99 protein-coding genes, 2 tRNA genes and 1 other RNA gene (1 of these 102 running past the window's edge) are annotated in these 113633 nt (G+C 65.3%); 40 read left to right on the top strand and 62 right to left on the bottom strand.

Annotation, left to right across the window (positions count from 1 at the left end):
* Window positions 1-2117: the 3' portion of an acyl-[ACP]--phospholipid O-acyltransferase gene (locus I6F37_RS13780; protein ID WP_225151513.1), read on the top strand. Its footprint begins 1288 nt before the window's first position; 2117 of the gene's 3405 nt are visible here — the last part of the coding sequence; its start codon lies off the left edge, out of view; its stop codon occupies window positions 2115-2117.
* Between the two features lie 26 nt (window positions 2118-2143).
* On the opposite strand, the gene tcuB is transcribed toward I6F37_RS13780, so the two are convergent.
* Entirely contained in the window at window positions 2144-3244 is a 1101-nt protein-coding gene (tcuB, locus tag I6F37_RS13775; RefSeq protein WP_225151511.1) for a tricarballylate utilization 4Fe-4S protein TcuB, read from the bottom strand.
* Window positions 3231-4622 carry an FAD-dependent tricarballylate dehydrogenase TcuA gene (gene tcuA, locus I6F37_RS13770; RefSeq protein WP_225151509.1) on the bottom strand — a complete coding sequence of 464 codons (1392 nt, stop codon included), beginning with the start codon at window positions 4620-4622 and terminating at the stop codon, window positions 3231-3233. Before tcuA ends, tcuB begins: the two co-directional genes overlap by 14 nt.
* 148 nt (window positions 4623-4770) lie before the next feature.
* Between tcuA and I6F37_RS13765 the strand changes: the two genes are divergently transcribed.
* Window positions 4771-5466 carry a GntR family transcriptional regulator gene (locus tag I6F37_RS13765; RefSeq protein WP_036026606.1) on the top strand — a complete coding sequence of 232 codons (696 nt, stop codon included), beginning with the start codon at window positions 4771-4773 and terminating at the stop codon, window positions 5464-5466.
* Between the two features lie 13 nt (window positions 5467-5479).
* Here I6F37_RS13765 and I6F37_RS13760 read toward each other — a convergent pair whose 3' ends face one another.
* The 7 genes from I6F37_RS13760 to mobB all read right to left on the bottom strand — a co-directional run bounded on the left by I6F37_RS13760 (window position 5480) and on the right by mobB (window position 14060).
* Entirely contained in the window at window positions 5480-6565 is a 1086-nt protein-coding gene (locus tag I6F37_RS13760) for a HupE/UreJ family protein (protein WP_036026607.1), read from the bottom strand.
* Window positions 6566-6583: 18 nt separating this feature from the next.
* Window positions 6584-7057 carry a Cys-tRNA(Pro) deacylase gene (gene ybaK / locus I6F37_RS13755; protein WP_225148889.1) on the bottom strand — a complete coding sequence of 158 codons (474 nt, stop codon included), beginning with the start codon at window positions 7055-7057 and terminating at the stop codon, window positions 6584-6586.
* 189 nt (window positions 7058-7246) lie between these two features.
* On the bottom strand, window positions 7247-10015 hold the full coding sequence (fdhF, locus tag I6F37_RS13750) for a formate dehydrogenase subunit alpha (protein WP_036026611.1): 2769 nt from the start codon (window positions 10013-10015) through the stop codon (window positions 7247-7249).
* Window positions 10012-11718, bottom strand: a complete 1707-nt coding sequence (locus tag I6F37_RS13745; protein ID WP_036026612.1) for an NADH-ubiquinone oxidoreductase-F iron-sulfur binding region domain-containing protein — start codon at window positions 11716-11718, stop codon at window positions 10012-10014. Before I6F37_RS13745 ends, fdhF begins: the two co-directional genes overlap by 4 nt.
* Before the next feature lie 267 nt (window positions 11719-11985).
* Window positions 11986-12219: a sulfurtransferase TusA family protein gene (locus I6F37_RS13740; RefSeq protein WP_036011410.1), complete on the bottom strand. Its 234-nt coding sequence runs from the start codon at window positions 12217-12219 to the stop codon at window positions 11986-11988.
* A 47-nt stretch (window positions 12220-12266) separates the two neighbouring features.
* Window positions 12267-13523, bottom strand: a complete 1257-nt coding sequence (gene glp, locus I6F37_RS13735; protein ID WP_225151507.1) for a gephyrin-like molybdotransferase Glp — start codon at window positions 13521-13523, stop codon at window positions 12267-12269.
* 9 nt (window positions 13524-13532) lie between these two features.
* Window positions 13533-14060: a molybdopterin-guanine dinucleotide biosynthesis protein B gene (mobB, locus tag I6F37_RS13730; protein ID WP_036011416.1), complete on the bottom strand. Its 528-nt coding sequence runs from the start codon at window positions 14058-14060 to the stop codon at window positions 13533-13535.
* Window positions 14061-14269: 209 nt separating this feature from the next.
* Here mobB and fdhD point away from each other — a divergent pair, with 209 nt between their 5' ends.
* Window positions 14270-15160, top strand: coding sequence for a formate dehydrogenase accessory sulfurtransferase FdhD (fdhD, locus tag I6F37_RS13725; protein WP_225151504.1), 891 nt, complete (start codon window positions 14270-14272; stop codon window positions 15158-15160).
* Window positions 15141-15797, top strand: coding sequence for a molybdenum cofactor guanylyltransferase MobA (mobA, locus tag I6F37_RS13720; protein ID WP_225151501.1), 657 nt, complete (start codon window positions 15141-15143; stop codon window positions 15795-15797). Before fdhD ends, mobA begins: the two co-directional genes overlap by 20 nt.
* 5 nt (window positions 15798-15802) lie before the next feature.
* Here the strand turns inward: mobA and I6F37_RS13715 are convergent, their stop codons facing one another.
* Window positions 15803-16102 (bottom strand): hypothetical protein, encoded by a 300-nt coding sequence (locus I6F37_RS13715; RefSeq protein ID WP_109145958.1) that lies wholly within the window; start codon window positions 16100-16102, stop codon window positions 15803-15805.
* Between the two features lie 110 nt (window positions 16103-16212).
* Between I6F37_RS13715 and I6F37_RS13710 the strand changes: the two genes are divergently transcribed.
* Window positions 16213-16443: a hypothetical protein gene (locus I6F37_RS13710; protein ID WP_225135028.1), complete on the top strand. Its 231-nt coding sequence runs from the start codon at window positions 16213-16215 to the stop codon at window positions 16441-16443.
* Between the two features lie 44 nt (window positions 16444-16487).
* On the opposite strand, the gene I6F37_RS13705 is transcribed toward I6F37_RS13710, so the two are convergent.
* From I6F37_RS13705 to I6F37_RS13695, 3 genes are read right to left on the bottom strand one after another with little or no spacing between them, the layout of a single operon-like run.
* The gene (locus I6F37_RS13705; protein ID WP_225135026.1) at window positions 16488-18437 is read right to left on the bottom strand and encodes a molybdopterin biosynthesis protein; all 1950 of its coding nucleotides are present in this window, start codon (window positions 18435-18437) and stop codon (window positions 16488-16490) included.
* A gap of 13 nt (window positions 18438-18450) precedes the next feature.
* On the bottom strand, window positions 18451-19557 hold the full coding sequence (locus tag I6F37_RS13700) for a molybdopterin-binding protein (RefSeq protein WP_225151499.1): 1107 nt from the start codon (window positions 19555-19557) through the stop codon (window positions 18451-18453).
* Between the two features lie 60 nt (window positions 19558-19617).
* Complete coding sequence (locus I6F37_RS13695) at window positions 19618-20445, bottom strand: substrate-binding domain-containing protein (protein WP_036026620.1); 828 nt, start codon at window positions 20443-20445, stop codon at window positions 19618-19620.
* 282 nt (window positions 20446-20727) lie between these two features.
* On the opposite strand from I6F37_RS13695, the gene I6F37_RS13690 reads away from it, so the two are divergent.
* Both I6F37_RS13690 and I6F37_RS13685 read left to right on the top strand, forming a co-directional pair.
* Window positions 20728-21621 carry a helix-turn-helix transcriptional regulator gene (locus I6F37_RS13690; protein ID WP_225135022.1) on the top strand — a complete coding sequence of 298 codons (894 nt, stop codon included), beginning with the start codon at window positions 20728-20730 and terminating at the stop codon, window positions 21619-21621.
* A 101-nt stretch (window positions 21622-21722) separates the two neighbouring features.
* A complete protein-coding gene (locus I6F37_RS13685; protein WP_225151497.1) occupies window positions 21723-22937 on the top strand; it encodes an ABC transporter substrate-binding protein in 1215 nt (404 codons plus the stop codon).
* 68 nt (window positions 22938-23005) lie between these two features.
* Here I6F37_RS13685 and I6F37_RS13680 read toward each other — a convergent pair whose 3' ends face one another.
* Window positions 23006-23968: a TAXI family TRAP transporter solute-binding subunit gene (locus I6F37_RS13680; protein WP_225151495.1), complete on the bottom strand. Its 963-nt coding sequence runs from the start codon at window positions 23966-23968 to the stop codon at window positions 23006-23008.
* Between the two features lie 107 nt (window positions 23969-24075).
* Between I6F37_RS13680 and I6F37_RS13675 the strand changes: the two genes are divergently transcribed.
* Together I6F37_RS13675 and I6F37_RS13670 are read left to right on the top strand one after the other, a co-directional pair.
* Window positions 24076-25050, top strand: a complete 975-nt coding sequence (locus I6F37_RS13675) for a tripartite tricarboxylate transporter substrate binding protein (RefSeq protein ID WP_225151492.1) — start codon at window positions 24076-24078, stop codon at window positions 25048-25050.
* Between the two features lie 336 nt (window positions 25051-25386).
* Window positions 25387-25462, top strand: a tRNA-Ile gene (locus tag I6F37_RS13670).
* Between the two features lie 17 nt (window positions 25463-25479).
* Here I6F37_RS13670 and I6F37_RS13665 read toward each other — a convergent pair.
* Window positions 25480-26730, bottom strand: coding sequence for a site-specific integrase (locus tag I6F37_RS13665; RefSeq protein ID WP_225128271.1), 1251 nt, complete (start codon window positions 26728-26730; stop codon window positions 25480-25482).
* A gap of 1203 nt (window positions 26731-27933) precedes the next feature.
* On the opposite strand from I6F37_RS13665, the gene I6F37_RS13660 reads away from it, so the two are divergent.
* The 4 genes from I6F37_RS13660 to I6F37_RS13645 all read left to right on the top strand — a co-directional run bounded on the left by I6F37_RS13660 (window position 27934) and on the right by I6F37_RS13645 (window position 32955).
* Window positions 27934-29577, top strand: coding sequence for a recombinase family protein (locus I6F37_RS13660; protein WP_225128272.1), 1644 nt, complete (start codon window positions 27934-27936; stop codon window positions 29575-29577).
* 599 nt (window positions 29578-30176) lie between these two features.
* On the top strand, window positions 30177-30374 hold the full coding sequence (locus tag I6F37_RS13655) for a hypothetical protein (RefSeq protein WP_225128273.1): 198 nt from the start codon (window positions 30177-30179) through the stop codon (window positions 30372-30374).
* Window positions 30337-31074 (top strand): tyrosine-type recombinase/integrase, encoded by a 738-nt coding sequence (locus I6F37_RS13650; RefSeq protein WP_225128274.1) that lies wholly within the window; start codon window positions 30337-30339, stop codon window positions 31072-31074. Before I6F37_RS13655 ends, I6F37_RS13650 begins: the two co-directional genes overlap by 38 nt.
* 624 nt (window positions 31075-31698) lie before the next feature.
* Window positions 31699-32955, top strand: a complete 1257-nt coding sequence (locus tag I6F37_RS13645; RefSeq protein WP_225128275.1) for a tyrosine-type recombinase/integrase — start codon at window positions 31699-31701, stop codon at window positions 32953-32955.
* Here the strand turns inward: I6F37_RS13645 and I6F37_RS13640 are convergent.
* The 4 genes from I6F37_RS13640 to I6F37_RS13625 form a co-directional block, all read right to left on the bottom strand.
* Entirely contained in the window at window positions 32952-33524 is a 573-nt protein-coding gene (locus I6F37_RS13640; RefSeq protein ID WP_225128276.1) for a hypothetical protein, read from the bottom strand. The two genes, I6F37_RS13645 and I6F37_RS13640, sit on opposite strands and share 4 nt — an antisense overlap.
* Window positions 33525-33535: 11 nt before the next feature.
* Window positions 33536-34120: a hypothetical protein gene (locus I6F37_RS13635; RefSeq protein WP_225128277.1), complete on the bottom strand. Its 585-nt coding sequence runs from the start codon at window positions 34118-34120 to the stop codon at window positions 33536-33538.
* Window positions 34117-34608, bottom strand: a complete 492-nt coding sequence (locus tag I6F37_RS13630; protein WP_225128279.1) for a hypothetical protein — start codon at window positions 34606-34608, stop codon at window positions 34117-34119. Before I6F37_RS13630 ends, I6F37_RS13635 begins: the two co-directional genes overlap by 4 nt.
* Before the next feature lie 143 nt (window positions 34609-34751).
* Window positions 34752-34828, bottom strand: a tRNA-Pro gene (locus tag I6F37_RS13625).
* A gap of 50 nt (window positions 34829-34878) precedes the next feature.
* On the opposite strand from I6F37_RS13625, the gene I6F37_RS13620 reads away from it, so the two are divergent.
* The 6 genes from I6F37_RS13620 (at window position 34879) to I6F37_RS13595 (ending at window position 40798) form a co-directional block, all read left to right on the top strand.
* The gene (locus I6F37_RS13620) at window positions 34879-35886 is read left to right on the top strand and encodes an L-threonylcarbamoyladenylate synthase (RefSeq protein WP_225151490.1); all 1008 of its coding nucleotides are present in this window, start codon (window positions 34879-34881) and stop codon (window positions 35884-35886) included.
* Between the two features lie 16 nt (window positions 35887-35902).
* Window positions 35903-37330 carry an FAD-binding oxidoreductase gene (locus I6F37_RS13615; RefSeq protein WP_225151488.1) on the top strand — a complete coding sequence of 476 codons (1428 nt, stop codon included), beginning with the start codon at window positions 35903-35905 and terminating at the stop codon, window positions 37328-37330.
* Complete coding sequence (locus tag I6F37_RS13610; protein ID WP_036028283.1) at window positions 37327-37773, top strand: GNAT family acetyltransferase; 447 nt, start codon at window positions 37327-37329, stop codon at window positions 37771-37773. The genes I6F37_RS13615 and I6F37_RS13610 overlap by 4 nt, the downstream gene beginning before the upstream one ends.
* 9 nt (window positions 37774-37782) lie before the next feature.
* Entirely contained in the window at window positions 37783-38364 is a 582-nt protein-coding gene (locus tag I6F37_RS13605) for an NUDIX domain-containing protein (RefSeq protein WP_225151486.1), read from the top strand.
* A 275-nt stretch (window positions 38365-38639) separates the two neighbouring features.
* Entirely contained in the window at window positions 38640-39569 is a 930-nt protein-coding gene (locus I6F37_RS13600) for a glycine/sarcosine/betaine reductase selenoprotein B family protein (protein ID WP_225151484.1), read from the top strand.
* A 35-nt stretch (window positions 39570-39604) separates the two neighbouring features.
* Window positions 39605-40798: a CoA transferase gene (locus I6F37_RS13595; protein ID WP_225151481.1), complete on the top strand. Its 1194-nt coding sequence runs from the start codon at window positions 39605-39607 to the stop codon at window positions 40796-40798.
* A gap of 194 nt (window positions 40799-40992) precedes the next feature.
* Here the strand turns inward: I6F37_RS13595 and I6F37_RS13590 are convergent, their stop codons facing one another.
* Window positions 40993-41757 (bottom strand): SOS response-associated peptidase, encoded by a 765-nt coding sequence (locus tag I6F37_RS13590; RefSeq protein WP_036003654.1) that lies wholly within the window; start codon window positions 41755-41757, stop codon window positions 40993-40995.
* A 63-nt stretch (window positions 41758-41820) separates the two neighbouring features.
* On the opposite strand from I6F37_RS13590, the gene I6F37_RS13585 reads away from it, so the two are divergent.
* The 4 genes from I6F37_RS13585 (at window position 41821) to I6F37_RS13570 (ending at window position 43729) form a co-directional block, all read left to right on the top strand.
* A complete protein-coding gene (locus I6F37_RS13585; protein WP_036003651.1) occupies window positions 41821-42330 on the top strand; it encodes a hypothetical protein in 510 nt (169 codons plus the stop codon).
* Between the two features lie 9 nt (window positions 42331-42339).
* On the top strand, window positions 42340-42774 hold the full coding sequence (locus I6F37_RS13580; protein WP_036003648.1) for an NUDIX hydrolase: 435 nt from the start codon (window positions 42340-42342) through the stop codon (window positions 42772-42774).
* 45 nt (window positions 42775-42819) lie between these two features.
* Complete coding sequence (locus I6F37_RS13575) at window positions 42820-43197, top strand: TIGR02301 family protein (RefSeq protein ID WP_036003646.1); 378 nt, start codon at window positions 42820-42822, stop codon at window positions 43195-43197.
* A 265-nt stretch (window positions 43198-43462) separates the two neighbouring features.
* On the top strand, window positions 43463-43729 hold the full coding sequence (locus tag I6F37_RS13570; RefSeq protein WP_036003643.1) for a hypothetical protein: 267 nt from the start codon (window positions 43463-43465) through the stop codon (window positions 43727-43729).
* A 181-nt stretch (window positions 43730-43910) separates the two neighbouring features.
* On the opposite strand, the gene I6F37_RS13565 is transcribed toward I6F37_RS13570, so the two are convergent.
* From I6F37_RS13565 to I6F37_RS13545, 5 genes are all read right to left on the bottom strand, one after another.
* A complete protein-coding gene (locus I6F37_RS13565; RefSeq protein ID WP_225151480.1) occupies window positions 43911-44231 on the bottom strand; it encodes a cupredoxin domain-containing protein in 321 nt (106 codons plus the stop codon).
* A gap of 9 nt (window positions 44232-44240) precedes the next feature.
* Window positions 44241-44774: a DUF4142 domain-containing protein gene (locus tag I6F37_RS13560; protein WP_225151477.1), complete on the bottom strand. Its 534-nt coding sequence runs from the start codon at window positions 44772-44774 to the stop codon at window positions 44241-44243.
* A gap of 86 nt (window positions 44775-44860) precedes the next feature.
* Complete coding sequence (locus I6F37_RS13555; RefSeq protein WP_057026903.1) at window positions 44861-45553, bottom strand: RNA polymerase sigma factor; 693 nt, start codon at window positions 45551-45553, stop codon at window positions 44861-44863.
* Window positions 45554-45662: 109 nt separating this feature from the next.
* Entirely contained in the window at window positions 45663-46532 is an 870-nt protein-coding gene (locus I6F37_RS13550; RefSeq protein ID WP_109144656.1) for a sulfurtransferase, read from the bottom strand.
* A 153-nt stretch (window positions 46533-46685) separates the two neighbouring features.
* On the bottom strand, window positions 46686-48020 hold the full coding sequence (locus tag I6F37_RS13545; RefSeq protein ID WP_225139069.1) for a dihydroorotase: 1335 nt from the start codon (window positions 48018-48020) through the stop codon (window positions 46686-46688).
* Window positions 48021-48116: 96 nt separating this feature from the next.
* Here I6F37_RS13545 and I6F37_RS13540 point away from each other — a divergent pair, with 96 nt between their 5' ends.
* The 6 genes from I6F37_RS13540 (at window position 48117) to I6F37_RS13515 (ending at window position 54880) form a co-directional block, all read left to right on the top strand.
* Window positions 48117-48992 carry a folate-binding protein YgfZ gene (locus I6F37_RS13540; protein ID WP_225151475.1) on the top strand — a complete coding sequence of 292 codons (876 nt, stop codon included), beginning with the start codon at window positions 48117-48119 and terminating at the stop codon, window positions 48990-48992.
* Window positions 48989-49615: a DNA-3-methyladenine glycosylase I gene (locus I6F37_RS13535; protein WP_057026906.1), complete on the top strand. Its 627-nt coding sequence runs from the start codon at window positions 48989-48991 to the stop codon at window positions 49613-49615. The genes I6F37_RS13540 and I6F37_RS13535 overlap by 4 nt, the downstream gene beginning before the upstream one ends.
* Window positions 49612-50226 (top strand): YfbR-like 5'-deoxynucleotidase, encoded by a 615-nt coding sequence (locus tag I6F37_RS13530; RefSeq protein WP_036028303.1) that lies wholly within the window; start codon window positions 49612-49614, stop codon window positions 50224-50226. Before I6F37_RS13535 ends, I6F37_RS13530 begins: the two co-directional genes overlap by 4 nt.
* A gap of 145 nt (window positions 50227-50371) precedes the next feature.
* Entirely contained in the window at window positions 50372-50878 is a 507-nt protein-coding gene (locus tag I6F37_RS13525) for a tyrosine phosphatase family protein (RefSeq protein WP_036028306.1), read from the top strand.
* Between the two features lie 217 nt (window positions 50879-51095).
* Window positions 51096-52064, top strand: coding sequence for an NAD regulator (locus I6F37_RS13520; protein WP_225112591.1), 969 nt, complete (start codon window positions 51096-51098; stop codon window positions 52062-52064).
* Between the two features lie 110 nt (window positions 52065-52174).
* The gene (locus I6F37_RS13515; RefSeq protein ID WP_225151474.1) at window positions 52175-54880 is read left to right on the top strand and encodes a DUF2339 domain-containing protein; all 2706 of its coding nucleotides are present in this window, start codon (window positions 52175-52177) and stop codon (window positions 54878-54880) included.
* 71 nt (window positions 54881-54951) lie between these two features.
* Here the strand turns inward: I6F37_RS13515 and I6F37_RS13510 are convergent, their stop codons facing one another.
* The 6 genes from I6F37_RS13510 to I6F37_RS13485 all read right to left on the bottom strand — a co-directional run bounded on the left by I6F37_RS13510 (window position 54952) and on the right by I6F37_RS13485 (window position 62227).
* Entirely contained in the window at window positions 54952-56640 is a 1689-nt protein-coding gene (locus I6F37_RS13510) for a methyl-accepting chemotaxis protein (RefSeq protein ID WP_036038279.1), read from the bottom strand.
* 257 nt (window positions 56641-56897) lie between these two features.
* On the bottom strand, window positions 56898-58634 hold the full coding sequence (locus I6F37_RS13505) for a methyl-accepting chemotaxis protein (RefSeq protein WP_051056864.1): 1737 nt from the start codon (window positions 58632-58634) through the stop codon (window positions 56898-56900).
* 200 nt (window positions 58635-58834) lie between these two features.
* Window positions 58835-59080, bottom strand: coding sequence for a hypothetical protein (locus I6F37_RS13500; protein ID WP_036003604.1), 246 nt, complete (start codon window positions 59078-59080; stop codon window positions 58835-58837).
* Window positions 59081-59242: 162 nt separating this feature from the next.
* On the bottom strand, window positions 59243-59830 hold the full coding sequence (locus I6F37_RS13495) for a hypothetical protein (RefSeq protein WP_036003601.1): 588 nt from the start codon (window positions 59828-59830) through the stop codon (window positions 59243-59245).
* Window positions 59831-59944: 114 nt separating this feature from the next.
* Entirely contained in the window at window positions 59945-60931 is a 987-nt protein-coding gene (locus I6F37_RS13490) for an MDR family oxidoreductase (protein WP_036003598.1), read from the bottom strand.
* A gap of 42 nt (window positions 60932-60973) precedes the next feature.
* On the bottom strand, window positions 60974-62227 hold the full coding sequence (locus I6F37_RS13485; RefSeq protein WP_057026913.1) for an MFS transporter: 1254 nt from the start codon (window positions 62225-62227) through the stop codon (window positions 60974-60976).
* Between the two features lie 339 nt (window positions 62228-62566).
* On the opposite strand from I6F37_RS13485, the gene nadA reads away from it, so the two are divergent.
* From nadA to nadC, 3 genes are read left to right on the top strand one after another with little or no spacing between them, the layout of a single operon-like run.
* Window positions 62567-63673 (top strand): quinolinate synthase NadA, encoded by a 1107-nt coding sequence (nadA, locus tag I6F37_RS13480; RefSeq protein ID WP_225151472.1) that lies wholly within the window; start codon window positions 62567-62569, stop codon window positions 63671-63673.
* A gap of 11 nt (window positions 63674-63684) precedes the next feature.
* Window positions 63685-65289: an L-aspartate oxidase gene (locus I6F37_RS13475; RefSeq protein ID WP_225151470.1), complete on the top strand. Its 1605-nt coding sequence runs from the start codon at window positions 63685-63687 to the stop codon at window positions 65287-65289.
* A 10-nt stretch (window positions 65290-65299) separates the two neighbouring features.
* Window positions 65300-66178, top strand: a complete 879-nt coding sequence (gene nadC, locus I6F37_RS13470; RefSeq protein ID WP_036003588.1) for a carboxylating nicotinate-nucleotide diphosphorylase — start codon at window positions 65300-65302, stop codon at window positions 66176-66178.
* Between the two features lie 107 nt (window positions 66179-66285).
* Here nadC and I6F37_RS13465 read toward each other — a convergent pair whose 3' ends face one another.
* The 20 genes from I6F37_RS13465 to rsmH all read right to left on the bottom strand — a co-directional run bounded on the left by I6F37_RS13465 (window position 66286) and on the right by rsmH (window position 93961).
* The gene (locus I6F37_RS13465) at window positions 66286-67734 is read right to left on the bottom strand and encodes a cell wall hydrolase (protein ID WP_225151468.1); all 1449 of its coding nucleotides are present in this window, start codon (window positions 67732-67734) and stop codon (window positions 66286-66288) included.
* A gap of 310 nt (window positions 67735-68044) precedes the next feature.
* Window positions 68045-70198 (bottom strand): NAD-dependent DNA ligase LigA, encoded by a 2154-nt coding sequence (gene ligA, locus I6F37_RS13460; RefSeq protein ID WP_225151466.1) that lies wholly within the window; start codon window positions 70196-70198, stop codon window positions 68045-68047.
* Window positions 70199-70362: 164 nt separating this feature from the next.
* Window positions 70363-72036, bottom strand: coding sequence for a DNA repair protein RecN (recN, locus tag I6F37_RS13455; protein WP_036003579.1), 1674 nt, complete (start codon window positions 72034-72036; stop codon window positions 70363-70365).
* A 13-nt stretch (window positions 72037-72049) separates the two neighbouring features.
* Window positions 72050-72940, bottom strand: coding sequence for an outer membrane protein assembly factor BamD (locus I6F37_RS13450; protein ID WP_036003576.1), 891 nt, complete (start codon window positions 72938-72940; stop codon window positions 72050-72052).
* A gap of 242 nt (window positions 72941-73182) precedes the next feature.
* The gene (gene lpxC / locus I6F37_RS13445) at window positions 73183-74145 is read right to left on the bottom strand and encodes a UDP-3-O-acyl-N-acetylglucosamine deacetylase (RefSeq protein ID WP_109144668.1); all 963 of its coding nucleotides are present in this window, start codon (window positions 74143-74145) and stop codon (window positions 73183-73185) included.
* A 364-nt stretch (window positions 74146-74509) separates the two neighbouring features.
* A complete protein-coding gene (ftsZ, locus tag I6F37_RS13440; protein ID WP_074447532.1) occupies window positions 74510-76297 on the bottom strand; it encodes a cell division protein FtsZ in 1788 nt (595 codons plus the stop codon).
* Between the two features lie 87 nt (window positions 76298-76384).
* Window positions 76385-77707 (bottom strand): cell division protein FtsA, encoded by a 1323-nt coding sequence (gene ftsA, locus I6F37_RS13435; RefSeq protein ID WP_036003557.1) that lies wholly within the window; start codon window positions 77705-77707, stop codon window positions 76385-76387.
* Window positions 77704-78732 carry a cell division protein FtsQ/DivIB gene (locus I6F37_RS13430; protein WP_225151464.1) on the bottom strand — a complete coding sequence of 343 codons (1029 nt, stop codon included), beginning with the start codon at window positions 78730-78732 and terminating at the stop codon, window positions 77704-77706. Before I6F37_RS13430 ends, ftsA begins: the two co-directional genes overlap by 4 nt.
* A gap of 350 nt (window positions 78733-79082) precedes the next feature.
* Entirely contained in the window at window positions 79083-80069 is a 987-nt protein-coding gene (locus I6F37_RS13425; protein WP_036028358.1) for a D-alanine--D-alanine ligase, read from the bottom strand.
* Window positions 80070-80219: 150 nt separating this feature from the next.
* Window positions 80220-81137, bottom strand: coding sequence for a UDP-N-acetylmuramate dehydrogenase (gene murB, locus I6F37_RS13420; protein ID WP_225151462.1), 918 nt, complete (start codon window positions 81135-81137; stop codon window positions 80220-80222).
* A 4-nt stretch (window positions 81138-81141) separates the two neighbouring features.
* Window positions 81142-82545 (bottom strand): UDP-N-acetylmuramate--L-alanine ligase, encoded by a 1404-nt coding sequence (gene murC, locus I6F37_RS13415; RefSeq protein ID WP_225151460.1) that lies wholly within the window; start codon window positions 82543-82545, stop codon window positions 81142-81144.
* A gap of 149 nt (window positions 82546-82694) precedes the next feature.
* Window positions 82695-83798, bottom strand: coding sequence for an undecaprenyldiphospho-muramoylpentapeptide beta-N-acetylglucosaminyltransferase (murG, locus tag I6F37_RS13410; protein WP_225151725.1), 1104 nt, complete (start codon window positions 83796-83798; stop codon window positions 82695-82697).
* A 113-nt stretch (window positions 83799-83911) separates the two neighbouring features.
* Window positions 83912-85063, bottom strand: coding sequence for a putative lipid II flippase FtsW (gene ftsW, locus I6F37_RS13405; RefSeq protein WP_225112584.1), 1152 nt, complete (start codon window positions 85061-85063; stop codon window positions 83912-83914).
* Between the two features lie 160 nt (window positions 85064-85223).
* Complete coding sequence (gene murD, locus I6F37_RS13400; protein WP_225151458.1) at window positions 85224-86624, bottom strand: UDP-N-acetylmuramoyl-L-alanine--D-glutamate ligase; 1401 nt, start codon at window positions 86622-86624, stop codon at window positions 85224-85226.
* A 7-nt stretch (window positions 86625-86631) separates the two neighbouring features.
* Window positions 86632-87735, bottom strand: a complete 1104-nt coding sequence (mraY, locus tag I6F37_RS13395; protein ID WP_225151456.1) for a phospho-N-acetylmuramoyl-pentapeptide-transferase — start codon at window positions 87733-87735, stop codon at window positions 86632-86634.
* A 139-nt stretch (window positions 87736-87874) separates the two neighbouring features.
* A complete protein-coding gene (gene murF / locus I6F37_RS13390; RefSeq protein WP_225151454.1) occupies window positions 87875-89257 on the bottom strand; it encodes a UDP-N-acetylmuramoyl-tripeptide--D-alanyl-D-alanine ligase in 1383 nt (460 codons plus the stop codon).
* On the bottom strand, window positions 89254-90726 hold the full coding sequence (locus I6F37_RS13385) for a UDP-N-acetylmuramoyl-L-alanyl-D-glutamate--2,6-diaminopimelate ligase (protein WP_225151452.1): 1473 nt from the start codon (window positions 90724-90726) through the stop codon (window positions 89254-89256). The genes murF and I6F37_RS13385 overlap by 4 nt, the downstream gene beginning before the upstream one ends.
* A gap of 86 nt (window positions 90727-90812) precedes the next feature.
* The gene (locus I6F37_RS13380; protein WP_225151450.1) at window positions 90813-92579 is read right to left on the bottom strand and encodes a penicillin-binding protein 2; all 1767 of its coding nucleotides are present in this window, start codon (window positions 92577-92579) and stop codon (window positions 90813-90815) included.
* The gene (locus tag I6F37_RS13375; RefSeq protein WP_036028375.1) at window positions 92576-92968 is read right to left on the bottom strand and encodes a hypothetical protein; all 393 of its coding nucleotides are present in this window, start codon (window positions 92966-92968) and stop codon (window positions 92576-92578) included. The genes I6F37_RS13380 and I6F37_RS13375 overlap by 4 nt, the downstream gene beginning before the upstream one ends.
* Window positions 92969-92971: 3 nt before the next feature.
* Window positions 92972-93961: a 16S rRNA (cytosine(1402)-N(4))-methyltransferase RsmH gene (rsmH, locus tag I6F37_RS13370; protein ID WP_225151448.1), complete on the bottom strand. Its 990-nt coding sequence runs from the start codon at window positions 93959-93961 to the stop codon at window positions 92972-92974.
* Window positions 93962-94402: 441 nt separating this feature from the next.
* Between rsmH and I6F37_RS13365 the strand changes: the two genes are divergently transcribed.
* Window positions 94403-95263, top strand: a complete 861-nt coding sequence (locus I6F37_RS13365; RefSeq protein WP_225151446.1) for an N-acetylmuramoyl-L-alanine amidase — start codon at window positions 94403-94405, stop codon at window positions 95261-95263.
* A 154-nt stretch (window positions 95264-95417) separates the two neighbouring features.
* On the opposite strand, the gene I6F37_RS13360 is transcribed toward I6F37_RS13365, so the two are convergent.
* Together I6F37_RS13360 and I6F37_RS13355 are read right to left on the bottom strand one after the other, a co-directional pair.
* Window positions 95418-96647, bottom strand: coding sequence for an RNA polymerase sigma factor (locus I6F37_RS13360; RefSeq protein WP_225151444.1), 1230 nt, complete (start codon window positions 96645-96647; stop codon window positions 95418-95420).
* 132 nt (window positions 96648-96779) lie between these two features.
* On the bottom strand, window positions 96780-97133 hold the full coding sequence (locus I6F37_RS13355) for a YciI family protein (protein ID WP_225151442.1): 354 nt from the start codon (window positions 97131-97133) through the stop codon (window positions 96780-96782).
* A 148-nt stretch (window positions 97134-97281) separates the two neighbouring features.
* Here I6F37_RS13355 and rnpB point away from each other — a divergent pair.
* Window positions 97282-97708: RNase P RNA component class A (gene rnpB, locus I6F37_RS13350), an RNA gene on the top strand.
* A 202-nt stretch (window positions 97709-97910) separates the two neighbouring features.
* Here rnpB and I6F37_RS13345 read toward each other — a convergent pair.
* Both I6F37_RS13345 and I6F37_RS13340 read right to left on the bottom strand, forming a co-directional pair.
* The gene (locus tag I6F37_RS13345) at window positions 97911-98624 is read right to left on the bottom strand and encodes an alpha/beta fold hydrolase (protein ID WP_225151441.1); all 714 of its coding nucleotides are present in this window, start codon (window positions 98622-98624) and stop codon (window positions 97911-97913) included.
* Window positions 98625-98691: 67 nt separating this feature from the next.
* Window positions 98692-99129, bottom strand: coding sequence for a DUF983 domain-containing protein (locus I6F37_RS13340; protein WP_225151439.1), 438 nt, complete (start codon window positions 99127-99129; stop codon window positions 98692-98694).
* A gap of 79 nt (window positions 99130-99208) precedes the next feature.
* Between I6F37_RS13340 and I6F37_RS13335 the strand changes: the two genes are divergently transcribed.
* Both I6F37_RS13335 and I6F37_RS13330 read left to right on the top strand, forming a co-directional pair.
* On the top strand, window positions 99209-100579 hold the full coding sequence (locus tag I6F37_RS13335) for a PLP-dependent aminotransferase family protein (protein WP_225151437.1): 1371 nt from the start codon (window positions 99209-99211) through the stop codon (window positions 100577-100579).
* Window positions 100580-100817: 238 nt separating this feature from the next.
* Entirely contained in the window at window positions 100818-101561 is a 744-nt protein-coding gene (locus tag I6F37_RS13330) for a sulfite exporter TauE/SafE family protein (RefSeq protein WP_036038352.1), read from the top strand.
* Between the two features lie 31 nt (window positions 101562-101592).
* On the opposite strand, the gene I6F37_RS13325 is transcribed toward I6F37_RS13330, so the two are convergent.
* From I6F37_RS13325 to I6F37_RS13310, 4 genes are all read right to left on the bottom strand, one after another.
* Complete coding sequence (locus I6F37_RS13325; protein ID WP_225151435.1) at window positions 101593-102987, bottom strand: MATE family efflux transporter; 1395 nt, start codon at window positions 102985-102987, stop codon at window positions 101593-101595.
* 55 nt (window positions 102988-103042) lie between these two features.
* The gene (locus tag I6F37_RS13320; protein ID WP_036003502.1) at window positions 103043-104842 is read right to left on the bottom strand and encodes an ABC transporter ATP-binding protein; all 1800 of its coding nucleotides are present in this window, start codon (window positions 104840-104842) and stop codon (window positions 103043-103045) included.
* 350 nt (window positions 104843-105192) lie between these two features.
* A complete protein-coding gene (locus I6F37_RS13315) occupies window positions 105193-106779 on the bottom strand; it encodes a DHA2 family efflux MFS transporter permease subunit (RefSeq protein WP_225151433.1) in 1587 nt (528 codons plus the stop codon).
* A gap of 26 nt (window positions 106780-106805) precedes the next feature.
* Complete coding sequence (locus tag I6F37_RS13310; RefSeq protein ID WP_225151431.1) at window positions 106806-108116, bottom strand: HlyD family secretion protein; 1311 nt, start codon at window positions 108114-108116, stop codon at window positions 106806-106808.
* 191 nt (window positions 108117-108307) lie between these two features.
* Here I6F37_RS13310 and I6F37_RS13305 point away from each other — a divergent pair, with 191 nt between their 5' ends.
* Together I6F37_RS13305 and I6F37_RS13300 are read left to right on the top strand one after the other, a co-directional pair.
* Window positions 108308-108943 (top strand): TetR/AcrR family transcriptional regulator, encoded by a 636-nt coding sequence (locus tag I6F37_RS13305; RefSeq protein WP_036003459.1) that lies wholly within the window; start codon window positions 108308-108310, stop codon window positions 108941-108943.
* A 41-nt stretch (window positions 108944-108984) separates the two neighbouring features.
* The gene (locus I6F37_RS13300; protein WP_036003457.1) at window positions 108985-109326 is read left to right on the top strand and encodes a DUF6665 family protein; all 342 of its coding nucleotides are present in this window, start codon (window positions 108985-108987) and stop codon (window positions 109324-109326) included.
* 18 nt (window positions 109327-109344) lie between these two features.
* Here I6F37_RS13300 and I6F37_RS13295 read toward each other — a convergent pair whose 3' ends face one another.
* Window positions 109345-109926, bottom strand: coding sequence for a histidine phosphatase family protein (locus I6F37_RS13295; protein WP_225151429.1), 582 nt, complete (start codon window positions 109924-109926; stop codon window positions 109345-109347).
* A gap of 100 nt (window positions 109927-110026) precedes the next feature.
* On the bottom strand, window positions 110027-111244 hold the full coding sequence (locus I6F37_RS13290) for an extensin family protein (protein WP_225151427.1): 1218 nt from the start codon (window positions 111242-111244) through the stop codon (window positions 110027-110029).
* A gap of 95 nt (window positions 111245-111339) precedes the next feature.
* On the opposite strand from I6F37_RS13290, the gene I6F37_RS13285 reads away from it, so the two are divergent.
* Entirely contained in the window at window positions 111340-111519 is a 180-nt protein-coding gene (locus I6F37_RS13285; RefSeq protein ID WP_158284424.1) for a hypothetical protein, read from the top strand.
* Window positions 111520-111717: 198 nt separating this feature from the next.
* Here the strand turns inward: I6F37_RS13285 and I6F37_RS13280 are convergent, their stop codons facing one another.
* The gene (locus I6F37_RS13280; RefSeq protein ID WP_225151425.1) at window positions 111718-112629 is read right to left on the bottom strand and encodes a DUF2147 domain-containing protein; all 912 of its coding nucleotides are present in this window, start codon (window positions 112627-112629) and stop codon (window positions 111718-111720) included.
* 195 nt (window positions 112630-112824) lie between these two features.
* Between I6F37_RS13280 and I6F37_RS13275 the strand changes: the two genes are divergently transcribed.
* Window positions 112825-113601, top strand: coding sequence for a DUF2147 domain-containing protein (locus I6F37_RS13275; RefSeq protein WP_225151424.1), 777 nt, complete (start codon window positions 112825-112827; stop codon window positions 113599-113601).
* The last annotated feature ends 32 nt before the right edge of the window (window positions 113602-113633 follow it).

Below are 113633 nucleotides of genomic sequence, written 5' to 3'. Positions count from 1 at the left end.
GCGCCCTGTTCCGTACCGAGGTGCGCGGCCTCGAAAACCTGCCGCCTCCCGGCACGCGCATGCTGATCGCGCCGAACCATGTCAGCCTGATCGACGGCCCGCTGCTGCACGCCGTGCTGCCGATCGACGCGAGCTTTGCGGTCGACACCGGCATCGCCAAGGCCTGGTGGGCCAAGCCGTTCCTGCGCGCCGTCAAGCACTACACGATGGACCCGAGCAAGCCGCTGGCCGCGCGCGACCTGATCAAGCTCGTCGCCGCTGGCGAGCCCGTCGTGATCTTCCCGGAGGGACGGATCACCGTCTCGGGATCGCTGATGAAGGTGTATGACGGCACCGCGATGATCGCGGACAAGGCCGACGCCGTGGTCGTGCCGGTCCGGATCGAAGGCGCGCAGCGCTCCTATCTCAGCTATCTCAACTCCAGCCAGATCAAGCGGTCCTGGTTTCCGCGCGTGACGGTGACGATCCTGCCGCCGGTCAAGCTTCCGGTCGACGAAACGCTCAAGGGCAAGGCACGCCGCAACGCTGCCGGCGCCGCGCTGCAGGACGTCATGATCGACGCCCTCGTCAAGAACGCCATGCTCGATCACACGCTGTTCGAAGCCCTCGGACACGCCTATCGCGACCGCGACACCGGCAAGGTCATCATCGAGGACGCGCTCGGCACCAAGCTGACTTATCGCAAGCTGATCCTCGGCGCGCAGGTCCTGAGCCGCAAGCTCGAGAACGGCACCGCAACCGGCGAGAATGTCGGCGTGCTGCTGCCGAACTCCGCGGGCGTCGCCGTCGTCTTCATGGCGCTGCAGAACAGCGGCCGGGTGCCGGCGATGCTCAATTTCTCGGCCGGTCCGGTCAACGTGCTCGCCGCCATGAAGGCCGCGCAGGTCAAGACCGTGCTGACGTCGAAGGCCTTCATCGAGAAAGGCAAGCTCGACAAGCTGATGACTGCGATCTCCGCGGAGGCACGCGTCGTCTATCTCGAGGACGTCCGCGCCTCGATCGGCCTCGCCGACAAGATCAAGGGCCTGCTCGCCGGCACGACGCCGCGCGTGCCCCGCCAGGCCAACGATCCCGCCGTCGTGCTGTTCACGTCGGGCTCGGAAGGTACGCCCAAGGGCGTGGTGCTGTCCCACCGCAACATCCTCGCCAACGCGGCGCAGGCGCTGGCGCGGGTCGATGCCAACGCGAATGACAAGGTGTTCAATGTGCTGCCTGTGTTCCACTCGTTTGGACTCACGGGCGGAATGATGATGCCGATGCTGGCGGGCATTCCGATCTACATGTATCCCTCGCCGCTGCACTACCGGATCGTGCCCGAGCTGATCTACCAGACCGGCGCTACGATCCTGTTCGGCACGGATACGTTCCTGACCGGCTATGCGCGCTCGGCGCACGCTTACGACTTCCGCACCCTGCGCCTCGTCATCGCCGGCGCCGAGGCGGTCAAGGACCGCACGCGGCAGGTCTTCATGGAGCGCTACGGCATTCGCATCCTCGAAGGCTATGGCGTCACCGAGACGGCGCCGGTGCTGGCGATGAACACGCCGATGGCCAACCGCCCCGGCACCGTCGGCCGTCTCTCGCCGCTGATGGAAAGCCGCCTCGATCCGGTCCCCGGCATCGAGGAAGGCGGACGCCTCTCGGTGCGCGGCCCGAACGTGATGCTCGGCTACCTCAGGGCCGAAAATCCCGGCGTGCTCGAAAGGCTCCCCGACGGCTGGCACGACACCGGCGACATCGTTTCGATCGACGCGGCCGGCTTCATCACCATCAAGGGCCGCGCCAAGCGCTTTGCCAAGATCGCGGGCGAAATGGTCTCGCTGTCCGCGGTCGAAGCCATCGCGGCGTCGCTATGGCCGCAGGCGGCATCCGTCGCCGTGTCGATCCCCGACCAGCGCAAGGGCGAGCGCATCGTGCTGCTGACGACCGAGAAGAACGCCGAGCGCAGCGCGATGCAGGCCCAGGCCAAGGCGATCGGCGCCTCCGAGCTGACCGTGCCCGCTGCGATCATGGTGGTCGACAAGGTGCCGTTGCTCGGCACCGGCAAGACCGACTATGTCACGGCCACGACGATGGCCCGCGAGCAGGGATCCCCGCCCGAGCGCGAGGTCGCGTAAGAGGTTGCGAGACGGGCGGCGCGGGGTCACGCCGCCGTCCGCCGCTCCTGCGCGTAGCGCACCAGCGCGGCAAAGCGATAGATGCCGTGCATGAACTTGCCGTAGGGCATAGTGATGAACAATGCGAACACCGCGCCGAGATGCAGCGCCAGCAACGGGCCCATCGCGGCGGTCTCGCGCAGCACCAGCAGCAGCATTCCGGTGAGGCCAGTCAGGAACAGCATGGCGATGAAACCGACGTCCATGCCGTAGCTGTATTCGTCGAGCAGCGCGGGATCGCTCCGCATCTTGGCCGCGAACAGGCCGATGGGCCCGACGATCAGGCCGATGCCGCCGAGCGTGCCGAGCACCACGGGCAGGTCCCACCACGGATACGGCGCCTCGCGGCCGAGCAGATAATGATAGAGCGTCGCCACCGAGGTCGCTGCAAAGCATAGGAGGAAGCCGTAGAAGGTCAGGTGGTGATAGAGCTTGCGCCGGTCGGTCGGCTTGTCGTCCTCATTGTAGCAGCCGACGCCGCCGCCATGGAGATAGCGCAGCTCGCCGGCGTCGCGGATCGCCTGGAAGATCGAGCCGTTATCGGCGCGGCCGCCAATCGGCGGGCTGATGTCGCGCCAGAAGGCGCGCACGCTCATGACGAGGGCAAGGATCGCGTAGAGGAATGCGGCGCCGAACAGCGCGACCATCGCATTGTGCGGCATCAGCTTGTAGAAGGCGCCGGGGCCGGTATGCACGCCGAACAACACGCCGCGGTCATTCAAGGCGGCAAAGCCGAGAATGAAGATCGCCATGCTGAGCGCGGCGGTGAGGCTGATGACGAGGCCGTTGCGCGCGAAGGCGCCGGAGAGCGGCCGCGGCCACGCATAGGCCGCATAGGACTCCGCGCGCGCAACCGCCAACGTCTTCGGGACGTTGACGTTGAATTCGTGCGGCGGCGAGAACTGGCAGTCGACGTAGCAGGCGCCGCAGGAATGGCAGAGATTGGCGAGATAGTTGAGATCGCCGTCGGAGAAGGCGCGCCGCATCTCCATGGCCGGAAACACCGCGCACAGGCCCTCGCAATAGCGGCAGGAATTGCAGACCGTCATCAAACGGTCGGCTTCGTCGAGAATCCTAGTTCCGTGCATGTTTCGCCGCTTCCCGTCCTGCGATCCGCCCGAACACGCTGCCGATCGTCATGCCCATGCCGGCCGCATAGCCCTTGCCGAGCACATTGCCGGCCATGATCTCGCCGGCCGCGAACATGTTGGCGGACGGCTTGCCGTCCTTCATCAGCATTCGCGCCTCCTTGTTCACGCGCGTGCCGAGGTAGGTGAAGGTGATGCCGGGCCGCACCGGATAGGCGAGAAAAGGCGGCGTCTCGATCCGGCGCGCCCAATGCGTTTTGGGCGGCGTGATGCCCTCCGTCACGCAATCATCCAGAATGGTGTGGTCGAAGGTCCCGGGCCGCACCGCGGCGTTGAACTCGGTGATGGTCTGTTCCAGCGCGGCCGGATCGAGCGCGAGCTTGCCGGCGAGCTCCGCGATCGTCTGCCCGGCGATCGGCGGAAACAACGTCGGCATGAAGCTGGTCACGACGGTGGAATCGAAGATGATGTAGGCGATCTGGTCGGGCTGCGCCGCGACCAGCCGGCCCCAGATCGCGTAGCGCTTCGGCCAGATGTCCTCGCCCTCGTCGTAGAATCGCTGCGCGTGCTTGTTGACGACGATGCCGAACACCACGGAGTCGTGCCGCGTGATGATGCCGCCGTCGAATTTCGGCGCGCGGGCATCGATCGCGACCGCATGACACTGCGTGGGATCGCCGACCTCCTGCACGCCCTTGTCGAGCAGCATCTTCAGGATCGAGCCGCGATTATAGGGCGTGCCGCGGATCAGGAAGTTGTCGGCCGCCTCGCCCCAGTATTGCTTCAGCCATTCGATGTTGGCCTCGAACCCGCCCGCAGCGGCGACCAATGAAGTCGCGCGGATCTCGCTCTCGCCCTTGACCGGCCGCTTGAGGCGCGCGGCGAGGAACATGCCGTCCTCGATCACGAGATCGACGACTTCGGCGTCGTATTCGACGTCGACACCGAGCCGCTCCGCGGTGAGATAAAGCGCGTTCAGCATCGCCCGCCCGCCGCCCAGGAAGAAGGAGTTGGTGCGGCCGAGGCTCAGCGTGCCGCCGAGCGAGGGCTGCCAGCGCACACCCTGCTCCACGATCCAGTTCAGGATGTCCTTGGATTCGCGGATCATATGTCGGGCGAGCACCTCGTCGGTCTGCCCGCCGGTGACGCGCAGCAGATCCTCCCAGAATTCCTCCTCGGTGTAGGGGCCGGTCAGGATTTCGGTCGCCGCATCATGGGCGCAGCGCATGTTGCGGGTGTGGCGGGTGTTGCCGCCGCGATAGAATTTCGGCGCGCCTTCGAGCACGAGCACCGAGGCGCCGCCGCGCCGCGCGCTGATCGCCGCGCACAGGGCGGCGTTGCCGCCGCCGATCACCAGCACGTCGTATTTGCTGCTCATCCCGTCTGCCCGATGCGGCCAAATTAGAGACATTCTTCCAGCGGGGCCTCGATCGCGCCGATCGGCCATTGCGCACCTTTGTATACAAAGATATACATCAGCTACGCAAGCGGCATCTCTGCATGGGCAGGGTACGCATCGAGGGACAATGGCCAGGCGTCCGGCAGGCTCAAGTGGAACGATCGCGCGCGGCGGCGGCGTTGCGCTCGGCGAAGCCGTGTTCCGCTCGCTGTGCGAAGCGCTCCAGGCCGGCAGCTACCGCGCCGGCGACCGCCTTCGCGAGGAAGAGGTCGCCCAGCGGCTGAAGGTCAGTCGCACGCCGGTGCGGGAAGCGCTGGGCCGGCTCGCCGCGCGCGGCTTCGTCGCGCCTGCCGGCGGCCGCGGGCTGATCGTCCGCAATCTCGACATCTCCGAGGTGCTTGAGCTCTACGCCATGCGTGAGATCATGGAAGGCGCCGCCGCGCGCCTTGCCGCTGAGCACGCCTCACAGCCGGAGATCGACGCGCTCCGCGATATTGAGCAGGCCTTTGTCGAGGCATCCGCGACGGATGCCGCCGAGATGGCAAAAGAAATGGCAAGGCTCAACCGCGCCTTCCACGAGGCCATCTGCCGCGCAGCGCGCAACCGCTATCTCGACAACGCCTCGCGGGAATTGCAGGACTGGATCGCCCTGCTCGGCCCGACCACCTTCACGGTGGCGGGACGCTCGACGACCAGCCACGGCGAGCATCGGAAGATCCTCGATGCGATCGCCACCCGCAACGGCGACAAGGCGGAGCAGCTCGCGCGTGCACACATCCGCGAAGCTCTCCGCTGCCGGCTGAAACTGTTGCAGAAGCAGTAAGTCGTCTGCCCGATCACGCCTCGAACACTCGCGTCAGCAGCCAATAGCCGCCGAGCAGACCGATCATTGCGGAGATGGCATAGACCAGCCTTGCCGCTCGTGCCGGCTTCTCTCGGCCGGCCGCAGTCACGCGGTCCAGCAGGCCAAGTACCGGCAACATCAGCGCGACGATCGCGATCTGCCCGATCTCGACGCCGACATTGAAGGCGGCCAGCGCCGGAACGATCGCATTGGGCGGCAGGCCGATCTCGCGCAGCACACCGGCGAAGCCGAAGCCGTGGATCAAGCCGAACAGAAAAGCCACCCGCCAGCGCCGGTCGACATCGCGCGAAAAGAAGTTCTCGACCGCGACGAAGACGATCGAAGCCGCAATCGCGGGCTCCACGATGCGGCTCGGGATGACCAGGATGTTCAGGGCCGCCAGCGACAGGGTGATCGAGTGAGCGATGGTGAAGGCGGTCACGATCTTGACGACCGGCAAGAGCCGCCGTGCCCACAAGACAATCGCGACCAGGAATGCGACGTGATCGTAACCGAGGAAGATATGCTCGACGCCGGTGACGAGATAACGCTGCATCGTCGAGAACAGCGACGGCGGCGCCGTCGAGAGGGTCACCGTCGTGTTGTCGGCGTCGAGCAAGGCCTGTGTCTCGGACCTGCCCTGCGCGATCAGCACCACCTGCCGCGCCGCCCTGTCTTTCTCCGTCAGCACGGTGGAGCGATAGATGATATCGCCGGCAGCGTCGGCACAAGCAAAGCTGTTGCGGTAGACGATGCCGTCACCATCCGCCAGGATCGCTGCATTTCCGGCGGAGCAGGCCCTGGCACCTCCTGTAACAGCCAGATGCGTGACCATATAGGCGAGGATCGCGGGCTTGGCCGCTTCGACGGCGGCGGGATCGACCGCGTCCCGTTTCGGATCATAGATCTTCGTACCGATCAGGCGATCGACATCGCTGCCCTTCAACCCGAGCTCGACGCTCACCGAGCGATCAGGGCTCAGCCCCACGCGCGCGGTGACGAGATTGACCTCATGTGCCTCTGCCGGAAACGCGAGGCCGAGCAGCACCGCGAGCCACGCCAGAAGCGGCCACCTCATGATCCCGTCCCATCGCCTTCAAGCCAGCACATCCGCCACGATCGCCTTAAGAACATCCCGCACATCGGTGGGCTTGAGCCGGACCTGCAGGCCGCGCTGGCCTCCATTGAGATAGACGAGATCATGCGCAAGCGCGCTCTGCTCGATCACGGTGCGCACAGGCTTGCGCTGCCCGAACGGGCTGATGCCGCCGACCTTGTAGCCGGTGACGCGCTCGGCCTCGGGCGGCTTCATCATCTGCGCCGACTTGCCGCTCGCCGCCGCCGCCAGCTTCTTCATCGAGACTTCCTGGTCGGACGGCACGACCACGCAGACCGGCTTGCCGTCGACTAGCGCCATTAGCGTCTTCAGGACGCGCGCCGGGTCCTCGCCGAGCGCGGCCGCCGCCTGGAGCCCGATGCTCTCGGCGTCGGGGTCATAGTCGTAGGTGTGAACCGTGAAAGCAACACCGGCGGCCGTGAGTGCGCGTGTCGCGGGGGTGACTTTGGACATGAACGGTATTTACCACCGTCATTGCGAGGAGCGAAGCAACGAAGCAATCCAGAATCTTGCCGCGGAGGCAGTCTGGATTGCTTCGCGGAGCCTGTCATCGGGGCCGCGCTTCGCGCGGACCCGGTGGCTCGCAATGACGGTGTGGGTGGAAATTTCCCGCCACACTCCAGCCGTCGTTCCCGGCGAAGCCTACTCCGCCGCGTCCTGCATCACGGCGCGCTCGGCCCGCGCCGCGCAGAACTTGAACTCCGGGATCTTGCCGAACGGGTCCAGTGCCGGGTTGGTGAGCAGGTTCGCTGCCGCCTCGGCGTAGCAGAACGGCATGAACACCATGTTCTCCGGCACGTCGCGGTCGGAGCGGACCTTGACCTCGACGGCGCCACGGCGGGTCTCCAGGCGAATGAAATCGCCGGGCACCAGCTTCTTGTTGCGCATGTCCTTTGGCGACATGAACGCGACCGCCTCGGGCTCGATCTGGTCGAGCACCTGGGCGCGGCGCGTCATCGAGCCGGTGTGCCAGTGCTCCAGCACGCGGCCGGTCGAGAGCACCATCGGATATTCGTCGTCGGGAATCTCGTCCGGCGGGATGACCTTGGCCGGCACGATCTTGCCGCGGCCGCTCGCGGTCGGGAAGCCCGTGGTGAAGATGATCTCGTTGCCGGGCTTGTTCGGATCGTCGACCGGATAGGTCACCGCGCCTTCGCGCACCAGCCGTTCCCAGGTGATGTTCTTCAGCGACGGCATCAGCTCTGCCATCTCGGTGAAGACGTCGCCGGGTCCGGCATAGTTCCACGGCAGGCCCATGCGCTTGCCGATCTCCTGGATGATCCAGAGATCCTGGCGCGCATCGCCGGGCGGCTTGATCACCTGACGCGCCAGCTGCACGCGGCGGTCGGTGTTGGTGAAGGAGCCGTCCTTCTCGGCGAAAGCCGAGGCCGGCAGGATCACGTCGGCGTGGAACGCAGTCTCGGTAACAAAGAGATCCTGCACCACGAGATGATCGAGCATCGCCAGCGCATGGCGCGCGTGCTGCAGATCGGGATCGGACATCGCGGGATTCTCTCCCTCGATATACATGCCCGTGATCTCGCCGGCATGGATCGCGTTCATGATCTCGACCACGGTCAGGCCGCGGACGGGGTCGAGATCCTGCTGCCAGAGCTTTTCGAAGCTGCCGCGCAGATCATCGCGCCCCACCGGCTGGTAGTCCGGCAGGAACATCGGGATCAGGCCGGCATCGGAAGCGCCTTGCACGTTGTTCTGGCCGCGCAGCGGATGCAGGCCGGTGCCGGGACGGCCGACTTGGCCGGTGATCAGCGCGAGCGCAATCAGGCAGCGTGCATTGTCGGTGCCATGGACGTGCTGGCTGATGCCCATACCCCAGAAGATGATCGACGATTTCGCGCGCGCATAGGTGCGCGCCACCTCGCGCAAGGTCTGCGCCGGGACGCCGCAGATCGGCTCCATCTTCTCCGGCGTGAACTCCTTGATCTTCTCCTTGAGGTCCTCGAAACCCTCGGTGTAGCCGGCGATGTACTGGTCGTCGGTCAGGCCCTCAGTGATGATCGTGTTGATCATCGCGTTCAGCATGGCGACGTCGGAGCCGGGCTTGAACTGCAGATGCTTGGTCGCATGCCGCGACAGCGACTGCCGGCGCGGATCCATAACGAACAGTTTTGCGCCGTTCTGCTTGACCGCGTTCTTGATGAAGGTCGCCGCAACCGGATGGTTCACAGTCGGATTGGCGCCGATCACGATGATGACCTCGGCGTCCATGGCGGCAGAGAACGGTGCCGACACCGCGCCCGAGCTGAGGCCTTCGAACAGCGCCGCGACCGACGAAGCGTGGCAGAGGCGCGTGCAGTGATCGACGTTGTTGGAGCCGAAGCCGGTGCGCACCAGCTTCTGGAACAGATAGGCCTCTTCGTTCGAGCCCTTGGCCGAGCCGAAGCCGGCCAGCGCCTTCACGCCCTTCTCGTCGCGGATCTTGACGAGGCCCTTGGCGGCGATGTCGAGCGCTTCCTCCCAGCTCGCCTCGCGGAAATGCGTGAACGGATTGGCCGGATCGACCTGATCGTTCGCATCCTTCTTCGCGTTCGGCAACCGCACCAGCGGCTTCGTCAGGCGATGCGGATGGTGGATGTAGTCGAAGCCGAAGCGGCCCTTCACGCAGAGACGATTGTGATTGGCGGGGCCGTCGCGGCCTTCCGCATAGATCACCTTCTCGTCCTTGACCTCATAGGTGACCTGGCAGCCGACGCCGCAGAACGGGCAGAGCGAATCGACCTTCTTGTCGGCATAGGTGACGCGCGTCTGCTTGTCGTCGAGCATCACGGCCGGCATCAAGGCGCCGGTCGGGCAGGCCTGCACGCATTCGCCGCAGGCCACGCAGGTGGACTCGCCCATGGGGTCGTCGAAGTCGAACACGATCTTGGCGCCGGCATTGCGGTAGGCCATGCCGATGACGTCGTTGACCTGGACCTCGCGGCAGGCGCGCACGCACAGGCCGCACTGGATGCAGGCATCGAGATTGACGCGCATCGCCGGATGGCTGGCATCGGTGGCCCAGCGCTCGGCGGCTGGAAAGCGGCTCTCGGTGACGCCAGTGGTCTCGGCCCAGTGCCAGAACTTCGACTCCGGATCGTGGCTGGTTTCGCGCGCCGGCTGGTCTGCGACCAGCAGCTCCATCACCATCTTCTGCGCAGCAGTCGCGCGGGCGCTCTCGGTCTTCACCTTCATGCCGACCGACGGCGTGCGCTTGCAGGACGCGGCGAGCACGCGCTCGCCCTCGATCTCGACCATGCAGGCGCGGCAATTGCCGTCGGGGCGATAGTCCGGCGCCGGCGAATAGCAGAGGTGCGGAATGTCGCGGCCTTGGCGCTTTGCGACCTGCCAGATGGTCTCGCCGGGCTTGGCCTCGACCTGCTTGCCGTCGAGTTCGAACGTAATCTTGGTCATTCGGCGGCTTCCTTGAACTCGTCAGGGAAATATTTGATCACGGAAGACAGCGGATTCGATGCCGCCTGTCCGAGCCCGCAAATAGAGGCATCGCGCATCGCCTGGCTCAATTCTTCCAGCAAGGCACGGTTCCAGACCGGCCTTTGCATCAGCAGCGCCGCCTTCTGGGTACCGACGCGGCACGGCGTGCACTGGCCGCAGCTCTCGTCCTCGAAGAACTTCATCAGGTTCAGTGCGGCCGACCGCACGCTGTCCTTGTGCGACAGGATCACGATCGCAGCCGAGCCGATGAAGCAGCCGTATTTCTCCAGCGTGCCGAAATCGAGCGGGATGTCGTCCATCGCTGCAGGCAAAATGCCGCCAGACGCACCGCCCGGCAGATAGGCGTAGAACTGGTGGCCGTCGGCCATGCCGCCGCAATATTCCTCGATCAGCTCGCGCACGGTGATGCCCGCGGGCGCGAGCTTCATGCCGGGATTCTTGACGCGGCCCGAGACCGAGAAGCTGCGCAGGCCGTGACGCTCGTGGCGGCCATGGCCCTTCCACCAATCGGCGCCCTTCTCGACGATGTCGCGCACCCACCACAGCGTCTCGATATTGTTGATCAGCGTCGGCAGGCCGAAGAGGCCGACCTGGAACGGGTAAGGCGGCTTGTGCCGGGGCAGGCCGCGCTTGCCCTCGATGCTCTCCAGCAGCGAGGATTCCTCGCCGCAGATGTAGGCGCCGGCGCCGCGCCGCAGATGCAGCGTCGGGCCGCCCGACGGAAGCTTTGCGATCTCGCGCTGGAGGATCTCGCGCGAGGCCGGATATTCGTCGCGCAGATAGATGTAGACGTCGCTCGCCTGCACCACGTGGGCGCCGATCAACATGCCCTCTATGAAGCGATGCGGATCTGTTTCGAGATAATAGCGGTCCTTGAACGTGCCGGGCTCGCCCTCGTCGCCGTTGATCGCCATCAGCCGCGGCCCGGGCTCGCCCAGCACGGCGCGCCATTTACGCCCGGTGGGGAAGCCGGCGCCGCCAAGGCCGCGCAGCGAAGCGTCGTCGAGCGCTTTCAGGAGATCGTCCTTCGACAATTCGCCGGAGCGCAGACGATTGAGCAGCTTGTAGCCGCCACCGGCGAGGTAGGCATCGTACTCGGTATATCTGGGCAGATGCGCGTGCGTGTCGCCGGCCTTCGCCGCCGCCATGACGTTGGCGATTGTTGCGTGGTCGACGAAATTGTGACCGACTTCCGCGGCGGGCGCAGTATCACAACGTCCGACGCACGGCGCGCGCACGACGCGGATGCCGGGACCTGACGCGCTCTGCAGATCTTCGAGCAGCTTCTCGCCGCCAAGCATCGCGCAGGTGAGCGAATCGCAGACGCGGATCGTCAGCGGGGGAATGTCGGGCTCGCCTTCCTTCACCACGTCGAAATGCGCGTAGAAGGTCGCCGTCTCGAACACCTCGGCGAAGGCGAGCTTCATCTCGTCGGCGAGTGCGGCCAGATGCGCCGCCGAGATCTGGTGATACTTGTCCTGGATCAGGTGCAGATATTCGATCAACAGATCGCGCCGCCGCGGCCTGTCGCCGAGCAACAGCTCGATCTCGTGCGCGGCCGTGGGATCGACCTGCCGCCCCTTGGGGGTCGCCTTGGCGCGTCGGCGTCCCTCACCGGGATGCTCGAAGGAGCGGACCTTGTGCACGTCCTCGTGGCTCATCGCTTCGTCTCGATCTCGTCCTTATCAGGACTCCACTTCTATCCTCTGGCATGCCAGATGCCAAGAAAATTATCACGCTCGCGGAAGTGGTTACGCTGCACGGCTCAACGGAGCCCAGCACGGCCCTGCGTTCTTGAGCAAGGCCGAGCCAAGCCCGATTTGACCGGAAGATCAATAAAGGCGTCTCATGCTGCGATTGCGAAGTCCTATCGACGTCGCCTGAGGCGCGGCGGAGCGCAAAGGCCGCCGCCGTGAACATTCGCCTTTCTACGGGGCGTCGCTCTTTTCGACCAGGAACACGATGCGCGCCTCGTTGCGCTCGGTGATCTCGACCTTGTCGCCGGTCTCGCGGATCAGATTGGGAATATCGATAACCGAGAGCGGATCGGTGCAGTGAACTTCGAGCTGGTCGCCTGCCTTGAGCGGCTTGAGCGCCTTGCGCGTCTTGAGGGCCGGCAGCGGGCATTTCAGCCCGGTGAGATCGAGTGTCGTCCTGGTCATGGCCGCACCATGGCGAGGCGGAGCGGCTGCGTCAACGTTAGGAGGCATCAGATCAGGCTGGCGTAGGGCAGGAAGCCGACATCCTGCCCCGGCTCGACATTCGTAATGTTCTCGCCGAGTTCGACGAGGCCATCGGTCTCGACCAGCGAGGATAGGAGCCCTGCCCCTTCGCGCGGGAACTTGATCGCCTCGAGCCCGCCGTCCTGCGCGCGCCGCAGCGAGGCGCGCACATATTCACGTCGGCCGGACTTCTTCTTGTAGGTGAACGCCGCGCGCAGCGGGATCGCCAAGAGCGGCTCCGGCAAGGCGCCCGCCAGCGCCAACACCGTCGGGCGCACCACGTGGACGAATGTCACGAAGCTCGCGACGGGATTGCCGGGCAGTCCGATCAACGGCGTGCCGTCGATGATGCCCATCGCCACGGGACGGCCAGGCTTGATCGCCATCCGCCACAGCACCAGCGAGCCGATGCTCTCCACCGCCGCCTTGACGTGATCCTCCTCGCCGGTCGAGACGCCTCCGGTGGTGAGGATCAGGTCATGGTCGCCTGCGACCTGCTTCAGGCCGCGCGCCAGCGACGCTCGCTCATCGCGCAGAATGCCGAGATCGCTGACCTCGCAGCCCAGCCGCCGCAGCATCGCCATCAGCATGAAGCGGTTGGAATCGAACAATTGCGAGGCGGCGCGCGGCTCGCCGGGCGAGGCGAGCTCGTCGCCGGTCGAGAACACGGCGACACGGATGCGCCTGACGACGTCGAGCCTTGTCAGGCCGAACGCGGCGGCAAGGGCGACATGCTGCGGCCGCAGGCGCTGGCCGGCGCGCAGCGCGACCTGACCTTGGGGAATGTCCTCGCCTGCGGGCCGGACATTGGCCCCACGCTTCAGCCCCGGCGGCAGCACGATCCTGCCTGAAGCATCGATGCGGACGTCCTCCTGCATGAAGACGGTCTCCGCATCCGGCGGCATCGGGGCGCCGGTGAAGATGCGCGCGGTGTGGCCGGGCTTGATCGGCGCTTCCGCAAGGCCGCCGGCCTGGATGCGGCCGTCGAGCGGGAAGGCCTGCTCTGCGCTTGCCGGAAGGTCGGCGTTGCGCACGGCGTAACCGTCGACGGCGGAGTTGGTGAACGGCGGCAGCGGCAAAGGCGCGGCCACATCGCGCGCGAGCACGCGCCCGTCGGCATCGACCAGCGCCACCGTCTCGAGATCGACGATGGCGTTGACGCGCGTCGTGATGAGGCCGACGGCTTCGTCGACCGACATCATCGGGCCGCCGAAGGCAAAGCAATCGTCCGACAGTTGCGCCATGGTGCCTCGTCAGCGCGTCGCGGCGCTTCTTGCTACCGCTTCCTCGACCGGCATCGCCGCCCGTAGCATCAATGCCGCCGCGCCTTCGATATCGTCGAGATGGACAGTCGGGAGCCTCGTGTCAATCGCGACGTCGGTCGCAATCCCGGCAATTCCGGGATCGTCCGGAAACAGCAGCGGCTTGCCGTTGGCGGCACGATGCACCTCGATCTTGCGATGCGGCTCGCGCTTGAAGCCCTCGACGACGACGAGATCGACCGCGGAGAGCTTGTCGAGCAGCTCCGGCAGCCGCGGCTCCGCCGCCCCGCGCAGCTCATGCATCAGCGCCCAGCGTTTCGACGAGGCCACCAGAACCTCCGCCGCGCCGGCCTCGCGATGGCGCCAGGAATCCTTGCCGGGCACGTCGACGTCGAACTGGTGATGCGCATGCTTGATCACGGAGACGCGCAGGCCCTGCGCGTTGAAATGCGGGATCAGCCGCGTCAACAGCGTGGTCTTGCCCGCACCGCTCCAGCCTGCAAGGCCGATGACTTTCATTCCAGCTCTCTTTTCCAGCAACCAGCGCTCGCCGATGGAACCACCATCCCCTCCCCTCCTATTGCGAGCGGAGCGAAGCAATCCGGACTGCCGCTGCGGAAAGATCCTGGATTGCTTCGCTGCGCTCGCAATGACGAGCCAAGGCATTTCGCTCTCTCCCCGCCATGCATATATCGGCTTGACCCGAATGTCATGCTAACCTCGCCGCCATGATGAAGATCGACAAAGCCCCGGTGCCTCTGATCATTCCCAACCCGGACGACCCGCGCCTGACCCAGAGCGTGACCGGTACCGACCAGACCGGCGCCAGGGTCGAGATCAAGGTGCCGATGGAGCGGCCGCTGACGCTCTATTTGAACGCCCAGGAGATCGTCACCATGATGACGATCGGCGACTATCCGGAATATCTGGCGCTCGGCTATCTGCTGAACCAGAACATGCTGAAATATAACGACGTGGTCACCGAGGTCGAATACGACGACGACCTCCAGGTGGTCGTCGTGCGCACCTCACACCACACCAATTTCGAAGCCAAGCTGAAGAAGCGCACGCAGACCTCCGGCTGCGCGCAGGGCACCGCCTTCGGTGACCTCTTGGAAGCGGTCGAAAGCGTCGCACTGCCGAAGGCGGAGCTGCGCACCTCCTGGCTCTACCAGATGACGCAGACCATCAACACCATGCCCTCTCTGTACCTCGAGGCCGGCGCGATCCACGGCTGTGTGCTGTGCAAGGAGGGCACCCCGCTCTGCTACACCGAGGACGTCGGCCGCCACAACGCCGTCGATAAGATCGCGGGCTGGATGTACCGCCACGGCGTCGACGCCTCCGACAAGATCCTCTACACCACGGGGCGCCTCACCTCAGAGATGGTGATCAAGACCGTCCGAATGGGCATTCCGATCCTGGTGTCGCGCTCCGGCTTCACCGCCTGGGGTGTCGATCTGGCACGGCAGGTCGGCCTGACGCTGGTCGGGCGCACCCGCGGCAAACGCTTCATCGTGCTCGCCGGCGAAGAGCGCATCGTCTACGACCAGAACCTCGCTTATGTCGAAGAGGAATCGGCCAAGCACAAGCGCAAGGGTGAGGGCGGTGACGACTGACCTGTCCGCGGCGCATGTTCCGCCGACTGTCGGCGTGCTGCTCGCCGGCGGGCTGGCGCGGCGCATGGGCGGCGGCGACAAGCCGATGCGCACCATCGGCGGCCGCACCATTCTGGAACGCGTGATCGCGCGCCTTGCGCCCCAGTGCAGCGGACTGATCCTCAACGCCAACGGCGATCCCGCCCGCTTTGCCGCGTACGGCTTGCAGGTCGTCGCCGACGACGTGCCCGGCTTCCCGGGTCCCCTCGCCGGCATCCTCGCGGCGCTCGACTGGACCGCGGCGAACCGGCCGGAGATCGAATGGGTGCTCAGCGCCGCCGGCGATTGCCCGTTCCTGCCGCGCGACCTCGTCGCGCGCCTGCATGAGGCGCGCGCGCGTGAGAATGCGCAGCTTGCGGTCGCCGCGTCAGGCGAGCAGTCGCATCCGGTGATCGGCCTGTGGCGCGTCGCCTTGCGCGAGGAGCTGCGCCACGCGCTCGTGGACGAAGACCTCCGCAAGATCGACCGCTGGACCGCGCGCTATCCGCTTGCGACGGTGACCTGGCCGAACGAGCCGCTCGATCCGTTCTTCAATGCCAACACGGTCGAGGACATTGCCGAGGCCGAGCGGCTGGCGGCGCTGGATGACGCATCCTAGCGACTCTATGATTTCGGAAACTCGTTGAGAAGCTGCGCCCAGATGATCGCGAAGGCGATCAGGCCGCAAATGCCGACGGCAGTGGTGAAGCGCGGCAAACGGCCGATCGCAACGAGCACCCAGGCCGGCAGGAAGAACGCCCCGAAGACCATGCCCAGCGGAAACACCGCGAGCCATTGAAAGCCGCTGCCGTCTCCGGGCGGGACATTCGCGATGTAATGGAAGGTGTAGAGCCAGAACAGCGTTCCGGCCGCCGCGACGAGAGCAGCGATCTTGCGGAAATTGAGGGGCGTCGATGCAGTCATGACCTGGCTCATGTTCCTTGGTCGCTGCGGCGCCCCGCCAAGTTCATGACCTCTTGAACCGGACCTGGAACGGGAGCGACCACAGGTCTGGACATTCCCCGGACGAAGCCATGGCCGCCCCTCTCTTGAATACGATCTTCGAATTCGTCGACTTCGTCTTCGATCTCTCCGAGACGATCGATCGCACGAGGCAGCTGAGCAAGCCTGACATCGTCGAGGTGCCGCCGGATCCGAAGCCGCTGCCGCCCGCCGCGCAGCGCGCGCTTGCCGAGGCCGAGGATCGTGAGCGCAAGCGAGAGCAGGCCGCTCAGGCCGCCAGCCGTACCGACCAGGCATCGTAGCCGTAGACCTCTCATGGCTCGAACGCCGCGTCGTGGTCCCTCGTCTATGCGGGCCGGAAGCCCGCTCGCGCGAGCGACGCGCGTACCTCGTTCGAGCCGAGTGCGTCGAGAAACGCCTGCACTGCCGGCCGTTGCTTTCGCGCACTCACCACCGCGAAGTCATAATGCTCTTCGGCGAGCGGAATGAAATCGAGGCCGGCCGCATGGGCGACCGGCGCAATGGTCATGCCCCAGTCGGCGCGGTGCTGCGCGACGGCCGCCGCCACCGCATTGTGCGAACGCGGCTGGTTCCAGTAGCCTTCCGGCCGCGCGCCGCCGAGCAGCCGGTCGATCAGGATGCGGGTGCCGGCGCCCTGGTTGCGGTTGACCATGATGCAGGCGGGATCAGCGAGCGCCGCCGCAACGGCGTCCTTTGCACCAAGGCCTTCGAAACGTTTGTCGTCCTTGCGGAAGACGATGCCCTGCATCCGCCGCCAGCCTGGCACGAGCTCGAGACTTTCGACGAGATAGGGCGTGTTGTAGGTCTCGCTGCGATCGTCGAACAGATGGATCGGCGCGAGATCGCATTCGCCACGTTTGGCTGCTGCAAGCCCGCCGAGGCTGCCGACCGCGATCGAGCGCACGGTGAGACCAGCATGCGCGAGCTGTGCCGTGACGAGATCAAGGCCGGTGCAATGGCTGCCGACGATGACGAGATCCGGCACGCGCACATGAGGCGTGAACAGCGTTACCTCGGTTTCGGTGCCGGCCGGCATCTGGTCGGCAAGTGCATCGATGCGCAGAAAGCCGTCTGCCTGCGCAAAGGACGTGATCGCACCAGATCCCTTGCCGGAGGGATAGGCGATGAGGCCCTCCCTGCCCTCAACCAGCGAGACCATGACGAATTCGGTGCGGCCGAGCTCGGAAGCGATGCGCACCGGCACCGTTGCGTTCACCTTGGCATCGGAGCGCGGCGGCAGTCCGGCCATCCGGCGCAGCACCGGCACGATCATGTCGTGCAAGGTGAACATCGCCGAAGTCGGAAAACCCGGCAGGATCACGACAGGCTTGCCGTCGCACACCGCAAGACACAACGGCTTGCCGGGCTTGAGCGCGACGCCATGGGCGATGATGCCGGGTGCGCCGAGCCGGCTGATGATGCGATGAGAGAGGTCGCCCGCGCCTTTCGACGTGCCGCCCGAGAGCACCAGCATGTCGGCTTCCGCAAGCGCGTTGCGCATGGCGGCTTCGAGCCTGGCTTCGTCGTCCGGAACAGCGCCAAGGAAGACGGCCTCGCCACCGTTTTCGTCGACCGCGGCCGCGACGATGGCGCCGTTGGTATCGTAAATCTCGGCGGGCCCAAGCACCTCGCCGGGCTGAACCAGCTCGTCGCCGGTGGAGATCACGGCAACCCGCGGCCTGCGCGCGACACCCACCTCGGCGATGCCGCAAGCCGCCAGCATGCCGATCTCGCGCGAGCCGATGATGGTGCTGGCGCGCAGCAGCGCCTCGCCCCGCGCAATGTCGGACCCGGCATACGAGACGAATTGCCCCGGCGAGACGGCGCGACGGACATCGATCGCATCCTGGCCGGCCGGCTGGGTGTGCTCGACCATCACCACGGCATCGGCGCCGCGCGGCAACGGACCGCCGGTGGCGATCGCCGTTGCGGTTCCGGCCGCCACCTGCAGCGTCGGCGCGGTCCCGCAATGAACGGTCTCGCCATTCAGCGCGAGGCGCACGGGCGCGCCCTCGCCGGCCGCCGCAAGGTCGGCGGAGCGCACGGCAAAGCCGTCGACATTGGAGCGGTCGAACGGCGGCACGTCGATCGTTGCCGTGATATCTTCGGCGAGGGCAGCGCCCAGCGCGGCTGCGAGCTTGCGCGTTTCAGTTCGAAGCGCGCGCGGGAACAAGGCCGCCTCGAAGCGCGCCAAGGCCTCTTCGCGCGACAGGATCTTGAGGAACTGCTCCTGCTCGAGCGCGCTGCGGTCCGGTGATTTCGGGATCATCGTCATGCCAGAACCCTTATCACGCCCGCATCAGATACGCATCGATCGGCGCACCTGCCGCAAATCCCTCGTCGCTGGCGGAAATGAGCAGCCATGCGTCCGCACGGGCGATGGCCTGAAGCGGCCATTCGCCCACGGCAAGCGGCATCCAGGCACGATGTTCCTCAGCCAGCAGAGCGATCTCCGTGATGCCGACGCTGGAGGCGATCTTTCGCGCAAGCGGCAGCGACACTTTTCGACGCGGCCGACGCGCCGACAAACGGTCCGCGAGCGGCAGCGCGAGTGCAAGCCAAGCTGCAAGCGCTTGATCGGGCGAGCCGGGCAAGGCGATGACGGGAACCCGTCCCAGCCGTCCGACCGCCGCGGTGCGCCCCGGCTGCAGCGCAAGGCCGTGCGCCATCACCTCGCCGCGCCGGGCCAGGGCGGTGACGGCGGCGTCCTGGCGGCCGACGCCGCTACCGCCGATGGTCAGGAGGACATCGCAGGAGGACGCATCGAGCACATCGGCAATCGACGCTGCATCGCGCGCACGCACTGGACGCGTTTCCACATCCAGTCCCGCTGTGTGCGCGATCCCGGCAATCATAGGCGCCGTGACCGTTCCGCCCGGCACATTGACGATGCGCAGCCGCGGCCGCCTCACGGCGATTTTCTCCACGCCCGCCACACGCGCCAGCAACAGGTCCGCCGCACGGATGGGATGGCCGGCGTCCCCCACGGCCCTGCGCGCGGTGATGTCGCTGCCTGCGCGCCTGACACCCTGCCCCGGCGCGCCCTCTGCGAGCACCTGGGCAAGCGGCCCCGACGTCTCCACGGCGTCGGCATCGAGCACGCAGTCGCATCCCGCCGGCATCGCCTCGCCCGCCTCGACCCATGCAGGAGCCATTGCCAGCGGCACGGGCGAGTAAGCGGACGCCCCGACGAGATCGTTGGCAGATAGCGCCCAACCATCTACGGCCGCAACATCCCGCGAAGGATAGGCGGCAAGCAGCGGCGCACCCGCCGCGATGCAGCCGATTGCGTCCGCCAGCGGCACCTCCATCGGCGCGACGGGATCAACGCCCCGCAGCAGCGCGGCGAGCGCGGTGTCGAGCGGCGTGAGTGAAGGCGGCAGGCGCTGGGTCATGCGCCATGAGGACCATGCATCGTCCGGTTTGGCAACCGCCGGCGGTGCCGGCCTCACCCCTCAGCCGCCCGACCTGTCCGAATTGGGGAAGAACAGCTGCTGTCCGTCCACCTTGTAGCCGGCGATCGCCGTCTGCCCCTCCGGCGAGGTCAGCCAATCGACGAAGGTCTGCGCGAGGTCCTTCTTCACGTTCGGGAACTTCGCAGGGTTCACCAGCATCACACCATATTGGTTGAGCAGCCGCCGGTCGCCTTCGACGACGATGTCGAGATCGCCGCGATCGCTGAACGCGATCCAGCTGCCGCGATCCGCAAGCACATAGGCATTGGCGGCGCGCGCGGCCCCGAGCGATGCGGCCATGCCGGGCCCGGCCTCGCGATACCAGGCGCCCTTGGCGCTCGCGATGTCGATGCCGGCGACGATCCAAAGCGCGAGCTCCGCGGCATGAGTGCCCGACCGATCGCCACGCGTCACGAACGGCGCGCCTTTGGCTTCGATCGCCTTCAGCGCCGTCGCGATGTCCTTGCCCTTTACGCCCGCGGGATCGCTCTTCGGCCCGATCAGCACATAGTCGCTGTACATCACGTCGTAGCGCTTCACGCCAAAGCCGTCGGCGACGAACTTCTCCTCCTGAGGCCGCGCGTGCATCAGCACGACGTCGACCTCACCCCGCCGCGCCCCATCGAGCACTTCGTCGGCGCGCCGCGCGATCACGGTGACGTCGATGCCGGTCTTGTCGCGGAAGATCGGCAGCAGATAGTCGAGCAGCCCGGATTCCTGCGTCGCCGTCGTCGAAGCGAGGACGATGCTGCGGTCCTCCGCGGCCGAAGCCGCAACGCCTGCGGCAAGGCCGCAGAGAAGCGCAAGTGCAACGGACAGGCGGCCCATGATCGGGTTCCCTCAGGTTTGACGCCGTCATGATGATGATCGATTGCGCCGCACTCGTGACGCGTTTTTGCGCTGCTGGCCGGGAAATTTCGGCAACTTCATCGCGGCGCACCGGGCGCGCGATCTCTTTAGGATCGTTCACCAAAGCAGAGATCGCGCGTGCGGATGTGTTGCAAAGCAGCGAGATGATCGGGCATGGTTCCCCGCGACAAATATCTGAAATGCAGAATTCCACCTGCGTCGGACGTCAAAAAGAAGCAAGAAGTTGCATAGGAATGCAGGATGGAATTCCTGACCACCAGCGAAGCCGCCGATTACCTTCGGCTCGGCGAACGCAAGCTTTACGAGCTCGTCACCACCGGTGCGATTCCCTGCAGCAAGGTGACGGGGAAATGGCTGTTCCCACGGCACGAGCTCGACCTCTGGGTCCTGTCGGGCCTCGCGCGCCCGGCCGGCATGTTGATCGCCGAGCCGCCGCCGGTCGTCGGCGGCAGCCACGACGAACTGCTCGATTGGAGCCTGCGCGAGTCCGGCTCGGGGCTCGGATCGATGAGCGAGGGCAGCGCGCGCGGGCTCGAGCGCTTGCAGCGCAATGAGGTGATGGCTGCGGCGGTGCACTTCCACGCGCTAGACGCCGGCGACAATTTCGCCAGCGATGCCAGCATCGAAGCGCTGCGGACCACGCCGGACCTGCATGATGCGGTGCTGATCGCGTTCGTGCGCCGCGAAGAGGGTCTCCTGCTGCCGCACGGCAATCCCAAGCACCTGCACAGCCTGACCGACGTGCTCGCAGCCGGGGCCCGGATGGCGATGCGGCAACAGGGCACGGGCGCGCAGATGCTGCTCGACGTGCTGCTCAAGCGCGCCGGCGCCTCGATGCGGGACCTGCGCCGGATCGAGACGCCTGCGCTGACCGGCCCGGATCTGGCCGAGCTGGTTCGCGCCGGCCAGGCCGATTGCGGCATCGCAACGCGCGCCGCGGCGCGCTCGGCCGGTCTCGATTTCGTGCCGCTGGTCTGGGAGAATTTCGACCTCGCGATGCGGCAGCGCAGCTATTTCCGCCCCGCCATGCAGGCCTTGCTTCGCTTCCTGAACGAGCGGCGGCTGCGCCAGCGCGCGGAGGAGCTGACCGGCTACGATCCCTCCCCCGCAGGACAGATCCGCTTCGCAGCCTGACATTGACGCCAGCCCCCTAATAGTTGCAAAAGAAACCAATTCGACCGGGCCATACCCGGACAAGCAACACCGGCCAATGAGCCGGATCAGGGAGGACGAGCGTGAACCCAATCAGATTTGGAGTGCCCGTCGCGGCCGCCTTGCTGGCGACCCTGCTGTCCGGCGCGGCGTCGGCGCAGGTTTCCGACGACGTCGTCAGGATCGGCGTGCTCACCGACATGAACGGCCCGGCCTCGGCGCCGACCGGCCAGGGCTCGGTGACCGCGGCGCAAATGGCGATCGACGATTTCGGCGGCAAGGTGCTCGGCAAGCCGATCAGCGTCGTGATCGGCGACCACCAACTCAAGGCGGACATCGGCGCTTCGCTGGCGCGGCGCTGGTTCGACGTCGAGCAGGTCGATCTGATCGTGGACGTGCCGGTCTCGGCGGTCGGGCTCGCGGTGCAGACGATCGCCAACGAGAAGAAGCGGCTGTTCATCACCCACTCCACCGGCACGGCCGATTTCCACGGCAAGTTCTGCTCGCCTTACGCCATCCAATGGGTGTTCGACACCCGCGCGCTCGCGGTCGGCACTGCGGATGCGGTGGTCAAGCGCGGCGGCGACAGCTGGTTCTTCATCACCGACGATTACGCCTTCGGCCATTCGCTGGAGCGCGACGCTTCCGCCGTCGTCACCGCCAATGGCGGCAAGGTGCTGGGCTCGGTGCGGCCGCCGCTGGCAACACCTGATCTCTCCTCCTTCGTGCTGCAGGCGCAGGCCTCCAAGGCCAAGATCATCGGCATTGCCGCCGGTCCCCCCAACAACATGAACGAGATCAAGACCGGCGCCGAGTTCGGCGTGTTCAAGGGCGGCCAGCAGATGGCGGCGCTGCTGGCGCTGATCACCGACATCCACGGCATCGGCCTACAGGCGGCGCAAGGCCTGCTGCTGACCACCTCGTTCTACTGGGACATGGACGACAAGACGCGCGAATGGTCGAAGCGCTACTTCGCCAAGATGAACCGAATGCCGTCGATGTGGCAGGCCGGCGTCTATTCCAGCGTGATGCACTATCTTAACGCCATCAAGGAGACCGGCACCGACGATCCGCTGAAGGTGGCGGCCAAGATGCGCGAGAAGCCGATCGAGGATTTCTTCGCCCGCAACGGCAAGCTTCGCGAGGACAATCTGATGGTGCACGACCTCTGGCTGGTGCAGGTGAAGACGCCGGAGGAGAGCAAATATCCGTGGGACTATTACAAGATCCTAACGACGATTTCCGGCGACAAGGCGTTCGGCCCGCCGGACCCGGCCTGTCCGCTGGTGAAGAAGTGAGATTGGCGAGTGGCGAATAGGGACTAGCGAATGGAAGCTTCCATTCGCTATTCGCAATTCGCCACTCGCTACTTCACCACCCCGATCTCGCGAAAATACTTCATTACGCCCGGATGGATCAGCTCCGGCCTCGGCGCGGCCGCGACCGTGTTCGCGGCGGTGGTCTCGCAGGCCTGGGCGAGCTTCTTGCAGAACGTCGCCTCATTGCCGTGCAGCGTCTTGGCGAGGCGGTAAGCGACGTCGTCGGGCAGATCCTCGCGCGTGAGGATAAAGCTCCAGGAACCGAGCGAGGCGATCGGCTCGGTCTGCTTCGGGTAGGAGCCGGCCGGCACGGTCAGCGGCTTGAGGAACGCATGCTTGGCGCGGATGCGGGCGATCTCGTCCGCACTCGGCGCGATGAAGCGCGCGCCCGATGCGCTCGAAGCGACGGCGGCAAAGCCGGGCCAGCCGATGCCGGCACCCCAGAGTGCGGCGACGCGGCCGTCCGCGACCATCGCGGGGCCGTCGCCGACGCGGTCGAGATAAACAGCCTTGAAGTCCTCGTCCTGCTTCAGGCCGAGACCATCGAGCACATAGCGCGCCAGGATCGGCAGGCCGGAGCCCCTGGCGCCGAACGCGACGGGCTGACCGACGAGATCGCGGAGGGTCGTGTACGGGCTGTCGGCGCGCACCACGAACATGCCGGGGTTGGAATAGATCGCGGTGAGGATCTTCAGCGCTACCTTCGCACGGCCGATGCCGGCGAAGGCCTCATAGGCCGGCTCGCCCGCAACCAGTGCGAGATCGAGCTCGCCCTTTTCCAAGAGCGGGATGTTCTCGTTGCTGCCCTTGGTGTTGCGCGGGGCGATGATGATTTGCGGATCGGCCGCGTTCATCAGCTCCGCGAAGGCGTTGCCATAGAGCGGGAAGCCGCCGCGGGGCGTCGCTGTTCCCAAGCTGATCGTCGTGGTCGGAATGACCGTGCCTCCGGTCTGGGCGGCGGCGGGGCTGACGAGCAGCGCCGCACCGAGAAGGATCTTCGCGAATCTCATGGGCATCCCTGACGGACCTGCGTCAACACCGACTTGCGGCGGTGTAGGCAGCGCGCTGATTTTGTGAAAGCATGCCGCGCAACGACAATAGAACAATGGGAGGTGTCATGTTGCGAATTTTGCGTCACGGTGTTTTCGGACTCGCAGTCCTGTTCGGTCTTTGCAGCGCTACCCCTCCCGCCGCCGCAGCCTATCCCGATCGTCCCGTACACTGGCTGATCGGCTTTTCCCCCGGCGGCCCGGTCGACATCGTGGCGCGGATCATGGCGCAGTGGCTGTCGGAGCGGCTCGGCCAGCAATTCATCGTCGAGAACCGCACCGGCTCCGGCGGCAACATCGCCGCGGCCGCGGCGATCAACGCCCCGCCGGACGGCTACACGCTGCTGTTCGTCGCGCCCAACAACGCGATCTCGACCTCGCTCTACAAGAAGCTGCCGTTCGACTTTTTGCGCGACACCACCCCGGTGGCCAGCATCATGCAGCTCACCAACATGCTGGTCGTCTCCAACGCGTTTCCGCCGAAATCGGTTCAGGAGTTCATCGACTATTGCAAGGCCAATCCCGGCAAGATTTCTTATGCCTCCTCCGGCAACGGCACCTCGGTGCACATGTCGGCGGAGCTTTTCAAGGTGATGACGAAGTGCGACATGGTGCACGTGCCCTATCGCGGCTCGGCCATCGCCTTCCCCGACATCATCTCCAACAAGGTGCAGCTGATCTTCGACAATCTGCCCTCGGCGATGGAGCAGGTGAAGGGCGGCAACGTCCGCGCGCTCGGGGTGACCTCGCCGCAGCGCTGGCCCAGCGTGCCCGACGTGCCCGCGATCGCCGAGACCGTGCCGGGCTTCGAATCGGTCGGCTTCTACGGCATCTCCGCGCCGAAGGGCACTCCGCCCGAGGTGATCGAGATCCTCAACAAGGCCGTCGGCGAAGCGCTGAAGGACCCGAAGCTGGTGGCAAAGCTCGCCGAGACTGGCGGCATCCCCAAGCCGATGACGCCGGCCGAGTTCGGCAAGCTGGTCGCGGACGAGACCGCAAAGTGGCGCAAGGTGGTCGAGTTCGCCGGGGTCTCGGTGGACTAGGCAGCGGCCGTGCCGCCGAGCGCAGCCGCACCATGTTCGAGGGGGCCAACAGGCCCTCTCAAACAAAGTTGCGAAAACAACCCCATGCACAGTAGACGAGGCCAGTGATTTCAATGGGTTACCGCCCACCTCGAAAAACCTGCGAAAATGCGGTTTGCTTCGTCGGGCAAAACAGGGTTATACAGGCATCATCGCCAATTTCGGTTATTCGAAATTTATCAATGATGCCGTGCCGGCGTTCCCATCCACCAGCGCCAGCATTGCACCCCCGCCTCAGGCCCTGTAAACGAACCGCGCACCGTTGCCGGCCGCGCTACCTGCGGCCGCCTCGCGGCGGGGCCTGTAGCTCAATGGTTAGAGCCGGCCGCTCATAACGGTCTGGTTGCAGGTTCGAGTCCTGCCGGGCCCACCAATAAAATCAGCAACTTATCAGGCCCCGTTTCGTCTGATCGGAATCACCGCACCAGAAACCGCACCAGATACGACCGCTTTTCGTTCGCCCGCGGGCTCGCGCTTGGCGATTTTCTCGACGGCGTCGGACAAATAGTCGGGATGGTGATGGCCATACGTGTTGAGCAGAACCTCAAGCGACATTCCGAGATAGCCTGCCGCCTGCCAAGGATCTGCCCCTCTCTGCATCAGCCAAGTAGCCGCGGTGTGTCGCAGAGTGTGAGGCGAGATGCCCGGACCAAGCCCTGCAAGCCTCACAGCACTCTTGAACGCCGTTTTGACCGAGGTAATCGGCCTTCCGTTGTACTCGACGAAATGCTTCGCCTCTGGATTAATCCGATGCCAGCGCCGCAGATGAGCTAGCAAGCGAAAGGGGATGGGCACCGTCGGTTGCCGCTTGTTGGTTTTGGCGCTGCCCTGTTTCAGACGGTAGTAGCGACCGCGCTCCAGGTCTACATAGGAGCGACCGATCGCCGGAATTGGAGACGAGGCTGCGATAGCTCCCGCACGGGTTCCGCTGTAGATGCCCAGCAAAATGAACCGCGCAAGATGGCGAAGGGGACGCTTGCTTGTGGGGACCTTCACGTCCTCCATCGGTCGGCGAGAGCCTTTTTGCATTTCGCGATAGCGCCAGCAGGTCCAAACCAATTTGGCCGCATCGCTGCGCGTCAGCCACTTGTCTCGGGGTTGCCCCTTCTCAGGCAGCGACACCTTCACGATTTCCCGATGATATCCTTCACCTGCATGGTGACCAATGGCAGCGCGGAGGTCTTCAAGGTCTCTGCGCGCGCCTCCCCTTTTGCCGCGCTTCTTGGCGTACGAGCGACATGCCTCCCCATTTACCTCGCCCAGCATTTTTGCTCCCCACCACTCGTTCAACCGTTCGATCCGCTTCTTGAACTTGCGGATATCGGGAATCGTATCTTCGCTCTCGCTATCGACCTTGAAACGACCGCGAAGCTTGTCCAGCTGCGCGTCCAAATAAATCGAGAGGACATCCGCAATAGCGATATCGTCTATGTGGCGAATTCGTCGCTTCGGGGTGTGTTTAGAGCTTATGTAGTCTCTTAGCTTTTCCTCCGCGGCCGCAATCTCATCTGCAGCGCAGCCTGTGCTGACATCCCGGCCGTTGTCTCTGATGATCCAGGTTGGCTGGTGAGTGATCTTTCCGCTCTTGTTTCGGCGGGCAGCCTTGAGCTGAAGTCGGGCGCCCTTGCTTCTTCGCGGCATAGCTCTCTCATCCGTTCTATATGAGCCAGCGTTGTAAATCTTTGCCGGCAATCTTCTGAATAATCAATTGACTCCGATCGCGCTCGCGACGCAAACCCGCGACCGTCATTCCCCTAAAGGAAATGCGATCTTCACGGCATCAGCAAGGCGAACAGAAGTACCAGGTGTAATTTCAGGTTGCGCTCGATCCTTTCGGACCTGTAACCGTGTGCGGTGTGGCGAGCCTTGCAAACGACTGCCTCGAAATGAAGCCATCACTTCGCTCATCGAACGATCGGGCATGCTAATCGTGCAATCGCGCAAGTACCTGGACGGGATCAGCGAGAGTCGCGTTGGATGGTAAGCGCTCCAAGCATCGATTACCTGCTCCGGTGGGAATGGGTCTTTCCCATTCGGCCACTCATGGTAGGAGGCTGCAGGCTGCTCGAAAGGCCAGGTTCCTGCACTCGAATTCAGCGCGTTAAAACATGGGAGGCTCTGCCGAAAAGAAGAGTCGTTTGCCTGACGACATCATCGGCATTTGGTTGAGCAGACGGCCCGCCTCTATCGCGATGACGCGACGGAATGTCTGGTTTCGGGCTTCTCACCGCTAAGAAACCAATGCCATGGTTTGTCGTCCAGGCGCGCCCTCAATCTCAGTCTCAATGTAGTGAGGCGTGAGTCGAAATGGTTGCCTTACTTGGTCGCGCCCTCGATGATCCACGCTTGGACCCGAGCTGGCGCGACCGAATAATACCAACACTCGCACCTGCAACGCGCGGTGTGAGGCGTCTATCTCGTAAGCGCCATCCAGAATAGACGAGGCTGATCAGAGGAGCCGCCGGTGATCTGCTAGCAGAGCTGGAAGAAAGCAGGCATTGGCACCAGCTTTTTCAAACCCTATCCGAGCAGTGATCGAGACATGCACTTCCCATCTATTGCGGATTACAGAGAAGGATTGATACAGCCATAGTATAAGACCGCCAATGCGCTAACTATACGGCGCACCGAAGACATACTTTTCCCGGATCGCGCCCTCCGCCGCTGGGCGTTGTAGATGCTCCTTGAACGAGCTCCTTAGCACGCGAGCTGCGAAGAGAGGTGGTCGCCCAACTGCGTCGATACCGGCGGCGATGCGGGACTATTTTCTTCAATTGATGTAATTATTGCTGCAAGCGTCGCATAGATGTTTGATTTGCTCCGGTGTAACTTTCGGGAGCGAGAATGATGGCCAACGCGCTCGAGATCTATAAGGCTCATCCGGTACGATCGCAGCTCGGCATGAGAGCGGCACAATATGTCCGCATGTCGACACAACGGCAGCAATACTCGATTCAGAATCAGGCTGCTGTGATTGCAGCATACGCGCACGCCCATAGCCTGACCATTGTACGAACCTATCGCGATGAGGGAGAGAGCGGCCTGCTCATCAAGAACAGGGCCGGTCTTATACAGCTCATCAAGGATGTCCAAACAGGAGCAGCCGATTTCGGTCATATTCTGGTCTATGACGTAAGCCGGTGGGGCCGCTTTCAGGACGTCGATGAGAGCGCGTATTACGAATTCGTGTGCAAACAGGCAGGCATCAACATCGTGTATTGTGCTGAGCAGTTTGATAATGACGGCAGCGTGCTCTCCAGCATCATCAAAAACATCAAGCGCGTAATGGCGGCCGAGTACAGTCGTGAGCTTTCGGCGAAGGTTCACGCTGCGCAGTGCCGGTTCGCCCGACTTGGCTTCAAGCTTGGAGGTCGCCCTGGTTATGCTCTCTTGCGAGAACTTGTCGATCAGAGTCAGCGGTCGCGAGGCGTGCTGAAGAACGGTGACCAAAAATACCTCATGACTGATCACGTCCGAGTGCGCCCCGGCATTCCCGAGGAAGTAGCCGTGGTCAAGTGGATCTTCGAGCGCTTTCTGCAGATAAAGTCGGAAGCGATTATCGCCCGGGAGCTAAACCGGAGGGCCATACTCACGAGCACGGGAGTTCGGTGGACGCGCGCAGCGGTTAACATGGTGCTTAGAAACGAGAACTACATTGGAAACCTGACCTTCAACCGCCGATCACGCAAGCTGCGGCGGACCTGCACCTGCAATCCTCCCGAGCTTTGGATCACCAGCGAGAGATGTATCGAGCCGATCATCGAACGCGAAGTCTTCCTGAAAGTAAACAAGATCATTGAGGAACGGCGTGTCGATATCACTGAAGAGGAGATGCTTGCCCGTCTACGCAAAACGCTGCTCAAGGAAGGGCGCCTGAGCTCTGCTATCATAGCCAGCACGGTCGGCCTTCCCTGCGCTTCCACCTATCAAACTCACTTCGGCAGCATGATGAACGTGTATCGCTTAATCGGCTACACTCCCAAGCGAAACTATGCATTTCTCGAGTCGCGCCCGCGCTGGGCAGAGCAAGAGGCCAAGCTCGGCTCTCACATCGCCATGGCCATCAGGAAAGCTGGTGGTCGCATCATCTCTAGCAACCGGACCGATTACTTGCGCGTGCGTGGATCGGTCAACATCTCAATTCGATCAGCCCTCTGCTGCGGAAGGCAAAATCGAGCGCCGTATTGGTCGATCAAGCGCAGGGCACGCCTGCCTCAGGGCTGGATCGCCGCCATCAGGCTGTCTGAGCATAACGAGTCAGTGCTCGATTACGTGCTGCTGTCGGCCGACGGGAAAGCGAAACGAACCATAAACTTTTCTGAGAGGGCTCGCGTTCGCCGTGGAATCGCTCGCTTCGATACCCCTGACGCTTTGGCTCGAGCGATCGCCAAGCTAGTAACACTTAAAGACCGTTGTGCGCCAGCACCACAGGACAAGCGATCGAGACCAAAGCAGCTCAACACCAAGAACGCCCGCACGCGGCGCTGATCAGACGCAGGCACAAAACTCCGCAAAGCAGTGCTTCTTAATATTTAGAAGCTTGTCCAGATTTCGAGCGCCTTCGCTCTTGCCGCGTGCCGCATCATGTTCCACTCCAAGTCCGTGATCATGCCCTGACCGATTTCCACGCCAGGCTGGCTGAACATACGACAGCCGATCCGACGCTCTTTGTTCAGCCGCATTTTCGGGTTTGCTCGCAATCCGGCGCCATTCACAGCAGTGGAGCACAGGGTGACCGAGCCGCGTGGCATCTCTAAAAAAACAAGCTGCGGCTTACGCTGGCTGCGAGTCGCTTTCGGCGTTCACCGAATGGGTTCGACGCGGAATCATGCCTAGACCGATTCCCGGAACCACGCAAATGGGATAGAAAAGCTATTGACGCGGCCCTTGACCGGCTATCTGGTTTACAGCCTAAGATTGAAGCTCAACTAACACCATACGACGCATGGAAGGCTTCCCAGAATGCGAGTGCGGCTGAAAGGGATCAACTGGTCCATAAAAAGCTCGCTGACGGTACATCGAAGACCTACTGGTACGCTTGGAAAGGAGGCCCGCGCATTGACGCGGAACCCGGCACACCGGAGTTTATGCGGCTCTACAACGAAGCAGTGTCGTCGTACACAACGAAGACTGCCGAGACGTTCAGCTCGCTCATCGACTACTTCAAGGACTGTAGCGAGTACAAAGATCTCGGCGACAAGAGTAAGCGCGCTTACGACGGATATCTCAAGCTCATCGAGGCCAAGTTTGGATCGATGCCAATCGGCGCTCTCGAAGAGGGGTGACTTCAAAGAGTTTCGTGATTCATTCTCCGATACGCCGCGCAAGGCGGACTACGTTTGGACAACGATCGCGCGTGTTCTGTCGGTTGCGAAGGATCGCGGCAAGATCGCAGTGAACGTTTGCGCGCGGCTTTACGACTCTGATCGATCGGAGATCGTGTGGAGCGCCGAGGACATCCGGGCCTTCTGCAGCGTTGCGTCCGTTGAGCTGCAGGCGGCTCTACTGCTTGCACTGTGGACGGGCCAGCGCCAAGGGGACCTGCTGCGCCTAACTTGGAAGGACTACGATGGCACGTACATCCGGATGCGTCAGTCTAAGGGACGCGGCAGCAAGGGCAGGCGCCGTGTAACCATACCGGTGGGGCCGACGCTAAAGGCGGCGCTTGATGCTGCGCTCAAGGAAAAGCGCTCTGCAGTGACCATTTTGGTCAATTCGTTCGGACGGCCGTGGACGGAGGACGGCTTCAGGACGAGCTGGGACAAGACCTTTAAGAAAACGTCCTTGAAGGACCTGCACTTTCATGATTTGCGCGGCACTGCTGTTACGCGCCTCGCGCTATCCAACTGCTCGGTGCCGGAGATCGCCTCGATCACCGGCCACTCGATGAAGACCGTGCAGGAGATTCTGGACGCGCACTACCTGGGTGGCCGGCTCGAACTCGCGGAGTCAGCGATCAAAAAGCTGAGCGAAGTGTACGGGTAGGAACCACGGATTGGGATCTCGGTCGCCAAGGCTTCTGCGTGAGAGAGTGCTCCACGCCGCCGCGGAAACGAGCTAGCCGCTGCGGTAACGCGCAGCCATCCCGCCATCGGCGTACGGACAATGAACAGATTTCTCAAACCGGACGTCAAACCGAATGGTCCGTTCTGACGTGCACTGCTGTAAGTGCTTGATTTGCTTGGTGGGCGCACCAGGGCTCGAACCTGGGACCCGCTGATTAAGAGTCTCGAATTGTCCGTTTTGCACTCGGGAACCGCCAATTGCCGCATGTAATGAGAGGCGCGCTTCTCGAAGAGCAGATTTCGCATACACCTTGGACGGGTGGCCGATCCGAAGGGCCTCGCGCACTCACAAGTACCGCGTTCAAGATATGCCGAAGCGTAAGATCGATAGACTCGCTCGCGCCAAAGCCCGGCCCGATCCTGCACAGTGGGGGGAGGACGAAGTGATGACGCTGATCGAGGCCGTTACCGTATTTTTTCCGCACGGTCCATTGACCTTATCATCGTTGCGCAGGGCCGCAGCGACTGGGACTCTTGAAATTGCCAAAGTGGCAGGCAAAGATTTGACCACACCTCGCGCCATCCGCAAACTGGTCAAGCCGTCATGCCGGGCCGCAAAGCCAAGCCACCACGACTCTGGTTCCGAGACGACGATGAGACCTGGATCATCCTCGACCGCGGCCGGCAGATCCGCACAGGCTTCGGCCGCGACGACATTGATGGCGCTGCGAAGGCACTCGAAACCTACATCGGCGGGCGACATACAAGTACAATCGGCGCCACTGACCCGGGCGCCCTCGCCATAGCTGATGTTCTCACTGCTTACGAGATTGCAAAGCGCCCCAAGGATAAGAGCGACCAACGCGCGTGGGCACAACACGATCTGCTGCTCATTCGCTTGCTCGACCTCAACACCTTCTTTGGCGACAAGACGGTCAGCGAGCTCAAAGCCCAACTCTGTCGTGATTTCGTAGACTGGTCTACTGGCACGCCGAACGAGAACAACAGAAAGGCAGGCATCAAGCCCCGCAACAGCTCGGTCTCAGATCAGACCGCGCGACGCCGACTTGAGGATTTGCGGGCTGCGGTCAACGTCTATCACGCAGAACACACACTTAGCGTGGTCCCAAAGATCACCCTGCCTCCAAAGGCGGAGGGGCGTCACCGGTGGCTAACACGCAATGAAGCCGCTCGCTTACTCGCAGCAGCGATTGGTTACGTGTGGGACAATGAGCGAGAGACCTGGAAGCGTGGTGAAGATGGCAAGCTTTTGAGACGTGAGCGGTGGATCATCCGCCGTCGCTATCCGGCGGCGCGTTTCATGTTGGTCGGCATTTACAGCGCGCGCCGCGAAGAGACGATCCGCCGCACACAGTGGCTATCGACAACGACTCATCCTTGGATGAATCTGGACGCGATGGTGTACCAAGGCAAGGGAGCCTTGGAGCGGTCGACCAAGAAGCGACGCCCGCCCGCGAAGATCGCCAGCCGGCTGCGCCCTCACCTAGTCCGCTGGCGTAAGATCGACGAGAAGCGTTCCTCCGAACTCAGAGCAGCGGGCGTCATGAGGAACGGCGAGCAGATACGATTCATCGTCAACCGCATCCACGATGGCCAGCCGCTTGCCGGCAAGATCAGGTCGGCTTGGGAAGCAATTCTGGAGGATGCGGGACTGGGCGATGATGTGGTTCGCCACTCCTTGCGCCACACCGCCGCGACTTGGCTCATGCAAGCTGGCGTCGATATGTGGGAAGCCGCTGGCTGGCTTGGGATGACCGTGGAGCAGCTGGAAGCCAACTATGGCCATCACCATCCAGATTTCCAGGAAGAGGCGGCCGAAGCGTTTGGGGGACGACGCTAATTCCCCTTGCGGTTAGCAACGTCTGTCAGAAAATAGAGCGACCAAAATACAGTCACCGACAAGAACGATAAAAGCATAGACAGGATCAAGCTACCGATTGCCCAGACCGCTGTTCGAGCCAACGGAGCACTTGCTGTCCAGCTGATAACCGCGTCCCTCATCAAGCCAGCGCCCACGACAGCGAATAGCGTCACAAGGCCCAAGAAGCTCAGATAACCTAGCAGAAAGCAAAGGAATTGGCGCATAGTCAGGGCGTCATTGTCCAGCCAAAGCTCAGCTCCCATTGGCCTTCGATCAATGTTGTTACCTGGCGCGCCCATCGATACTGCCGCCAGCGCCCCCACCATAAACGGTACAGCCATGATCAATAGGTCTCTGGCAAACCGCAATAACCCAGCATCGCCGAACAGTGGGGCGCGTGGTTGGACGCCTACGTAAACGATCCATGCCACCAGTGCGACGGATAATGGAACGATCACGTCATACCGGCGCTTCTCTGGATGACGGATAGAAAGGTAGCGGATAGGAGCAAGCAGGCGCAGTCGCGAATGCGTCCCGCCCTGTTCCACGTCCAGATACTCTATCCGTGACCTTTCCATAGCGAGTCTTTGTCCAGCAAGGCTTCCATCTGCTTCACGACATCGCGGTTGACTGTCGTGTACCACTCTCTGGCTGCCTGGAGAGATATTACATCTTTTGTGCAGATCATCAGATCCGAAGCGCCGGCAAGTGCATCCGGCAACGACCCGGTGATCATCGCACCGTTTACGTGCCGGAATGACACCTTAATCTTGTACCCGCGCTGTGTGTAGTAGGTTCGCAGGGCGTTCATCCATTCGAAACGTGCTTTAGGGTCGTTTGGTCCCTGCTTGGCGGACACCTTCAATTGAACTTGGGCGTCAAATTCCTCATTGATCACATGGGTTTTACCGGCAATCGATTGTTTTTCTTTGCTCTTGGTAAAGATTAGATAGGAAATTTCAGCACCTGGACCAGTGGCAAACCCGACGTTCCGTCCAACATCGGCGTGGAGTTCCAGGCGGGGATTGAATCGGTAGGGCTTGAGCACATTTCCTCGTTTCGGATCTGGCACCGGTACGTCAAATGAGAGTTCGTCCTGCGTTGCCCATCGGCGAAGCTGCCGACACAGGAAATCCTCAATCATTTTCGGTTTATTGAGTGTGCAACTTCGATCACACATCGGTAGTCGCCGCTATCAACGGCCACGACCGGGGTGCGAACGACCACATGGGCTGACACGCACCCGCGTTCATTTTCGTGGCCGGAGATATCCCGTCCGTTCAAGTTTGCCGTGTCGACGACGGAGAATGTTGTCTTTTGCTGATCAACGTATTCCAGCAGAAGCTGATAGTATCGAAAACCGTCGCGTGTATGAGACTTGAGATCTCGGAGCCAGATGAAGTTCAATCCGGCGCACCGGATTTTCCGCTCATCGTCCGTCTCTTCGGACTCTCTCTCGGTCTCTGACTTTCCGAAAAACTCAATAGCCCACGCTGCTTTTCGTCGCTCCTCGAGAGCGTCGAACATGCTCTTGCCGGAGACGATCGGAACTTTGGCGTGGCTCGGAGCCTTTGAAATCGACCGAGCAACCAATCGATTTAAAAGAACAATCCTCTGAAATGGACTCGACACTCAGCCCTCCCTGCGGAAGCTGATATGTCACAACCCACGCTTGAGGAAGAGGTCGTGAGCGCGTTATCCCCGGAGGCAAGAGGCTTTTCATTGCGCATTTCATTGCGGAACGACGCCCCGGAAACTATAAGTAGTTGAAATCTTGGTCGGAGTGGCAGGATTCGAACCTGCGACCCCTGCGTCCCGAACGCAGTGCTCTACCGGGCTGAGCCACACTCCGACAAGAAGGCGGCTTATAGCGTCGGGCTTGACGCACTGCAAGCGGCCGAGATGAGGAATTTTATCCCTGTGAAGACGGGTGTCGAAACGCTGATATTGCCGGCCGGCGAAGCCGGCGCGGAAGCCGCCGCCCGGCGACTTGCGGCCGGCGGGCTGGTCGCGTTTCCGACCGAGACGGTCTACGGGCTCGGGGCGGATGCTGCCAATGCGGTCGCGATCGCCCATCTCTACGCCGCCAAGGGCCGGCCGGCGTTCAATCCGCTGATCGCGCATGTCGCGGACCTCAAGGCCGCGCGGCGGATCGGGCGGTTCGATGCGCGGGCGCTGGCGCTTGCGGAGGCGTTCTGGCCGGGGCCGCTGACGCTCGTGGTGCCGAAGGCCGAGGACTGCACGGTGGCGGATCTCGCCACCGCTGGCCTCGACACGGTGGCGATCCGCATCCCCGCCCATCCCGTCGCGCAGGCGATCCTGCGCGCCTTCGGCGGCGCCGTGGTGGCGCCCTCGGCCAACATCTCCGGCCACGTCTCGCCGACGCTGGCCGCGCATGTCGAGAGCGACCTTGCCGGGCGGATCGACCTGATCATCGACGGCGGGCCTGTTACGGTCGGCGTTGAATCCACGATTGTCGGCTGCTTCGACGCGCCGATGCTGCTTCGTCCCGGTGGGCTCTCGCGCGAGCGGATCGAGGCGGTGCTGGGCGCGAAGCTGACGCGGCCGCCGGCGGAGGCTGGCAGCGACGACAGCCAGCCGCTGGCCCCGGGCATGCTGGCCTCGCACTACGCACCGCGCGCCCATGTGCGGCTCAATGCACGTGAGGTCGCGCCGGGCGAAGCGCTGCTGGCGTTCGGCCCGGAGCGCCTGCCCGGCCTTGACGCCGCCTCGGCCGTCATGAATTTGTCGCCCACCGCCGATCTCGATGAAGCCGCGGCCAATCTGTTCGGCTATCTTCGCAGCCTCGATGCGAAAGCGCCGCGGGCGATTGCGGTGATGCCGATTCCCGAAGATGGTCTGGGCGAGGCGATCAACGACCGGCTGCGCCGCGCCGCGGTAGCGCGTTGAAGCAAGAGACGAGGACATGAACATCAACAAGCCTGCCACCCCGCCGCTTGCGCCCGAATTGATCGAGCAATTCCGCAAGATCGTCGGCGACCGCCACGCCATCACCGACCCGACCGATATCGAGCCTTACGTCACCGAGGAGCGCAATCTGTTCCACGGCCGCTCGCCGCTGGTGCTGCGCCCGGGCTCGACGGCGGAGGTTTCCGCGATCTGCAAGCTCGCCTCCGCGCACAACATCGCGCTGGTGCCGCAGGGCGGCAACACCGGGCTCGTCGGCGGCCAGACGCCGCACAATGGCGAGGTGGTAGTGTCGCTGCGCCGGCTCGACAAGATCCGCGAGGTCGACACCGCCTCCAACACCATGACAGTGGAAGCCGGCGTGGTGCTGCAGATCGCGCAAGCCAAGGCCTTCGAGGTCGACCGGCTGTTTCCGCTGTCGCTCGGCGCGGAAGGCAGCTGCACCATCGGCGGCAACCTCTCGACCAATGCCGGCGGCACCGCGGCGCTCGCCTATGGCGTCGCGCGCGAGATGGCGCTGGGCCTCGAAGTGGTGCTCGCCGATGGGCGCGTGCTCAATTCGCTGTCAAAGCTGAAGAAGGACAACACCGGCTACAATCTACACAACCTCTTCATCGGCGCCGAAGGCACGCTCGGCATCATCACCGCGGCGACGCTGAAACTGTTTCCGAAGCCGCGGGCGATCGAGACCGCCTTCGTCGGGCTGAAATCGCCGGCGGCGGCGCTGAGGCTGCTCACCATCGCGCAAGGCGAAGCCGCCAATGCGCTGACGAGCTTCGAGCTGCTGTCGGAGCTGGCGGTGGATTTCTCGGTCCGCCACGGCATCGACGTGCGCGATCCGCTCGCAGAGAAGCATCCCTGGTACGTGCTGATGGAATTGTCATCGCCGAGCGAGGATGCCCGCACGCCGCTGGAGACGATCCTGGGCCGTGCCATGGAGGAGGAGATCGTCGACGACGCCGTGATCGCGGCGAGCCTCGCCCAGCGCGGCGCGTTCTGGAAGCTGCGCGACGAGATGTCGGCGGCGCAGAAGCCGGAAGGCGGCTCGATCAAGCACGACATCTCCGTCCCGGTTGCGGCCGTGCCCGAATTCATCGCGGAAGCCGATGCGGCCGTGGTGAAGCTGATCCCAGGCGCCCGGCCGGTGCCGTTCGGCCATCTCGGCGACGGCAATCTGCATTACAACGTCAGCCAGCCGATCGGCGCCGACACCGCCGATTTCCTCGCGCGCTGGCATGATGTGAACGCGGTGGTGTTCGAGATCGTGCTGCGCATGGGCGGCTCGATCTCGGCCGAGCACGGCATCGGCGTGCTCAAGCGCGACGAGCTCCCCGAGGTGAAGGACAAAACCGCGATCGAGCTGATGCGCTCCATCAAGACGATGCTCGATCCGCTCGGCATCATGAATCCGGGGAAGGTGCTGTGAGCGCTTCCCTTGCGATCGATGCGATCACCGATGCCGACGTCGAGGGCGTGGTCGCGCTGTGGCAGCGCTGCGGCCTGACGCGCCCCTGGAACGACCCGCATGCCGACATCGCACTAGCGCGGCGGCGCGACAATTCCACCGTGCTGGTCGGCCGCGACAATGGCGCGATCGTCGCCACCGTGATGGTCGGCCATGACGGCCATCGCGGCTGGGTCTATTACGTCGCCGTCGATCCCAGCTGTCAGAAGCACGGCTTCGGCCGCATCATCATGGCCGCGGCCGAGGACTGGCTGCGAAGCGCCGGGATTTTGAAGCTGCAGCTCCTGGTCCGTCGCGAGAACGCGCAGGCCAACGCGTTCTATGGCTCGCTCGGCTTCGAGCTGTCGACATCCCTGATGTTCCAGAAGTGGCTCGACGGCCGTGCGACCACGCCAAGCAATTGAGATCGAGGCATGACCCTTTCCGACCGCGTCCGCATCAAGGACGTCCGCGTGCTCTCGGACGGTTGGACCACGCTGAAGACCACGACCTTCGAATACCGGCGCGCAAGTGGCGAGTGGCAGACCCAGCATCGCGAGACCTATGAGCGCGACAACGCCGCCGCCGTGCTGCCATATAATCTCGCGCGACGGACCGTGATCCTGGTGCGCCAGTTCCGCCTTCCGGCCTTCATCCGCGGTTACGACGACCTCTTGATCGAGGCCGCCGCCGGCGTGCTCGACAACGCCGAGCCCGAGGAGCGCATCCGCGCCGAGGCAGAGGAAGAGACCGGCTATCGCCTGCACCATGTCCACAAGGTGTTCGAGGCCTTCATGAGCCCCGGCGCCATCACCGAGAAGCTGCATTTCTTCGTCGCCGAATACGAGCCCGAGATGCGGGTGAGCGACGGCGGCGGCCTGGAGCACGAGGGCGAGGACATCGAGGTGCTGGAGCTGTCCATCGACGAGGCTCTCGCGATGATCGCCGACGGCCGCATCATCGACGCCAAGGCGATCATGCTGCTGCAGTATGTGGCGCTGCATGTGTTCAAGTGACCTTGCGGCTGTCCTTCCTTCTCCCCTTGTGGGAGAAGGTGGCGCGAAGCGCCGGATGAGGGGTTCTCTCCACTTGTGAGATCGTTCGTGAGGATGGATACCCCTCACCCGTCTCGCCGCTATGCGGCGATCCACCCTCTCCCACAAGGGGAGAGGGGAGGAGCGCAGCTCGCTCTATCAAGCCTGCAATTCAGACCTGCGCCGCCGCTCCCCCCGGTTGAGCAACCGCAAAACTATCTCTAGTCTGTCGTCAACTAAGAACCAGGAGACGCGCCATGTCCGCTCCGCGCGACGATGAATTCGGCTTTGCGCCCGACTACGATTCCCCCGTCCCCTACATGCAGCGCACCCGGGATTATTACGCGGCGATCGGCTACACCACGCCGTACCGCTGGGCGCATTACACCGAGGCGCCGTTCCAGCCGCTGAAGAAGCCGTTGTCGCAATCGCGCGTCACCATCATCACCACCGCGGCGCCCTACGATCCGGCCAAGGGCGACCAGGGGCCGGGCGCGGCGTATAATGGCAGCGCGAAGTTTTATCAGGTCTATGACGGCGACACGTCGAAAGAGCACGATCTGCGCATCTCGCACATCGGCTACGACCGCAAGCACACCTCGGCCACCGACAGCGGCACCTGGTTTCCGCTGCCGCAGCTGTTGAAGGCGAGCGCCGCCGGCCGCATCGGCGAAGTGAGCCAGCGCTTCTTCGGCGCGCCGACCAACCGCAGCCATCGCGTGACGCTCGACACCGACGCGCCGGAGATCCTGGCGCGCTGCCTCGCGGACAAGGTCGACGTCGCGGTGCTGGTGCCAAACTGCCCGGTCTGCCATCAGACCACGGCGCTGGTGGCGCGGCACCTGGAGCGCAACGGCATTGCCACCGTGGTCATGGGCTGCGCCAAGGACATCGTCGAGCACGCGGCCGCGCCGCGCTTCCTGTTCTCCGACTTCCCGCTCGGCAATTCCGCCGGCAAGCCGCACGACATCGCGTCGCAGGCCCAGACGCTCGAGCTCGCGCTCCGGCTGCTGGAGAGCGCGAGCGGTCCGCAGACCACGATGCAATCGCCGCTGCGCTGGAGCGAGGACGCCTCCTGGAAGCTCGACTACAACAACGTTGCGCAGCTCTCGCCCGAAGAGCTGGCTCGCCGCCGCGCCGAGTTCGACAAGCAGAAGGAGATCGCGCGCGGCAACCGCGCCGCCTGACGTCCTCCAACAACAATAAGCCGAGGGAGAGCGAGGTGACGCGACCGTTCGAGGGCGTGAAGATCCTGGATTTCACGCAAGTGCTGGCCGGCCCCTACGCGAGCTACCAGCTCGCACTGCTAGGCGCCGACGTCATCAAGGTCGAGCGGCGCGAGGGCGAGGACATGCGCCGCACGCCGCTCAGCCGCGAATGGGCCGAGCGCGGTCTGGCGCCGGCATTCCAGGCGGTCAACGGCAACAAGCGCAGCCTGACGCTCGATCTGCAGAAGCCGGAGGCGATCGCGATCGTGAAGAAGCTCGCAGGCCGCGTCGACGTGGTCATGGAGAATTTCCGCCCCGGCGTGATGGACAAGCTCGGCATCGGCTATGAGGCGCTGTCCGCGATCAACCCAAAGCTGATCTATTGCGCGGTGTCGGGTTTCGGCCAGACCGGGCCGGATCGCCTGCGGCCCGGCTATGACGGCAAGATGCAGGCGCTGTCGGGGATCATGGCGATCACCGGCCACCCCGAGACGGGGCCGACGCGCGCGGGCTTTGCCGTGTGCGACGTGCTCTCGGGCGCCACCGCTGCGTTCGGCGTCTCGAGCGCGCTCTATCAGCGCGACCGCACCGGCAAGGGGCAGCTGATCGACGTCTCCATGCTGGAGGCGACGCTGGCGTTTCTCTCGGGCCAGATCGCCGACTGGTCGGTCGCCGGACATCGGCAACAGCTATCGGGCAATCAGGCGGTGAGCCGCCGGACCACGGCGAATTTGTTCAAGTGCGGCGACGGCCATATCCTGCTCGCCGTCAACAACGAGAAGCAGTACCGCGCGCTGATGGCTGCGCTCGGCCGCGAGGATACGCTGTCAGATCCGCGCTTCGCCGACTGGTTCTCGCGCAACGAGAACGAGGGCGCGCTGCGCGCCATCATCGAGCAAGCGCTGGCGAAACGGCCGGCACGCGAATGGGAGACGATCTTGGAGGACGCCGGCGCGCCCTGCGCCAGCATCTGGAAGGTCGAGGAGGTCATCGACCATCCGCAAATCAAGGCGCGCGGCGCGATCCAGGAGCTGGACACGCAATACGGCCGCCTGCGCTTTGCCGGCAGCGGCTTTAAGCTCGCTCATGGCGGCGGCCGGCTGGATCGCATGGCGCCGGAGCTGGGCGCGGATACGGACGCGGTGCTGGGCGAGCTGGGATTCGATGCGGCGGAGATCGCGGGCTTGAGGGCGCGGGAGATTGTGTGACGGCAGCGCCTCACACTCAGTCGTCGTCCCGGGGCGCGCGTAGCGCGAACCCGGGACCCATAACCACAGGATCGCGTTTGACGAAGACTCGTGGTGAACAGTTTGCGCCATAACCTCATCCTGTGGCTATGGGTCCCGGATCGGCGCGCGCTTTGGGCGCGCTTGTCCGGGACGACAGCGGAGTGAGTGGCGGCCTAGAACAACGACCCCTGCCCGTCATCCGCCGGACTAGCGGCAACCTTCCGCACCGCCTTCTTCGGCTTCGCCGCCTCGGCTTCCGCCTCGATCTCCTCCGCACTGATCGGCAGCACGAGCTGCTCGTCGTCATTGGCGACACGGTTGACGCGAGTGGAGACCGGGTGCCAGGCGAATTCGCCGACGCGCGGGGGCCTCATCAAGGGCAGGATCGCGTCGATCTCGTCGCCCTTGCTGTCGAGCCAGCGCTCGAAGTCGTGTGGGCTGATGGTGACGGGCACGCGGTCGTGCAGCGCGGCGAGATCCTCGCCCGCCGCGGCGGTGACGATCGCGACCGTGTCGAGTTCCTCGCCGTTCGGTCCGACCCAGGTCTCGAACACAGCGGCAAAGCCGAGCGGCTCACCATCGGCGCGGTGGATGAAGAACGGCTGCTTGCGGCCGGCTTCCGTCTTCCACTCGTAATAACCATCGGCCGGAATCAGGCCGCGCCGGCGCCGAATCGCGTTCTTGAAGGCGGGCTTCTCCAGCACCGTCTCGGAACGGGCATTGATCAGGAGCGTGAACCCGCGGGGGTCCTTGACCCAGCCGGGCAACAGGCCCCAGCGCATCAGACGGAAATGGCGCGCGCCGTTCTCGAGCAGCACCACCGGAATCGGTTGTGTCGGCGCGACATTGTACCGGGGCGGGAAATTCGGCTGCTCGACATAGCCGAACAGTTGCCGCAAAGCCGCGGGGGCCGAAGTTATGACGAAGCGTCCACACATCCTTGGAAGCCTATATAGGGTCCGTTCAGGTCCTTTTAACCCCGAACGTTAACACTGCGGCAGATGAGCTCAACGGCCTCCCAACCCGCGCGGACGCATGTACAGACGGGCCCTGAGGCAACCGCCTGGGCCGAACGGCTGCGCGTGGCCAACATCAATCCGCGGACCGGGCTTGCCACCGACTATCTCAACCATTTCAATGAAGCCGTGATGCTGCTCGAAATGGTGCCAGATATGCCGGAATGCGCCGAGGACTTCCTGACCTGGACGCCGCTGTCCTATGCCGAGCATTTCACGGCGTCGAATTTCAAGGCGCGGGATTTGGCGATCGAAGCCTATGAGAAAGCCGATCCCAACGTGCGTGCCCAGTTCGACCACTTGACGGATACCATGACCTCGATCCTGACCGCGGTCGGCTCGGCTATGCGCGAGGTCGAGAAGGACACGACGCGGGTCCGCCTCGCCGAGCAGGCCACGCTTTGGGTCAAGCCCCTGATCGCAGCCTGCGGCGGCATCATCAATGGCGGGGCGGAAGCCGACGTCGACACCATCATGGCGAACTCATCCGGATAGGTGACGCGATTGGCCGCAATCGTCCATCCTGCCCATCCCCAGCTTGCGGTCAGCGCGGCGATCTTCCGCGACGGCAAGGTGCTACTGGTCCGCCGCGCCCGCTCGCCGGCCAAGGGCTTCTATTCGCTGCCGGGTGGCCGGGTCGAGTTCGGCGAATCGCTGCATCAGGCCCTGAGCCGCGAGGTCGACGAGGAAACCGGCCTTTGCATCGAGATCATTGGCCTCGCCGGCTGGCGCGAGGTGCTGCCGGCCGCGGCCGGCGCCGGCCATTACCTGATCATGTCCTTTGCCGCGCGCTGGACGGCCCGGGAGCCGGCGCTGAACGACGAGCTCGACGATCACCGCTGGATCGCCCCTGGCGCCCTGGCAAGCCTCGGCGACCTCAAGCTGACCGGGGGGCTGGAGGAGGTCATCCTGTCCGCTCACCGGCTGCTTGGAGCCTGACCGCCCGCCTTGCGCCAGCCGTCCCGAGGGGGCATACAGCCGCCGATGTCGTCGCGATTTCTGGCCATTTTTGTCCTGATTCTCGCCTGCGCCTCCGTGCCTGCGAGGGCCCAGGACGTGGCGGCGCCGTTTGACGGCGAACTGCAGCGGCTGGCCGAGATCCTCGGCGGCCTGCACTATCTGCGCGGCATCTGCGGGGCCAACGAGGGTAACAAATGGCGCAATGAGATGCAGGCGCTGATCGATGCCGAGACCCCCTCCGGCGAGCGCCGCACCCGCATGATCGCCGGCTTCAACCGCGGCTATAACGGTTTTCAGCAGACCTATCGCAGCTGCACGCCGGCCGCGATGGTGGCGATCCGCCGCTACATCGAGGAAGGCTCGAAGATCTCGCGCGATCTCACGGCGCGCTACGCGAACTAGCTACCCCGTCATTCCGGGGCTCGCGCGCGAGAGCCCGGAATCCATTCATCGACCGTCGCTGATGCCCGATGGATTCCGGGCTCGCGCGAGGCGCGCCCCGGAATGACGGCGCGGTCGACGCATGTGCGGGCCTGGAACCCTGTCATCGACTTTGTTCACAGCCGTTAACCGTTCTTAAAGATGTGGCCTAGCGGTCGTTAACGCCCGTGCTACACCTCTCGCACAGCGCATCGCCGTGGATCGCGCCCCAGCCTGACCGAGTTTCATGAGCCAGCCGATTTCCTACGCCCCCGCCCGCGCGCCGCTGCCCGATCACGAGCAGAAACAGGCGGCACTGAGCTATCTCAACGAGGCCTGGGCCGAGGCGCGTCATGACGGCGTCGACGGCGACTGCCTGGCGCAGGCGAGCCTGTTCGCGGCCCTCGCCGAGCTCGTCGGCACCTATGGCGAGGACGCAGTGGCAAAGTTCGTCGAGGGCTTTCCCGGCCGCATTCGCAACGGCGAATTCTCGGTCGGCATCTGCAGGCAGTAAGCCGTCCTGAAAATGACCCCGCCACGCGGGCGGGGCCAGTTGACGGATGAATGACTTGGCGAAAGGCGTCGCGAAGTCTGCCGCTCTTATCGCATGGAAGCCGTTGCCGACGGACAAGCATTAGTCTCGCGATGACCGGGACATGTTCCCGACAGAGCCGGGAACGCACTCCCTCCGTCGGTCATGGCTCGATCTTGAGCGTCGCTTTCATGTTGGGATGATAGCGGCAGTAATACTCGACCACTCCAGCCTTCTTCAGAACTGACGTCGCCGATTTCATCGGCGGCAGCATCACGTCGAAATCGCCGTTCCCGGCGGTGGCGGTGTGGGCGAAGACGTCCTTGTTGACCCAGGTGATGGTATCGCCGATCTTCGCCGATACCTCAGCCGGAGCAATCACGAGATTGTCCATCGTGATCTCTATCGTCACGGCGCGTGCCGGGACGATCGTCGACAGGAGGACGACCGCAAGCGCGATCGAAGCGAGACGTCCCGGCATCATGCGAGGCTCCTATTTCAGCTCGGCCGCAACATGCTCGGCGTGCTGCTGATGACCCTGGAAGATCTTCAGCCCGGTCTGCAGCAGGCTCTTCAGCTCGGCATTGCTCGCAGACGGAATGAGTTGCGTCTCCAAGGCGCCGTTGACTGCGTTGTGGTAGGCGACCTCGTTGTCGACGTAGGCCTTGTCGAACGCCACGCCATCGAGCTTCTCGAGCTCGGCCAGCTTGTCTGCCGCCTGCTTCGACAGTGCCTTGCTGGTGTCGTTGTCCTCCGGCGTGACGTTCAGTTTCTTGACGAGCGCGAGGGCCTGCTTGTTGACTGCTTCGTGGTCGCGCAGCATGTCTTCGGCGAACGCCTTGACGTCCTTGCTCTTGGCCTTCTTCTGCGCCTGCTTGGCGGCATTGATGTCGATCACGCCCGCGGTGTAGGCGATATGCGCGATCTGGGGATCGGTGGGCTTGTCGGCTGCGCTGGCGCCTTGCAGCGCTACGGGACTCGACAACATCATCGCCGCGACGGCCGCCGCGCTCCATCGGATCAACATGGCTTGACACTCCTGTGGGCCGGATACGTTCCGGACTGTTGCTTGCACAGGTTGGATGCCAATTTCGCGCGAACGTTCCCGAAAAATTACGCCCCTATGCCAAAGCGCCTGAGCACGGCCTCCGTCAGGCGCTCGCAACGCTCGCCAGCGAACGGAAACGCATCCATGACCACGGGACCGATCTTCTGCTCGACGTTCTCGCGCAGCATCGTGCGCGCACGGTGCAACCGAGTCTTCACGGTCTCGGGCTTGATGCCGAGCAGCTCGGCGGTCTCCTCCGCACTCATCCCCTCCATTACCCGCGCGATGAAGACCATGCGGAAGGTCTCGGGCAGTTCATCGACCGCGTGTTCGACGACACGCTGGATCTCGCGTTGGGCCATGGACTTTTCCGGATCAGTTGCAGCGGACGAAAGCGGAAACTGGATGATTTGCGCTTCGAGCGTCGCCTCCGGCACCGATCCCAGCTCGACCTGCGGCTTCCGACCGCGCGCGCGTCCGAGCGCTTCGTTGATGGCAATGCGCGACAGCCACGTCGACAGCGCCGACTCGCCAAGAAAGCCGTCGAGATGCGTGAATGCGCGGACATAGGTCTCCTGCACCACGTCTTCCGCGTCGCTGTCGCTGCGCAGGATGCCGCGGGCAAGCCTGAAGAGCCGGCGGTTATTGGCCTGCATAATCTCGCGCAAAGCGGCCTCGTCGCGGCGCCGCGCGCGGTCCACCAGCGCGGCTTCCGAAGTCTTGACGCCGGCGGTCAGGCCGGCTGCGGCCCCTGGCATGGCGGATATCCTGTCTCCATTGGTTCCGGACATTGGATGCAGGCGCAGAGAAAAGGTTCCCGACTGTCTTACCAGGGACTTGCCTTTTCCGGAGGGGAAGGACGGCCTCCTAATCCGTCTCGATCGGCAGCGCCGGATCCCTCGCCCATTCGCCCATCGAAGCGTCGTAGAGCGTCAGCTTGTCGTAGCCGAGCTGCGTCAGCAGCAGGAGGTCGATCGTCGCCGAGATGCCGCCGCCGCAATAAAGAATCACATTCTTGTCGCGTGTGACGCCCTGGGAGGCGAACTTCGCTTGCGCATCCGCAAGATCCGCCAGCGTCTTGTCGGCATTCACGAGTGTGGCTGCGGGAACGTTGACGCTGCCGGGAACGCGGCCCGGCCGGCCATAGCGGCTCGGCTCGAGGCCGCGGTGAAACTGCGGCCCGAGCGCGTTGACGATGATGGTCGCGGGATCGCCGATCCGCGCCAGCACGGCTTCCTTGTCGACGAAGCAGCCTGGGCGCGGCGCCGCCTTGAAGGCCGTCACCGGATAGCCTTTCGGTGCGCCCGTCTCGGTCGGCCGTCCCTCCTGCTGCCATTTGTCGAAGCCGCCGTCGAGCACGTGGGCATCGACGCCGAGCGCGCGCAACATCCACCAGAACCGCGTCGCCCACATTATCGTCCCTATGCTGTAGAGCACGATGGTCTTGCCCGCATCGAGGCCGTGGCGGCCGAAGGCGGCCTCCAGCTGGGCGAGATCGGGCATCATGAAGAAGTGTTGCGACGAGGCGTCGGAGAACTCGCCTTGCAGGTTGAGGAAATCGGCGCCGGGGATGTGGCCGGCCGCGAACGTCTTGTCGCCGGGCACCGCGCGATACGGCACGTCGCTGCCTTCCGGCGCGGGCTCAAGATAGGTCGTGCAGTCGTAGAGGCGAAGGTTGGGATCGCCGAGCATGGCGGCGAGCTGCTCGGTGGTGATGAGGGCGGCGGGTTGGGACATCAGGCTGCACTCCCGTTCGAGAGGAAGTGTAGACCGCTCCTCTCGTCATTGCGAGCGCAGCGAAGCAATCCAGAGTCTTTCCGCGGCGACAGACTGGATTGCTTCGCTGCGCTCGCAATGACGGTGGAAGCTCCGTGCGTCCCCCACATCACTCTACTGCTTCAGCGTCTCCAGGAACCGCACCGGCTCGCCCTGCGCGGCCGTCACCAGCTCGCCCTGCCACATCACGCGACGGCCGCGGATAAAGGTGCCGACCGGCCAGCCGGTGACGCGAACGCCATCATAGGGCGTCCAGCCGGCCTTGGACGCCACCCATTTGTTGGTGATGGTCTCGCTGCGCTTCAAATCCACGATGGTGAAGTCGGCATCGTAGCCGGCGGCGATCCGGCCCTTGCAGGCCATGTTGTAGAGGCGCGCGGGACCGGCACTAGTGAGGTCGACGAAACGTGCCAGCGAGAGCCGGCCCGCATTGACGTGATCGAGCATCACAGGCACCAGCGTCTGCACGCCGGTCATGCCGGAAGGCGAAGCGGGATAGGTCTTCTGCTTCTCCTCCAGCGTATGCGGGGCGTGGTCGGAGCCGAGCACGTCGATGATGCCCTGTTCGATGCCGCGCCAAATGCCGGCACGATGATCGGCGCCGCGCACCGGCGGGTTCATCTGCGCCAGCGTGCCGAGCCGCTCGTAGCATTCCGGCGCGACCAGGGTGAGATGGTGCGGCGTCGCCTCGCAGGAGGCGACATCCTTGTGGTCGCGCAGGAACTCGATCTCCTCCTTGGTCGAGATGTGCAGCACGTGAATACGCTTGCCGGTCTCGTGCGCGAGCTTGACGAGGCGCTGCGTCGCCATCAGCGCCGCGGTCTCGTCGCGCCAGACCGGATGCGAGCGCGCATCGCCCTCGATGCGCAGCGATTTGCGCTCGTTGAGGCGGTATTCGTCCTCGGCGTGGAAGGCGGCGCGGCGGCGGATCACCTGGAAAATGCGGCGCAGGCTCTCGTCGTCCTCCACCAAGAGCGCGCCGGTGGACGAGCCGATAAACACCTTGACGCCGGCGCAGCCGGGTGCGCGCTCCAGCACAGGCAGGTCCTGCACGTTCTCGCGGGTGCCGCCGATGAAGAAGGCGAAATCGCAATGCATGCGGTGATGGGCGCGCTTCACCTTGTCGGTGAATTCGGCCTCCGTCACGGTCAGCGGCGAGGTGTTCGGCATCTCGAACACGGCGGTGACGCCGCCCATCACGGCGCTGCGCGAGCCGGTCTCGAGGTCTTCCTTGTGCGTCAGCCCGGGCTCGCGGAAATGCACCTGCGTGTCCATCACGCCGGGCAGGATGTGCAGGCCCTTGCAGTCGATCACCTCGGCGGCCGAGCCTTGCGACAGCGGACCGAGCTCGGCGATGCGGCCGCCCGTGATGCCGATATCCCGCACGCCCTCGCCGTCCTGGTTGAAGACGGTGCCACCCTTCAGGATCACATCGAAACGCTGGGTCATTGGGCCTCTCTCATCCCCAAGCGCAGGGCTCGAGGTCTTGTCGTTTATGCGTTGCGGGCTTACGTTCCGGAGCAACATGTCGCAAGAGATTTTCGCATGAAATCGGCGTTTCTTCCCGACCGGGGCGTGATCAAAGTCGCGGGTGAGGATGCGCGCAACTTCCTCAATGGCCTCATCACCACCGACCTGGACAGGCTGAAACCTGGTCTGGGGCGATTCGGCGCATTGCTGACGCCGCAGGGCAAGATCATCGTGGATTTCCTGATCACGGAAGCGCCCGCCGGTCACGGCGGCGGGTTCCTGATCGACTGCCCGAAAGCGCTGGCGGACACCCTCGCCACCAAGCTGAAATTCTACAAGCTGCGCGCCAAGGTCACGGTGGACAAGCTCGACCTCGGCGTTCTCGCGGCCTGGGACGGCGAGCCGGCGGCGCAGCCCGACCTTGCCTTTGCCGATCCGCGGGCTGAGGGGCTCGGCACCCGCATCCTGGTCCCGGAAGATCTCAAGCAGAAGCTGTCCGATCTCATCGGCGCCGAGCTGGTCGATGCGGCGGCCTACGAGGCCCACCGCATCGCGCTCGGCGTGCCCCGCGGCGGGCTCGATTTCATGTACAGCGATGCGTTCCCGCATGAGACCAACATGGATCGCCTCGCCGGCGTCGATTTCGACAAGGGCTGCTATGTCGGCCAGGAGGTCGTCTCGCGCATGCAGCATCGCGGCACCGCGCGCACGCGCAGCGTGAAGGTGCTGCTCGAGGACGCCTCGCCCGAGCCTGGCACAACCATTCTCGCCGGCGACAAGCCGGTGGGCACCATCGGCTCGACGGCCGGCGGCAAGGGAATCGCGCTGGTGCGCACCGACCGTGTCGCAGACGCGCTCGATGCGGGCCAGCCGCTCACCGCTGGGGGGCTGGCTTTGACACTCGCTGAACCAGACGTCGTTCGCATTCCAGCCAAGCAGCCGATCGCATGAGCCGCGCTGCCCGCTTGCATCCCGATGGTCTGACCCGCTGCCCCTGGCCGGGCGAAGATCCGCTTTATGTCGCCTATCACGACACCGAATGGGGCGTGCCGGAATACGACGACCGCGCGCTGTACGAGAAGCTGATGCTGGACGGCTTCCAGGCCGGCCTGTCCTGGATCACGATCCTGCGCAAGCGCGACAATTTCCGCAAAGCCTTCGACGATTTCCAGCCGGAGAAGATCGCGCGTTACAATGCCAGGAAGGTTCACGCGCTGATGAACGATGCGGGTATCGTGCGCAACAAGGCCAAGATCGAAGGCGCGATCCTGAGTGCAAAGTCATATCTCGACATCATGGAGAAGGGCCCGGGCTTCTCGAAGCTGCTGTGGGACTTCATGGACGGACGGCCCAAGGTCAACCAGTTCAAGACCACGGGAAGCGTGCCGGCCTCGACGCCGCTGTCGGTACAGATCTCCAAGGAGCTGTCCTCGCGCGGCTTCAAATTCGTCGGCCCGACGATCGTCTACGCCTTCATGCAGGCGACCGGCATGGTCAACGACCACCTGGTCGACTGCCACTGTCATGCGACTTGCAGTAAGACCCAGCGCAAGCTGCGCCTCAAGGCCAAATGACGGCGAAGAAGGCAGCGCGCAACGAAGAGGTCCGCGCCTGGCAGCGCATGCTGTCGGGCCGGCGGCTCGACCTGCTCGATCCTTCCCCGCTCGACATCGAAATCGGCGACATCGCGCACGGGCTGGCGCGGGTGGCGCGCTGGAACGGGCAGACCCTCGGCGCGCACATCTTTTCGGTCGCACAGCATACGCTGCTGGTAGAGACCGTGCTGCGCCATGAGATACCCCGCGTCGACCAGCGCGTCCGGCTCGCGGCCCTGCTGCATGATGCGCCGGAATATGTGATCGGCGACATGATCTCGCCGTTCAAGGCGGTGCTCGACGGTCACTACAAGGCCGTCGAGAAGCGGCTGCTCGGCGCCATCCATATCCGCTTCGGTTTGCCGCCGGTATTGCCTGATGACATCACGCAGGCCATCAAGGCCGCCGATCGCGGCGCGGCCTATCTCGAGGCAACCGAGCTCGCCGGCTTCAGCGCGAGCGAAGCGCGGCGCCTGTTCGGCAAGGATCCGGGTCTCTCCGACAGCGTCCGACGCGACTATCTGACGCCCTGGACCGCGGCGCGGGCCGAGAAGCAGTTTCTGGAGCGGTTTGGCGCCGTGTTTGCGTAGCATTATTCCTTCGTAGGGTGGGCAAAGCGAAGCGTGCCCACCGAACCAAGCGACATGCGCGCAATTGCGAAATGGTGGGCACGGCGCGATGCGCCTTTGCCCACCCTACGAGCGCTCGCTATAATCGGGCGCAAAAAGGTTCGCCATGATCCACGTCTGTTCCCTCGCCGCGCTTCCCGAAACCGTCCGCCTCACCAAGGCCAGCCACGTGCTGACCGTGATGGCCAATGTCGAGCAGGTCGCGCGTCCCGTGTCGGTGCTCCCGGCCAACCATCTCAAAGTGTCGATGGACGACATCACCGAGGAGATGGACGGCTTCGTCGCGCCGTCGGAGACGCATATCGAGCAGGTGCTCAACTTCGTGCGCGGCTGGGACCGCAGCGCCCCGCTGGTGGTGCATTGCTACGCCGGGATCAGCCGCTCCACCGCCAGCGCGTTCGCGGCCGTTTGCGCGCTCAATCCGAATCGCGACGAGATCGAGATCGCCAGGAAGATCCGCGCGGCCTCGCCGATCGCCTCGCCCAATCGGCGCATCGTCGGCCTCGCCGATCGTGCACTCGGACGCAACGGCCGCATGCTGCGCGCGCTCGACGAAATGGGCCCCGGCGCGATGATGGTGGAAGGCCGCCCCTTCGCGATCGAGCTCGAATGAGGCGGGAGTCGAATAGCAGCTGCGACGGGACTGCACCCCCTCTCCCGCTTGCGGGAGAGGGTTTCTCCGCATTGGGACAACCCCCTAGAGGAGAAAGCCCTCACCCGGCGCTACGCGCCGACCTCTCCCGCAAGCGGGCGAGGTTACAGCGAGCCCGCGGCGAGATCTGTTCAACCAACGAAGATATTCTTTCCGCAACACCTGCGATCGTCACCACATGAGCGACACGCAGCTGACGCCAATCGAAATCGGCCTCACCGCCGCTATCGTCGCGATCGAGAACCACGAGCCGTTGATCCTCACTGCGCATAGCAGCGACGGGCTTGCCGGCCTGCCGTTCGGCCCGTTCGACGCGGTGAGCCATCGCACATTCGAGATCGGCCTGCGCGCTTGGGTCGAGCAACAGGCGGGGCTGCGGCTCGGCTACGTCGAGCAGCTTTACACGTTCGGCGATCGCGGCCGTCATGCCGAGGCCGGCGACACCGGCGCCCACATCGTTTCGATCGGCTATCTCGCGCTGACGCGCCCGGCGGGCGGCGAGCTCGCGACAAACGCGGCGAGCTTCGCGCCCTGGTATCGCTTCTTCCCCTGGGAAGACTGGCGCGACCAGCCGCCGGCGATCATCGCCCGCGACATCATCCCTGCGCTGACCGAATGGGCCGAGGAGGAGACGGCGGAGACGATTCGCGCACTGCCGCGGAAGGATCGCGTGCGGTTCTATTTCGGTCTCGACGGCGCACCCTGGGACGAGGAGCGCGTGCTCGACCGCTACGAGTTGCTCTACGAGGCCGGGCTGATCGAGGAGGCCCGCCGCGATGGCCGTCCTGCGGCATTGGCGCGCAAGACGCTTCCCCCGCTCGGGACCTCGATGCGGTTCGACCACCGCCGGATTCTCGCCACGGCAATCGCGCGGCTGCGCGCAAAGCTGAAGTATCGTCCTGTGGTCTTTGAACTTTTGCCGACCGAATTCACACTCACTGAACTGCAGCACACGGTGGAGGCGATCTCCGGCCGGCACCTGCACAAGCAGAATTTCCGCCGCCTGGTCGAGATGGAAGCCCTGGTCGAACCGACCGGGGTGATGTCGACACAGACGGGCGGACGGCCGGCAGCGCTCTACCGCTTCCGCCGCGAGGTGCTCCAGGAGCGGCCCGCGCCGGGCTTGCGCGTTCGCTCCCGGCGCTAGAGCATGATCCGGAAAAGTGCGTTGCGGTTTTCCGGTAAGATCATGCTCAAGAAATTAAGTTCCTGATATCAGTGGTATCGGCCCCTGCCCGCCGATTGCCTGGAGGCTTCATGCTCGACGGCCCGTTTGACGTCTTTGCGCTGATCATTGCGATCATCTCCTTCCTGATCGCGATCAAGGCGTCCAGCCAGGCGACCGAGTTGCGCCGCCGGATCAGGTCGCTCGAAGAGATGCTTTACGCGCAGCGGCCGGTGCAGCCGCCCCCGCTGATGCCGGCGCAGGCCGAAGCCCCCGCCACGACTGCAGCCGCAGAGCCGCCGCCGCTGGCCCCGGAAGCCGAAACGACGCCGCCTCCGCTCGTCACGGAAGAGATTTCGCCGCCCCCGCTCGAGCCGGGCACGGGCGCCGCTGCGCCCCCTCCGGTGCCGGAGGCAGCACCCGGCTTCGAGGAGCGGCTCGGCACCCGCTGGGTGGTGTGGATCGGCGGGCTTGCGCTCGCGCTCGGCGGCTTCTTCATGGTGCGCTATTCGATCGAGGCCGGTCTGCTCGGCCCCGGCGTGCGCGTGTTCCTCGGCGGCCTGTTCGCCGCTGCGCTGCTTGGCGCCGGCGAATGGACGCGGCGCAAGGAGAGCATCTCGAGCATCGCGGCGCTGCCTATCGCCAACATTCCCGCGATCCTCACCGCGGCCGGCACGGCGGTGGCGTTCGCGACCATCTACGCGGCGTACGCGCTCTACGACTTCCTCGTGCCTGCGACAGCCTTCGTGCTGCTCGGCATCGTTGCGATGGGCACGCTGGCCGCAGCTCTCCTGCACGGCCCCGCGCTCGCCGGCCTCGGCGTCGTCGGCGCCTTCGTGACGCCGATCCTCGTCTCCTCCGGCAAGCCGGATTATTGGGCGCTCTACATCTATCTTGCGGTCGTGACGGCCGCGAGTTTCGGGCTCGCCCGCATCAGGCTATGGCGTTGGCTTGCGGTCACGACCATTGCCTTCGCGGTGCTCTGGATCTTCCCGGGTCTCGATACCGAACAGGTACAGGTCGCGCCGCACGCCTTCCATGCCATCGCCGGCTTCGTGCTCGCCGCACTGCTCGTCGTCTGCGGCTTCATGTTCGGACCCAGCATGGAGGACGGCGAGATCGAGCCGGTCTCATCGGGCGCGCTCGGCGCCTATTTGTTCGGCGCGATGCTGGTCGTGCTGTCGAGCGCGCATGCGGATCTCGCGCTGATCGCCTTCACGCTCCTCGTCGGCGGCACGCTGTTCGTCGCCTGGCGCGCACCGGCGGCGACCGGCGCGCTGGGCGCGGCCGCGGCGGCCGTGTTCATCGTGTTCGCCGAATGGGCGGTGCGCGCCAACCCCGATATGCTGGTGCTGCCGGGCGGCCCGATGCCCGGCGTCGGCCCGGTCGCGATTGATAGCGCGGTGACGCTGCATCTGGTGACGGCCGCGATCTTCGCCGCCGGTTTCGGCGTCACGGGCTTTTTCGCGCAAGGCCGCTCGAACTCGGTGATCATTCCCGTGGTGTGGTCGGCGGCGGGCGTCGCGACGCCGATCGCCATCCTGGTTGCGCTCTATGCGCGCATTGCCCATCTCGACCGCTCGATCCCGTTTGCGATCCTCGCCGTGCTGCTCGCTGCGGCCTTTGGCGCTGCGACCGAAGCGCTGATGCGCCGCGAAGAACGGCCCGGCGTTGCAACCTCGGTCGCGCTGTTCGCGACCGGTACGCTCGGCGCGCTGGCGCTGGCGCTGACCTTCGCCCTGGAGAAGGGCTGGCTCACCATTGCGCTCGCGCTGATGTCACTCGGCACCGCCTGGATCTCGTTGCAGCGGCCGATTCCGGTGCTGCGCCGGCTGGCTGCCGTCTTCGCTGCGATCGTCACCGCGCGCATCGTCTATGATCCGAGCATCGTCGGCGATGCCGTCGGCACCACGCCGATCTTCAACTGGCTGTTGTGGGGCTATGGCCTGCCGGCCGCCTCGTTCTGGGGCGCGAGCATCTTCCTGCGCCGCCGCGCCGACGATCCGCCGCTGCGCGTGGTCGAGACGGCGGCGATCCTGTTCACCGCGCTGCTCGCCTTCATGGAGATCCGGCACTTTGCGACCGGCGGCCGCATGACCTCGCCGCCCTCGCTGCTCGAGTTCGCGCTGCAAGTCTGTGTCATGCTAGCCATGGCAATCGGCCTGGAGCGCCTGCGGCTGCGCAGCCACAGCATCGTGCACAATGTCGGCGCGGTCGTGCTGACGGCGATCGCCGGCCTCATCAGCGTGTTTGGCCTCCTGATCCTGGAGAACCCGATGCTGCTCTCCAGCGTCAATGTCGGCAGCCTCGTGTTCAATCTGCTGCTGCTCGGCTATGCGTTGCCGGCCGTGCTGATGCTGCTGCTCTCCTACGCAGTGGCGGGACACCGCAGTGTCGCATATGCAAACACGATTGCGGGTGGCGCCCTGGTGTTCGCGCTCACCTATGTGACGCTGGAGATCCGCCGCTTCTATCACGGCCCGGTCCTGCTCTACGGTGGCACCACGAGCGCCGAGCAATATACCTATTCGATCGGCTGGCTCGCTTTTGGCGTGGCGCTGCTCGGCGTCGGCATCCTGGTCAATTCGGAGCGTGCGCGGCTGGCGTCCGCCGCCGTCATCGCGCTGACGATCTTCAAGGCCTTCGCCGTCGACGTGTGGACGCTGACCGGCGTCTATCGGGCGCTCTCGTTCATGTGCCTCGGCGTCGTGCTGGTCGCGATCGGCTGGCTCTACCAGCGTATCCTGTTCCGGCGGCAGATCGCACCGACGCCGGCTGCGCCGCAGACGGGCAGCTAGACTGGATCGTCAGGCGGGCACTCCACCTCTCCACAGCGGGGAGAGGTCAACAACGATCGAGCGGGGTGCCTCTACGCCGCGCGGACCGATTCCAGGAACTGCGCGACCTCGACCTTCAGGCGGGTGCTGTCGGTCGCCAGCGACTTCGCCGCCGACAGCACTTCACTCGAGGCCGAGCCGGTCTCGATCGCACCGCGCTGCACGTTGGTGATGTTGGACGACACTTCCTGCGTGCCGAGCGAGGCCTGCTGAACGTTGCGCGAAATCTCCTGCGTGGCCGCGCCCTGCTCCTCGACGGCGGCGGCGATCGCCGCGGACACCTCCGACAGCCGCTCGATGGTGCCGCCGATCTCCTGGATGGCGTTGACGGATTCTTGCGTCGCCGCCTGGATGCCCGAGACCTGCGCCCCGATTTCGCCGGTCGCTTTCGCGGTCTGCTCGGCCAGTGCCTTGACCTCGGAGGCGACGACGGCAAAGCCGCGGCCGGCTTCGCCCGCGCGCGCCGCCTCGATGGTCGCGTTCAGCGCCAGCAGGTTGGTCTGGCCCGCGATGGTGTTGATGAGCTCGACGACGTCGCCGATGCGGGCGGCCGCCTGCGACAGCGCGTTGACGCGCTCGTTGGTCCGCGCCGCCTGCTCGACCGCTTCCGCTGCCATCCGCGCCGAATCCTGCACGCGGCGGCTGATCTCGGTGATAGAGGACGACAGCTCCTCGGAGGCCGAGGCCACCGCCTGGACGTTGGTGGAAGCTTCTTCCGACGCCGCCGCAACGACGGTTGCGAGCTCCTGGCCGCGCTGCGCGGTGCCGCTCAGCGTCGCCGCGGAGGCCTCGAGCTCGGTCGAGGCCGACGACACGGTCTCGACGACCTCCCCAATCATGACCTCGAAATTGCGGGTGATGGCATCGACACGTCGGCCGCGTTCGATCTTGGCCTCGGCGTCGCGCGCCGCCGCAGCGTCGGCCGCCTTCTTGGCGATCAGCGCCTCCTTGAAGATCTGGAGCGCATCCGCCATCGAGCCGATCTCGGTCTTCTCGCCGCGATGCGGCACCTCCACCGCAAGGTCGCCCTCGCCGAGCGACTGCATCGGGCGGATGATCGAAGCGATGCCACGCGAGACGTCGCGCACGAGATAGTAGGCGGCGCCGATCGCGATCACGACGGAGGCCACGATGATCCCGACCAGCACACGGAAGATCGTAGCGTAGCTGTCGGCGGCCTGCTTCGTCTCCAGCTCGGCGCCCTGATTGTTCATTTCGATGCCCTTCTGGAGCAGCGGATCGGCGGCCTGAGCCATCTTCGCGACCTTGGTCTGCAACATCTCGTTGGCATCGGTCGGGAAGCGGCCGACACTCTTGCGCGACAGCGCCATTACATCCTGCACGCCGTTCAGGTACTCGGCCCAGGCCTTGGTCCATTGCTCGTAGAGCGAGCGCTCCTCTGCGCGCGTGATCAGCGGCTCGTAGATCTTGCGGGTCTTCTCGATCCGTTCGCGCAAACCTGCCAGGCGCTTCTCGGCAGCCTCCTTGCCTTCGGCAGTATCCTGCATCAGGTGCAGACGCAGCGCGACGCGGAGCTCGTTGATGTCAGCACGCATCGAGCCGAGCGCACGCACGCTCGGCAACCAGCCCTGCGCGATCTCGACCGTATGGGCGTTGATGTTCTGCATCGTGCCGATCGCCATCACGCCGACGCCGGCGAGCGAGAGCACGAGGACCGACAGCACGGTCAGCAGCTTGAAGACGATCGACAACTTCGACATCACGACAATCCCGATGATTACCCTGCAACGCGCACATCGCCTGCGCCACAGACGTCACGACGGACGACCCGGGCGAAGGTCAGTTCAACAATGCTGGCTGGTTCTTTTCCCGAAGGATTGCGCCAATAATCGCAAACAGGCGTTAACAGGAGGCTACGTAAAAATACGGCTCGTGCGCAGCGATCGTGGTTTCTCTGCAACTCTCTGTTGCAGCCGCACCGGCCGTTACGATGCGGACGCTCGCGAAAAGGCACGTGTCAGGCCGCGCGCACGGTATCGAGGAACTTTCCGACTTCGAGCTTCAGCCGGTTGCTGTCGCCGGACAGCGATTGCGCGGCGCCCAACACCTGCGAGGATGCCGAACCGGTCTCACTCGCGCCGCGCTGCACGTCGGTGATGTTGGACGACACCTGATGGGTGCCCGTCGCCGCCTGCTGCACGTTGCGGGAGATCTCCTGCGTTGCGGCCCCCTGCTCTTCCACCGCGGCTGCGATGGTCGAGGAGATCTCCGACAGCTTCTCGATGGTGTGGCTGATGTCCTTGATCGCGCCGACCGAATGCTCGGTGGCGGTCTGGATGCCGGCGATCTGCTGGCCGATTTCGCCGGTCGCCTTCGCCGTCTGCTCGGCAAGCGCCTTGACCTCCGAAGCGACGACGGCAAAGCCGCGGCCTGCCTCGCCGGCGCGCGCGGCCTCGATGGTTGCATTGAGCGCCAGGAGATTGGTCTGGCCGGCGATGGTGTTGATCAGCTCGACCACGTCGCCGATCCGCGCCGCAGCAGCGGAGAGCTCCCCGACGCGATCGGTCGTGGTGCGAGCCTGGTTCACCGCATCGCCGGCGACGCGGGCGGATTCCTGCACCTGCCGGCTGATCTCGGTGATCGACGACGACAGCTCTTCGGTCGCCGACGCGACCGACTGCACGTTGGTGGACGCTTCCTCGGAAGCGGCAGCAACCATGGTCGTGAGCTCCTGGCCGCGCGCCGCGGTCGCGGTCAGCGTCGAGGCGGAAGCTTCCAGCTCGGTCGCGGCCGAGGACACGGTATCGACGATCTCACCGATCGCGGCTTCAAAGCTGTCAGCCAGCTTGTGCATCTCGGCCTTGCGCTGCGCGGACGCAATCTGGTCCTGCCTGATCTTGGCTTCGGCGTCCTCGCGCGCCTTCTGCTCCGACACGACCTTGAACTTTTCAACGGCCGCCGCGACGCCGCCGACCTCGTCCTTGCGGCCGAGACCGGGCAGAACCACGGAGAAATCGCCGCCGGCGAGCTTGTCCATGGCGACCGTGAGCGCACGGATCGGCCGCGCGATGGTCAGGAACGACATCAGCCAGGAGCCGACGAGGACGAGCATGGCGAGTGCGCCGACCAGGATCGCAAGCTGCTCGCTCGATCTCATTTGTGCCGCGGCCGCGGCATTCTTCTCCTCGGATTTGTGCCTTGCGTAGTCGGCGATCTGGCTGATCAGCACGTCGAGCTCGCCGGCAATCGGCAGGGTCACCTCGCGTGCGATGCGAACGACGTCTTCATTGAGCTTCGCAGCGCGGGCCGCTCCGTCTGCACCGCTGGCGGCCAGGGCTTCGCCGCGCACGCCGGCGATCTGCTGCGCGGCCTTTTCGTAATTCGCAGCCAGCGATCTCAGTTTCTCCATCCGAGCGCGGTTCTCCGCCTCGTGAGAAAGCTTCAGCATTCCATCGACCAGCGCATTCGTCGATTTTTGCTGGTCGCCCAGGTTCTGGACGGCCTTCTGAATGTCAGCCGGGCTATTGGCAAGACGAAGGTCTCGTACCGCGAGCTGCATGCCGCGAACCGCAGCCTCGGCCTTGACTGCGTCGCGCGCGATCTGCTGCTGCGCAAGCGCGCTCTGGCTGCTCTCGCGAATTCCCGCATTGCCGAGCATCTGGCTTGCAATCATGGCCCCAACCAGGAGCACACCGAGCGCCGACGCAATCGCCAGCTTGGTCCCGATCCTCAGATTCTGAACTAGGCTCAACATGGGCATGCTTCCCCCGAAGGAACGCGCAGCCGAGTCATTGTCGGCTTCCCCTGACTGCGCCATTGCCCAAAAAATGAGCTTCTCACATTCCGATTTGGTTAACGAAATCCCTCGCAGAAATACTGACTTTGCACGCTAAATGATTGAGCGCGAAAGGAAATGATCCCGTCATAGTTGTAAATTGCAGCTTCAAGTCGGAGCTAGGACGCTTTACATCCGATGGCCTCGCCGACGAGGCTGATTCGAAAGACCGGCTGCTTGTCCTCATCGAGCAGCTCCATGCACCACTCGGCGTTCGGCTTCAGGCCGCGCGCGATGCCGCTGAGCAGATTGGCGCACACCTCGGTCATCTCGGTCCAGGCGGCTGCGCGATCCTCGAACTCGTACGGCAGGTCGGCGGCGCCGGAATAACGGCCGGTGCTGATGCGGAAGAAATAGAGCGACATGGTTGAACCCTTGCGTGGGACCGCCCCCCGGCGCGCGCAAACTGCGGCCCGAACAGCTACCAAGGCATGAAAGCCGCCGTCCGTATGACTACGGCGCAGGCGGCTTGATGTTCGATGATGCCTTCGACGATCAATGGCGCGGGTTGTCTCGCGCAGGCGAGCTCACTGCGTGGAGCGGCGCAGCTCCAGCGGTCCCTCGTTCTTCGCCGGCTCGGACTTCACCGGCTCGAGCCGGCTGCCCTCGACACGCGGCGTCTCGACGCGCGCGGCAACCTCGGTGTTCGACGCGGCAACCGTGCCGGTGTGCTCCGGCTTGTGCAGCGAGCGCGGCCGCGCTGCAGCGCGCGCCATCAGCATTTGGTTGCCGCCCTGGTGACGGAAGTCGCAATAGGCGAAGCCCATGCCGGACACCGAGCCGCGGAAGCTGCGATCGTCGGTCTTTTCGAGGTTGAAACAGGGCTCGAACGGAATGCCCTTGATCGAGGCGCAAACATTCTGGCCGCGGATCTGGAGCGTATTGCCGGGAAGTCGGAGGTGCTTGACCGGGCCCGAGCCCGAGAATTGCACCGCACCGGCGGCGCCGAGATCGTCGAGGATGCGGCCTGCACCGCGGGTGCCGTCGAAACAGGTGAAGGCGAACACCTTGCCGGCCACGAAGCGGCGCGCCTCGTCGGCGTTCATGCTTCCAGCGATGGCCGGCGCAAACGTCGCTGCCGCCGTGACAGCCCCCAACACAATACGCGCAAGCATGCTCAACTCCGAACCAACCCCCGCAGCGGGCGATGCCTTTATCTCTTTACCCGCTGCTTACCATACGAACCATGGCGAGATTGAAGCAGCTTGGTTGGTAAAGTCTGAACGCCGTCAGACAATTTTTACCACGACGCGGCCGCGAACCTGGCCGGCGAGGATTTTCGCGCCCCAGCCCTGAATCTCGTCGAGCGAAATTTCCTCAGTAATTTCAGAGAGTTTTGTTCGGTCCAGGTCGGAGGCCAAGCGCTGCCAGGCGGCCTTCCGGGGCTCGATTGGGCACATCACCGAATCGATGCCGAGAAGGCACACTCCGCGCAAAATAAACGGCGCCACCGAGGACGGCAGGTCCATGCCGGCGGCCAGGCCGCAGGCCGCGATCGCGCCGCCATATTTCGTCATCGAAAGCAGGTTGGCGAGGGTGGTCGAGCCGACGCTGTCGACGCCGCCGGCCCAGCGCTCCTTGGCGAGGGGTTTTGCCGGCGCCGACAATTCGTTGCGGTCGATGATCTCGGCAGCCCCCAGCTGCTTCAGGTAGTCGGCCTCGGAGGCCCGCCCGGTCGAAGCGATGACGTGGTAGCCGAGCTTCGAGAGCACGGCGATCGCGACCGAGCCGACGCCGCCGGCAGCGCCCGTCACCACGACCGGGCCGCTCTTCGGCGAGATGCCGTGCTTCTCCAGCGCCAGCACCGAGAGCATCGCGGTGAAGCCGGCGGTGCCGATCGCCATGGCGTCGCGCGCCGATAGCCCTTGCGGAAGAGCGACCAGCCAGTCGCCCTTCACCCGCGCCTTCTCGGCATAGGCGCCGAGATGGGTCTCGCCCATGCCCCAGCCGGTGCAGACGACCTTGTCGCCCGCCTTCCACTGTGGATGCGAGGAGGCTTCGACCGTGCCGGCGAAATCGATGCCGGCGATCATCGGGAAGCGGCGCACCACCGGCGCCTTGCCGGTGAGCGCAAGGCCGTCCTTGTAGTTCAGCGTCGACCATTCGACACGGACGGTGACGTCGCCCTCCATCAGCTCGGTTTCGTCGAACTGCGCGAGCTGCGCGGTGGTGCCCTTGTCCGCCTTGTCGATCCTGACAGCCTTGAATGTGGCCACGACTGAACTCCCTGACTTTGTTTGTCGGGGATGTTTAGCTGATCAGGCCGGCTGCGCAACCACCCGCTGGACCGGTTTCTCGACGATTGGAAGATTGATCAGCGCCGAGAGCACGCCGAACAGGATCGAGAGCCACCAGATCGGCGTGTAGGACCCGAACTTTTCGAACACGATGCCCCCGAGCCAGACGCCGAGGAAGCCACCTACCTGATGGCTGACGAAGGCAAAGCCGTAGAGCGTCGCGAGCCAGCGCGTTCCGAACATCAGCGCCACCAGCGCCGAGGTCGGCGGCACCGTCGACAGCCAGGTCAGGCCGGAGATTGCACCGAACGCGATCGCCGAGAACGGCGTGATCGGGAACGAGATGAAAGCGAGGATCGCCAGCGCGCGCGTGAAGTAGATGGCCGAGAGGATGTAGCGCTTGGGAAGGTAGTTCTGGAGATACCCCACGCTGAGCGATCCGATGATGTTGAACAGGCCGATCGCCGCGATCACCCAGCCGCCGGTTTGTGCGGTGATACCGCGATCGACCAGGAACGCCGGCAGATGCACGGTGATGAAGGCGAGCTGAAAGCCGCAGGTGAAGAAGCCCAGCACCAGGAGCACGTAGGAGCGATGACCGAAAGCTTCGGCAAGCGCCTTGGTGATGGTCTGGTCATCCGCGGGCGTTGCGCTGTTCACGCTTGTCACCGGCGGCGTCGAGAGCGCCAGCGACAGCGGGATGATCAGCAGCATCAGGAAGCCGAACACGGAGAGCGCCTGCTGCCAGCCGAAATTGTCGATCAAGGCAACGCCGATCGGTGCGAACAGGAACTGCCCGAACGAACCCGCCGCCGTGCCGGCGCCGAGCGCGATGCCGCGCTTCTCCGCGGGCAAGAGCTTGGTGAAGGCCGACAGAACCAGATTGAACGAACAGCCGGCGAGGCCAAAGCCGATCATCACCCCGGCGCCGATGTTGAGCGACAGCGGCGTCGAGGAATAGCGCATCAAGAGCAGGCCGCCGGCATAGAGCAGCGCGCCGACGCACATCACCCGGAACAGGCCGAAGCGATCCGCGACCGCACCGGCGAACGGCTGGCCCAGTCCCCACAACAGATTCTGCACGGCGATGGCGAGGCCGAACACGTCACGGCCCCAGCTGAATTCGTGACTCATCGGCTGCACGAAGAAGCCGAGCGCCGAGCGCGGACCGAAACCGAGCATGCCGATGGCACAACCACAGAGGATGATGACGGCCGGGGTACGCCAGTTGGAGGAACGCGAGGCCGGAGCGAGCTCGCCGATCTGTGTCGACATGGTTGTCCTCGTCTTGTCCTTGGCGGAGCCGCAAATCAGCAGCCGCGGGACAGCCCGTTTAATGCATATGCATGAAAATCCCAAGGCAAAAACGATTGCATTCCACGAAGAGCTGACGCGGGAGCATTGCGTTTCAATCCGACCTCGCCTGACAGGTGCGCGGTGACGGGAATGTGTGCGGCAGGCCCTAGCGATACTCGCGCGTGCGTGCTATCCCTGATTTACTCATATTGAGTATATATGGCTTCTGTCCGGCCTGCTCGGCCGGTTTTCTCGGGCCCATTATATTCTCAAACTGAGCATAATGCCACGCATAATGGCCACACTTGGGAGGCTTCAATGCCGATCACTGCAATTTACGGTCCCGACGACTTTGCCAACCGGCCGCAAGGCCAACCCACCGTCTCCCCGCGCCCCGTCCCGGTGCCTCCGGGACTGACATGGCCGATGCCGTCCCTGGAATGGTCGCCGGCGGTCGAACGCGCCACCGCGCCGCTCTATGACCGCGTCAAGCACGTGATCCCGCCGATCGAATGGCCGCTGATGGCCCCGACGATTCACGCAATCAACGAGCTCAAGCGCGCGCGGGGCGCGGTCATCCTCGCCCACAACTACCAGGCTCCGGAGATCTTTCACTGCGTCGCCGATATCGGCGGCGACTCGCTCCAGCTCGCGGTCGAAGCCACCAAGGTGAAGGCCGGCATCATCGTCCAATGCGGCGTGCACTTCATGGCGGAGACCTCGAAGCTGCTCAATCCGGACAAGACCGTCTTGATCCCGGATTCGCGTGCGGGCTGCTCGCTCGCCGCCAGCATCACCGGTGCGGACGTGCGGCTGCTGCGGGAGAAGTTCCCCGGCGTGCCTGTTGTCGCCTACGTCAACACCTCGGCGGAGGTGAAGGCCGAGGTCGACATCTGCTGCACGTCCTCGAACGCGGTGCAGGTGGTCGAGAGCCTGAACGCCCCGACCGTGATCTTCCTGCCCGACCGATACCTCGCCACTTACGTGGCGTCGAAGACCGACGTGAAGATCATCGCCTGGAAGGGCGCCTGCGAGGTGCACGAGCGATTCACGGGCGAGGAGCTGCGGAGCTTTCGCGAAGCCGATCCGTCCGTGCAGATCATCGCGCATCCGGAATGCCCGCCGGACGTGCTGGCGGAAGCCGACTTCACCGGTTCGACCGCGCACATGATCAACTGGGTACGCGCGAAGCGGCCGCGGCGGCTCGTCATGATCACGGAATGCTCGATGGCCGACAATGTCCGGGCCGAGCTGCCCGACGTGGAGATGCTTCGCCCCTGCAATCTCTGCCCGCACATGAAGCGCATCACGCTCGCCAACATCCTGGAAAGCCTGCTGACGCTTGGCGAGGAGGTGACGATCGACCCCGCGCTCGCGGAACGCGCGCGGCGCTCGGTCCAGCGCATGATCAATCTGAGCAATTGAGGGCGAGCAACATGCAATACGACATCCACGACCCCGCCAGCACCGACGACGTCGTCATCATTGGCGGCGGTCTTGCCGGACTGTTCTGCGCGCTGAAGCTCGCGCCGCGGCCGGTGACCTTGATCTCGGCGGCACCGCTCGGGCGCGGCGCGTCCTCGGCATGGGCGCAAGGCGGCATAGCGGCGGCCGTCGCCGAAGGCGATACGCCGGAGGCACACGCTGCCGATACCGTCGCGGTCGGCGGCGGCCTCGTCGACGAAGCCGTTGCGCTCGGCATTGCGCGGGAGGCTGCGCCGCGCATCCACGATCTTCTCGCCTATGGCGTGCCGTTCGACCGCGATCTCGACGGCAGGCTTGCGGTCGGACGCGAAGCTGCGCATTCCGCGAGTCGCATCGTGCATGTGCGCGGCGATGGCGCCGGCGCCGCGATCATCGCGGCCTTGAGCGAGGCCGCGCGCCGCACGCCCTCGATCCGCCTGATGGAAGGCTTCGTCGCCGAAGCACTGCTGACCGAGGACGGCGCGGTCACCGGGCTTCAATTGCGCGAGGCCGGCAATCCCGCGGCACGGCCGCTCGTGCTCGCCTCGCGCGCGGTCGTGCTTGCGACCGGTGGGCTCGGCCATCTCTACGCCGTCACCACCAACCCGTCGGAAGCGAGCGGCTCGGGCCTTGCGATCGCCGCCCGCGCCGGCGCCGTGATTGCCGATCCTGAATTCGTGCAGTTCCACCCGACCGCCATCATGGTCGGCCGCGACCCGGCACCGCTCGCCACCGAAGCCCTGCGCGGCGAAGGTGCAACGCTGATCAATGGCAACGGCGAGCGCTTCATGAGCGCCCGCCACCCGCTCGCGGAGCTCGCGCCGCGCGATATCGTGGCCCGCGGCGTGTTCGCCGAGATCGCGGCCGGGCGCGGCGCCTTCCTCGATGCGCGACAGGCGCTGGGCGCGCGTTTCGCGACGAGTTTTCCGACCGTGCATGCGAGCTGCATCGCTGCCGGCATCGATCCCGCGGCGCAGCCGATTCCGATCGCGACGGCCGCGCATTACCACATGGGCGGCATCGCGGTGGACGCGCGCGGTCGCAGCTCGATCGACGGTCTCTGGGCCGCCGGAGAAGTCTCCTCCACGGGCGCGCATGGCGCCAACCGGCTTGCCTCGAATTCCCTGCTCGAAGCCGTCGTCTATGCCGCCCGCATTGCCGATGACATCGCCGGCCGCACCGTGTCCCCGCCGGCACGCCTTCCCGACTCTTTGGTGACACCACGCGCCGGCACGCCGGATGCTGCGGAGGTGAAGCGGCTGCGCGCAATGATGAGCGCGCATGTCGGCGTGATCCGCGACGGTGATGGGCTTGCGCAAGCCGTGCGCCATTTCGCCAGACTCGAGCGCGAGGCCGGACACGGCGTCCTCGGCAACATGGCGATTTCGGCCCTGCTCGTCGCCGCTGCGGCCTGGACACGGCGCGAAAGCCGCGGTGCGCATTGCCGTTCCGATCATCCGGCCGAAAACCCAGCGCTGGCGCAGAGAACGATGACCACGCTCGCCGCGGCGCGCGAGGTCGCGGAGAGCCTCGACGAGCGCCCGCGGCCACGCCTTGCGCAATCCATGATCGCCTGAAGGAGGCCCCATGATCACCCCGACCTCACTGCTCTATCCCGATGCCTTCCTCTCGCCGCTCGCGATCGAGGCGGCCGTTGAGCGCGCGCTCGACGAGGATCTCGGCCGCGCCGGCGACATCACCTCGCTGGCGACGATCCCGGAGGCGACGCGCGCGCAAGCCATCCTGGTCGCGCGCCAGTCCGGCGTGATCGCCGGATTGCCGCTGGCGCTCGCGACCTTGCAGAAGCTTTCGCCCGAGATCGAGGTGCGCGCACATGTCCGCGATGCCGCGCGGGTTGCGCGCGGCCAGCACGTGCTGACGATCTCGGGCCCGGCGCGCGCCATTCTCACGGCGGAGCGCACCGCGCTGAACTTCGTCGGCCGGCTGTCGGGCATCGCCACGCTCACCGCGGACTATGTCGCCCGCACCGAAGGCACCAGGATGCGCATCTGCTGCACGCGCAAGACCACGCCGGGATTGCGGGCGCTGGAGAAATACGCGGTGCGCTGCGGCGGCGGCTTCAACCACCGCTTCGGGCTCGACGATGCGATCCTGATCAAGGACAACCACATTGCGGTGGCCGGCGGCATCCGCCCGGTGCTGGAGCGCGCCCGCGCCCATGCCGGCCATCTCGTCAAGATCGAGATCGAGGTCGACACGCTGGCGCAGCTGCGCGAGGTGCTCGAGAGCGGGATGGCCGATGCGGTGCTGCTCGATAATATGGACCTTGCGACGCTGCGCGAGGCGGTGAGGCTCAACGCGGGCCGCGTCGCGCTGGAGGCGTCCGGCGGCGTCACGCTGGACACGATCGCCGCCATCGCGGCCACCGGCGTCGACTATGCGTCGGCCGGCGCCCTGACGCATTCTGCGCCGAATTTCGATTGTGCGCTGGACATCGAGGCGTGATGGCACCTCTCGCGTCATGGCCGGGCTTGTCCCGGCCATCAACGTCATGCGTTACGAAGAACGTGGATGCCCGGGACAAGCCCGGGCATGACGATCACTTGTAGGAGCTACCGCCGCTCGCCCAACTCCGCGGAGCTCTTGGCTTCCTGCGCGAGCGCGGCGGAGAGCGCGGCGGTTTGCGCCGGCGTGCCCCAGCTCGGCAACTCGCTGCCGTCGCCCCAATTGCGCGGCCGATAGAAGGTGTGCACGCCGGTCTTGTACAGCTTCTTCATCTCGGCGACCCAGGACGGGCGGACCCAATAGGCATGGTAATGCGTGGACTTGCCGACCTCGGGCAGCCAGATCTGTCCGTCGAGCATCGCCTTGGAGATCTTCTTGGCGCGCTCCCACATTTCGGGTTCGCGGATCACGTCGGCATTGTTGTCGCAGGCGAAGGTGAACTGACAGGCCAGGTGACGGTGCTTGTTCTGATAGACCGCGCCGCATACGGTGTCAGGATATTTGCCGGAGAAGACGCGGTTCATCACCACTTGCGCCACCGCAATCTGGCCGCGCACGGCTTCGCCGCGGGCCTCGAAATAGACGGCTTCGGCAAGACACTTCTCGGACTTGGCGCGCGACTTGTCGTCGAGCGCGAGCCGCTCCGCCGGCGACTTGCCGCGCTGGTTGTCGGCGTTGACCTCGCCCTTGGGCGCGACGCTCTCGCCGCTCTCGATGTCCTTGGCGATCTCCGCCGTCGGCGGGGTCAGCGAGGCCGTCACCTTCATGTCGGGGTCGGGCATCACGATCAGCGGCTCGGCGCCGGGCTGCCAGCTCTCGATGGTCTCGATCTGGCCGCCCAGCGAGGAGCTGCCGAAGAAAAGGCTCGATGTCTTGACGCTGAAAGGATCGCGCGCGGGAGCAGCCGGCGCCGTGGCGTGCTTCAGCGCTTCCAGCGGCTGCACCGCGAACGCGCGCGCAGCCTCGCTCGCCTGCGGCGGATTGGAATATTGCGGCAGCGGCGGCGCGCGCATCGCCTCCTGCAGCTCGGGATCGAGCGGGGCCGCGGATTCCGGCGACATCGCCGGCGGCCATGCGGCGGTCTTGGCGCCGAACACCGAGCTGTTCGAGGTAGCGGGATCTTCCTTGGCTGGTGCTGCAGCCGGCGCGGCCGTCTCAGGCGACTGCGTCGGCGCGACGATTGCGAGGCGATCGCCCTTCAGGGCGCGATCGACCTTGGGAAAGTCGGATGCGTGGTAGCGCGGCGGTGCCTGAAGCGCCGGATTGCGGCGGATTGCGCCGGTGACGTCGCCGCCGTCGAGGCTCGCGAGCCGAACCATCGCGCTCTGCGGAACCGAGGTGCCGATGGGGCGGGAAAAACTGTAGGTGGCAAGCTGGATCGAGGACGCAGCGGAGAACACCTGCTTCTGCCACCGCTCGGCGACGCCGGGTTGGCGCGCCAGCAACGAGGCAATGTCCTGATAGCCGGTCTCTCTCGGCATCAATGCGAAGATGCAGAGACCGATGCCAAAGGACGCGAACCGCGCGCCCTTCGGATGGTTACGCAACACAGACATCGATACGCTCACGCTACGCTTACGCTGGTTCGATCGAACTCAGTACATCCGTGCAATTCGATCTTTATTGTGAGTATCCAATTTAGGTTGCCGGGGCGTTAATCGGCGTTGCGCAGGCGGCACACTCAAGCGAATGCAGGTGTTTTCACGGGGCGACGTCGCGCATTGGTAAATGCGGCCTCACGTGAAGCGGTAAACATCGGGTCAACGCGAATGGTGAAGGAGCTCTTGCGCCCCCGCGTACCATCACGGGAAGCTGTTGGGGGAGCGCCTGTGCGATGACGACGGTTGCGAGGGGCCAACGCGCCCCTCACTCGGCGATCAGCTTCAACCACTCGTCTTCGGTCAGCACCTTGACGCCGTGCTTGTTGGCGTCCGCGAGCTTCGAGCCGGCGCCGGGGCCCGCGACGACGAGATCGGTCTTTTTCGAAACCGAGCCCGACACCTTGGCCCCGAGCCGCTCGGCCGTCGCCTTGGCTTCATCCCGTGTCATCTTCTCCAGCGAGCCCGTGAACACCACGGTCTTGCCGGCGACGGCCGAATTGCTCTTCGGCTTCTCGGCGTCGACGATCTCGACCTCCTTGGTCAGGCGTTCGACAATGCCGCGATTGTGACTCTCGCCGAAATAATCGGCGATGCTCCTGATCACGGTGTCGCCGATCTGGTCGAGCGCGTCCATGTCCGCGATCGCCTCCTCGTCGCCCTTGGCAACCTTGAGGCAGGCATCATGGAAGGCGTCCCACGAGCCGTAGCCGCGCGCCAGCGCCAGCGCCGTGGTCTCGCCGACATGGCGCATGCCGAGCGCGAAGATGAAGCGCTCCAGCGCGATTCTGCGCCGGCTCTCGATGGCGCCGAACAGGTTGCGCACGGAGGTCGCGCCGTAGCCTTCGATCTCCTCGAGCTTGAGTTTCGCGTTGCGCTTCTCCAGCGTGAAGATGTCGGCGGGCTCCTTCACCCAGCCCTCGTCGAAGAAGTACTGGAGCTGCTTCTCGCCGAGGCCGTCGATGTCGAAGGCCCGCCGCGACACGAACAGCTTCAGATGCTCGATCTTCTGATAGGGACATGCGAACTCGCCAGTGCAGCGGGCGCGCGAGCCCTCCTCGCCCGTCGCCGTCTCCTCGCGCACGACGTCGGTGTGCAGCGGACACGGGCACTTCTTCGGGAAGTGGAATTCCCTGGCGGTCTTCGGCCGCTTGTCGAGGACGACGTCGACCACCTGCGGGATGACGTCGCCGGCGCGCTGAATCACCACGGTGTCACCGATCCTGATCTCGCGCCCCTCGCGCAGCACCTCGCCCTTGTTGCCGATGCCCTTGATGTAGTCCTCGTTGTGCAGCGTGACGTTCTGCACGATGACGCCTCCGACGCCCACCGGCTCGAGCTTGCCGACCGGCGTGAACGAGCCGGTGCGGCCGACCTGGATCTCGATGTCCCGCAGCACCGTCATGGCGCGCTCGGCCGGGAATTTGTGCGCGATACCCCAGCGCGGCGTGCGCGAGACGAAGCCGAGCCGCTCCTGCCAGTCGATGCGGTCGATCTTGTAGACGACGCCGTCGATGTCGTAGTCGAGCCGCGCGCGCTGCTCCTCGATCGCATGATGAAAGGCGAGCAGTTCCTCGACCGAGTGACAGAGCTTGGTGAGCGGATTGGTCTTGAAACCGCAGCGCTCGAACCAGCCGATCATGCCGCTCTGCGTGTCTTCCGGCATCGCGCTCATCTGCCCCCAGGCATAGGCGAAGAACCCGAGCGGACGGGAGGCGGTGATGGTCGGGTCCTTCTGGCGGAGCGAGCCGGCGGCCGAATTGCGCGGATTGGCGAAGATGGTGTCGCCTGCCGCCTTCTGCCGTTCGTTGAGCGCCAGGAACGCCTTCTTAGTCATGTAGACTTCGCCGCGCACCTCGCAGATGTCGGGGATGTTGCGGCCCTTCAGCTTCTGCGGCACGTCTTCGAGCGTGCGGATGTTGGCGGTGACGTCCTCGCCAACCGCACCGTCGCCGCGCGTCGCGGCGGTGACGAGCTCGCCGCCCTCATAGCGCAGCGACATCGAGAGGCCGTCGATCTTCGGCTCGGCGGAGAAGCCGATCTTGTCGTCGTCGAGCTTCAGGAAGCGCACGATGCGGCCGACGAAGTCGCGCACGTCCTCCTCCGCAAAGGCGTTGTCGAGCGACAGCATGGGCACGGCATGCGGGACTTTCTTGAAGCGCCCTGACGGCGCGGCGCCGACCTTCTGCGAGGGCGAGTCCGCGGTGACGAACTCGGGAAAACGCGCCTCGATCGCGTTGAGGCGCTGGCGCAGCGCGTCGTATTCGGCGTCGGTGACGGTGGGCGCGTCCTCCTGATAGTAGCGATCGTTGTGCCCCTCGATCTCGAGGGCGAGCCGCTTATGCTCGACCTTGGCCTGCGCCTTGGTGAGCTCGGCGACGTCGCGTAGCGGTGTTGCTTTGGATTTTGCTGCTCTGGCCATGGTGCTTGGATACGACGGAGCGGGCGGGAGGGTAAAGGCTTGTGGAAATCTCGTGCCCCGGGCGCAGCGCAGCGCTCCTTCAGCGGTGCGCTGCAGAGCCGGGGCCCATGCCGCGGCAGGCATTCTGGGTCCCGGCTCGCGCTACGCGCGTCCGGGACACAAGCCTAAGCCGTCGCCGCCTTGAGCAGCCGTTCCGCCGCAGCCCTCGCCTCGGCCGTGATCTCGGCGCCGGCGAGCATGCGGGCGATCTCCTCGCGGCGGTGGTCGGCGGCGAGCGCATTGACGCGGGTGGCGACGCGCTTGCCCTTGTCGAGGGCGTCCTTGGAGATGAGCAGGTGCTGGTCGGCGCGGGCGGCGACCTGCGGGGCGTGGGTCACGGCCATGACCTGGACCTTGCCGGCAAGCCGCGCCAGGCGCCCGCCGATGGCGTCCGCGACCGCGCCGCCGACGCCGGTGTCGATCTCGTCGAAGACGAGCGTCGGCGCCGAGCCGCGGTCGGACAGCACGACCTTGAGCGCGAGCAGGAAGCGCGACAGCTCGCCGCCGGAAGCGACCTTCATCAAGGGCCCCGGTCTGGTGCCCGGATTGGTCTGCACCCAGAACTCGACGCGATCGAAACCTTGCGGCCCGGGCGCAGCCTCGTCGGTCTCGACCTGGGTCATGAACCTCGCGCGTTCGAGCTTGAGCGGGGCAAGCTCGGCATTGACCGCCTTGTTGAGCTTCTCGGCCGACTTCTGCCGCGCCAGCGACAGCTTCTTGGCGGCCGCCGCATAGCGGCTGTCCGCCTCGATCGCGGCCTGCTCCAACTTCTTCAAGCGCGAGGCGCCGGCATCGATCAGGACGACGTCGGCGGCGTATTTGGCGGCCAGCGCGGCGAGGCCGTCAACCGGGGTCGAATATTTGCGAGACGCCGCACGCAAAGCAAAAAGCCGTTCCTCGATGCGCTCGAGCTCGGCCGGATCGAAATCAGTTGCGGCCAGCGCCGCCTGGAGATGCTGATCGGCCTCCTCCAGCGCGTTGATCGCCGCGTCGATTGCCTTTACCGCGGGCTCGACCAGCGCCGGCGAGTTGACGCCGCGGCGCTCCAGCCGGCGCACCGCCGCCGAGAGCGCGGCAACCGGCGAATGATTGCCGCCGACCGCCTCCTGCGCCTCGCGCAGGTCGGAGGCGATCTTCTCGCCCTGCATCATGGTGGTGCGGCGGGAGGCCAATGCGGTTTCCTCGCCGTCCTTGGGCGCGAGCTGCTTCAGCTCGTCGGAGGCGTGGCGCAGATAATCGGCCTCGCGCGCCGCGCGCTCCATGGCGGCGCGATGCTCCTCCAGCGCGGTGTTGGCGGTGCGGCGCGCATCCCAGAGCGCTTCGACGGCCGCGACGTCCTTCTCGAGGCCGGCAAAAGCGTCGAGCAGGCGGCGGTGGGTGGCGGCATCGACCAGCGCGCGCTCGTCGTGCTGGCCGTGGATCTCGACCAGGGCGGTGCCGACCGCCTTCAGCGTCTGCACGCTGATCGATTGGTCGTTGATGAAGGCGCGGGTGCGGCCGTCGGCGAGCTGCACGCGCCGGAGAATCATCTCGCCGGTGTCGTCGAGGCCATTCTCGGCCAGTATCTTCGTCGCAGGGTGATTCTTCGGGACATCGAACACGGCCGTGACCTGCCCCTGCTCCGCGCCGTGACGCACGAGGCCGGCGTCGCCGCGGCCGCCGAGCGCCAGCGCAAAGGCATCGAGCAGGATGGATTTGCCCGCACCGGTCTCGCCGGTCAAAACCGCGAGGCCGGAGGCGAATTCGATATCGAGCCGTTCGATCAGGACGATGTCACGGATCGACAGACGCGCCAGCATGGAACCAAATTTCCTAGCCGAGACCCATCTTCTTGAAGGTCCGGCTGATCCAGGACCCCTGATTCTCGCTCGGCTCGAGACCGCCGGATTTTACAAGATTATAGGCGTCCTTGTACCAGCGGCTGTCAGGAAAATTGTGCCCAAGCACCGCCGCCGCGGTCTGCGCTTCGCCAACGATGCCGATCGCCATATAGGCCTCGGTGAGCCGGAACAGCGCCTCCTCGACATGGCGAGTGGTCTGGTACTGCGTCACGACGGTCTTGTAACGATTGATGGCGGCCGTGTAGTCGCGCTTCTGGGCGTAGTAGCGGCCGACATTCATTTCCTTGCCGGCGAGCTGGTCGCGCGCGCCCTCGATCTTGGCCTTGGCCGAGGTCGCATATTCCGAGTTCGGATATTTGCGCACCACCTCTTCCAGTGCGGCGATCGCCTTTTCGGTGCGGGTCTGGTCGCGGCTGATGTCCGGGATCTGGTCGTAATGGGAGGCGGCGATCAGGTATTGCGCATAGGCCGCATCCGGGCTGCCGGGATGCAGCGTGACGTAGCGGGTGGCGGCACCGATGCAGCCGTCATAATCGCCGCCCTGATAGGACGCATAGGCCGACATCAGCAGCGATTTGCGGGCCCAGTCGGAATAAGGATGCTGACGGTCGACCTCTTCGAACTTCTTGTTCGCCGCCTTCATGTCCTTCTTCTCGTTCATGAGGTACAGGCCCTCATTGTAGATCTTGTCGGCGGGCTCCTCGACGAAGGTGTCATCCTTGGCGGTGAACTTGTCCCAGAGCGCGCCCGTGCCGCATCCGGCGAGCGGCAGCGCAAGAACGATGAAGGTGACGGCCTGAATCAGCCCGCGGGCTCGCGACGAGACCGAAAAAAATCCGCGCGTCATACGCTGTGCCGACATGAGTTTAAGCCCTGACGCCCTGTGATGCGGTGTCCGCCAGCCCACGAACCCCTCATGGGCGCGAAATGTAACCGTGGTGCCTGCCACGCGACCACGCCGATGTATCCGAAAAACGATCGTTAACGAACCGGATAGGGAGGCATTTCGCCCGGATTAAGGCGAACCTGCCGCAATGCTAGCCGATCATGGTTACCAGGAGTTTCCCGGGGCCGCCAACCACGTTCCGAAGGCGACAGGCCGCGTCAGGACACATCCGGTCCGAAGGCCGCAGCGACCCGGCCGCCGACGATGCCACGACCGACCTCGCCCACGGCACGCGTGGTGCGGCGGGCAGCCTCGCCCTCGACCACCCGCCAGGCGGTCCGGTCGGCGAGCAGCGCCGTCAAGACGGCGTGGTTGAGCTTATGACCGCCACGCACCGAGCGGTAGGCGCCAAGCAGCGGCAGGCCGGCCAGCGAAAGGTCGCCGATCACGTCCAGCACCTTGTGACGGGCGCATTCATCGGCGTAGCGCAGGCCCTCGGTGTTGAGCAGCCGCTCGTCGTCGAACACGACCGTGTTGTCGAAGGAGGCGCCGAGGGCATAGCCGGCGCTCCAGAGCCGCGCGACGTCGCACATCAGGCCGAAGGTCCGGGCCCGGCCGACTTCACGGCGGAAACCTTCCGGATTGAGGTCGAAGGCGTAAGCCTGCTGGCCGATGACGGGATTGGTGAAATCGATCTCGACCTCGACGCGGAACCCGTTGGTGTGGGGCCTGACCTCGCCGAAGGAGTCGCCGATCTTGACCGAGATCGGCTTCAGAACCTGGATGAAACGGCGCTGCGCCGGCTGGGTGACGATGCCGGCCTGGTCGATTGCCGCGATGAAGGCGGCGGCGCTGCCGTCCATGATCGGGACTTCGGGACCGTCGATCTCGATCGTGGCGTTGTCGACACCCATTCCCCGCAGTGCAGCAAGCACATGCTCGGCAGTGGACACGAGCGGACCGTTGCGGTCGCCGAGGACCGTGGCAAAGTCAGTCGCAATCACTTGCTCGGCGGTGGCCTGAACTTCGCGGTCACTTCCCTCAAGTCCGGTCCGGACAAAAATAAAACCCGCGTCGACAGGCGCAGGCCCAAGCGTGAGAGTGACGGGAAGACCGGAATGAACGCCCACGCCTGCCACAGAGGCTTGCGCACGAAGCGTTGTTTGCCGGCTAAATTTCATCAGGAACCCGCCCCACTAAGACCCACTGCGACTTATACGAGACCTGCTTGGCCGGCCAGAGCCGACGCTACCGAATCTCCGTATCCCCAAGTCACGGCAAACCATAGTTGCAGCCTCAAACAGCGCCAACTCACGCTTTTTTACCGATTGTTACCCCAAACCTGCCGTATTCGCGCCAAGGCTTAACCAAATTGCGCCGGGTTTCGGGACCGCTATCGGCAGTTCTACTGAACCACCGAAGCCGTAATTAATCATTTAAAATCAGTTGTTTGGCTGCTCAATCCGGACATGCCCGGGACAAAAGGAAAGGTCCCGGCGAGCTCCTCGCCGGGACCTTTTTTCGTCTGCCTTATTGTAACAATCCTCAGGTCGCCTGCCGCCGCAGGAAGGCCGGGATATCAAGATGGTCGTCACCCTGTGGCGCCGGCGCAACAGGCGCGGGGCGGCCATGGACATCCAGACCCTGCGGCGCGGGACGGCGGGCATACTCCGATACCGGCTCGTTGGACGCGATCTGCTGGGCCACGGTCTTCTGCGGCCGGCGTTCGGGCAGCGGCGGCATGGCGGGACCGGCGGTGCGGGCCGCGACCGGTGGCTCGCTTTCCTCGTCGCGACGGCCGAGGCCGACATTGGCGAGGCGCTGCAGCAGCGACAGGCGGGTCTTCTGCGGGGTCTCCTCCTCAGCCTCGCCGCGGGCCTGCCGAATCTCGGCTTGCGCCGGCATCGGCAGCTCCTCGATTCGCGGCATGCGCGGCGCGCGGGCCGGACGCTCGGCCTGCGGCGGGATGAAGGTATCAGGCGTCATCGGCTCCTGCACCGCGACCGGGGCCATGTCGGCCTCCGGGAACAGGGTCGGCTTCTGCGCGATCGGGCGCACGGTGACGTCGCCATAGGTCTGTGGCGCGGGCGGCTGCGGCACCTCGGAAACGGCAGCGGCGATCGCGGCGAGCGCAGCACGCTCGACGTTCGGACGGGGCGCGGCGGCAGCCGGAGCCGGCGCGGCGGCCGGGGTCTGGGCTTCCAGCTTCTGAGCGCGCTCGGCCAGACGCTGATTGTCGGCACGCAGCCGGGCGGTCAGGTCGGCGAGACGGCTCTCGGCGGCGGCGGCCGGGGCGGCAGCCTGCTGCATCTGCGGTGCCGGGTTGGCGACGGGCGCAGAGGTGGCCTGGCTGTTGCGGGCGATCGCGGCCTGCTCGATGCCGGTGGCGACCACCGAGACGCGGATCAGACCGTCGAGCGCTTCGTCGAAGGTGGCGCCGACGATGATGTTGGCGTCCTGGTCGACTTCCTCGCGGATGCGGGTCGCGGCTTCGTCGACCTCGAACAAAGTGAGGTCCTTGCCGCCGGTGATGGAGATGAGGAGGCCCTTGGCGCCCTTCATCGAAGAGTCGTCGATCAGCGGGTTGGCGATCGCGGCTTCCGCGGCGGTCAGCGCGCGCTTGTCGCCGGAGGCTTCGCCGGTGCCCATCATCGCCTTGCCCATCTCGCGCATGACGGCGCGGACGTCGGCGAAGTCGAGGTTGATCAGGCCTTCCTTGACCATCAGGTCGGTGATGCAGGCGACGCCCGAATAGAGCACCTGGTCGGCCATCGCGAAGGCGTCGGCGAAGGTGGTCTTCTCGTTGGCGACCCGGAACAGGTTCTGGTTCGGGATGATCAGGAGCGTATCCACGACCTTGTGCAGCTCGGAGATGCCGGCTTCGGCCGTGCGCATGCGGCGCTGGCCCTCGAAGTGGAACGGCTTGGTCACCACGCCGACGGTGAGGATGCCCATGTCGCGCGCGGTCTTGGCGATGACGGGAGCTGCACCCGTGCCGGTGCCGCCGCCCATGCCGGCGGTGACGAACACCATGTTGGCGCCCGAGAGATGGTCGCGCAGCTCGTCGATCACCTCTTCCGCTGCCGCGGCGCCGACGTTCGGCTGCGAGCCGGCGCCGAGGCCTTGCGTGACGGCCGTGCCCATCTGCACAATGCGCTGCGCCTTCGACATCGTCAGCGCCTGCGCGTCGGTGTTGGCGACCACGAAGTCGACGCCCTGCAGGCCCGCCGTGATCATGTTGTTGACGGCGTTGCCGCCGGCGCCACCGACGCCGAACACGGTGATCCGGGGCTTCAGTTCGTGAATATCAGGAACATTGATGCTGATGGTCATGGTTGCCTCTCGATCACGCGCGCGTGGGTTCGCCCCGGCCGGTGGCCGCGGGAGTTGGTGAAAATCGAAGATTGCGGAAAGGGGTCATCAGAAGCCCTCGCGTAGCCATCGTCCGACCTTTCCGAAATATCCGCCGGTCCCTGTCTTGATCTGCTGCCGCGTATGCCGCGGTTCGACATGTTCGAGGTGAACATATTGCGGGTAGACCAGAAGTCCGGCCGGCACCGCGAACGCGGCGTTCTTCGCCTCGTTGGGAAGCCGGCCGAAACCGAGCGGACGACCGACCCGCACGGGCCGGCCGAGAATCCGGGTGCCGAGATCGACGAGGCCGGTCAGCTGCGAGGCCCCGCCCGAGAGCACGACGCGGCCGTTCGGCTCTGCGGCGAAGGGCGAATCCTTCAGCTTGTCCCGAACCATTTCGAAGACTTCCTCGGCACGGTGCTTGACGATGTTCGCGATGGTGGCGCGGGAGACGATCTGCGGCAGATCCTGCTCGTCACCGGCTGTCGGCACAGACATCAGCTCACGCGAGTCCGATCCGCCGGTGATGACGGTGCCGTATAAGGTCTTGATTCGCTCGGCATCGGCAATGGTCGCCGAGAGTCCGCGCGCAAGATCCATCGTGATGTGTTGCCCGCCGACCGCAAAACCCGCCGCATGCACGAAGCGGCCGCCCGAATAAACGGCAATCGTGGTGGTGCCGGCGCCCATCTCGACGACAGCGGCGCCGAGATCGGCCTCGTCGTCGGTCAGCACCGAGAGTCCGGCCACATAGGGGCTCGCTGCCATGGCTTCGACATTGATGTGGCAGCGCTCCACCGCCAGCATCAGGTTCCGCGCCACGGTGGCGTCGCAGGTGACGACGTTCATGTCGACGCCGAATTGGTGCGCGACCATGCCGCGGGGATCGCGGATGCCTTTGACACCGTCGAGCGTGTAGCCGACCGGCAGGGCGTGCAGCACGGTGCGGCCTTCGCCGGTGGCGTGGCGCATGCCGGTGGAGGTGACGCGGCTGACATCGGCCGGCGTCACGGCGCCGCCACGAATGTCGGCGGCAGCCTCGACCAGCTGGCCGGCGAGCCGGCCGCCGGAGACCGACAACAGCACGGACTCGACCCGCACCTTGGCCATCTTCTCCGCAAGCCCGACGGCCTGGCGCACCGCCTGCTCGCATTCGCCGAGATCGATCACCGCGCCGGCCTTCATGCCGCGCGCCTGGATCTGGCTGTAGCCGATCAATTCCACCGCATGGGTGCGGCCGCGCAGCGCATCGCTCGGCGGCGACGGCTTCAGCCGCGCGATCATGCAGGCGATCTTGCTGGTGCCGATGTCGAGGCAGGCGACGATGCCGCCGCGCTTGTGCGGCATCGGGCGCGTCTTCGGCGTCTGGGTGCGATCGAGACCGGTCATGCGGAATCCCCGGCCTTCTTTTTCTTCTTGTCCTTGAACAGCTCCTCGCGCGCCTTGGCGGCGTCCTCGGAGAGCTGCACCACCAGCCGGTCCGGCAGGCGCATGTCGACGGCGACGATATCGCGCGAGAACAGCCTGTCCTCCTTGTCGAGCTTCGACAGCATCGCAAGCGCGTTGCCGACGTCCTGCTCGGGCAGGCGAATGTCGAGACCGTCCTTGAGCCGCAGGTTCCAGCGCCGCTCGCCGACGTAGATCGCGGCCTTGGTCACCGAATGGACCTGCGGGTAGCGCGCCAGCAGCGCCAGGAAATCGCGGGCCTGGGTCTCGGCGCCCTTGCCGACCACGAGCGGCAGCGACAGGAAGCGGCGCGAGACATAGGGCTCGAGCACGGCGCCGTCGTCGGCGATGACGGAGAGCCGGCCGGCCTCCTGCCACAGCGCGAACGCCTTGCGCTCGGTGAGCTCGATCATGAGCTGGCCCGGATAGAGCTTCAGCACGGTCGCATCCGCGATCCAGGGATTGGCCTTGAGCTTGTCGCGCACCGCCTCGGCATCGAGGAACAGCAGCGAGGAGCGGCCGCTGACGCCGCCGATCGCGAGGATCTCGTCCTGGGTCAGCTGCTTGCGGCCGTTGATGACGACGGAGGTGATGCGGAAGCCGGCGGAATTGGCCAGCGCATTGCGGGCATCGCTGACCGCGGTGACGAAATCCTGGAGGTGGCCGCCCTTGACGATGCCGAAGCCGCAGCTGCCGATCAACAGCAGCACGGTCATGCTGAGGCCGACCCGGCGCGGCAGATAGCGCTCGACCAGCGCGACCAGGCGCGGCGGCGGCTCGCGTTCGACAGCGGCATTGGCCTGGGCTTTGGCTTTGGCCTTGTCCCTGGCGGCGGCGCGCGCCGCTTCGCGCCTGACCTGCACCCACTCGCGCAGAAGCACGACCGCTCCGATAGCGGCCGCCTTCAGGTCAGCTTGAGGCCTCAGCGATCTCAAAACCGATCGGGTGAGGCGTCCTGCACCATCCATTGCACGAGCTCGTCAACAGTTTGCCCGCGACATCGCGCGGATCCTGGCGAACATGACGTCTCGGACCTGCCGGGCCGGGTGCTGGTCTTCAGCAGAAGAAAACCTCTCCCCTTCAAAGCGTTCGCTGGGGGTGACATCACCCGCGACAGCTCACGCGCCGGCAGCCAAAGCGCCATATGCGCCGCCAGCGTTAACCTTCGGACGTCCTGGTAAACAAAAGGTAAAATTCGTTAACGACCTGCGCATTTTGCCTCGCGATATCTGGCATTTGCGCCGCGATGTCCGGCATTTTACCGGTTTTGGCCACCAAACCGGCCCGTTTCGCCGGTCCGGCCGTTAACCAGTCCTGACTATTTCCGCACGCGCTGGCAGGCGAGCTCGACCAAGCCGCGCAGGAAGTCGACGAATTCGATGCCTTCGGCTTTCAGCGCCTTGGGGTAGAGCGAGGACTTGGTCAGCCCGGGCAGCGTGTTGGTCTCGAGATAGACGAGGCCCTTGTCCGAGACGATGAAGTCAGAGCGGGAATAGCCGGTGCAGGACATTGCGCGATGGGCCAGCATCGCCTGCGCCTGGAGCGCGGCGGTGATCTCGGGTGCGAAGCGGCCGGGGCAGATCTCCTGGGTCGACTTCAGAAGATATTTCGCCGCGTAGTCGAAATTGCCCTCGCCCGGAATGATCTCGATCGGCGGCAGCGAGATGATCGAGCCGTCGGTGCGCTCCAGCACGCCACAGGTCGCCTCCACGCCGGCGATGTAGGGCTCGATGACGTACTCTTCATGCTTCGCTGCGTTGCGGACAGCGACGAGGTCCTGCTTGGCATTGACGAAGATCAGGCCGTAGCTCGACCCGTCGCGCGCGGGCTTTGCGATCAGCCTTCCATACTCGGCGAAAGCCTCGTCGATATCATCGAGCGCAAGATTTTCCGGCGGCGTCACGCCGCCGAGCGCGGCGAAGCGCTTGGCTGCGATCTTGTCGAAGGCCAGATGCGACGACGCCGAGCCCGAGCCGGTGAAGGGCACGCCGCGCGCCTCGCACATCACCTGCAATTCGCCGTTCTCGGCACGCCCGCCGTGCAGGCCGAGCACCAGCACGCGATCCTCAGCCTTGGCCCGGTCGAGCGCCTGCGCGAGCGGGACGCCGCGCGTGCCCGGCTTGAATTCGTCCTCGAACGGGCGGGCATGCTCGAGCAGCTGCTTCGACTGCACGACGTGCACCTTGTCCTCGACGTCCCACCACCAGAGGTCAGCCTCGGGCAGCGCCTGATGCAGCGCCTGGGCTGTGGCAACCGAGACGAGACGCTCGCGGTTGGAGCCGCCGAAGAGGATGGTGATGCGCATGTTCATAGTCTCTCTCGTTCCGTCATTCCGGGGCGCGACGTAGTCGCGAACTACGGTGCGCAATTGCGCACCTGAGAATCCATTCATCCACGAACTCCGCCGCCCTATGGATTCCGGGCTCTCGCTTCGCGAGCCCCGGAATGACGGAAATCATGAAACCCCGATCCGCTTGATTTCCCAGTGTAGCTCGATTCCGGAATTCGCCTTCACGCGTGCACGTACCGTCTCGCCCAGCGTCTCGATGTCGTGCGCGGTGGCCTCGCCGGTGTTGATCAGGAAGTTGCAATGCATCTCCGAGACCTGCGCGCCGCCGACGCGCAGGCCGCGGCAGCCGGCGGCGTCGATCAGCTTCCAGGCGGAATGGCCGGGCGGATTCTTGAAGGTCGAGCCGCCGGTTTTCTCGCGGATCGGCTGCGCGGTCTCGCGATGGCTCTGCACCTCCGCCATGCGCGCCCGGATCGCCTCCGCGTCCCTGATCTCGCCGCGAAAGCGCGCGGAGGTGAAGATGATGGAGGGATCGACGCCGCTGGAGCGGTAGACGAACTTCATGTCGGCGTTGGAGAAGACGTGCTTGGTGCCGTCGCGCCCGACGCCCCTCGCCTCGACCAGCACGTCCTTGGTCTCGTCGCCATTGGCGCCGGCATTCATGCGCAACGCACCACCGATCGTGCCGGGAATGCCGAAATAGAATTCGAGCCCACTGATATTGGCGGAGGCCGCAACTTCGGCCACGCGCTTGTCGAGCGCAGCCGTGCCGGCGGTGACGATGTCGCCGCTCGCAGTCGCCTCGCCGAAGGCGCGCGGCGCGAGACGAATGACGACGCCGGCAATGCCGCCGTCGCGCACGATCAGATTGGAGCCGACCCCGATGACGTAGACGGGAATGGCGGAGGCGAGATGCGCCAGGAAGTAAGCGAGATCGTCCTCGTCCGCCGGCGTGAACAGCACCTGCGCGGGACCGCCGACGCGAAACCAGGTGAGCTCGGCCAGCGACTGGTTCGCCAGCAGCCGCCCGCGAAGCTCGGGCATCGCGGCTTTGAGTGAAGGGGTGATGTCGGGAAATCCCACCGCGCTACCCCAGCGCCTTCAACTGGTCCGGCAGCGCATACGCCCATTGCGTGATGTTGCCGGCGCCGAGACACACAACGAGATCGCCGCTCTTGGCGATGCCATGAACGATTTTGGCTAGTTCGCCGGCATTGGGCAGCGGGATCACCTCGCGATGGCCGTGGGCGCGCAGGCCGGCGACGAAATGGTCGCGGTCGATGCCTTCGATCGGCGCCTCGCCGGCAGCATAGACGTCGGCGACGACGACCGCATCGGCATCGTTGAAGCAGGTGCAGAACTCCTCGAACAGAGATTGCAGGCGGGTGTAGCGATGCGGCTGCACCACCGCGATCACCTTGCCGGTGTAAGAATCGCGCGCGGCCTTCAGCACGGCTGCGATCTCCACGGGGTGATGGCCGTAATCATCGATCACGGTGACGCCGTTCCACTCGCCGGTCTTGGTGAAGCGGCGCTTGACGCCGCCGAAGCCGGCCAGCGCCTTGCGGATCGCCTCGTCCGACACGCCGAACTCGTGCGCGACCGCGATCGCCGCCGTCGCATTCGAGGCATTGTGCCGGCCCGGCATCGGCAGCGCGAGATCGGCGATCTCGTGCGTGGTGCCGTTCTTGCGGTCGCGGATCACGACCTTGAACTTCGAGCCGCCGCCGCCGGCGGTGAGATCGACCAGCCGCGCATCGGCCTGCGGATTCTCGCCATAAGTGATGATGCGGCGGTCCTCGATCTTGCCGACGAGGCTCTGCACGACGGGATGATCGATGCATATCACGGCAAAGCCGTAGAACGGCAGGTTCTCGACGAAGTGACGAAACGCGTCCTGCACCGCCTCGAAGGTCTTGAAGTGATCGAGATGCTCGGGGTCGACATTGGTGACGATCGCGACATCGGTCGGCAGCTTCAGGAACGTGCCGTCGCTCTCGTCGGCCTCGACCACCATCCAGTCGCCGGCGCCAAGCCGCGCGTTGGAGCCGTAGGCGTTGATGATGCCGCCGTTGATCACGGTCGGATCGAGCCCGCCGGCGTCGAGCAGCGTGGCGACCATCGTCGTCGTGGTGGTCTTGCCGTGGGTGCCGGCGATGGCGACGCAGCTCTTCAACCGCATCAGCTCGGCCAGCATCTCGGCGCGGCGCACCACGGGAATGCGCCTCTCGCGCGCCGCCATCAGTTCCGGATTGTCGCGCTTGATCGCGGAAGACACGACCACGACCTCGGCGCCGTCGATATTCTCGGCCTTGTGGCCGACCGAGACTTTCGCGCCCTTCTTGCGCAGACGGTCGAGATTGTAATTGTCGGCGGCGTCCGAGCCCTGCACGGCATAGCCGAGATTGGCCAGCACCTCGGCGATGCCGCTCATGCCGATCCCGCCGATCCCGACGAAGTGGATGGGTCCGATCTCGCGCGGCAGTCTCATGTGGTTTCCTTGGGGTCATCGTCCGCGAAGGCGGACGATCCAGTACTCCGCGACGCCAGAGATTCAAATCAACTGCGTCGGATACTGGATGCCCCGCTTTCGCGGGGCATGACAAGTGGCTTTTTTGGCCATTCGGGCCGGAACAGGCGTCAGATTCCCGCGGTCTTCACCACGAGATCCGCCAGCCGCTCGGCCGCATCGAGCCGCCCCGCCCCCTTCGCCGCCGCCGCCATGGCGGCAAGCCGTGCCGGCTCGGCGGCGAAGCCAGAAATTTCGGATGCCAGCCGGTCGGAGCTGAACTCGGTCTGCGGGATGCGGATCGCGCCGTCGACCTTGGCCAGCACGCCGGCATTGGCGAACTGGTCCTGGTCGATCGAGCCCGGCAACGGCACCAGGATGGAGGGCCGGCCGATCGCGGCGAGCTCGGCCACGGTCCCCGCACCGGAGCGCGATACCACGAGATGATTGGAGGCGAGCCGCGCCGGCAGATCCGTGAAGAACGGCGCGAGCTCGGCCTTGATCTTGAGCTTGTCGTAGACGGCGCGCACGCGGCTCATGTCCTCTTCGCGCACCTGCTGGGTGAGGACGAGACGGCTCCACAGCGCAGGCTCGAGCCGCTCGATCGCGCTAGGCACGATGTCGGCCATGATGCGCGCGCCCTGGCTGCCGCCGACGACGAGCAGACGCAGCGGACCGTTCGGCTCGGGCGCGGCATACTTCACCGCGGCGGCCGCGAGGATCGCCGGACGCATCGGCGTGCCGACGGTCGTGGTCTTGCCTGCCAGCGCCGGATCGCGATCGAGCACACCGGGCAAGGACGTCGCGATGGCGCGCACGCGGCTCGACAGGAACCGGTTGGCGCGGCCGAGCACGGCGTTGGCGTCGTGGATGATGCCGGGCACGCCGGCGAATTTCGCCGCGACCAGCGGCGGCAGCGTCGGATAGCCGCCGAAGCCGACGACGGCGACGGGCTTCAGCCGCTTGATCAGCGCGTAGGCCGACAGCGTGCCGGCGGCAAGCGTGAGGCCGGCATAGGCCAGCTGAAGCGGATTGCGGCCGCGCGCGGTCTCGCTTCCGACGACGTCGATCATGTCCTTGCTGAATAGCCCGCTATAGCGCAGCGCGCGCTCGTCGGTGACGAGGCGGACGCGATAGCCGCGCCGGATCAATTCGACGCCGAGCGCCTCGGCCGGGAACAGATGGCCGCCGGTGCCGCCCGCGGCGAGAAGAATCAGGGGGGACGTGTCCATAATGAGGGAGTTTTACAGGGTCTTTCTCGTCATTGCGAGCGAAGCGAAGTAATCCAGACCACCTCCGCGGAGACAGCCTGGATTGCTTCGTCGCTTCGCTCCTCGCAAATGACGGCTCACGCGTAACTGCGCATCGCCTCGGCGTGGCCGCTCGCCTCGACCTCGGTGCGCGGGCGCAGCCGCGTCAGCGCCAGCATCATGCCTATGCCATAGGCGAGCGAGACCATCGAGGAGCCGCCATAGGAGATGAAGGGCAGCGTCATGCCCTTGGCGGGGATGAGCTGCAGGTTCACCGACATGTTGATCGCCGCCTGCACGCCGAACAGGATCGCGAGCCCGGAGGCCGCAAAGCGCGAGAACATGTCCTCGTTGGCATAGGCGCGCGACAGCGTGCGCATGACGACGAAGGCGAACAGCGCCAGCATCGCAAGGCACAGGATGATGCCGAACTCTTCGCCCGCGACCGCGAAGACGAAGTCGGTGTGGCTGTCCGGCAGGCTGCGCTTGGCGATGCCCTCGCCCGGTCCGAGCCCGAACCAGCCGCCGTTGTAGAAAGCCTCCATGGCGGTATCGACCTGGAAGGTGTCGCCGGAGGCCGGGTTCATGAAGCGCTTGATGCGCCCCGCGACGTGCGGAACGAACAGATAGGCGCTGAACAGGCCGGCCGCGCCGAGACCTGCGAGGCCGAACACCCAGATCATCCGCATGCCCGCGATGAAGAACAGCGAGCCCCACACCATCAGGACCAGCATGGTCTGGCCGAAATCCGGCTCCATCACCAATAGCGCGACCAGCATCAGCAGCAGCATCACCGCCATCGAGGTCGCCGGCATCTCCGGGCGCCTCGTCGATTCCGCGAACAGCCAGGCCGCGATCACGACGAAGGACGGCTTTGCGATCTCGGAGGCCTGGATGTTGACGCCGAGCAGCGTGATCCAGCGGCGCGAGCCCTTCACCTCCGGGCCGAAGGCGAGCGTGAGCACGATCAGGACGATGCTCGCCGCGAAGATGATCAGCGCCGAGCGGCGGATCGCGCGCGGCGACAGGAAGGACACCCCGAGCAGCACGATGCAGGACGGCACCAGGAACAGCACGTGGCGGCTGAAGAAATGGAAGGCATCGAGCCCGATGCGGGTCGCAACCGGCGGGCTCGCCGCCAGCGACAGGATCACCCCGGTCAGCATCAGCCCCAGGATGGCGCCCATCAGCGGCTTGTCGACGGTCCACCACCACTCGGAAAAGGGGGTGCGTTCTTCACGGGAGAGCATGGGCGGCCGCTTTCGGACAGAGGTCCGTTCATTGGTCGCCGAGGTTGGTTACCGCAGGGTTAAGGAAGTGCGGATGTTTGGAATTGTAGAATGGATAGAGCAAAGCGAAACCGGTCAATAGACCGCGAGAACGATGGGTTTCGCTTCGTTCTACCCAAGCTCACACCACCGGCTGCACACCCGGCAGCGCTTGCACCAGCTCGCGGAACTTGGTGCCGCGGATCTCGAAGTTGCGGTACTGGTCGAAGGAGGCGCAGGCGGGCGACAGCAGCACGACGGCATCGGTGAGGCCAGAGGCTTCCGCATCGCGGGCCGCGTGTTCGACCGCAACGTCCAGGGTCTGGCTGATCTCGTGCCCGACCTGTGTGCCCAGCGTGCCCGAAAACTCCTGCGCGGCTTCGCCGATCAGATAGGCTTTGCGGATGCGCGGGAAGAACCCGGTCAGGCTCGTAATGCCGCCGGCCTTCGGCTTGCCGCCGGCAATCCAGAAGATGTCGGCGAAGGACGACAGCGCATGCGCGGTGGCGTCCGCGTTGGTGCCCTTGGAATCGTTGACGAACAGCACGTTGCCGCGGCGCCCGACCTGCTCCATGCGATGCGCCAGGCCCGGAAAGCTGCGCAGGCCGTTCTGCAGCACGTCCTGGCTGATGCCCATCGCGAGCGCGGCAGCAGCCGCGCAGGCCGCGTTTTGCGCGTTGTGCTGGCCGCGCAGCGAGCCGATGCCACCGAGCGCGGCGACCTCGCTGCGGGCGCCGCCCGCGGCGCGCACGATGGTGCCGTGCTCGACGTAAATGCCCGACGCGAGCGGATTCTTGACCGAGATGCGCACGACGTTCTTGCCGGCGCGGTCGAGCCGGTCGGCAATATCGCGGCAATAGCCGTCATCGACGCCGACGATCGAGGTGCCGCCGCCTTGCACGCCGGCCACGAGGCGCTCCTTCACCACGGCGTAATGCTCGATCGTGCCGTGGCGATCGATATGGTCCTCACTGACGTTGAGCAGGATGCCGACGGAGGGATCGAGCGAGGGCGCAAGGTCGATCTGGTAGGACGACATCTCGATGACGTGGACGCGGCCCATGCGCGGCGGCTCCAGCGACAGGATTGCGGTGCCGATATTGCCGCCCATCTGGGTGTCGTAGCCGGCGACCTTGGTCAGATGAGCAATCAGCGCCGTCGTGGTCGACTTGCCGTTGGTGCCGGTGATGGCGACGAACGGCGCGTCCGGCGCATGGCGGCGCCGCTCACGGCAGAACAGCTCGATGTCGCCGATCACCTCGACGCTTGCCTCGCGCGCCTTCAACACGCTCCAATGCGGCACCGGATGGGTCAGCGGCACGCCGGGCGCGAGCACCAACGCGGCGAACTGCGCCCAGGAGACGTTGCGCAAGTCCGCGGTGATGAAGCCGGCCTGCGCGGCCTTGGCGACGTTCTCGGCATTGTCGTCGGCGGCTATCACGTCGGCGCCGCCGGCCTTCAACGCATGGCAGGAGGCGAGCCCCGAGCCGCCGAGGCCGAACACCGCGACCGTCTTGCCGGCGAAGGACGTGACGGGGATCATCGATCGGTCACCGCAGCTTCAGCGTCGAGAGGCCGGCAAGCGCCAGCATCACCGAGATGATCCAGAATCGGATCACGATCTGCGGCTCGGTCCAGCCCTTCTGCTCGAAGTGATGGTGGATCGGCGCCATCGCGAACACGCGCTTGCCCGTGAGCTTGAAGGACACGACCTGCACGATGACCGAAACCGCCTCGAGCACGAACAATCCGCCGATCACCGCGAGCACGATCTCGTGCTTCACCGCGACCGCGATCGCGCCGAGCATGCCGCCGAGCGCGAGCGAGCCGGTGTCGCCCATGAAGATCGAGGCCGGCGGCGCGTTGAACCAGAGGAAGCCGAGGCCGGCGCCGAGCAACGCGCCGCAGAGCACCGCGAGCTCGCCGGTGCCTGCGACATATTTGATCTGGAGGTAGTCGGCGAACACCAAGTTGCCGGTGAGATAGGCGATCATCGCGAAGCTCGCGGTGGCGATCATCACGGGCACGATGGCGAGGCCGTCGAGGCCGTCGGTGAGGTTCACCGCATTGCCGGCGCCGACGATGACGAAGGCGCCGAAGACGACGAAGAACCAGCCGAAATGCAGCACGGTATCCTTCAGGAAGGGAATCGTCAGCGCGGTGGAGGCGGGATCGCGGTTGAGCCGCACCAGCGCATAGCAGGCGACCAGCGCGATCACGGCTTCGATCAAGAGGCGCAGCTTGCCGCCGAACCCGGTCGTGGTCTGCTTGGTCACCTTGAGGTAATCGTCATAGAAGCCGACGAAGCCGAAGCCGAGCGTCACCGCCAGCACGATCCAGACATAGGGGTTGAGCGGATTGGCCCACAGCACGGTGCCGACCGTAAGTCCGGACAGTATCATCAGCCCGCCCATGGTGGGCGTGCCCTTCTTGGAAAGATGCGATTGCGGACCGTCGGTGCGGATCGGCTGGCCCTTGCCCTGACGGATGCGCAAATGATCGATGATCCAGGGTCCGAACAGGAACACGAACAGCGCGCCGGTCACGATGGCGCCGCCGGTGCGGAAGGTGATGTAGCGGAAGACGTTCAGGAAGGTGCGAACGGCACCGAAGCCCGGAAATGTGTTGGAAAGCTCGATCAGCCAGTAAAACATTCAGACGGTCCTATGGCGCCTTTGCACGTCCAGGTGCTTCACGCGCATTCGCTGGTCTTCGTCATGGGCCGCGCGTTTCGGGAAACGGACGGCTTCCGCCGCAAAGGGTGGGATTCGGGAACGGCGTCTTCCAAGCAGTTTACGCCTTTGCCTGCAAGGCGGCCACCAGCCCCGGCACAAACTTGTTGACCCAGAACATCTTCTTGCTGCCCTTGACAACCACGACGTCGCCTGCCTTCAGCAGATTTGCGACCTCCGCCGGCTTCAGCGTGGCGGGATCGTCGTGCCAGCCAAGACCCTTGCCCGAGGGCAATGCGTCGAACAGGTGGCGCATCAGCGGCCCGACGCAATAGACGCCGTCGATGCCGTCGAGGTGGCTGGCAAGGCCGGTGTGATAGCTCGTTGCGTCCGCACCGAGCTCGAGCATGTCGCCGAGAATCGCGATGCGGCGGCCGCCGCTCATGTTGCGCGCCTGCAGACTTTGCAGCGCCGCGGCCACGCTGGCCGGATTGCCGTTGAAGCTGTCGTCGATCACGGTGATGTCGCCGACCGCCTGCTCGACGCCGCGGCCGGTCATGATGCCGACGCGGTCGAGCTTGACCGCGAGCGTCGCGACGTCGAGATGCGCGGCATGAACCGAGGCGAGCGCTGCCAGCGCATTGTGCACCCGGTGCGGCGCGCCAGGGGTGAGGCTGAAGGCGATCTCCTTCCTGCCGATCGCGGCCACGACCTGCCAGCTCTCGCCGTGCGGCGCGTGCGCGACCTCGTGCACCTCGGCATGCTCGCCGCCGAAGCGCACGACCTTGCCCTTCCACTCGGAAGCCTTGATTCCGGCGGGCAGCACCAGCACGCCGTTCTCGGGCAGTCCGAGCGCGATCGATACCTTCTCGCGCCGGATGGCCTCGAGCGAGCCGAGCTTTTCCAGATGCACCGGCTGAACGTTGACGACGAGCGCGACGGTCGGCTGCGTGAGCTCGCTCAATCGCGCGATCTCGCCCTTCTGGTTCATACCCATCTCGACGACCCAGAGGCTGGCGTCCCGCCTGGCATTGCACAGCGTCAGCGGCACGCCCCAGAAATTGTTGAAGCTTGAGGGGCTCGCATAGGCGTTCGGATAGGCGGCGATGAATTCCTTGGTGCTGGTCTTGCCGGCGCTGCCGGTGAGCCCGATCACCGGGCCGTTGAAGCGCGCGCGTGCGGCGCGCGCGAGGCCCCAGAGGCCGTCGATCAGCGTGTCCTTGACCACGATCTGGGGGATGCGGATGCCCGCGATCTCGTGCGGCACGATCATCGCCACTGCGCCTGCGGCTTCCGCCTTGTCGGCGAACTCCCAGCCGTCGCGCGCGCTGGCGAAAGCCGAGATGAAGCCGCCGCTCGGCGTGCCGCTCAGCGCAACGAACAGGCTGCCCGGCTTCACCAGCCGGCTGTCCTGGGTGACGAAATCGATTGCCGTCTCCGGGAACGATCCGGCCACGCCCAGCGCGCGCGCGACCTCGGCAACCGTCCATATTGGCCCGCTCATGCAACCCTCGACGCTAATGCGGCGGCGACCGCCTCGTGATCACTGAAAGGCAGCACCTCGCCGCCGACGATCTGCCCAGTCTCGTGGCCCTTGCCGGCGATGAGCAGCGCATCGCCCTCCTGCAAGCCCTCGATCGCTGCACGGATCGCCTCGGCGCGGTCGCCGATCTCGCGGGCGCCTTTGGCGCTGGCGAGGATCGCGGCGCGGATCGCTTCCGGCTTCTCGCTGCGCGGATTGTCGTCGGTGACGATGACGGCGTCGGCGTTCGCCGCCGCGATCTCGCCCATGATCGGACGCTTGCCGGCATCGCGGTCGCCGCCGGCGCCGAATACGACGACCAGCTTGCGCTTCGCATAAGGCCGCAGCGCATGCAGCGCCTTCGCGAGCGCATCGGGCTTGTGCGCATAATCGACGAAGATCGGCGCGCCGTTGCGCTCGCCGACGCGCTCGAGCCGGCCCTTGGCGCCTTCGAGATGTTCGAGGTTCGCAAACACGTTTTCAGCATCGCTGCCCGTGCCGATGGCGAGGCCGGCCGACACCAGCGCATTCTCGATCTGGAATTCGCCGACCAGCGGCAGCCGGATCGCGTAAGCCCTGCCGCGATGTTCGACCGTAAGCTTTTGCGAGAAGCCTTCGACTACGGCCTCCGTGAGGCGAATGCCCTCGCCGGCGCCATCGCCGTTGCGGCCGACCGCCATGACGCGCAGGCCGCGCAATCTCGCCGCATCGATCGCCTCCGCCGAGCAATCATGATCGGCCGAAATCACCGCCGCGCCATCAGGCGGCACCAGCTCGCGGAACAGGCGGAGCTTGGCCGCGAGATAATGCGCAACGGTCGGATGGTAATCCATGTGGTCGCGCGAAAGATTGGTGAAGCCGCCGGCCGAGACGCGCACGCCGTCGAGGCGATATTGGTCGAGCCCGTGCGAGGACGCCTCGAAGGCGAGATGCGTGACGCCCTCGCGCGCGATCTCGTCGAGCTGCCGGTGCAGCGCGATCGGATCCGGCGTGGTCAGCGAGCCATAGACGGTGCGCTTCTGCGACACGAGACCGATGGTGCCGATGCTGGCGGAGGCGTGCCCGAGCCGCTCCCAGATCTGGCGCGTGAACGCGGCGACCGAGGTCTTGCCGCTGGTTCCGGTCACCGCGGCAATCGTCGCGGGCTGTGCCGGGAAAAATCTGGCCGCGGCAAGTGCCAACGCGCGGCGTGGATTGGCGACAGCGATGAACGGCACCTTGCAGGCGTCCGGTGCATGGTCGCCGACGACGGCCACCGCGCCCGCCGCAATCGCGGCATCGACGAAGCGGGCGCCGTCGGTCTTGCTGCCTGCGAGCGCGAAGAAGAGATCGCCCGGCTTGACCACGCGGCTGTCGAGCGCAAGGCCGCTCACCTCGAGCGCCGCAGCGGCGGGCTCGATCGCGGCATCATTGCCCTTGACATCCTGACCCAAGAGGTCGCGCAGCTTCATGGTGTTCCAGTCGACATGCCGTGCCGGAAAGCCGAATCCTCCGGGGAAAATCCCGACTCAGCAGCGGCGATGGCCCACCCGGTTGATTACTGGGTTGTCCTGGATGCTGCAAGAATAAGGCGCTCCGCAGGCGGCAGCTCGAACCGCGGCTCGACCCCCAGAAGCGGCGCGATCCGCTCGATCACCTTGCCGCCGGTCGGCACCGCGTTCCAGCCCGAGGTGATGAAACCATGCGTTTCCGGCAGTGCCTGCGGCTCGTCCAGCATGATCAGGACGTGATATTTGGGATCATCGCAGGGCAGAATGGCGGTGAAGGAATTGAGCACGCGCTTCTTGGCGTAGCGGCCGTTGACGACCTTCTCGGACGTGCCGGTCTTGCCGCCGACGTAATAGCCCTTGACGTCCGCCTTTCTCGCCGAACCGACTTCGGCATTGAGCCGCATCAGGAACCGCATCTTGTCGCTGGTCTCCGGCTTGATGACGCGCTTGGCCATCGCCTGGGCTTCGGATTCGCTGCGCTTCAGGAACGTCGGCGGAATCAGATAGCCGCCGTTCACCAGCGCGTTGATGCCCATCACCGCCTGCAGCGGCGCCACCGACAGGCCCTGGCCGAACGCGGCGGTGACCGTGTTCAGCTCGCTCCAGCGCCGCGGCAGCAGCGGCGCCGCACTCTCCGGCAATTCGGTGCGCAGCCGCGTCATCTGGCCCAGCTTGGCGAGGAACGCCTTGTGCGCCTCGACACCCTGATTGAGCGCAATCCGTGCCGCCCCGATGTTGGACGAGTAGGTGAACACTTCCTTGGTGTTGATGAAGCGCCCGACCGGATGGCTGTCGTGGATCGTGAACTTGCCGTAATGCAGGTTTCCGCGCGCGTCCCACATCGAGTTCAGATTGATCTTGCCGGAATCGAGCCCCATCGCCAGCGTGAACGCCTTGAAGGTCGAGCCCATCTCGTAGACGCCGGTGGTGAGGCGGTTGATGCGGTCGGGGTCGTGCGCTTCCTTCGGATTGTTGGGATCGAAGTCCGGCAGCGAGACCATCGCCACGATCTCGCCGGTCTTGACGTTTGAGACGATGCCTGACGCGGCCTTGGCGCGGAACTTGTCCTTGGCCTTCAACAGCTCGTCGCGCAGCGCGTGCTCGACGCGCAGATCGACCGCGAGCTCGATCGGCTTCTGCAACCGGTCGGTGGCAAAGCCGGCGCGGTGGAGGTCGGCGAGCCCTTGATTGTCGAGCCACTTCTCGAGGCCGGCGATGCCCTGGTTGTCGATATTGACGAGACCGATGAGGTGAGCGACCTCGTTGCCGGTCGGATAGACGCGCTTATTCTCGCGCAGGAATCCGATACCGGGAATGCCGAGCTTGTGGACGGCCTGCTGCTGCGCCGGCGTGACCTCGCGCTTGAGCCAGACGAAGCCCTTGCGTGTCCTCAGGCGCTCGCGCACCTCGGCCTCGTCGAGGTCGGGAATGGTCGCGGTGAGGAGCTCGATCGCCTCGTCCTTGTCGATGATGCGGCGCGGCTCGCCGAACAGGCTCGCCGCCTTGACGTCGGTCGCAAGGATGGCGCCGTTGCGATCGACGATGTCGGGCCGCGCGGTCGCAACCACCTCCTGCGCTGCGGCGCGGCGCGCGCTGTGGGCGTCGGCGCCGATCGCGAACATCACGAGCCGCCCGCCGATCAGGGCATAGACCGAAGCGAAGGCGAGCATGGCGAGGCCGACACGCGCGCGCGCCTTCGCGGCGCGATCGACGTTGCGCCCGTAGAGCAGGCTTCGGATCAGCCGCCGCCGCCACGGCTCAGTTGGCTTTTCGGCCAGCTTTTGGGCGGGTTTTGCAGGCGTTGCCGGGCTCATTGCTTGTCCTCGCGCTGAGGCACGGAGCCCGTCACCGCATCAGGGTCGCTCGCGGCTTCGATGGTCTTGAGCATGGCCCCGATCGGATCGGGCTCGCCCGGCCTGAACATCCGGGGCGGACGCTCCGGCAGGCTCTTCAGCGAATCATATTGCGTGCCGTTGACCGGCTTGAGGTGCAGATGCCGGTCGGACAGGCCCTGCAGCCGATGCGGCGCATCGAGCTTGGCCCATTCGGCCCGCAGCCCTGCGATCGCATCGCGCTGCTCGCGGATTTCCGCACGCAGCCGCAGCACCTTCTCGGTACGCGCCGTGGAGTCCATCTTGATCCGGTAGACATGAGCGGCTGCGAAGATCAGCGCCCCGATGACGAGGAGGTGAATGATGCGCATGCGCTAGCCGCCCCTCATCACGTCGGCGAGCTTCGGCCAGGACGATGCCTCATTGGTCTCATGCGCCGGCGCCGAGCTGCGCTCGGCCGCGCGCAGCTTTGCCGAGCGCGCGCGCGGATTGTGCGCAACTTCGTCCTCGCCGGCGACGACCGGTCGCCGCGTCAGCAGCTGGAAGCTCGGCGCAATTTGCGCGACTTCCGGCAGATGCCGCGAGCCACCGCCGGTCTTGGAGCGCTCGGAGAGGAAATTCTTGACGATGCGGTCTTCCAGCGAATGGAACGAGACGACGACGAGGCGGCCGCCGGGCTTGAGCACGCGCTCGGCCGCAGCGAGCGCGGTCTGGAGCTCCTCGATCTCTTCGTTGACGAAGATGCGCAGCGCCTGGAACGTCCGTGTCGCCGGGTGAATGTCGCCGGGCTTCGATCGCACCACCCTGCCGACGAGATCGGCGAGCGCGCGCGTGGTCGTGAACGGAGTTTCCTGCCGGTCCGCCACGATGGCGCGGGCGATGCGACGCGAATGCCGCTCCTCGCCGAAGAGATAGATGATGTCGGCGAGATCGCCTTCCGAGGCGCGCGCGACGATTTCGGCCGCGGTCGGACCTGTCTGTCCCATCCGCATGTCGAGCGGACCGTCGAGGCGGAAGGAGAAGCCGCGGCCGGCCTGGTCGAGCTGCATCGAGGACACGCCGACATCCATTACGACGCCGTCGACGCCATCGACGCCTTGCGCCGCGCAGACTTCGGCGAGGTTGGAGAAGCGGTCCTCGACCAGCGTCAGCCGGCCCGCGGCGCGTTCGACCAGTTCGGCACCGCCGGCAATCGCGGTGCGGTCGCGATCGATGGCAATCACTCGGGTTCCCGGCACGTCCAGGATCGCGCGGCTATAGCCGCCAGCGCCAAACGTGGCATCGACATAGACGCCGCCCTCGCGCGGGGCGAGATGCGCGATGGCCTCACGGCCAAGAACGGGGATGTGCGGAACCGAACTCATGCGCGACGCCTGCCGGCCGCCGGCCGAGATACCCAAGCGGAATCGAGGCCGAACAAGCCCATAACGCCTCGAATCATTGCGCGTCGCGGCGGTTCCACGACAAAGCCCTCGTCCAGCATGGTTACCGAGCCCGATCGTCCCGGGCCACAAACCCAGTGTTCCCAGCGGAATTTGTCGGGCAGCCATGGGATTTCGAGCCAAAATACGCTTTGGCCGCCTCCGGACGCGGGTCGGCTCTTCATCTCTCAGTAACGGCCCTTAGCGTTAAGAAAGCGTTGCTCGGTTCGTGACAAGTGGAAAAGGTGACGAGGGGAGTGATGCGTCATCCACACACATTGCCAAAATGAATCCGTTAACCGCGCCGCGCGATTGCGCGCGATGAAGGGTAAAGGAATAGTAAAGAGAAGGGCTTGCCCCACTCTCCGTCCATTTGAGCTGCTCATGCCCTCGGGTTCGTCCACGCCTGGATCTGATTCGAAGCGTCACCGCGTTCTCCCGGTTCCCAAGACCGTGGCGGGCCTGCGCACCTTCGAGCCCGATTCCTCGATCGTCTCCGACATCATCCCCTCCCCGAACCATGGCGAGCGCAACAAGGGACGGCAGCCGGACATGATCGTGCTGCACTACACCGGCATGCCCGATGTCGAAGGCGCACTGGCGCGCCTCTGCACCGCCGGCACCGAAGTGTCGGCGCATTATGTCGTGCTGGAGGACGGCCGCATCGTGCAATGCGTGCCTGAGGCCAAGCGTGCCTGGCACGCCGGCGTCTCCTCTTGGGCCGGCGAGGACGACATCAACTCCTGCTCGATCGGAATCGAGATCATCAATCGCGGCCATGACTGGGGCTATCCGGAGTATCCGCTGCGCCAGATCGCCGCCGTGATCGCGCTGTGCCGCGGCATCATGCTCCGCCGCAAGGTGCCGGCGCACCGGGTGCTCGGCCATTCCGACGTCGCGCCCGCCCGCAAGAAGGATCCCGGCGAGAAATTTCCGTGGCATTCGCTGGCCAATTCCGGCGTCGGCCACTGGGTGACGCCCGCGCCGATCGTCCGCGGCGAGACTCTCATGCTCGGCACCATCAGCGACGCGGTGCTGAGCATGCAGCAGGCGCTGGCAAGATACGGCTATGGCGTGCCCCTGAACGGCAAGTACGACGCTGCGACGATGGAAGTCGTCACCGCCTTCCAGCGCCATTTCCGCCCGGCGCGGCTGGACGGCGTCGCCGATCACTCGACGCTGTCGACCTTACAGGCGCTGCTGTCGAGCCTGCCGGCGGAAGGAACGCCGGTGGCGTCGAAGTGACGGAGTAGCCGTACACGCCGTCATTGCGAGGAGCTCTTGCGACGAAGCAATCCAGACTGTCTCTACGATGACAGTCTGGATTGCTTCGCGGAGCCTGTCATCGGGCCGCGCTTCGCGCGGACCCGTTGGCTCGCAATGACGGCGTGTGAGGCTCCTAACCCATCTCCCTCATCCTTCGCGCATAGAGCCTTCGCAACGGCTCGAGCTGCGTCGCCGCCGTCGCTGCACGATAGGCCTCGCGCGCCTCCTCCATCCTGCCGAGCCGCCGCAACAGATCCGCGCGCACGGCGGGCAACAGCTCATAGCCGCGAAGCCCGCCGCGCGCGGCGATCGCATCGACGAGATCGAGCGCTCGTGCCGGCCCATCGACCATCGACAGCGCCGCGGCGTGATTGAGCTCGATCACCGGCGACGGATTGATGCGCAGCAGCACCTCGTACAGCCCCGCAATCTGCGGCCAATCGGTCGCCTCGAAGCTCGGCGGGCGCGCATGCAGCGCTGCGATCGCGGCCTGCACCGCATAGGGTTGCGGCCGGCCCGGCACGCGCAGCGCGTGCTCAACCAGCCGTAGCCCCTCGTCGATCTGCGCGCGGTCCCACAGCGAGCGATCCTGCTCTTCGAGCAGGACGATGTCGCCGGCCGGCGTCTGTCGCCCGGCGCGGCGCGCGTCGTGCAGCAGCATCAGGGCCAGCAGGCCCTTGATGCCGGCGCGGTCGGGCATCAGCCGGTTCAGCAGGCGGCCAAGCCGGATGGCTTCGCTCGCCAGATCAGGCCGCATCAAGTCCGCGCCATCGGTCGCGACATAGCCTTCGGTGAAAACGAGATAGATCACGGCGAGCACGCCATCGAGCCGCGGCGCCAGCATCTCGCGTTCCGGCACCTCATAGGGGATGCCGGCAAGCCTGATCTTCTGCTTGGCGCGGACGAGCCGCTGCGCCATCGCCTCCTCACCGACGAGGAAGGCGCGTGCCACCTGCGCCGTCGACAGTCCGCACACGGTGCGCAGCGTCAGTGCGACCTGCACCTCGGGCGCGAACGCGGGATGGCAGCAGGTGAAGATCAGCCGCAGCATGTCGTCGTCGAGCGTTGCGGTCGGCTCGTTCGGGCCCAGAGCATTGAGCTCGAGCTCATGCACCAGCGCCTGCTGCTTGCCGCGGAACACAGCCTGACGGCGGATACGATCGATCGCCTTGTGCTTGGCGACGTTGACGAGCCAGGCGCGCCGATTGTCGGGGACCTCACACGCCCAGCGTTCCAGCGCGACCGCAAACGCATCCTGCAGCGCGTCCTCGGCGAGATCGAAATCGCCGACGAGACGGATCAGCGTGGCCAGCGCCCGCCCCGCCTCGTCGCGGAAGATCTTGTCGATCTCGCTCGAGGTCATGTCACGCGATCCCCTCTCGTCATTTCGGGGCGCGGCAAAGCCGCGAGCCCGGAATCCATAACCACGATTCGGGGATATGGATTCCGGGCCTGCGCCTTGCGGCGCATCCCGGAATGACGAAGGCGAGAGCCGTCACTTGTCATAGACCCAGATCGGCCGCACCTCGATCGAGCCGATGCGTGCGCTCGGAATCCGCGCCGCGATCTCGATGGCGGCATTGAGATCCTTGGCTTCGATCAGGTAATAGCCGCCGAGCTGCTCGCGCGTTTCTGCGAACGGACCATCGGTCGTCAGCGTCTTTCCGTCGCGCACGCGCACCGTTGTCGCGGTCGTGGTCGGCTGCAGGCGGTCGCCGGCCTTGAAATTGCCGTTCTTGATGATGTCTTGCGTGAAGGTCTGGTACTCGGCCAGGATCTTCTGGCTGGTCGCCGCGTCGTTCTTCGCGTACTCGACCTCGTTCTGGTAGATCATCAGCAGATATTGCATTGCTTCACTCCTGTGTTCGGCTGGATCGCCGACAACCAGTCGAACGGGCGGCGCGCCAAACGACATCTTCAGGATAAAATATTTCGGGCGGGCCGTGCGCGGCGATATCGGCTTGACGAAACCGTCACAAATGCCCATGCCTTATCAGTCAGTCGGCCGGACGGCCGCTCCGGCAGGTGCCGAAAGGCCGCCGGGGAGGAAAGTCCGGGCTCCCTTGACATGCGGTGCCGGATAGCGTCCGGCGGGGGTGACCCCAGGGAAAGTGCCACAGAGAACGAACCGCTCCGCTTTGCCTTCGGGCTTCGCGGAGTAAGGGTGAAAAGGTGCGGTAAGAGCGCACCGCGGCGCCGGCAACGGAGCCGGCATGGCAAACCCCACCGGGAGCAAAACCGAATAGGGACGGCATAGCGGGCCGTTCGCGAAAGCGATAACGCCGCGGGGCGATGTCAGGCCCGCCGTCCGGGTAGGTTGCTCGAGGCCGTGTGCAAACATGGTCCCAGAGGAATGGCCGTCACGTATCGTTCGCGCAAGCGGACGGTGCCCTACAGAACCCGGCTTACAGGCCGGCTGATGTGCGACGAGGGGTTCGGTGCCACCGCATCGGACCCCTCACCATTTTGGCCGATCACCTCGCCAGCCAACCGCCGTCATTCCGGGGCTCGCGAAGCGAGAGCCCGGAATCCATCAGGCGGCCGGCGCGGAGGAGAAATGGATTCTCAGATGCGCAATTGCGCATCGTAGCTCGTGCTGCGCACGCCCCGGAATGACGGCTGCGACCTATGCGACGATCTCGTCCAACACCGCCATCAACGCCTCCGGCGCCGTCACATTCGGCGCGTGGCTAGCGTCGAGCTCGACATAGCGCCAGCCCTCCTCGCTCTTCGTGCGCTGGGCAAACTGCCCGAACACATCGCCGGGCGGAAGGCGCGTGCAGTAGATGTAGCTGCGCGGCATCGCCGGCTCGCCATGTTCGAGCCTCAGGCGCGTCTCGAAGCACTTGATCGGCATCGGAACACGGCGCGCGTTGAGCCAGTCGAGATCGGCCGGCGAGGTGTCCGGCGGCGGCGGGTTCGGCGGGATGCGATAGCCGTCGCCCGAGCTGACTGCCTTGCGCATCGGCTCGCGCCCGCCCTCGTTGAGGTCGAACAGCGACTGGCCGTCACGCGGCACGAAGGCGTCGAGATAGATCAGTTCCGTTACGCGCTCGCGCGCACGGTCGGCGACGCCGGTCGCAACCATGCCGCCATAGCTGTGCCCGAGCAGCACGATGTCGCTGAGATCCTCGAACGCGATGACGTTGAGGATGTCCTGGATATGGGTGCCGAGATCGACCGACGGATTGGCCAGATGCGCGCGCTCGCCGAGCCCGGTGTAGGTCGGCGCCACCAGGCGGTGGCCGGCCTGCGCCATCAGCGGGTGCATCTTCTTCCAGGCCCATCCGCCGGACCATGCGCCGTGACAGAGCAGGAAGGTCTTCGCGCGCGGGGCCATGGCGTTTCCATCGTTCTTGCTTGATACGATGGAGTGTAGCGGCATGCCGCGCGATGTAAACGCCGCCTCAGGCGGCGCGCGTGTCCTTCACCAGCACCGGCGCAAGCTCGCCGGCCTCGCGCCGCAGCTTGCCCGCCTCGAAACCGTGCATGCCGAGCTGCCATTGCAGGCCGACGATGGCACCCTTGGTCGGTTGCAGCAGCGCGAGGGAGGCGAACAGCGTCACCGGCAGCCACACCGCGAGCTGCAGCCATTCCGGCGGCGCGTAGGCGGTCTCGACCGCGAGGATTGCCGGCACCACGAGATGGCCGACCACCACCATCACGAGATAGGCGGGAAAATCGTCGGCGCGCTGGTGGAACAGCTCCTCGCCGCAATGGTCGCAAGCCTGCGTCACTTTCAGGAAGCGGCCGAACATGTGCCCTTCCCCGCAATTCGGACATCTGCCGCCGAAGCCGCGCCACATCGCCTTGGCCAGAGAGACCGTCGCCAGAGAGACAGACATGACCACACCTCTTCCTTATCGATGATCCATGCAATAATATCTTGCATCCATACATTCAAAGGTTATGGGCCTAAATTGCATGGAATGGATCCCTACAATCTCGGAGCTTTCGGGCCCGCGCTACCAGCGCATCGTCGACGCCATGGAGGCCGATATTGCCGCCGGCAGGCTGGTGCGTGGTCAGCAGCTGCCGACGCAGCGCGCCCTGGCAAAGGCCCTCGGCATCGACCTCACCACGGTGACGCGCGCCTACACCGAGGCGCGGCGCCGCGGCATCATGGAAGCCAGGGTCGGACAGGGCTCGTTCGTCTCGGAGACCAGCGCGCGGCGCGCGGTTGACCTGCCGCACCCGGTCGCGATCGACCTGTCGATGAACGTGCCGCCGCACCCGCTGGAGGCGCAGCTCGACGAGCGCATCATCGCCGGGCTCGAAGCCCTCCGCGCGCAATCGGGCCTGACGGCGTATCTCAACTACCAGCCGCCCGGCGGCAGCGCGCATGAGCGCGAGGTCGCGGCGCGCTGGATGCGCGCCCGCGTTCCGCATGCACAGGCCGACCGGCTGGTGATCTTTCCCGGCGCTCAGACGATCCTCTTCAACCTGCTCGCCCATCTTGCGCGACCCGGCGACACCGTACTGACCGAAGCGCTCACCTTCCCCGGCATCAAGGCCGCCGCGGCACTGCTCGGTGTCAAGCTCGTCGGTGTCCCCATGGATGAGGACGGCATCCTGCCGGATGCGCTGGCAAAGGCGTGCCGCGTGCATACGCCGAAAGCCGTCTATCTCATTCCGACGCTGCACAATCCGACCACGGCGACGCTTTCCGCCGAGCGGCGCGGCACTATTGCGAAGATCATCCGCGATGTCGGCACCATCCTGATCGAGGACGACGCCTACGGGCTGCTCGACCGCTCGGCCTCGCCCACCGCGAACCTCATTCCGGAGCGGACTTATCTTGCAACCACGCTGTCAAAATGCATCGCGCCGGCGCTGCGCGTTGCCTATCTGGTGACGCCCGACAGCGGCGCGCAGCGGGACATGCGCACCTCCTTGCAGGCGACCGTGCAAATGCCGGCGCCCTTGATGGTCGCGCTGGTGACGCATTGGATCGAAAACGGCATCGCCGATCGCATCATCAGCGCCATCCGCAACGAAGCGGTCGGGCGCCAGCAGCTCGCGCAACGCGCGCTGAAAGGCTTTCAGTTCCTCGCCAGGCCCGCGGCGCATCATCTCTGGCTGCGGCTGCCGGAGGAGCGGCCCGATCTTGCCGCACATCTGCTGCGGAACGGGCTTGCCGTCGTCGCCGGCGATGCCTTCACCGTCGACGGGGCACCGCCGCATGCGGCACGCGTCTCGCTCGGCGCGGCCCGGAACAGATCGGAATTGACGGAGGCGCTGCGTATCCTGGTCGGCGCGCTGCAGAAGCCTCCCGATACCAGGCAGATCGTCTAAAGCATGATCCGGAAAAGTGCGAAGCGGCTTTCCGGAAAGATCATGCGCAAACAATAACCTAAAGCGCGATGACGATTCATCCAAATTTCATCGCGCTCTAAGTCTTTGACGATGGCGGCGCTGGAACGCCGCAGAGCACGCTTGCATGCGGCATGGATTGACCTCGATGGCGGCAGGCATGTTATGCGAGCCGTGCGATCAACCGTTCGGGGTCGCCGCTTGCGACAAGGACAATCCGTTGGAAACGCTCACCTACGTCCTGCTGCTGCTCGGCGCGCTCGCCGGCGGCTTCGTCTCGGGACTGGCCGGCTTCGGCACGGCGCTGATGGCACTCGGCATCTGGCTCTACGTGCTGCCGCCCTCGCTCGCGGTGCCCCTGGTGCTGATCTGCTCGGTCATCGCGCAGACCTCGACGCTGCCCTCGATGTGGAAGAATTTCGATCTCTCGCTGGTCTGGCCGTTCCTGATCGGTGGACTGATTGGCGTGCCGCTCGGGACCATGATGGTCGCCTCCGCGGACCCGGAGGTGTTCAGGCTGAGCGTCGGCGTGCTGATCCTGATCTTTTCGAGCGCGCTGTATCTGAACAAGAGGCCGCTCGCGATCAAGATCGGCGGCCGGATCGCAGACGGTGCGATCGGCTTTGCCGGCGGCATTCTGGGCGGACTTGCCGGATTGTCCGGCCCGCTGCCGATCCTGTGGGCCAACATCCGCGGCTGGAACAAGCACGAGCGGCGCGGCATCTTCCAACTCTTTAACTTCACGGTGCTCGCCACCGCGCTGGTGTTGCAGACGGCATCAGGTCTCGTCGCCCTCAAGGTGGTCTGGCTCGCGGCCGTCGCGTTTCCGGGCACGCTGATCGGCGCATGGGCGGGCGCGCGCGTCTACCATGCGCTGAACGACAAGCATTTCGGCGATGTCGTGCTCGGCCTCTTGTTTCTGTCGGGCCTCACGCTCGTCTGGAACAGCCTTGGCGCGCATTAAAGCGCCGCGAACTCGCGGGAGGTCACTTTCGCTACGCGGGAGCGGAAGGCGCGACCGGCTTGGCTTCCACCGTCTCCGCGGCCTGGTCCCGCGGCGCGAAGCGCTTGCCGAACTCGCGGCGCAGCAGCCATAGGCTCAAGCCGGCCTGCAGCGTCGTCGCCGCGATCGATAGATACCAGACGTGCTCGATGCGGAATCCGGGTCGCATCGACAGCCAGAGCACCGGCAGCGAATAGGTGAGCACGCGCGTCATCGAGCTCAGCAGCACAGGCTTGGTGTTGCCGAGGCCCTGGAACATGCTCGAGCAGGTGAAGATGAGACCCTGCGCCACCATGTTGAGCGAGATGATCCGCAGGAACAGGTAGGCGATCTCCATCGTCTCCCGGTCGTTGGAGAATCCGGCCAGCAGCAGCTCCGGCTTCAGCTGCGCGAGGATCATGAAGCCGACCGCCACGATGGAGGTGATCAGCACCGATTTGACGAAAGTCTCTCGCACCCGCGCGGCGTCGCCAGCGCCGAAATTCTGGCCGGCGATCGGCCCGGCCGCCAGTGCAACCGCGAGCGCCGGCATCTGGATGAGGGCGAGGACGCGCTGACCGATACCGAATCCTGCCTGTGCCGCCGCGCCGAAGTCGCGCAGCACGTAGTAGACTACCGCCATGAAGATAAACATCATTGCGAACTCGCCGCCGGCCGGCAGACCGACATTGAGGATGCGCTTGAAGTGGCGTGGTTGCGGACGCCACTGCACCGGATTGAATGCAACGTAGCGCTCGACCTTGCGAAAATACGCCAGCAGCATCAGGACGCCGGCGCCCACCGCGATCGTGCTCGCCAGTCCGGCGCCGGCAACACCGAGCGGATAACCCGTGCCCCAGCCGGAGATCAGGACCGGCGCCAGTGCAATGTTGATGATGACGGCAAGGACCCGCACCAACATGGCGGGGCGCACGATGCCGGTCGCGCTGAGCGCGGAGGCAATGACTTGCATGACGAATTCCAGCGCGAGCGCCGGCATGAACCACAACAGATAAGTGGTCCCCGCCTCGATCGTGGCCTGGTCAGCGGCGATCGAACGCATGTAAAGACGCGACAGCACCGCTCCCGTGACCAGGGTCGGCAGGCCGAACAGCACCGACAGCGCGACCGCCTGATTGAAGATCAGATTGGCGTCCCGCCGGTCCTTGCGTCCCACCGCATGCGCAATCAGCGCCACTGTCCCGACGCCGAGCACCTGTATCAGGCCGTTGACGAGAAAGCCGGCATTTCCCGCGGCGGCCACGCCTGCCACTGCGGCATCACCCAGCCCCGACACGAAGTAGAGATCGACCAGCTGGCAGATCATGATCGAGATCATGCCGGCCATGATCGGAGGCGCCATGCTCAGGATGTGGCTAGCGATGGAGCCGCGCGTCAGGTCTTTCATCTCATTCCATCCCTCGACGCCGTGACGGCGGTACTTCGCCCCGCCGCCGCGCGCCTCACTCCGCTGCTGCGATCTGTCCGAGCTCCACCACCTGACGCTCGAACAGGCCGCGATAGATGCCCCCTTGCTTGGCTGCGAGCACCGTATGCGTGCCCTGCTCGACGATCTCGCCGCGGTCGAACACCAGGATGCGATCGAGGCTCCTCACCGTCGACAGCCGGTGCGCGATCACGATCGAGGTGCGCCCCTTCATCAGCCGCTCCATCGCCTCCTGGATCAGCGCCTCCGATTCCGAATCGAGGCTCGAGGTCGCCTCGTCCAGGATCAGCACCGGCGCATCCGCCAGGAAGGCGCGCGCCAGCGCGACGCGCTGCCGCTCGCCGCCCGACAGCTTGACGCCGCGCTCGCCGACCAGGGTGCCGTAGCCCTTCGGCAAGCGCAGGATGAAGTCATGCGCGTTGGCGAGGCGGGCCGCCTGCTCGATCGCTTCAAGGCTGGCACCGGGCCGGCCATAGGCGATGTTCTCGGCGAGCGTGCGGTGAAACAGGATCGGCTCCTGCTGCACGATCGCGATCTGGCTGCGCAGCGATTGCTGCGTGGCGAGCGCGATATCCTGCCCGTCGATTAGCACGCGGCCGCCGGTGACGTCGTAGAGCCGCTGCACCAGCTTGACGAAGGTGGTCTTGCCGGAGCCGGAGCGGCCGACCAGGCCGACCCGCTCGCCGGCGCGGATCCTGACCGACAAGCCGTCGTACAGCGGCACGCGATGGCCGCCATAGTGGAACGTGACGTCGTCGAACACGATCTCGCCGCCCTCGATCGCGATCGGCCGCGCGTCGGCCGCATCGGCAATGCCGATCGGCTCGTCATGGATCGCCACCAGCTCGTCCATGTCGTTGACCGAGCGCTGGAGGTTGTTGATGTGCATGCCGACGTCGCGCAAATAGGCGTGGATGATGTAGTAGCTGGTCAGCACATAAGTGACGTCGCCGGGCGAGGCGTGACCTGACATCCACAGCAGCACCGATCCGCCGATCACGGACGCGCGCAGGCACAGCAGCAGCGAGAGCTGCGACATCGCCGTGTAATTATAGCGGTACCAGGTCCGCCGCACGCGCACGCGCCAGCGGTTGATGACACCGGCGAGCCGCGTGTCCTCGCGCGACTCCGCGCCGAAGGATTTCACCACGGCATTGCAGGTCAGCGCATCCGCCAACGTGCCGCCGACCTTGGTGTCCCAGGCATTGGAGACGCGGGCCGCCGGCGCGATGTAGCGGGTCGAGAGCACCACCGTGATCGTGACGTAGAAGATCGCCCCGATCGCGATCACCACGCCGAGCGAGGCCCAGTGCATCCCGATCAGGATCATCGAGCCCACCAGCACCAGCAGCGAGGGCGCCAGCGCCATCAGGATGGTGTCGTTGAGCAGGTCGAGCGCCCACATGCCGCGAGTGATCTTCCGCACCGTGGAGCCGGCAAAGGAGTTCGCATGCCAGTCGGTCGAGAAGCGCTGCACGCGGGTGAATGCCTCTTGTGCGACGTCCGACATGGTTTTGAGCGTGAACGGCACGATCGCCTGCAACCCTGCGAGCCGCAGCACCACCGAGGCCGCGCCCAGCGCCACGATGGCGCCGAACGCGACCAGCGCGGCATGGCGCGCATCGGGATCGGACGGTCCGCGGGTCAACGCATCGACCAGATGTCCGGAGAAGACCGGCATGAACAGGTCGGCGACGGTTGCGCCCAACAGGCCGCCGGCCACGACGAGGCCGCGCACCGGCTGCTTCAGCCAGTGCCGGAAGACGAAGGGCAGCACCACGCGAATGGCGGCGGGCTTCTTTGACAGAGCGGTCATGGCATCATCCGGCCGCTTCGCGCGGGCCGGCTCCATCGGTGGACGCAGGCCGGCCGCGAAGGCCGCGACGGCGTCACGTAAGACTGACTTTGACTTGGGAAACGAAGCGATCGGGCCGCTTGGCCAACACCTTGGCCCAATCGAAGCTGGCGGAAGAGGCCTCTAACAGGCCGCGTACATACCGAGCCAGAACGAGATCGAGGTCATCATCGAGCGCGGGCGTACGATCTGCGATTGCGACGACATCATGCAAATCTCTCCCCGGTTCGAATGAATGAGGTGCGCTTTATAGATGTGTCGCCAGCCGATTGCAACGGGGCGAGCGCGAGATCACGCACGAGTGTTGCAAATTAGTGCGCGTCGCCGGCCGCGCCGAACGGCGAAGCCGGCTTGTTCAGCAGCGCGACCAGCAGGCTGAGACCGAGATAGAACAGCGCCAGGATGAGGAAGACATCGCCGAAGCTCATCACCACGGCCTGACGATGCACGATCTGACTGAGCTGCTTCATCGCCATCAGCGCGGAATCGCCGAGCCCCTGGAACTTCTGCATCAACATGGTCAGGGTTTCAGTCGCGGTCGCGTTGCCCCAGGTCACCCGCTCCTGCAGGCGGACGATGTGCAGGTCGGTGCGTTCGTTGAGCACGGTGTTGATGACGGCGAGGCCGACCGCGCCGCCGAGATTGCGCATCAGGTTGAACAGGCCGCTCGCGTTCTTCACCTTCTCGGGCGCGAGCGTGCCGAGCGCGATGTTGTTGGTCGGCACCATCGCGAACATCATGCCGATGCCGCGCAGGATCTGCGGTACCAGCAGCTCGTAGAAATCGTATTCGCGCGTGATAAAGGTCATCTGGTAGGAGCCGATCGCGAACACGATGAGGCCGAATGCGATCATGTAGCGCATGTCGACCTTCGCCATGAGCCGGCCGACCAGCGGCGCGACCAGGAACATGGTGATGCCGGAGACGAACATGGTCTCGCCGATCATCAGCGCGCTGTAGCCGCGCACTTCGGCGAGATAGCGCGGGTAGATGTAGGTCAGGCCGTAGAGGCCGATGCCGATGCAGAATTGCAGCGTGCATCCGACGGCGAAATTGCGGTCGGAGAAGGTGCGCAGATTGACGATCGGCTCGGCCGCCGTGAACACGCGCCAGAAGAAGGCGATGGCCGAGAGACCGCTGATCCAGGCGCAGATCGCGACCGACGTGTCCTGCATCCATTGATGTTGCGATCCTTCCTCCAGCACGTATTCCAGCGTGCCGAGGAAGCTCGCCATGAACAGCAGGCCCCACCAGTCGAAGCGGTCGAGCAATTCGAAATGCGGCTCGTCGAAATCGACCAGCGCCAGCACACCTAATGTAATGCCGATGCCGGGCACGACGTTGATGAAGAACAGCCAGTTCCACGACATCAGGTCGGTGATGTAGCCGCCGACCGTCGGCCCGATGGTCGGGGCCAGCGTCGCGACGAGGCCGATGATGGGTCCGACGATGTGGAATTTGGTGCGCGGGAAGACGGTGTAGGCCGAAGCGAACACGGTCGGGATCATGCCGGCGCCGAGAAAGCCCTGCAGCGCACGCCAGAGGATCATCTCCTCGATCGTCGTGGCGAAGCCGCAAAGCAGGCTTGCGGCGGTGAAGCCCGCCGCCGAGATCGCGAACAGCAGCCGCGTGCCGAAGGCGCGCGACAGGAAACCCGACAGCGGGATCGCGATCACCTCGGCGATCAGATAGGCGGTCTGAACCCAGGACACCTCGCTGGAGCTCGCCGACAGCCCGGCCTGGATTTCGCTCAAGGAGGCCGAGACGATCTGGATGTCCAGGATCGACATGAACATCCCGAACACCATGATGATGAATGCGAACAGCCGCTTCGGCGCAATGCGCTCCGAAGCGGGATCTGCCATCAATTCGGGCGAAGCGGTGGTGGCGGTGGCCATCGTCGATCTCGCAGTGCTAGGGCTGGCTACTGCGGATGGACCGTGGGATCGTCGAGATCGACCTCGCTGTCGGCGTCGGCCGCGCCCTTGTTAGTGTCGACCGTGGCGTAGACCGACATGCCGGCGCGGAGCAGGTTCTGCTTCGCCACCGATTTGGGCACGCGGATGCGGACCGGCACGCGCTGCACGATCTTGGTGAAATTGCCGGTGGCGTTGTCGGGCGGCAGCAGCGTGAACACCGAGCCCGCGCCCGCCGCGATGCTGTCGACCACGCCGGAGAACTTGCGCATGCCGTAGGCGTCGACCTTGATCGTCACGGGCTGCCCGGGACGGATGCGCTTGAGCTGCGTCTCCTTGAAATTCGCATCGATATAGACCTCGTCCAGCGGCACGATGTTGCCGAGGCGCTGGCCGACCGCGACGAGGTCGCCGGTGTTGACCAGGCGGTTCGAGAACGTGCCGTTGACCGGCGCGCGCACCAGCGTGAAGCCGAGGTCGCGCTCGGCCTTTGCCAGCGTGGTCTTGAGCTCGGCAAGCTGAGCCTGCGCTTCGGCCTGCTGCGCCCTGGCGACGTCGACATTACTGACGGCGACCTCGTAGGCGGCCTTTGCAGCCTTGACCGCGGCGGCGCCCTGGTCGCGTCCGGCTTCCGAGCTTTCGAAGGTGGCGCGCGAGGCAAAGCCCTTGCTGCTCAGCGCCTGCTGGCGCTTGTAATCGAGGTCGGCGCGCTTGAGGCCCGCTTCCGCGGAGACGAGCTGCGCCTTGGCCTGGGCGACCTGGCTATCGAGTGCGGCGACCTGGCGGCCGATGCGATCGATGGTGGTCTGCTGGGTCGCGATCTTGGTCGCGGCGGCTTGGACCGCGATCCTGTAATCGCCGTCGTCGATGCGGAAGATGATGTCGCCGGCCTGGACGGGCGTGTTGTCGCCGGCGAGGATCGCGGAGATATGGCCGGCAACGCGCGCGCCGAGCATGGTGTTGTTGGCGCGGACATAGGCATCGTCGGTCGAGATGTAGAAGCGGCCGACCAGCGTGTAATAGCCGGCATAGCCCGCAACGGCGAACGCGAGCGCGAGGCCGAGGCCGGTCAGGACGAATTTGCGCTTGCCGGATTTGGGCGCAGCGGCGGCGGGCGCTTCCGCCCCGGGTGCCGGCGGCTTGTCGGTCACCGGACTCTCCGGCGCCTCGCGGGTCGGACGCTTCGCCTCCTCGGCGACATGAGGGCGCAGTTGCTCGGCAGGGAGTGCGGATGCCTCGGAGCCAGGATCGCCGCCCGCCTGGCCCTCCACCGCTTCCTGGCGAAGGACGCGAGCCGTCTGGTCTCTCGATGCGGCCATCCAGGCCTCCCCACAAACGCAACCGAGGGCGCCCGCTGTTGCGGGCGGTCTCCTCGCTACATCTCAAATACCATTGACCGAACGGTTCGGTCAATATAGAGATTATGTCCTGCAGACCTTAATGCCGCGAATCCTTCGTTGGCGTTTCATGGCCCTGATCCGAACCAAAAAGCTGCCGAGACCCTAAACCAATGGTTGTAGCTGCCGGCGAACAATTGCACATCGTCCCGGACGAGGACAATTCCAAGCGCCGCCAGATTCTGGACGGCGCCCGCAAGGTGTTCATGGATCTTGGCTTCGACGGCGCCAGCATGGGCGAGATCGCCCGCGCCGCGCAGGTCTCCAAGGGCACGCTCTACGTCTATTTCGCCGACAAATTCGCGCTGTTCGAAGCCATCGTCGAACAGGAGGCGCTCCAGCATGGCCAGGTCGTGTTCAGTTTCGATCCCGAGCGCGAGGCCGAGACTACGCTGAAGGAGTTCGGCCTCGCCTATCTTCACCTGGTCTGCCGCCCCGGTGGCGGATCGGCGATCCGCACCGTGATGGCGATCGCCGAGCGCATGCCGGATGTCGGCCGCCGTTACTATGCGCGCGTGCTGGACAAGAGCATCAACCGCCTCTCCGACTATCTCAAGGCCCGTGTCGCCTCGGGCGATCTCGCGATCGACGATTGCGATCTCGCCGCCTCGCAGTTCATGGAGCTCAGCAAGGCCTCGCTGTTCCTGCCCTTCGTGTTCCAGGCGGCGCCCGCGCCGTCGGAACAGCGCATGAGTGCGGTGGTCGAGAGCGCAACGCGGATGTTCCTGGCGGCGTATAAGGCGAAGTAGCCGCGCGTTGCGCCTGTGGGCCGGGCGGCTATATTGCGGCCATGTCTCGTGATCTTCGCCCGCCGGTCGACATCCTCCACTACGAGATCGTCCAGGAACAGGCTTCGGCGCTTGGACGGATGGGCCGCGCCCTCGAACAGAGCCTGTCGCGCTTGCGCGAGTTCGACGCCGCCCACGCAGCGACCGATGTGCCGGAAGCGATGCAACCGGCCAGGCGCAAGCTGGTGCTGGAAGCCGGCCAGGCGCTTTGGATGTTCGTGGTGCAACGCGAGGCGTCCGGCTTGCGCGACAGCCGCCACATCATGCGCACCTACAACGTCCCGGGTGAGGTGCAGCGCTGCATGGGATTGGCACCCGCGCCGCGGAAGCCGGCCGCCGGATGAACTCCGGCTCCGCTGAGCTCAAGTCCCGACTTCTTCCATTGCGCGCCACCCGTGCAGGACGCGCCGCCCCTCCCGCGCGAACGCAAAGCAGTTGCCGCCGCCGGCGGGCTGATCGTGGATGCGGGCGATGGGATGGCCCGCAATGTGGCAGAACAGCAGCGTGCCGACTGCGCCGTGGCCGACGAACAGGACGTCGCCGGGACGATGTCGCGCCAGCACCGCCTCAGCCTCGCGCACGATCCGCGCCTGTGCATCCGCGGCACGCTCCCAGCCGCGCACGCTGAGATGAGGCGCGGCGAAGAACTGGTCGGCGACGGCTTCGAACTCGGCCGGCTTCAGGAAGCCGGTCGCCGAACGGTCGTTCTCGTGCATGGCCTCGCGGATCTTGATCATCAGTCCGAGACGAGCGGCAATGATCTCGGCGGTCTCGATCGCCTTCCGCTCGCCGCTGGAGACGATCTGCGTCGTGCTTGCAAGCCAGCCTGCATTCGCCAAGGCTTCGGTGCGCGCGCGACCGACCGGGCTCAGGCCCCATTGCGGCACCGGCACATCGGGATCGATTTGCACCTGCGGGTGGGTGAGATAGCGGACGATAGACATTGCCTTTGACGCGATCGTAGCCCGCATGGAGCGAAGCGGAATGCGGGGACAGTTTTTCCCGGATTGCGCTTCGCTCCATCCGGGCTACTGGCAAATCGGGCTATTCGTCGATGTAGTCGTCGTCTTCCCGCTTGTGCATCGTGCTCTTGCGAGCACCGAGCGAACCGGTCACCGACGGCTCGCGCCCGCTCGCATAGGGTCTGCGCGATTGCGCGCGCGAGGCAACCTCTTCGCCCGACACCGCGGCCGGCTGGCAGATCAGGCGGCGGCTGGCACGGCGCATCAGATCGACATGGATGTGATCGTAGTGAAAGACGTTGGAGCCCGGCGCCAGCACGGTCGTGAAGTGCGCGCAGGCCCCAGCCTGCACGTCGCGCAGGAAGCCCTGCTCTTCCGGCATGCCGCGCCAGCCGTCCTTGATGGTGATGCGGCGGCCGTCGGCGAGCACGAAGGCGGAAATGTCGAGGGCGTTGCCGAAGGCGTGCTCCGAAATATGGGCCCGCGAATTGCCGTTCATGCCGCGGCAGGAATAGGCGGAGATCTGCTTGATCTCGGCGACGCGCACGCCGAACCAGCGCATCGCCGACGGCTGCACGGTGTCGGCGAGCCAGCGGTCGAGCTCGGACACGATCGGACAGGCGAGCGTCGCGGTCGGCTTGATCGCGACGGGACCGACGCTCGTGACGGGATTACCCTGCGCAGGACCAAGACGCGGCAGCGGCTGCTGCGCAGGCGCCTGCGAGTAGGGCGCCGGACGAGCCGGATAGCTCGGTGTGTTCATGTAGCGCGCCGCCCCCGCGGCATCGGTGCCCTCCGGCGGCAGATCGATCTCGTCCTCCTGCGCGGCCACGCCGGGAGCGTTGAGCGACATCGGCCCTGACGACGTGCCGTAGCCGGCGGGCTGGCGCACCGCGCTCTCGGGATAGTTCGAGCGCTGCGGATAGGACGATGCCGGATAGGACGATGTTGGATAGCCTTGGCTCTGCGGATAATTCGACTGCGGCCGCACCGGCCAACGCGGCTGGTTGCCGATGCTGCCGGGCGGACGCAGCGCCTCGTCGGCAAAGCCATAGGTGCCGGAGGCTTCGCCGATGGCGGCGACCTTGAGCGGAAACTCGGCGCCGCAGCTGCCAGGCCCGGAGATCGGGTCGATGCGGACGATGTCCGCACTTTCCTTGACTGCGCCCGATTTCAGGCATGCGGCTTCTGCCTCGGCCCGCCAGGGTTCGCGTTCGGCCTGGAAGAAGCCGCGACCGCAACCCGCTAGCGAAACAAGGACGATGGAGCCGACGAGATACAAACGAACTCCGCGCGTCATGCACGGACGTTCGATGAATTTACTTAAAGACTCTTCAACGTGTTGATTTCAGTGTTCTTTAACCATACCGGGCGCGGCGGCACCGGTTGCTGCCGATGACGAGCGACAGCGAGCCTGACTTTTTCGAAAAGAGACTTTCTGTTAACCATAAGGGCTGCGCGCCAAGCAGCGCGCACCGAGGGAGCGACCTCATGACGTTCGCCGGCAGATTGAGCGTGATCACCGCCTACCTCGCCATGGCCTTCGTCGGCGCCATCGTGCTCGGGATGATTTAGACTCAAAGCACACAGTGACTCTCTTCCCTTCTCCCCTTGTGGGAGAAGGTGGCGCGCGAAAGCGCGACGGATGAGGGGTTCTATCCTCGCGGCACAGTGCTTGTGGAGACAACCCCTCACCCAAGTGAATTCGTGTCGACCAGCGGAGCTGCCCTCTCCCACAAGGGGCGAGGGCACAACAATGCGCATCGCCGCGAGCTACGACCGCGCGCTCCATTGAGGTGACGTCGTGATCAGCTCCTCCCGCGGCGCTTCGACCCGCGTCCAGTCGTTGCCGGAGCACCAGAAGCGGCCGAGCGCGCAGGCTTCGACGTGCAGCTGGCCGGAGCTCTTCAGCGTCATCGTGGCGTAGTAGGTGTTGCCGCTGGAGCGGCTGTAGATGCTGGCGGTCCAGACATTGTGCTTCTTCGGCTTCATGTGGACGAGCACGCTCTCGCCGCGGCTCGACGCTTCACTGAGCGCGTAACCGCACAACGCAGCTCCACAGCGCTCGATGCGGACCGTGCCCTTGGCACCTAGACTCTCCCATTCGCCGAGCAGCGCGTGGCCCGGGTCAGTGCTGATCTGCGCCACCGCTGCAGTCTGATTGATCTCGGTGCTCGGAACGATGACCGGCGGCTCGATGCGCGGCGGTTCGAGCGCGGCGGACTTCGGCTGGTCGATGCGCTCCAGGTCAACCCGCGGCGGACCGGGGCTCAACGTCTCCAGTCTCGAAATCTCCAAGCTTGGCGCCGGCGGCGGTGCAACAGGCTGCGACGACGCCGCGGCAAGAACGGGAGGCGCCGGTGGCGGCACCACCACAGCCGCTTGTGGCGGCTTGACCGCTGCCGCCGGACAAGCCGGCTGCGGCGCCTGGACCATCGGCGCGGGCGCCGGCTGCACAGTTCGTGCCGTGCCGACATCGTCCGTCGGCCTGAGGCTGCGCCTGGAGGCCACCGTGATACAGGACGCGGATCGGCAATTGCGCGGCGCCTCGACATGAAACCGGCTGCCGCCGATCGAGAACGTGTAGGAGCCGGCCTGCGCCGTCGGCGCGACCGCCAGCAGCGCGATCGATGTGCCAAGACAGGTGGCAAGACAGGTGGCAAGCCAGGTTGCAAGCCGCTGCATCTGCGTTTCCCTCGGTGTCGCGACGACGTTACGCAGCGCAGGCGCGGCTGAATGTGCGCTGCATCACCCAGGCGTTGTTCGCTCGTTGTGACGCCCATCACAGAACGCCCGACCGCCGCGGCGTAGGGTCGAACCACGCTTCATTCACCAGCGACACCAGTCCATATCGGGACCGCGCTATTTTCGGAGGTTGTCATGAACAAGCTCTCCATCGCCGCCACCGCCCTCTTCCTGGCTTCGACCGCCGCCGCGCATGCCGGCAATTCGATCTCGTTCCAGATCGAGGGCCAGCACATCCGCATCGAGACGCCGCGCAACTGCGCTTCGCTCAATTGCGTGACCATCGTCGCGCCGGGCCTGTCGGACAAGCCGATCAAGCTGAACAACATCAACCTCAAGGGTCTTGGCGGCTCCAAGGACGATGACGACGACACCACGCCGGCTCCGGCGCCCACGACGGCGCAACCCACGCCGGCTCCCGTGCAGCAGCAGCCCGTGCCGCAAGCGACTGCGCCGGCAGCGCCAGCCGCGCCCGCTGCCCCAGCCGCGACCGCTGCCGCCGCTCCTTCTGTCGGCTACGACAGCTCGCAGCCTGCTCCTGTTGCTGCGCCTGCCCCTGTTGCCGCCCCCGCTCCGGTCGCCGCGGCTCCCGCGCCGGCTCCGGTGGCTGCCGCGCCCGTGGCCGCAGCGAACTCGCCGATCGGCATCTGGGCGACCGAAGAGAACAAGGGCAATGTCCGCGTCGAGCAGTGTGGCGCCAATCTCTGCGGCTTTGCCGAGAAGACAAATGAGCGCATCCTGATCAACATGAAGCCCGAAGGATCGAAGTGGAGCGGCCGCATTCGCGATCCCAACTCCGGCCGCAACTACGACTCCACGATCTCGATGAAAGGTCCGAATACGATGCGCGTGCAAGGCTGCGCCTTCGGCGGCATGTTCTGCGGCGGCCAGACCTGGAAGCGCGTGAGCTGACCCGCGGAGCGCATCGCGAAAAGTAGACAACT

The sequence above is a fragment of the Bradyrhizobium sp. NBAIM08 genome (genome assembly GCF_020193935.1).
In the GTDB taxonomy this organism is placed as follows: domain Bacteria; phylum Pseudomonadota; class Alphaproteobacteria; order Rhizobiales; family Xanthobacteraceae; genus Bradyrhizobium; species Bradyrhizobium yuanmingense.
This window is presented reverse-complemented; position numbering and strand designations above follow the sequence as displayed.

Excerpts from the sequence above, each read along its gene's own strand:
- tcuB (WP_225151511.1), bottom strand. The coding sequence starts at position 3,244 with ATGCACGGAACTAGGATTCTCGACGAAGCCGACCGTTTGATGACGGTC.
- tcuA (WP_225151509.1), bottom strand. The coding sequence starts at position 4,622 with ATGAGCAGCAAATACGACGTGCTGGTGATCGGCGGCGGCAACGCCGCC.
- I6F37_RS13765 (WP_036026606.1), top strand. The coding sequence starts at position 4,771 with ATGGCCAGGCGTCCGGCAGGCTCAAGTGGAACGATCGCGCGCGGCGGC.
- I6F37_RS13760 (WP_036026607.1), bottom strand. The coding sequence starts at position 6,565 with ATGAGGTGGCCGCTTCTGGCGTGGCTCGCGGTGCTGCTCGGCCTCGCG.
- ybaK (WP_225148889.1), bottom strand. The coding sequence starts at position 7,057 with ATGTCCAAAGTCACCCCCGCGACACGCGCACTCACGGCCGCCGGTGTT.
- fdhF (WP_036026611.1), bottom strand. The coding sequence starts at position 10,015 with ATGACCAAGATTACGTTCGAACTCGACGGCAAGCAGGTCGAGGCCAAG.
- I6F37_RS13745 (WP_036026612.1), bottom strand. The coding sequence starts at position 11,718 with ATGAGCCACGAGGACGTGCACAAGGTCCGCTCCTTCGAGCATCCCGGT.
- I6F37_RS13740 (WP_036011410.1), bottom strand. The coding sequence starts at position 12,219 with ATGACCAGGACGACACTCGATCTCACCGGGCTGAAATGCCCGCTGCCG.
- glp (WP_225151507.1), bottom strand. The coding sequence starts at position 13,523 with ATGGCGCAACTGTCGGACGATTGCTTTGCCTTCGGCGGCCCGATGATG.
- mobB (WP_036011416.1), bottom strand. The coding sequence starts at position 14,060 with ATGAAAGTCATCGGCCTTGCAGGCTGGAGCGGTGCGGGCAAGACCACG.
- fdhD (WP_225151504.1), top strand. The coding sequence starts at position 14,270 with ATGATGAAGATCGACAAAGCCCCGGTGCCTCTGATCATTCCCAACCCG.
- I6F37_RS13715 (WP_109145958.1), bottom strand. The coding sequence starts at position 16,102 with ATGACTGCATCGACGCCCCTCAATTTCCGCAAGATCGCTGCTCTCGTC.
- I6F37_RS13710 (WP_225135028.1), top strand. The coding sequence starts at position 16,213 with ATGGCCGCCCCTCTCTTGAATACGATCTTCGAATTCGTCGACTTCGTC.
- I6F37_RS13705 (WP_225135026.1), bottom strand. The coding sequence starts at position 18,437 with ATGACGATGATCCCGAAATCACCGGACCGCAGCGCGCTCGAGCAGGAG.
- I6F37_RS13700 (WP_225151499.1), bottom strand. The coding sequence starts at position 19,557 with ATGACCCAGCGCCTGCCGCCTTCACTCACGCCGCTCGACACCGCGCTC.
- I6F37_RS13695 (WP_036026620.1), bottom strand. The coding sequence starts at position 20,445 with ATGGGCCGCCTGTCCGTTGCACTTGCGCTTCTCTGCGGCCTTGCCGCA.
- I6F37_RS13690 (WP_225135022.1), top strand. The coding sequence starts at position 20,728 with ATGGAATTCCTGACCACCAGCGAAGCCGCCGATTACCTTCGGCTCGGC.
- I6F37_RS13680 (WP_225151495.1), bottom strand. The coding sequence starts at position 23,968 with ATGAGATTCGCGAAGATCCTTCTCGGTGCGGCGCTGCTCGTCAGCCCC.
- I6F37_RS13675 (WP_225151492.1), top strand. The coding sequence starts at position 24,076 with ATGTTGCGAATTTTGCGTCACGGTGTTTTCGGACTCGCAGTCCTGTTC.
- I6F37_RS13665 (WP_225128271.1), bottom strand. The coding sequence starts at position 26,730 with ATGCCGCGAAGAAGCAAGGGCGCCCGACTTCAGCTCAAGGCTGCCCGC.
- I6F37_RS13660 (WP_225128272.1), top strand. The coding sequence starts at position 27,934 with ATGATGGCCAACGCGCTCGAGATCTATAAGGCTCATCCGGTACGATCG.
- I6F37_RS13655 (WP_225128273.1), top strand. The coding sequence starts at position 30,177 with ATGCGGCTCTACAACGAAGCAGTGTCGTCGTACACAACGAAGACTGCC.
- I6F37_RS13645 (WP_225128275.1), top strand. The coding sequence starts at position 31,699 with ATGCCGGGCCGCAAAGCCAAGCCACCACGACTCTGGTTCCGAGACGAC.
- I6F37_RS13635 (WP_225128277.1), bottom strand. The coding sequence starts at position 34,120 with ATGATTGAGGATTTCCTGTGTCGGCAGCTTCGCCGATGGGCAACGCAG.
- I6F37_RS13620 (WP_225151490.1), top strand. The coding sequence starts at position 34,879 with ATGAGGAATTTTATCCCTGTGAAGACGGGTGTCGAAACGCTGATATTG.
- I6F37_RS13615 (WP_225151488.1), top strand. The coding sequence starts at position 35,903 with ATGAACATCAACAAGCCTGCCACCCCGCCGCTTGCGCCCGAATTGATC.
- I6F37_RS13605 (WP_225151486.1), top strand. The coding sequence starts at position 37,783 with ATGACCCTTTCCGACCGCGTCCGCATCAAGGACGTCCGCGTGCTCTCG.
- I6F37_RS13600 (WP_225151484.1), top strand. The coding sequence starts at position 38,640 with ATGTCCGCTCCGCGCGACGATGAATTCGGCTTTGCGCCCGACTACGAT.
- I6F37_RS13590 (WP_036003654.1), bottom strand. The coding sequence starts at position 41,757 with ATGTGTGGACGCTTCGTCATAACTTCGGCCCCCGCGGCTTTGCGGCAA.
- I6F37_RS13585 (WP_036003651.1), top strand. The coding sequence starts at position 41,821 with ATGAGCTCAACGGCCTCCCAACCCGCGCGGACGCATGTACAGACGGGC.
- I6F37_RS13575 (WP_036003646.1), top strand. The coding sequence starts at position 42,820 with ATGTCGTCGCGATTTCTGGCCATTTTTGTCCTGATTCTCGCCTGCGCC.
- I6F37_RS13570 (WP_036003643.1), top strand. The coding sequence starts at position 43,463 with ATGAGCCAGCCGATTTCCTACGCCCCCGCCCGCGCGCCGCTGCCCGAT.
- I6F37_RS13565 (WP_225151480.1), bottom strand. The coding sequence starts at position 44,231 with ATGATGCCGGGACGTCTCGCTTCGATCGCGCTTGCGGTCGTCCTCCTG.
- I6F37_RS13560 (WP_225151477.1), bottom strand. The coding sequence starts at position 44,774 with ATGTTGATCCGATGGAGCGCGGCGGCCGTCGCGGCGATGATGTTGTCG.
- I6F37_RS13555 (WP_057026903.1), bottom strand. The coding sequence starts at position 45,553 with ATGCCAGGGGCCGCAGCCGGCCTGACCGCCGGCGTCAAGACTTCGGAA.
- I6F37_RS13550 (WP_109144656.1), bottom strand. The coding sequence starts at position 46,532 with ATGTCCCAACCCGCCGCCCTCATCACCACCGAGCAGCTCGCCGCCATG.
- I6F37_RS13545 (WP_225139069.1), bottom strand. The coding sequence starts at position 48,020 with ATGACCCAGCGTTTCGATGTGATCCTGAAGGGTGGCACCGTCTTCAAC.
- I6F37_RS13540 (WP_225151475.1), top strand. The coding sequence starts at position 48,117 with ATGAAATCGGCGTTTCTTCCCGACCGGGGCGTGATCAAAGTCGCGGGT.
- I6F37_RS13535 (WP_057026906.1), top strand. The coding sequence starts at position 48,989 with ATGAGCCGCGCTGCCCGCTTGCATCCCGATGGTCTGACCCGCTGCCCC.
- I6F37_RS13530 (WP_036028303.1), top strand. The coding sequence starts at position 49,612 with ATGACGGCGAAGAAGGCAGCGCGCAACGAAGAGGTCCGCGCCTGGCAG.
- I6F37_RS13525 (WP_036028306.1), top strand. The coding sequence starts at position 50,372 with ATGATCCACGTCTGTTCCCTCGCCGCGCTTCCCGAAACCGTCCGCCTC.
- I6F37_RS13520 (WP_225112591.1), top strand. The coding sequence starts at position 51,096 with ATGAGCGACACGCAGCTGACGCCAATCGAAATCGGCCTCACCGCCGCT.
- I6F37_RS13515 (WP_225151474.1), top strand. The coding sequence starts at position 52,175 with ATGCTCGACGGCCCGTTTGACGTCTTTGCGCTGATCATTGCGATCATC.
- I6F37_RS13510 (WP_036038279.1), bottom strand. The coding sequence starts at position 56,640 with ATGTCGAAGTTGTCGATCGTCTTCAAGCTGCTGACCGTGCTGTCGGTC.
- I6F37_RS13505 (WP_051056864.1), bottom strand. The coding sequence starts at position 58,634 with ATGTTGAGCCTAGTTCAGAATCTGAGGATCGGGACCAAGCTGGCGATT.
- I6F37_RS13500 (WP_036003604.1), bottom strand. The coding sequence starts at position 59,080 with ATGTCGCTCTATTTCTTCCGCATCAGCACCGGCCGTTATTCCGGCGCC.
- I6F37_RS13495 (WP_036003601.1), bottom strand. The coding sequence starts at position 59,830 with ATGCTTGCGCGTATTGTGTTGGGGGCTGTCACGGCGGCAGCGACGTTT.
- I6F37_RS13485 (WP_057026913.1), bottom strand. The coding sequence starts at position 62,227 with ATGTCGACACAGATCGGCGAGCTCGCTCCGGCCTCGCGTTCCTCCAAC.
- nadA (WP_225151472.1), top strand. The coding sequence starts at position 62,567 with ATGCCGATCACTGCAATTTACGGTCCCGACGACTTTGCCAACCGGCCG.
- I6F37_RS13475 (WP_225151470.1), top strand. The coding sequence starts at position 63,685 with ATGCAATACGACATCCACGACCCCGCCAGCACCGACGACGTCGTCATC.
- nadC (WP_036003588.1), top strand. The coding sequence starts at position 65,300 with ATGATCACCCCGACCTCACTGCTCTATCCCGATGCCTTCCTCTCGCCG.
- I6F37_RS13465 (WP_225151468.1), bottom strand. The coding sequence starts at position 67,734 with ATGTCTGTGTTGCGTAACCATCCGAAGGGCGCGCGGTTCGCGTCCTTT.
- ligA (WP_225151466.1), bottom strand. The coding sequence starts at position 70,198 with ATGGCCAGAGCAGCAAAATCCAAAGCAACACCGCTACGCGACGTCGCC.
- recN (WP_036003579.1), bottom strand. The coding sequence starts at position 72,036 with ATGCTGGCGCGTCTGTCGATCCGTGACATCGTCCTGATCGAACGGCTC.
- I6F37_RS13450 (WP_036003576.1), bottom strand. The coding sequence starts at position 72,940 with ATGTCGGCACAGCGTATGACGCGCGGATTTTTTTCGGTCTCGTCGCGA.
- lpxC (WP_109144668.1), bottom strand. The coding sequence starts at position 74,145 with ATGAAATTTAGCCGGCAAACAACGCTTCGTGCGCAAGCCTCTGTGGCA.
- ftsZ (WP_074447532.1), bottom strand. The coding sequence starts at position 76,297 with ATGACCATCAGCATCAATGTTCCTGATATTCACGAACTGAAGCCCCGG.
- ftsA (WP_036003557.1), bottom strand. The coding sequence starts at position 77,707 with ATGACCGGTCTCGATCGCACCCAGACGCCGAAGACGCGCCCGATGCCG.
- I6F37_RS13430 (WP_225151464.1), bottom strand. The coding sequence starts at position 78,732 with ATGGATGGTGCAGGACGCCTCACCCGATCGGTTTTGAGATCGCTGAGG.
- I6F37_RS13425 (WP_036028358.1), bottom strand. The coding sequence starts at position 80,069 with ATGCGCATCACCATCCTCTTCGGCGGCTCCAACCGCGAGCGTCTCGTC.
- murC (WP_225151460.1), bottom strand. The coding sequence starts at position 82,545 with ATGAGACTGCCGCGCGAGATCGGACCCATCCACTTCGTCGGGATCGGC.
- ftsW (WP_225112584.1), bottom strand. The coding sequence starts at position 85,063 with ATGCTCTCCCGTGAAGAACGCACCCCCTTTTCCGAGTGGTGGTGGACC.
- murD (WP_225151458.1), bottom strand. The coding sequence starts at position 86,624 with ATGATCCCCGTCACGTCCTTCGCCGGCAAGACGGTCGCGGTGTTCGGC.
- mraY (WP_225151456.1), bottom strand. The coding sequence starts at position 87,735 with ATGTTTTACTGGCTGATCGAGCTTTCCAACACATTTCCGGGCTTCGGT.
- murF (WP_225151454.1), bottom strand. The coding sequence starts at position 89,257 with ATGAGCGGGCCAATATGGACGGTTGCCGAGGTCGCGCGCGCGCTGGGC.
- I6F37_RS13385 (WP_225151452.1), bottom strand. The coding sequence starts at position 90,726 with ATGAAGCTGCGCGACCTCTTGGGTCAGGATGTCAAGGGCAATGATGCC.
- I6F37_RS13380 (WP_225151450.1), bottom strand. The coding sequence starts at position 92,579 with ATGAGCCCGGCAACGCCTGCAAAACCCGCCCAAAAGCTGGCCGAAAAG.
- I6F37_RS13375 (WP_036028375.1), bottom strand. The coding sequence starts at position 92,968 with ATGCGCATCATTCACCTCCTCGTCATCGGGGCGCTGATCTTCGCAGCC.
- rsmH (WP_225151448.1), bottom strand. The coding sequence starts at position 93,961 with ATGAGTTCGGTTCCGCACATCCCCGTTCTTGGCCGTGAGGCCATCGCG.
- I6F37_RS13365 (WP_225151446.1), top strand. The coding sequence starts at position 94,403 with ATGCCCTCGGGTTCGTCCACGCCTGGATCTGATTCGAAGCGTCACCGC.
- I6F37_RS13360 (WP_225151444.1), bottom strand. The coding sequence starts at position 96,647 with ATGACCTCGAGCGAGATCGACAAGATCTTCCGCGACGAGGCGGGGCGG.
- I6F37_RS13355 (WP_225151442.1), bottom strand. The coding sequence starts at position 97,133 with ATGCAATATCTGCTGATGATCTACCAGAACGAGGTCGAGTACGCGAAG.
- I6F37_RS13345 (WP_225151441.1), bottom strand. The coding sequence starts at position 98,624 with ATGGCCCCGCGCGCGAAGACCTTCCTGCTCTGTCACGGCGCATGGTCC.
- I6F37_RS13340 (WP_225151439.1), bottom strand. The coding sequence starts at position 99,129 with ATGTCTGTCTCTCTGGCGACGGTCTCTCTGGCCAAGGCGATGTGGCGC.
- I6F37_RS13335 (WP_225151437.1), top strand. The coding sequence starts at position 99,209 with ATGGAATGGATCCCTACAATCTCGGAGCTTTCGGGCCCGCGCTACCAG.
- I6F37_RS13325 (WP_225151435.1), bottom strand. The coding sequence starts at position 102,987 with ATGAAAGACCTGACGCGCGGCTCCATCGCTAGCCACATCCTGAGCATG.
- I6F37_RS13320 (WP_036003502.1), bottom strand. The coding sequence starts at position 104,842 with ATGACCGCTCTGTCAAAGAAGCCCGCCGCCATTCGCGTGGTGCTGCCC.
- I6F37_RS13315 (WP_225151433.1), bottom strand. The coding sequence starts at position 106,779 with ATGGCCACCGCCACCACCGCTTCGCCCGAATTGATGGCAGATCCCGCT.
- I6F37_RS13310 (WP_225151431.1), bottom strand. The coding sequence starts at position 108,116 with ATGGCCGCATCGAGAGACCAGACGGCTCGCGTCCTTCGCCAGGAAGCG.
- I6F37_RS13305 (WP_036003459.1), top strand. The coding sequence starts at position 108,308 with ATGGTTGTAGCTGCCGGCGAACAATTGCACATCGTCCCGGACGAGGAC.
- I6F37_RS13300 (WP_036003457.1), top strand. The coding sequence starts at position 108,985 with ATGTCTCGTGATCTTCGCCCGCCGGTCGACATCCTCCACTACGAGATC.
- I6F37_RS13295 (WP_225151429.1), bottom strand. The coding sequence starts at position 109,926 with ATGTCTATCGTCCGCTATCTCACCCACCCGCAGGTGCAAATCGATCCC.
- I6F37_RS13290 (WP_225151427.1), bottom strand. The coding sequence starts at position 111,244 with ATGACGCGCGGAGTTCGTTTGTATCTCGTCGGCTCCATCGTCCTTGTT.
- I6F37_RS13285 (WP_158284424.1), top strand. The coding sequence starts at position 111,340 with ATGACGAGCGACAGCGAGCCTGACTTTTTCGAAAAGAGACTTTCTGTT.
- I6F37_RS13280 (WP_225151425.1), bottom strand. The coding sequence starts at position 112,629 with ATGCAGCGGCTTGCAACCTGGCTTGCCACCTGTCTTGCCACCTGTCTT.
- I6F37_RS13275 (WP_225151424.1), top strand. The coding sequence starts at position 112,825 with ATGAACAAGCTCTCCATCGCCGCCACCGCCCTCTTCCTGGCTTCGACC.